96 protein-coding genes, 2 tRNA genes and 3 pseudogenes (1 of these 101 running past the window's edge) are annotated in these 108,329 nt (G+C 70.3%); 48 read left to right on the top strand and 53 right to left on the bottom strand.

Annotated elements, in window-relative coordinates; translation table 11 throughout:
* The first annotated feature begins 242 nt into the window (after nt 1-242).
* A complete protein-coding gene (locus tag ACIQWG_RS11880) occupies nt 243-1,487 on the top strand; it encodes a glycoside hydrolase family 26 protein (protein ID WP_404093460.1) in 1,245 nt (414 codons plus the stop codon).
* On the opposite strand, the gene ACIQWG_RS11875 is transcribed toward ACIQWG_RS11880, so the two are convergent.
* Genes ACIQWG_RS11875 through ACIQWG_RS11840 form a run of 8 tightly spaced genes read right to left on the bottom strand, consistent with a single transcriptional unit; the run spans nt 1,447 to nt 10,853 of the window.
* Complete coding sequence (locus ACIQWG_RS11875; protein ID WP_404093457.1) at nt 1,447-2,601, bottom strand: GNAT family N-acetyltransferase; 1,155 nt, start codon at nt 2,599-2,601, stop codon at nt 1,447-1,449. The two genes, ACIQWG_RS11880 and ACIQWG_RS11875, sit on opposite strands and share 41 nt — an antisense overlap.
* Nucleotides 2,598-3,263, bottom strand: a complete 666-nt coding sequence (locus ACIQWG_RS11870; protein ID WP_404093456.1) for a lipopolysaccharide biosynthesis protein — start codon at nt 3,261-3,263, stop codon at nt 2,598-2,600. Before ACIQWG_RS11870 ends, ACIQWG_RS11875 begins: the two co-directional genes overlap by 4 nt.
* Complete coding sequence (locus ACIQWG_RS11865; protein ID WP_404093454.1) at nt 3,260-4,402, bottom strand: glycosyltransferase; 1,143 nt, start codon at nt 4,400-4,402, stop codon at nt 3,260-3,262. Before ACIQWG_RS11865 ends, ACIQWG_RS11870 begins: the two co-directional genes overlap by 4 nt.
* Nucleotides 4,399-5,190 carry a polysaccharide deacetylase family protein gene (locus ACIQWG_RS11860; RefSeq protein WP_404093452.1) on the bottom strand — a complete coding sequence of 264 codons (792 nt, stop codon included), beginning with the start codon at nt 5,188-5,190 and terminating at the stop codon, nt 4,399-4,401. Before ACIQWG_RS11860 ends, ACIQWG_RS11865 begins: the two co-directional genes overlap by 4 nt.
* On the bottom strand, nt 5,180-6,877 hold the full coding sequence (murJ, locus tag ACIQWG_RS11855; protein ID WP_404093449.1) for a murein biosynthesis integral membrane protein MurJ: 1,698 nt from the start codon (nt 6,875-6,877) through the stop codon (nt 5,180-5,182). The genes ACIQWG_RS11860 and murJ overlap by 11 nt, the downstream gene beginning before the upstream one ends.
* Before the next feature lie 14 nt (nt 6,878-6,891).
* Nucleotides 6,892-8,247, bottom strand: coding sequence for an O-antigen ligase family protein (locus tag ACIQWG_RS11850; RefSeq protein WP_404093447.1), 1,356 nt, complete (start codon nt 8,245-8,247; stop codon nt 6,892-6,894).
* 6 nt (nt 8,248-8,253) lie between these two features.
* Nucleotides 8,254-9,717, bottom strand: a complete 1,464-nt coding sequence (locus ACIQWG_RS11845) for an exopolysaccharide biosynthesis polyprenyl glycosylphosphotransferase (RefSeq protein ID WP_404093445.1) — start codon at nt 9,715-9,717, stop codon at nt 8,254-8,256.
* Nucleotides 9,714-10,853 carry a glycosyltransferase gene (locus tag ACIQWG_RS11840; protein ID WP_404093442.1) on the bottom strand — a complete coding sequence of 380 codons (1,140 nt, stop codon included), beginning with the start codon at nt 10,851-10,853 and terminating at the stop codon, nt 9,714-9,716. Before ACIQWG_RS11840 ends, ACIQWG_RS11845 begins: the two co-directional genes overlap by 4 nt.
* Before the next feature lie 321 nt (nt 10,854-11,174).
* Here ACIQWG_RS11840 and ACIQWG_RS11835 point away from each other — a divergent pair, with 321 nt between their 5' ends.
* Together ACIQWG_RS11835 and ACIQWG_RS11830 are read left to right on the top strand one after the other, a co-directional pair.
* On the top strand, nt 11,175-11,816 hold the full coding sequence (locus ACIQWG_RS11835) for a hypothetical protein (RefSeq protein WP_404093439.1): 642 nt from the start codon (nt 11,175-11,177) through the stop codon (nt 11,814-11,816).
* A 153-nt stretch (nt 11,817-11,969) separates the two neighbouring features.
* Nucleotides 11,970-12,275, top strand: coding sequence for a hypothetical protein (locus ACIQWG_RS11830; RefSeq protein WP_404093437.1), 306 nt, complete (start codon nt 11,970-11,972; stop codon nt 12,273-12,275).
* A gap of 320 nt (nt 12,276-12,595) precedes the next feature.
* Here ACIQWG_RS11830 and ACIQWG_RS11825 read toward each other — a convergent pair whose 3' ends face one another.
* From ACIQWG_RS11825 to ACIQWG_RS11810, 4 genes are all read right to left on the bottom strand, one after another.
* On the bottom strand, nt 12,596-12,919 hold the full coding sequence (locus tag ACIQWG_RS11825) for a hypothetical protein (protein WP_404093436.1): 324 nt from the start codon (nt 12,917-12,919) through the stop codon (nt 12,596-12,598).
* Nucleotides 12,920-12,980: 61 nt separating this feature from the next.
* On the bottom strand, nt 12,981-13,304 hold the full coding sequence (locus ACIQWG_RS11820; protein WP_404093434.1) for a hypothetical protein: 324 nt from the start codon (nt 13,302-13,304) through the stop codon (nt 12,981-12,983).
* 60 nt (nt 13,305-13,364) lie between these two features.
* Nucleotides 13,365-13,718, bottom strand: coding sequence for a hypothetical protein (locus ACIQWG_RS11815; protein ID WP_404093432.1), 354 nt, complete (start codon nt 13,716-13,718; stop codon nt 13,365-13,367).
* A 443-nt stretch (nt 13,719-14,161) separates the two neighbouring features.
* Nucleotides 14,162-14,560: a hypothetical protein gene (locus tag ACIQWG_RS11810; RefSeq protein WP_404093430.1), complete on the bottom strand. Its 399-nt coding sequence runs from the start codon at nt 14,558-14,560 to the stop codon at nt 14,162-14,164.
* A 215-nt stretch (nt 14,561-14,775) separates the two neighbouring features.
* Here ACIQWG_RS11810 and ACIQWG_RS11805 point away from each other — a divergent pair, with 215 nt between their 5' ends.
* The 4 genes from ACIQWG_RS11805 (at nt 14,776) to ACIQWG_RS11790 (ending at nt 17,673) form a co-directional block, all read left to right on the top strand.
* A complete protein-coding gene (locus ACIQWG_RS11805) occupies nt 14,776-15,522 on the top strand; it encodes a beta-glucanase (protein WP_404093429.1) in 747 nt (248 codons plus the stop codon).
* A gap of 153 nt (nt 15,523-15,675) precedes the next feature.
* Nucleotides 15,676-16,218, top strand: coding sequence for a vitamin K epoxide reductase family protein (locus tag ACIQWG_RS11800; RefSeq protein ID WP_404093583.1), 543 nt, complete (start codon nt 15,676-15,678; stop codon nt 16,216-16,218).
* Nucleotides 16,219-16,325: 107 nt separating this feature from the next.
* The gene (locus ACIQWG_RS11795) at nt 16,326-16,829 is read left to right on the top strand and encodes a tyrosinase family oxidase copper chaperone (RefSeq protein ID WP_404093427.1); all 504 of its coding nucleotides are present in this window, start codon (nt 16,326-16,328) and stop codon (nt 16,827-16,829) included.
* The gene (locus ACIQWG_RS11790; protein ID WP_404093424.1) at nt 16,813-17,673 is read left to right on the top strand and encodes a tyrosinase family protein; all 861 of its coding nucleotides are present in this window, start codon (nt 16,813-16,815) and stop codon (nt 17,671-17,673) included. Before ACIQWG_RS11795 ends, ACIQWG_RS11790 begins: the two co-directional genes overlap by 17 nt.
* Before the next feature lie 46 nt (nt 17,674-17,719).
* Here ACIQWG_RS11790 and ACIQWG_RS11785 read toward each other — a convergent pair whose 3' ends face one another.
* Both ACIQWG_RS11785 and ACIQWG_RS11780 read right to left on the bottom strand, forming a co-directional pair.
* Nucleotides 17,720-18,679, bottom strand: a complete 960-nt coding sequence (locus ACIQWG_RS11785; protein WP_404093423.1) for a D-2-hydroxyacid dehydrogenase family protein — start codon at nt 18,677-18,679, stop codon at nt 17,720-17,722.
* A gap of 91 nt (nt 18,680-18,770) precedes the next feature.
* Nucleotides 18,771-19,442 carry a ScbR family autoregulator-binding transcription factor gene (locus ACIQWG_RS11780; RefSeq protein WP_404093421.1) on the bottom strand — a complete coding sequence of 224 codons (672 nt, stop codon included), beginning with the start codon at nt 19,440-19,442 and terminating at the stop codon, nt 18,771-18,773.
* Between the two features lie 216 nt (nt 19,443-19,658).
* Here ACIQWG_RS11780 and ACIQWG_RS11775 point away from each other — a divergent pair, with 216 nt between their 5' ends.
* From ACIQWG_RS11775 to ACIQWG_RS11755, 5 genes are all read left to right on the top strand, one after another.
* Nucleotides 19,659-20,591, top strand: a complete 933-nt coding sequence (locus ACIQWG_RS11775; RefSeq protein WP_404093419.1) for a ScbA/BarX family gamma-butyrolactone biosynthesis protein — start codon at nt 19,659-19,661, stop codon at nt 20,589-20,591.
* A gap of 39 nt (nt 20,592-20,630) precedes the next feature.
* Nucleotides 20,631-21,575, top strand: coding sequence for an NAD-dependent epimerase/dehydratase family protein (locus tag ACIQWG_RS11770; protein ID WP_404093416.1), 945 nt, complete (start codon nt 20,631-20,633; stop codon nt 21,573-21,575).
* A 46-nt stretch (nt 21,576-21,621) separates the two neighbouring features.
* Nucleotides 21,622-22,530: an SDR family oxidoreductase gene (locus tag ACIQWG_RS11765; RefSeq protein WP_404093413.1), complete on the top strand. Its 909-nt coding sequence runs from the start codon at nt 21,622-21,624 to the stop codon at nt 22,528-22,530.
* 273 nt (nt 22,531-22,803) lie between these two features.
* Complete coding sequence (locus tag ACIQWG_RS11760; protein WP_404093410.1) at nt 22,804-23,760, top strand: Ku protein; 957 nt, start codon at nt 22,804-22,806, stop codon at nt 23,758-23,760.
* Between the two features lie 15 nt (nt 23,761-23,775).
* Nucleotides 23,776-24,249, top strand: a complete 474-nt coding sequence (locus ACIQWG_RS11755) for a hypothetical protein (RefSeq protein WP_404093409.1) — start codon at nt 23,776-23,778, stop codon at nt 24,247-24,249.
* A gap of 179 nt (nt 24,250-24,428) precedes the next feature.
* On the opposite strand, the gene ACIQWG_RS11750 is transcribed toward ACIQWG_RS11755, so the two are convergent.
* From ACIQWG_RS11750 to ACIQWG_RS11740, 3 genes are all read right to left on the bottom strand, one after another.
* Nucleotides 24,429-24,500 (bottom strand) — tRNA-Arg (locus tag ACIQWG_RS11750).
* 82 nt (nt 24,501-24,582) lie between these two features.
* Nucleotides 24,583-24,780: a hypothetical protein gene (locus ACIQWG_RS11745; RefSeq protein WP_404093406.1), complete on the bottom strand. Its 198-nt coding sequence runs from the start codon at nt 24,778-24,780 to the stop codon at nt 24,583-24,585.
* A gap of 50 nt (nt 24,781-24,830) precedes the next feature.
* On the bottom strand, nt 24,831-25,586 hold the full coding sequence (locus ACIQWG_RS11740) for a GntR family transcriptional regulator (RefSeq protein ID WP_404093404.1): 756 nt from the start codon (nt 25,584-25,586) through the stop codon (nt 24,831-24,833).
* A 79-nt stretch (nt 25,587-25,665) separates the two neighbouring features.
* Here ACIQWG_RS11740 and ACIQWG_RS11735 point away from each other — a divergent pair, with 79 nt between their 5' ends.
* From ACIQWG_RS11735 to ACIQWG_RS11705, 7 genes and pseudogenes are all read left to right on the top strand, one after another.
* The gene (locus ACIQWG_RS11735) at nt 25,666-25,944 is read left to right on the top strand and encodes a hypothetical protein (protein WP_404093401.1); all 279 of its coding nucleotides are present in this window, start codon (nt 25,666-25,668) and stop codon (nt 25,942-25,944) included.
* A gap of 323 nt (nt 25,945-26,267) precedes the next feature.
* Nucleotides 26,268-26,471, top strand: a complete 204-nt coding sequence (locus tag ACIQWG_RS11730) for a hypothetical protein (RefSeq protein WP_404093398.1) — start codon at nt 26,268-26,270, stop codon at nt 26,469-26,471.
* Nucleotides 26,468-26,693 (top strand): annotated as a pseudogene (locus ACIQWG_RS11725) (hypothetical protein). Before ACIQWG_RS11730 ends, ACIQWG_RS11725 begins: the two are co-directional and overlap by 4 nt.
* A pseudogene (locus ACIQWG_RS11720) lies at nt 26,690-27,434 on the top strand (GntR family transcriptional regulator). The pseudogenes ACIQWG_RS11725 and ACIQWG_RS11720 overlap by 4 nt, the downstream one beginning before the upstream one ends.
* Nucleotides 27,431-27,733 carry a hypothetical protein gene (locus tag ACIQWG_RS11715; protein ID WP_404093397.1) on the top strand — a complete coding sequence of 101 codons (303 nt, stop codon included), beginning with the start codon at nt 27,431-27,433 and terminating at the stop codon, nt 27,731-27,733. Before ACIQWG_RS11720 ends, ACIQWG_RS11715 begins: the two are co-directional and overlap by 4 nt.
* 740 nt (nt 27,734-28,473) lie before the next feature.
* The gene (locus ACIQWG_RS11710; protein ID WP_404093394.1) at nt 28,474-30,834 is read left to right on the top strand and encodes a hypothetical protein; all 2,361 of its coding nucleotides are present in this window, start codon (nt 28,474-28,476) and stop codon (nt 30,832-30,834) included.
* 1,082 nt (nt 30,835-31,916) lie between these two features.
* Nucleotides 31,917-32,348 carry a hypothetical protein gene (locus tag ACIQWG_RS11705; protein ID WP_404093392.1) on the top strand — a complete coding sequence of 144 codons (432 nt, stop codon included), beginning with the start codon at nt 31,917-31,919 and terminating at the stop codon, nt 32,346-32,348.
* A 137-nt stretch (nt 32,349-32,485) separates the two neighbouring features.
* On the opposite strand, the gene ACIQWG_RS11700 is transcribed toward ACIQWG_RS11705, so the two are convergent.
* The 3 genes from ACIQWG_RS11700 to ACIQWG_RS11690 form a co-directional block, all read right to left on the bottom strand.
* Nucleotides 32,486-33,493, bottom strand: a complete 1,008-nt coding sequence (locus ACIQWG_RS11700) for a BsuBI/PstI family type II restriction endonuclease (protein ID WP_404093389.1) — start codon at nt 33,491-33,493, stop codon at nt 32,486-32,488.
* Between the two features lie 93 nt (nt 33,494-33,586).
* A complete protein-coding gene (locus ACIQWG_RS11695; protein ID WP_404093387.1) occupies nt 33,587-35,125 on the bottom strand; it encodes an Eco57I restriction-modification methylase domain-containing protein in 1,539 nt (512 codons plus the stop codon).
* Nucleotides 35,126-35,651: 526 nt separating this feature from the next.
* Nucleotides 35,652-36,872 carry an STAS-like domain-containing protein gene (locus ACIQWG_RS11690; RefSeq protein ID WP_404093384.1) on the bottom strand — a complete coding sequence of 407 codons (1,221 nt, stop codon included), beginning with the start codon at nt 36,870-36,872 and terminating at the stop codon, nt 35,652-35,654.
* 157 nt (nt 36,873-37,029) lie between these two features.
* On the opposite strand from ACIQWG_RS11690, the pseudogene ACIQWG_RS11685 reads away from it, so the two are divergent.
* The 3 genes and pseudogenes from ACIQWG_RS11685 to ACIQWG_RS11675 form a co-directional block, all read left to right on the top strand.
* Nucleotides 37,030-37,209 (top strand): annotated as a pseudogene (locus tag ACIQWG_RS11685) (replication initiation protein); the annotation flags it as partial.
* Nucleotides 37,206-37,403 carry a helix-turn-helix transcriptional regulator gene (locus ACIQWG_RS11680; RefSeq protein WP_404093381.1) on the top strand — a complete coding sequence of 66 codons (198 nt, stop codon included), beginning with the start codon at nt 37,206-37,208 and terminating at the stop codon, nt 37,401-37,403. The pseudogene ACIQWG_RS11685 and the gene ACIQWG_RS11680, both read left to right, overlap by 4 nt.
* Entirely contained in the window at nt 37,403-38,803 is a 1,401-nt protein-coding gene (locus ACIQWG_RS11675) for a site-specific integrase (protein WP_404093378.1), read from the top strand. Before ACIQWG_RS11680 ends, ACIQWG_RS11675 begins: the two co-directional genes overlap by 1 nt.
* A 178-nt stretch (nt 38,804-38,981) precedes the next feature.
* Here ACIQWG_RS11675 and ACIQWG_RS11670 read toward each other — a convergent pair.
* A tRNA-Arg gene (locus tag ACIQWG_RS11670) sits at nt 38,982-39,054 on the bottom strand.
* A 320-nt stretch (nt 39,055-39,374) separates the two neighbouring features.
* Between ACIQWG_RS11670 and ACIQWG_RS11665 the strand changes: the two genes are divergently transcribed.
* The 4 genes from ACIQWG_RS11665 (at nt 39,375) to ACIQWG_RS11650 (ending at nt 45,867) form a co-directional block, all read left to right on the top strand.
* Complete coding sequence (locus ACIQWG_RS11665; protein WP_404093376.1) at nt 39,375-40,982, top strand: dynamin family protein; 1,608 nt, start codon at nt 39,375-39,377, stop codon at nt 40,980-40,982.
* A 3-nt stretch (nt 40,983-40,985) separates the two neighbouring features.
* Complete coding sequence (locus ACIQWG_RS11660; protein ID WP_404093373.1) at nt 40,986-43,442, top strand: GTPase; 2,457 nt, start codon at nt 40,986-40,988, stop codon at nt 43,440-43,442.
* Between the two features lie 263 nt (nt 43,443-43,705).
* On the top strand, nt 43,706-44,170 hold the full coding sequence (locus ACIQWG_RS11655) for a single-stranded DNA-binding protein (protein ID WP_404093371.1): 465 nt from the start codon (nt 43,706-43,708) through the stop codon (nt 44,168-44,170).
* A 260-nt stretch (nt 44,171-44,430) separates the two neighbouring features.
* Nucleotides 44,431-45,867, top strand: coding sequence for a Cys-Gln thioester bond-forming surface protein (locus ACIQWG_RS11650; RefSeq protein ID WP_404093368.1), 1,437 nt, complete (start codon nt 44,431-44,433; stop codon nt 45,865-45,867).
* 290 nt (nt 45,868-46,157) lie between these two features.
* Here the strand turns inward: ACIQWG_RS11650 and ACIQWG_RS11645 are convergent, their stop codons facing one another.
* Both ACIQWG_RS11645 and ACIQWG_RS11640 read right to left on the bottom strand, forming a co-directional pair.
* Nucleotides 46,158-46,451, bottom strand: coding sequence for a hypothetical protein (locus ACIQWG_RS11645; RefSeq protein WP_404093365.1), 294 nt, complete (start codon nt 46,449-46,451; stop codon nt 46,158-46,160).
* A 406-nt stretch (nt 46,452-46,857) separates the two neighbouring features.
* The gene (locus ACIQWG_RS11640) at nt 46,858-47,331 is read right to left on the bottom strand and encodes a hypothetical protein (protein WP_404093361.1); all 474 of its coding nucleotides are present in this window, start codon (nt 47,329-47,331) and stop codon (nt 46,858-46,860) included.
* Between the two features lie 423 nt (nt 47,332-47,754).
* Here ACIQWG_RS11640 and ettA point away from each other — a divergent pair, with 423 nt between their 5' ends.
* Genes ettA through ACIQWG_RS11625 form a run of 3 tightly spaced genes read left to right on the top strand, consistent with a single transcriptional unit; the run spans nt 47,755 to nt 50,543 of the window.
* Nucleotides 47,755-49,419, top strand: a complete 1,665-nt coding sequence (gene ettA, locus ACIQWG_RS11635) for an energy-dependent translational throttle protein EttA (RefSeq protein WP_404093358.1) — start codon at nt 47,755-47,757, stop codon at nt 49,417-49,419.
* Between the two features lie 6 nt (nt 49,420-49,425).
* Nucleotides 49,426-49,854 (top strand): acyl-CoA thioesterase, encoded by a 429-nt coding sequence (locus tag ACIQWG_RS11630; protein ID WP_404093356.1) that lies wholly within the window; start codon nt 49,426-49,428, stop codon nt 49,852-49,854.
* On the top strand, nt 49,851-50,543 hold the full coding sequence (locus ACIQWG_RS11625; RefSeq protein WP_404093353.1) for a hypothetical protein: 693 nt from the start codon (nt 49,851-49,853) through the stop codon (nt 50,541-50,543). The genes ACIQWG_RS11630 and ACIQWG_RS11625 overlap by 4 nt, the downstream gene beginning before the upstream one ends.
* A 15-nt stretch (nt 50,544-50,558) precedes the next feature.
* On the opposite strand, the gene ACIQWG_RS11620 is transcribed toward ACIQWG_RS11625, so the two are convergent.
* Nucleotides 50,559-50,972: a globin gene (locus ACIQWG_RS11620; RefSeq protein ID WP_404093351.1), complete on the bottom strand. Its 414-nt coding sequence runs from the start codon at nt 50,970-50,972 to the stop codon at nt 50,559-50,561.
* A 132-nt stretch (nt 50,973-51,104) separates the two neighbouring features.
* Between ACIQWG_RS11620 and ACIQWG_RS11615 the strand changes: the two genes are divergently transcribed.
* On the top strand, nt 51,105-52,091 hold the full coding sequence (locus ACIQWG_RS11615) for a methyltransferase domain-containing protein (RefSeq protein ID WP_404093350.1): 987 nt from the start codon (nt 51,105-51,107) through the stop codon (nt 52,089-52,091).
* Nucleotides 52,092-52,178: 87 nt separating this feature from the next.
* On the opposite strand, the gene ACIQWG_RS11610 is transcribed toward ACIQWG_RS11615, so the two are convergent.
* The 15 genes from ACIQWG_RS11610 to ACIQWG_RS11540 all read right to left on the bottom strand — a co-directional run bounded on the left by ACIQWG_RS11610 (nt 52,179) and on the right by ACIQWG_RS11540 (nt 72,715).
* Nucleotides 52,179-53,630: an FHA domain-containing protein gene (locus ACIQWG_RS11610; RefSeq protein ID WP_404093349.1), complete on the bottom strand. Its 1,452-nt coding sequence runs from the start codon at nt 53,628-53,630 to the stop codon at nt 52,179-52,181.
* A gap of 103 nt (nt 53,631-53,733) precedes the next feature.
* Nucleotides 53,734-55,080 carry a VWA domain-containing protein gene (locus ACIQWG_RS11605; RefSeq protein WP_404093347.1) on the bottom strand — a complete coding sequence of 449 codons (1,347 nt, stop codon included), beginning with the start codon at nt 55,078-55,080 and terminating at the stop codon, nt 53,734-53,736.
* 104 nt (nt 55,081-55,184) lie between these two features.
* Complete coding sequence (locus tag ACIQWG_RS11600; RefSeq protein ID WP_404093346.1) at nt 55,185-56,564, bottom strand: PP2C family serine/threonine-protein phosphatase; 1,380 nt, start codon at nt 56,562-56,564, stop codon at nt 55,185-55,187.
* The gene (locus ACIQWG_RS11595) at nt 56,565-59,075 is read right to left on the bottom strand and encodes a tetratricopeptide repeat protein (protein WP_404093343.1); all 2,511 of its coding nucleotides are present in this window, start codon (nt 59,073-59,075) and stop codon (nt 56,565-56,567) included.
* A 22-nt stretch (nt 59,076-59,097) separates the two neighbouring features.
* Nucleotides 59,098-60,429, bottom strand: coding sequence for a hypothetical protein (locus tag ACIQWG_RS11590; protein WP_404093341.1), 1,332 nt, complete (start codon nt 60,427-60,429; stop codon nt 59,098-59,100).
* 75 nt (nt 60,430-60,504) lie between these two features.
* Nucleotides 60,505-61,578, bottom strand: a complete 1,074-nt coding sequence (locus tag ACIQWG_RS11585; RefSeq protein WP_404093339.1) for a glutamate ABC transporter substrate-binding protein — start codon at nt 61,576-61,578, stop codon at nt 60,505-60,507.
* Between the two features lie 14 nt (nt 61,579-61,592).
* A complete protein-coding gene (locus tag ACIQWG_RS11580; protein WP_404093337.1) occupies nt 61,593-63,047 on the bottom strand; it encodes a hypothetical protein in 1,455 nt (484 codons plus the stop codon).
* Between the two features lie 210 nt (nt 63,048-63,257).
* Entirely contained in the window at nt 63,258-64,229 is a 972-nt protein-coding gene (locus ACIQWG_RS11575; protein WP_404093335.1) for an N-acetylglucosamine kinase, read from the bottom strand.
* Nucleotides 64,220-65,485, bottom strand: a complete 1,266-nt coding sequence (locus ACIQWG_RS11570; protein WP_404093332.1) for a 6-phospho-beta-glucosidase — start codon at nt 65,483-65,485, stop codon at nt 64,220-64,222. Before ACIQWG_RS11570 ends, ACIQWG_RS11575 begins: the two co-directional genes overlap by 10 nt.
* 7 nt (nt 65,486-65,492) lie before the next feature.
* The gene (locus tag ACIQWG_RS11565; protein ID WP_404093329.1) at nt 65,493-66,383 is read right to left on the bottom strand and encodes a carbohydrate ABC transporter permease; all 891 of its coding nucleotides are present in this window, start codon (nt 66,381-66,383) and stop codon (nt 65,493-65,495) included.
* 2 nt (nt 66,384-66,385) lie between these two features.
* Nucleotides 66,386-67,327, bottom strand: a complete 942-nt coding sequence (locus tag ACIQWG_RS11560; RefSeq protein WP_404093327.1) for a carbohydrate ABC transporter permease — start codon at nt 67,325-67,327, stop codon at nt 66,386-66,388.
* 8 nt (nt 67,328-67,335) lie between these two features.
* On the bottom strand, nt 67,336-68,697 hold the full coding sequence (locus ACIQWG_RS11555; RefSeq protein ID WP_404093325.1) for an ABC transporter substrate-binding protein: 1,362 nt from the start codon (nt 68,695-68,697) through the stop codon (nt 67,336-67,338).
* A gap of 102 nt (nt 68,698-68,799) precedes the next feature.
* A complete protein-coding gene (locus ACIQWG_RS11550) occupies nt 68,800-70,011 on the bottom strand; it encodes an ROK family protein (RefSeq protein WP_404093323.1) in 1,212 nt (403 codons plus the stop codon).
* Nucleotides 70,012-70,170: 159 nt separating this feature from the next.
* The gene (locus tag ACIQWG_RS11545; RefSeq protein ID WP_404093321.1) at nt 70,171-71,424 is read right to left on the bottom strand and encodes an MFS transporter; all 1,254 of its coding nucleotides are present in this window, start codon (nt 71,422-71,424) and stop codon (nt 70,171-70,173) included.
* A gap of 196 nt (nt 71,425-71,620) precedes the next feature.
* Nucleotides 71,621-72,715, bottom strand: a complete 1,095-nt coding sequence (locus tag ACIQWG_RS11540) for a mechanosensitive ion channel family protein (protein WP_404093319.1) — start codon at nt 72,713-72,715, stop codon at nt 71,621-71,623.
* Nucleotides 72,716-73,042: 327 nt separating this feature from the next.
* Between ACIQWG_RS11540 and ACIQWG_RS11535 the strand changes: the two genes are divergently transcribed.
* The 4 genes from ACIQWG_RS11535 (at nt 73,043) to ACIQWG_RS11520 (ending at nt 76,771) form a co-directional block, all read left to right on the top strand.
* Nucleotides 73,043-73,579, top strand: a complete 537-nt coding sequence (locus ACIQWG_RS11535) for an HNH endonuclease (protein WP_121888680.1) — start codon at nt 73,043-73,045, stop codon at nt 73,577-73,579.
* Between the two features lie 523 nt (nt 73,580-74,102).
* The gene (locus ACIQWG_RS11530) at nt 74,103-74,303 is read left to right on the top strand and encodes a hypothetical protein (protein WP_404093580.1); all 201 of its coding nucleotides are present in this window, start codon (nt 74,103-74,105) and stop codon (nt 74,301-74,303) included.
* Nucleotides 74,304-76,430: a 4-alpha-glucanotransferase gene (malQ, locus tag ACIQWG_RS11525; RefSeq protein ID WP_404093317.1), complete on the top strand. Its 2,127-nt coding sequence runs from the start codon at nt 74,304-74,306 to the stop codon at nt 76,428-76,430.
* A gap of 83 nt (nt 76,431-76,513) precedes the next feature.
* On the top strand, nt 76,514-76,771 hold the full coding sequence (locus ACIQWG_RS11520; protein WP_404093314.1) for a hypothetical protein: 258 nt from the start codon (nt 76,514-76,516) through the stop codon (nt 76,769-76,771).
* Between the two features lie 249 nt (nt 76,772-77,020).
* On the opposite strand, the gene ACIQWG_RS11515 is transcribed toward ACIQWG_RS11520, so the two are convergent.
* Entirely contained in the window at nt 77,021-77,608 is a 588-nt protein-coding gene (locus ACIQWG_RS11515) for a TetR family transcriptional regulator (protein ID WP_404093313.1), read from the bottom strand.
* 200 nt (nt 77,609-77,808) lie between these two features.
* Here ACIQWG_RS11515 and ACIQWG_RS11510 point away from each other — a divergent pair, with 200 nt between their 5' ends.
* From ACIQWG_RS11510 to ACIQWG_RS11500, 3 genes are all read left to right on the top strand, one after another.
* Nucleotides 77,809-79,293: an FAD-dependent monooxygenase gene (locus ACIQWG_RS11510; RefSeq protein WP_404093312.1), complete on the top strand. Its 1,485-nt coding sequence runs from the start codon at nt 77,809-77,811 to the stop codon at nt 79,291-79,293.
* A gap of 90 nt (nt 79,294-79,383) precedes the next feature.
* Complete coding sequence (locus ACIQWG_RS11505; RefSeq protein WP_404093310.1) at nt 79,384-80,301, top strand: DMT family transporter; 918 nt, start codon at nt 79,384-79,386, stop codon at nt 80,299-80,301.
* 14 nt (nt 80,302-80,315) lie between these two features.
* Nucleotides 80,316-81,218, top strand: coding sequence for a LysR family transcriptional regulator (locus tag ACIQWG_RS11500; RefSeq protein WP_404093308.1), 903 nt, complete (start codon nt 80,316-80,318; stop codon nt 81,216-81,218).
* Nucleotides 81,219-81,284: 66 nt separating this feature from the next.
* Here the strand turns inward: ACIQWG_RS11500 and pepN (ACIQWG_RS11495) are convergent, their stop codons facing one another.
* Nucleotides 81,285-83,861 carry an aminopeptidase N gene (gene pepN, locus ACIQWG_RS11495; RefSeq protein WP_404093306.1) on the bottom strand — a complete coding sequence of 859 codons (2,577 nt, stop codon included), beginning with the start codon at nt 83,859-83,861 and terminating at the stop codon, nt 81,285-81,287.
* A gap of 112 nt (nt 83,862-83,973) precedes the next feature.
* Here pepN (ACIQWG_RS11495) and ACIQWG_RS11490 point away from each other — a divergent pair, with 112 nt between their 5' ends.
* From ACIQWG_RS11490 to ACIQWG_RS11480, 3 genes are read left to right on the top strand one after another with little or no spacing between them, the layout of a single operon-like run.
* Nucleotides 83,974-84,447, top strand: coding sequence for a DUF1203 domain-containing protein (locus ACIQWG_RS11490; protein WP_404093304.1), 474 nt, complete (start codon nt 83,974-83,976; stop codon nt 84,445-84,447).
* 58 nt (nt 84,448-84,505) lie between these two features.
* Nucleotides 84,506-84,736 carry a ribbon-helix-helix protein, CopG family gene (locus ACIQWG_RS11485; protein ID WP_404093301.1) on the top strand — a complete coding sequence of 77 codons (231 nt, stop codon included), beginning with the start codon at nt 84,506-84,508 and terminating at the stop codon, nt 84,734-84,736.
* On the top strand, nt 84,723-85,070 hold the full coding sequence (locus ACIQWG_RS11480; RefSeq protein WP_404093300.1) for a type II toxin-antitoxin system PemK/MazF family toxin: 348 nt from the start codon (nt 84,723-84,725) through the stop codon (nt 85,068-85,070). The genes ACIQWG_RS11485 and ACIQWG_RS11480 overlap by 14 nt, the downstream gene beginning before the upstream one ends.
* Nucleotides 85,071-85,130: 60 nt before the next feature.
* On the opposite strand, the gene ACIQWG_RS11475 is transcribed toward ACIQWG_RS11480, so the two are convergent.
* Nucleotides 85,131-86,147 (bottom strand): aspartate-semialdehyde dehydrogenase, encoded by a 1,017-nt coding sequence (locus ACIQWG_RS11475; protein ID WP_404093297.1) that lies wholly within the window; start codon nt 86,145-86,147, stop codon nt 85,131-85,133.
* A 309-nt stretch (nt 86,148-86,456) separates the two neighbouring features.
* Between ACIQWG_RS11475 and ACIQWG_RS11470 the strand changes: the two genes are divergently transcribed.
* Together ACIQWG_RS11470 and ACIQWG_RS11465 are read left to right on the top strand one after the other, a co-directional pair.
* Nucleotides 86,457-86,984, top strand: a complete 528-nt coding sequence (locus ACIQWG_RS11470) for an RNA polymerase sigma factor (protein WP_404093579.1) — start codon at nt 86,457-86,459, stop codon at nt 86,982-86,984.
* Between the two features lies 1 nt (nt 86,985).
* A complete protein-coding gene (locus ACIQWG_RS11465; RefSeq protein ID WP_404093295.1) occupies nt 86,986-87,696 on the top strand; it encodes a hypothetical protein in 711 nt (236 codons plus the stop codon).
* Nucleotides 87,697-87,750: 54 nt separating this feature from the next.
* Here ACIQWG_RS11465 and ACIQWG_RS11460 read toward each other — a convergent pair whose 3' ends face one another.
* Entirely contained in the window at nt 87,751-91,035 is a 3,285-nt protein-coding gene (locus ACIQWG_RS11460) for a S8 family serine peptidase (RefSeq protein ID WP_404093292.1), read from the bottom strand.
* Nucleotides 91,036-91,260: 225 nt separating this feature from the next.
* Here ACIQWG_RS11460 and ACIQWG_RS11455 point away from each other — a divergent pair, with 225 nt between their 5' ends.
* From ACIQWG_RS11455 to ACIQWG_RS11435, 5 genes are all read left to right on the top strand, one after another.
* Nucleotides 91,261-91,731 carry an NUDIX hydrolase gene (locus ACIQWG_RS11455; protein ID WP_404093291.1) on the top strand — a complete coding sequence of 157 codons (471 nt, stop codon included), beginning with the start codon at nt 91,261-91,263 and terminating at the stop codon, nt 91,729-91,731.
* A gap of 122 nt (nt 91,732-91,853) precedes the next feature.
* A complete protein-coding gene (locus tag ACIQWG_RS11450) occupies nt 91,854-92,246 on the top strand; it encodes a hypothetical protein (RefSeq protein ID WP_404093290.1) in 393 nt (130 codons plus the stop codon).
* A complete protein-coding gene (locus tag ACIQWG_RS11445; RefSeq protein ID WP_404093289.1) occupies nt 92,243-93,205 on the top strand; it encodes a hypothetical protein in 963 nt (320 codons plus the stop codon). Before ACIQWG_RS11450 ends, ACIQWG_RS11445 begins: the two co-directional genes overlap by 4 nt.
* Before the next feature lie 245 nt (nt 93,206-93,450).
* On the top strand, nt 93,451-95,244 hold the full coding sequence (locus ACIQWG_RS11440; protein WP_404093287.1) for a TIGR03767 family metallophosphoesterase: 1,794 nt from the start codon (nt 93,451-93,453) through the stop codon (nt 95,242-95,244).
* 100 nt (nt 95,245-95,344) lie between these two features.
* A complete protein-coding gene (locus ACIQWG_RS11435; RefSeq protein WP_404093285.1) occupies nt 95,345-96,541 on the top strand; it encodes a serine hydrolase domain-containing protein in 1,197 nt (398 codons plus the stop codon).
* Between the two features lie 75 nt (nt 96,542-96,616).
* Here the strand turns inward: ACIQWG_RS11435 and ACIQWG_RS11430 are convergent, their stop codons facing one another.
* Together ACIQWG_RS11430 and pepN (ACIQWG_RS11425) are read right to left on the bottom strand one after the other, a co-directional pair.
* A complete protein-coding gene (locus tag ACIQWG_RS11430) occupies nt 96,617-97,669 on the bottom strand; it encodes a hypothetical protein (RefSeq protein ID WP_404093283.1) in 1,053 nt (350 codons plus the stop codon).
* Nucleotides 97,670-97,878: 209 nt separating this feature from the next.
* A complete protein-coding gene (gene pepN / locus ACIQWG_RS11425) occupies nt 97,879-100,473 on the bottom strand; it encodes an aminopeptidase N (protein ID WP_404093280.1) in 2,595 nt (864 codons plus the stop codon).
* A gap of 146 nt (nt 100,474-100,619) precedes the next feature.
* On the opposite strand from pepN (ACIQWG_RS11425), the gene ACIQWG_RS11420 reads away from it, so the two are divergent.
* Complete coding sequence (locus ACIQWG_RS11420) at nt 100,620-101,258, top strand: DsbA family protein (protein WP_404093278.1); 639 nt, start codon at nt 100,620-100,622, stop codon at nt 101,256-101,258.
* A gap of 22 nt (nt 101,259-101,280) precedes the next feature.
* Here ACIQWG_RS11420 and ACIQWG_RS11415 read toward each other — a convergent pair whose 3' ends face one another.
* The 8 genes from ACIQWG_RS11415 to ACIQWG_RS11380 all read right to left on the bottom strand — a co-directional run.
* Complete coding sequence (locus ACIQWG_RS11415) at nt 101,281-101,469, bottom strand: hypothetical protein (RefSeq protein ID WP_404093276.1); 189 nt, start codon at nt 101,467-101,469, stop codon at nt 101,281-101,283.
* 38 nt (nt 101,470-101,507) lie between these two features.
* The gene (locus ACIQWG_RS11410) at nt 101,508-102,572 is read right to left on the bottom strand and encodes a glycerophosphodiester phosphodiesterase family protein (RefSeq protein WP_404093273.1); all 1,065 of its coding nucleotides are present in this window, start codon (nt 102,570-102,572) and stop codon (nt 101,508-101,510) included.
* A gap of 26 nt (nt 102,573-102,598) precedes the next feature.
* Nucleotides 102,599-104,026 carry an FGGY family carbohydrate kinase gene (locus tag ACIQWG_RS11405; RefSeq protein WP_404093271.1) on the bottom strand — a complete coding sequence of 476 codons (1,428 nt, stop codon included), beginning with the start codon at nt 104,024-104,026 and terminating at the stop codon, nt 102,599-102,601.
* A gap of 69 nt (nt 104,027-104,095) precedes the next feature.
* Entirely contained in the window at nt 104,096-105,124 is a 1,029-nt protein-coding gene (locus tag ACIQWG_RS11400; protein WP_404093268.1) for a 2-hydroxyacid dehydrogenase, read from the bottom strand.
* Entirely contained in the window at nt 105,121-106,206 is a 1,086-nt protein-coding gene (locus ACIQWG_RS11395; RefSeq protein WP_404093265.1) for an ABC transporter ATP-binding protein, read from the bottom strand. Before ACIQWG_RS11395 ends, ACIQWG_RS11400 begins: the two co-directional genes overlap by 4 nt.
* The gene (locus ACIQWG_RS11390) at nt 106,184-107,011 is read right to left on the bottom strand and encodes a DeoR/GlpR family DNA-binding transcription regulator (RefSeq protein ID WP_404093263.1); all 828 of its coding nucleotides are present in this window, start codon (nt 107,009-107,011) and stop codon (nt 106,184-106,186) included. The genes ACIQWG_RS11395 and ACIQWG_RS11390 overlap by 23 nt, the downstream gene beginning before the upstream one ends.
* Nucleotides 107,008-108,093, bottom strand: coding sequence for an ABC transporter ATP-binding protein (locus tag ACIQWG_RS11385; RefSeq protein ID WP_404093262.1), 1,086 nt, complete (start codon nt 108,091-108,093; stop codon nt 107,008-107,010). Before ACIQWG_RS11385 ends, ACIQWG_RS11390 begins: the two co-directional genes overlap by 4 nt.
* On the bottom strand, nt 108,090-108,329 hold the final stretch of the coding sequence (locus ACIQWG_RS11380; protein ID WP_404093260.1) for a carbohydrate ABC transporter permease. Its footprint extends 591 nt past the window's final position; 240 of the gene's 831 nt are visible here — the last part of the coding sequence; the start codon falls outside the window, past its right edge — the gene reads right to left on this strand; it ends in the stop codon at nt 108,090-108,092. The genes ACIQWG_RS11385 and ACIQWG_RS11380 overlap by 4 nt, the downstream gene beginning before the upstream one ends.

Here is a 108,329-nt window from a genome sequence, read left to right as displayed (position 1 = left end):
TCGATATCGCAATCCACACCGAACCCAGAGGCCCTCGCCCCGTTCAAGGACCGCTCAAGGCGTGTCGCCTGTCACCAACGTCCCGGGACAGCACACCTAGACGCTGAGGGCACGTCAGGGGCCCGTTCGGCCGCACTCGGATGGTGACGCCGACGCGGATGTGACTTCGTATCACCTAGAGGGAGAAGCACACCCCGTCGCGTATCAGGACGCGCGATCGACGCGCGCGCCGAGGAGGACGCATGGCCGCCCCTGACCGTCGCCGGTCCGCCCCCAAAGGGCTGGCGTTCCTCACCGCCGCGGTGGTCGCGTCGGCCGCCCTCGCCCCCGGCCCGGCCTTCGCGGCCGCCGCCTCGACCCACCCCGACCCGAGGCGCCCCGCGTCCACGGCGGCCCCCGCCCCGCCCCCGGCACCCCCCGGCGGCGCGCACTCCCCCCAGAGCGCACCCGCCCGCGGCTCCGCGTTCGGCGCCTACCTGCACTACGGGCCCGCCGGAGTGCGGCGGATGCGGCAGCTCACCCGCTGGCTGGGCGGTCAGGAGCCACGCGTGGGGCACACCTATCTGCCGGGGGACCTGTGGCACAACATCGAGGGCGCGCACAACTTCCTCGACGGCTGGGCCAGATGGCGGCGGGCCAGGGCCGACCGGATGCTCGTGCTCAACGTGCCGATGATGGAACGCAACGAGCAGAACCTCCCCGACGCGGCCGTTCGCAAGCTGCTGCGCCGCGCCGCGGCCGGCGCGTTCGACGAGCACTTCGAGGTGCTGGCCGAACGACTGGTCGACCTGGGCGTGCCGGACACGGTCATCGTGCTCGGCTGGGAGATGAACGGCACCACCTACACCCACCGCTGCGGCCCCGACCCGGACAGCTGGAAACGGTACTGGCGGCGCGTCGTCGAGGTGATGCGCTCGGTCCAGGGGCAGCGGTTCCGCTTCGACTTCGCCCCGAGCCGGGGCATGGACGCGATTCCGTGGCCGGAGTGCTATCCCGGTGACGAGTACGTCGACATCATCGGTATGGACGCCTACGACCAGCCGCGCGGCCTCAGCTTCGACGAGCAGGTGTCCGAGCCCTACGGCCTCCAGCACCACGTGGACTTCGCGCGCCGGCACGGCAAGCCGATCTCGTATCCCGAGTGGGGTCTGTTCCGCAACGGCGACAACATCACGTACATGCTGCGCATGCTGGCCTGGATGGACCAGCACAAGCCGCTGTACAACACCATCACCGACTACTGCCCGCACGGTGTGTGGCTGTGCTCCGACAACCCCCGGGCCTCGGCCCTGTACCGCATCCTGTTGTCCACCCCCGCGAATCCGGGGCAGGACGCGAAGCCGGCCGGCACCCCGTCGCGGGTGCCGGCCGCCAAGCCCTACAGGTTGCCCCCGTGCACGCCCGTCAGCCTGGATAAGTGGCTGGAGCACCAGGTCGGCGGCAGGCTCACCGCCTGTCTTCATGGGGCGGAGCGCCATCGGCCGTAGCGGCCCCGGCACGCCGGCGCAGGACCTCCTTGGCCCGGCGCCGGGCGGTGTCCTCGGCGACGGCGGCCGCCAGCAGCGGCAGGGTGCGGCGCCGGGCCAGCAGAAACCGCTGGTTGACGGCCGTCTCGGGACACCAGCGGTGCTTGTACGGCTCGTCGCCGCGCAGCATGCTCAGCGTCCGCACCTGGCCGGGGAGGCGCTGCTCGGCGGACTCCAGATACCCGGTGACCGCGTGCAGCAGCATCGTCGCCACATCCACCCTGCGCTCCCGCAGGTGGGGGTGGAAGCCGTACAGGTACATGCCGGCCAACTGCTCCGACCGCAGCATGATGTTGACCGCCACCACCGAGCCGTCCAGCACGAACTCCGTCGTCGTGGCCTGGCCGCCGCGGGCCAGCGGGACCGCCGCCCGGACCAGGTGTTCAAGGAAACGCGGCCGCATATGCTCCGCCGAGACCCGTCTGCCCTCCCACTGGAGCCGGTGCAGTTCGAGGAGCCGGCGCAGCGCGGCCTCGGTCTCGCCGTCGCCCACGACCCGCCACTCCAGCCCGAGCTTGCCGAGCTGTTTCACCTTGGTGCGGATCCGCCGGGCGCGGGCCACCGGCAGCCGCCCGACCAACTCGCCCATCGGGAGGGCCGGCAGATCCAGGCACACCGAGTCGAGGGTCCGGTGCCGTGGGCCGCGCCAGCAGCGGTAGACCCGCTCCATCGCACCACCCGGACGCACCTCGCCGAAGTCGACCAGGGCGGTGCGGGCCAGCTCGGCCAGCCCGTCCGCCAGCGCGGCGGCGCCCGGTTCGCCGACCGCCTCGTCGACGAGCACATCGCAGAAGTCGGTGATGGTGCCGCCGATCGGCACCAGCGCCGGCAGCGGCCCGCGCACCCGCATCAGCGGTGCCGCCGCCACCAGTTCACCGCCCCGGCGCACCAGGACGAGCCGCAGTGCGTCCGGTCTGCCGTACGACAGCCACCAGGAGTGCAGCCAGGCGTGGCTCTGGAACGGCGTCGCCGACGGGCACGCCCGGTACAGCCGTTCCCAGTCCCCGGCCAGCCCGGCGAAGGTGTGCCCGTCGGTGCACACCTCCACCGACAGCGCTTCGCGCGAGGCCGTCATCCAAGGGTCCCGTGGGCGTCGGCGGCGTTGGCCGGGCCGGGTACCGACGCCCGGCTCGTGTCGTCGTCGTCCTCGGTCCGCCGCGGGCGGGCCAGCGAAGCCAGTCCGCCCAGCAGACCGCCGGCGCTCGCGCCCACCAGAGCGGTCAGCGCCGGGGACGCGGACGACGGCTCGGTGGGCTTCAGGGCCCGGGAGAGACGCTCCAGCTTGATGCCGGTGTCGTCCTTGGTGTGGTCCGCGTGGGTGAGGAGCGCGCCGGACACGGCGTTGGCGATGTCGACCGCCTCGGCGGGGCTCGTCGAGGTCGCCGAGACCGCGACCATCGGCGCGTCCGGCGAGGTCGCGACGTCCACGCTCTCGCGCATCGTCGACACCGGCACACCCGCCCACACCTGCGCGTCCCCGAGCACCGCGAGCTGCTTGGCCACCCGGCCGTACGCCTGCGCGAAGCCGAGCGCGTCGGTGCAGTCGGCGTCGGTCCTGCCGTTGGGCACGGCGACGACGGAACTGGTCGCCGTGTACTGCGGGGGCCTCAACTGGCCGTAGGCACCACCGGCCACGGCACCGATCAGCGCGCCGGCCGGCAGCCACCACCACAGGGGCAGCCGCTTCAGGGACGTGCGGTCGGACAGCGGGGCACGCCCACCGGGGTTGTCTGTCATGAGGAACTCACTTCCAGGTTCGAGCCGGAGAGAGCGGCCGTGTACAGATCCATCAGCTGCCGTGCGGTGCGCGCGATGTCGTAGTGGTGTACGACGTCGGGGACGGCCCGCTCGGCCGGTCCCGCGGACCGCAGCCGCAGCAGCTCGCGCGCATAGGCCCCGGCGCCGCCCGTGACGCGCCGCGCACCGGGTGCGGCGTCCCGCGGCAGGTCCTCGACCGCCGGGCAGCTCGCGTACAGCACGGGCAGCCCGGCCGCCAGCGCCTCCACCACGGCCAGGCCGAAGGACTCCTCCGGCGACGGCGAGGCCAGCACGTCCATCGCGGACAGCAGGGCGACCAGGCCGGGCGCCCTGTCACGGGGCCCGGGCAGATAGGGCCGTTCGCCGGTCAGCACGACCCGGCCCGCGACCCCCAGATCCCGGGCGGTGCGCAGCAGCACCGACTCCTCCGGCCCACCGCCGACCAGCAGCAGCCATACGTCACCGGGCAGCAGGGCCAGCGCCCGTACCAGCACGTCGAAGCGCTTGCCCGGCGCGAGTCGCCCGACGCCGCCGACGACGAACGCGTCCTGAGGCAGCCCGTGTTCGGCGCGTGCCTCCTTGCGCAGTGCCTCGTCGTAGCGGAACCGGGGCGCGTCGATGCCGTTCGGGATGACGCGGATGCGCTGCCCGGGCACACCCCAGTGCCGGAGCCGTTCGGCCACCGTCGGCGAGACCGCCACCGTGGTGTGGCCGAGGCGCTCGCCGGCCAGGTACAGCCCGCGCACGCTCGCGGTGTGCGGGCGGCCCTCCAGCCGGGTCGCGCCGATGGAGTGCTCGGTGGCGACGACGGTCCGCACTCCCGCGAGCCGTGCCGCCAGCCGGCCGTACAGACAGGCCCGGTACAGATGGGTGTGCACGAGGTCGTAGCCGCCGTCGCGGATCAGCCGGGTGAGGCGGGGGAGGGCGGCCAGGTCGCGGTTGCCGGTCATCCCGAGGTGGGTGACGCGCACCCCGTCGGCGGCCAGGCCCGCGGCGACCGGGCCGGGGTTGGTCAGGGTCACCACGTCGCACTGCGCGGGCAGGTGCCGCAGCAGCAGACGCAGCTGCTGTTCCGCCCCGCCCACGCCGAGGCCGGTGATGACATGCAGCGCCTTCACACCGCCTCCAGGGCCCGGCCGCAGAGCGGGGCGAGGCGCCGCTTCAGTTCCAGCCGCACCGGGTTGTCCGCCTCCCCGATGTGCAGGCGGGGCAGCGCGAAGTCGCCGGAGCCGGCCGGGCCGGGCTTGATCGCGCAGGCGTAGCGGTATCCGGCCCGCTGTACGGCGTCGACGGCCCGCTCGTCGAGATGGCCGTACGGGTAGCAGAAGCCCTCCACGTCGTCGTCGACGATCCCGGCGAGCCGGTACCGGCTCTCGGTGACCTCGCTGTACAGCAGGTCGTCGTCGGCCCTGGTCAGATCGAGGTGGGTCAGCCCGTGCGAGGCGACCTCCATGCCCGCGTCCGCGGCGAGGCGGATGCCCTCGACGTCGAGCAGTTGCTTGCGCGGGCCCGTGGTCTCCCAGGAGTTCTCGCCGTCGAGCAGTCCGGACAGCACGAACACGGTGGCGGTGAAGCCCCAGCGGTGCAGCACGGGCAGGGCGGTGGTGACGAAGTCGGCGTACCCGTCGTCGAAGGTGAGTCCCACCAGGCCGTGTTCCCGGCCCTGGGCGCGTGCGGCGAGCAGCTCGCGCACGCTCACCCCGCGCAGGCCGCACCGGGCCAGCCAGGCGAACTGCCGTTGCAGCCGGCCGGGGGTGACGGTGATGTTGTACGGGTCGTCCGGACAGTTGGAGACGGAGTGGTACATGGCCACCCAGGCGGCGGGCCGCCGCTTCGGGCGTCCCCAGGCGACCGGCCGGGGTTCGGGTTCGACCGCGCGCGGCGCGGCGGTGATGTCAGCGACCATGGCGACGCTTTCGTGTGACGGAGCTACGGACGGAGTGCGTGACGGGAAGCAGAAGGGACCGGGCGCCCGCGGCGTCCAGGAGCCAGGCCAGCAGCAGGAAGACGACGCTCACGCAGGCACAGCAGACGGCGACGGACACCGCGGGTGAGTCGAACAGCCCCGCGCACAGCAGCCCGGCGCCGGTGGCGCAGACGGCCGCCCGCACCGGCCGGGTCAGTTCCACGACGACCCGGGGCACGCGCACGGGCACGGCGCGCGGCCCCAGCCCGAGCAGCAGGATCAGCGCGGTGAGGGTGATGCCGGCCGCGTTGGCCGCGGCGATGCCGCGCGCGCCCCAGGGGTCCACGGCCCAGGCGCTGACGACGACGGTGAGGAGCGTGCCCGCGCCCATCGCGCCGAGCGGGAACCAGGTGGTCCGTCCGGTCGAGAAGTACGACCGCACGAGCGCCCCCACCAGCGTCTGCCCGAGCAGCCCGAGCGCGTACACCCGCATCACGGTGGCGGTGGCGGCGGTGTCCTGAGCGGTGAACGCGCCGCGCTGGAACAGCAGTTGGACGAGCTGCGGGGCGCAGGCCACGACCACACCGGCGCCGAGCAGGACGATGCAGGCGATCAGCGCCAGGTCCCGCTCGACGCGCTCCCCGGCCCGTCGGGTGTCGCCCTCGGCGATGGCCCGGGCCACCACCGGGAACGTGACGACGCACACCATCATCGACAGCGACATCGGCAACTGGGCGACCTTCTGGGCATAGTTGAGGTGCGAGATGGCCCCGGCGGGCAGCTCGGAGGCGAAGTACCGCTCGACGAGCACCTGCGACTGCCGGCACAGCGCGAACAGCAGCACCGCGAGGACCAGCCCGACCGCGACCGTCCGGCCGCCGTCACCGTCTCCCTCGTCCGGCGGTGCCGACTCCGGCCGCCGGGGCCGCCCGGCGATCCGCCGCCACAGCGACGGAACCTGTACGGCGGCCATGAGGCACCCGCCGATCGCGACACCGAGGGCCGCGGCCCGTACGCCCCACCGCGCGGCGAGCACGAACATCGTCGTGATGATCGCGACGTTGTACGCGATGTAGATGGCGCCCGGCGCGAGATAGCTGCGGTGCGCCCGCAGCGCCGCGCTGCAATACCCCGCCAGCCCGAAACTCAGCACACAGGTCGCGGTCAGCCGGGTGCAGGACACCGCCAGGGACGGGTCGCTGAGGCCGGGCGCGAGAACGGCGACCAGCAGTGGCGCCCCGGCCGCGAGCACGGCGGCCGTAGCGGCGAGCGCCAGACACAGCCGCGGCAGCGAGGCGGCGACCAGGGCACGCACCGGGTCGGGCGAGCAGGCCCCGCGCGCCCGCCGCGCCAGCGCCACACTGAACGCGGGCACCAGGACGAACGCCATCCCGTCCTCGATCAGCAGCGTCGACGCCATCTCGGGGACCGTCCAGGCCACCAGGAAGGCGTCGCTCTCGGCCCCGGCGCCGAAGAGATGCGCCAGCGCCTGGTCCCGGCCGAGCCCGAGCAGCGCGCCGGCCATCGACAGCGCGGCGGACAGCAGGGTCGCGCGGGCGAGAAACCGGCCCGAGGGGGCGCCGGTTCGCCGTGCGGGCCGTGGAGTCGTGCGGCCGACGGTGGGCCGGCCGCCCTTCTGGAGGACGCCGTCCAGACCGGTCGCCCGGTCGGAGGCGGCCTCGGTCATGGCCGGCGGGGGCCTCATCGCACTCCCGATCGCGTCGCCGGTGCCGCCGCCGCGCCGTCCGTCAGGGCCCACCAGGCGGCGAGGCCGAAGCAGACGGCCGTGAGGATCGTGGAGGGGCCGCCGATGTCGGCGTACAGGAAGTTGACGAGCTGCCACACCAGCAGTCCGCAGACCGGGAGCGCGACGGTCCGCGCGGGCCCTGCGCTGCGCCGCACCCGGCGCAGCGCGCACAGCAGCAGGACCAGCCAACTGCCCGCCACCGTGATCAGGCCCAGCAGGCCCTGCTCGCTCAGGAGCAGCAGGTACATGTTGTGCGGGGACAGCAGCGGCTGGCGCCGGAACGCCTGCCCCGCGCCCCCGGTGTCGCTGCCTGAGGACAGCGCGAGCGAGGCATGGCCGTCGCGATGCGCCGGAAAGGCCTTCAGACCGACCCCGGCCACCGGGTGCCCGTGCCACATGTCGGTCGCCGCCGCCCACATCGTGTAGCGGTCGACGACCGACTGGTCCGGCGCTTCGGTGATCTGGGTGATGCTGGTCAGCCGCTCCTCGACAGCCTTGGCGCCCACTCCGAAACCGCCCACCAGCACCACCGTCACCGCGGCCACCGCGGCGAAGACCTTCGCCGCCCGCCGCACGCCGACCAGCAGCAGCTGCGCCCCGCACGCCACCGCCGTGGCGATCCAGGCACCCCGGCTGAAGGACAGCGCGAGCGGCACGAGCAGCGCCAGCGCGCACAGGGCCGCCGCGACCCGCTGCCGCCGCTCCCGTGCCCCGAGCGCGAGACCGGTCGCGGCCACGATCCCGAGCGCGACGACGTTCGCCATCCCCATCACGTCGGACGGTCCGAAGGTGCCCACCGCCCGGATGTTCGCTCCCTGGTACGAGGCCCCGGTCGCGGTCAGGTACTGCTTCACGCCGATCGCGCCCTGCCACAGCGCGAGGCCGACCAGCGACCACAGCACCAGCCGGGCGCCCCGCCGGTCGCGTACCAGCAGCAGCACGGCGACCGGGACCAGCACGAACACCTGGACGTAGCGGGCCAGTCCGGTGATCGCGTCACCGGTGGTCACGGCCCCGGCGGCGGCGACCGCGATGCCCAGCACGGGCAGCCCGAACACCGCCACCGCGGTCCGCGTCAGCGGTCGCCGCGCCCGCAGCACGGCGTGGCCGACGGCACACAGCACGAGCAGCCCCGACGCGGCGTCGGCGGGCGAGCGGCCGCTGTCCGCAGTGACCGGCAGCCCCAGCAGCGCGACGACCGCGACGACCGGCAGCACGGTCAGGAAGGGCAGTACGGCACGGTATCCGCGCGGCGCGGGCGCCGGCCGGGCGAGCGGGGGAGCGGGCGGAGCCGCCGTGGGAGTGCTCACCGGCCCTCAGCTCCCCGTCGGCCGGACGAACTGGGCCGCCGTGCGCAGCAGGATGCAGATGTCCTGCCACAGCGACCAGTTGTCGATGTAGGCGTTGTCGTAGCGGCAGCGGTCCTCGATCGAGGTGTCACCGCGCAGCCCGTGGATCTGCGCCAGCCCGGTGATCCCGGTGCGCATCCGGTGACGTTCCGGATAACCGGGGTGGGCCTGGCTGAACTTCGCGACGAAGTAGGGCCGTTCGGGTCTCGGCCCGACCAGGCTCATGTCACCGCGGAACACGTTCCACAGCTGGAGCAGCTCGTCCAGCGAGGTGCGGCGCAGGAAGTGGCAGAAGCGGCTCATGTCCTGGTCGTTCGCCACGCTCCAGCGGGTCGCCGCCTCGTGCGCGCTGGCGGGCCGGTGGGTCCGCAGCTTCAGCATCGTGAACGGCCGCCCGTCCTTGCCGATCCGCTCCTGCCGGAACACCACCCCGGGACCGTCCAGGACCCGCAGCACGAGCGCGCACACCAGCAGCACCGGCCCGGCCAGCACCAGCAGCGCACCGGAGAGCGCCACGTCCAGCGTCCGCTTGCCCGGACCGCCGAACCGCCGCCCGCCCTCCGGCCGCAGCAACCTCCGGGAGAACCCGGCCAGATGACCCGCCCCACGGCGGTTCCCGCCGATGCCGTACGACGGCGGGTCCGCGTCCAGCTCCCACAGCACGCAGCCGTGCCCGGCCAGCGCCCGCAGCATCGCGGCGTTCTCCACCCGGGTCGCGGCACCCACGACGAGCACCGTCCGCACCCCGTTCTGGACGACCGCCCGGCGCGCCTCCAACACCGTGGTGAGCACCGGAAGTTCGGGCCCTTCGTGGGCGCCCCCGACGACCTCGGGGTGGTCGGCGACAAGGCCCACCGGCCGTACTCCGCAGTCCGGTTGGCGCAGCAGTGCGGCCGACACGAGCCGGGTCGTCGCGAGCGGGCCGACCACCAGAGCGGGACGGGGCCGCAACCGCAGCGCCCGGCGCCGCAGTCCGTGCACCGCGGCCCGGCCCGCCCAGGCCACCGCACAGTGCGCGGCCACGGCGACGACCAGCGCGGTCACCGGCAGCGACCGCAGCGGGGAGAGCGCCACGACGACGGCCCAGGCGACGGCGATCCGCCCGCAGACGGCGGGGAGTTCGTCCAGCGCGCCGGGCACCGCGGAGGTGTCGTACAGCGCGGCCCGCCGGTTCAGCGCCATGACGCCGAGCGTCAGCAGGGCGACGACCAGCGGATGTCTGTGCTGCGTGGGCAGCGCCAAGGCCCCCAGCAGCGCGGCACCGCCGTCGACGAGCCACAGCGGCGCCGGGGAGGTCCGGCGCGGACGGCGGACTCCCCGGCCGGGGGTGCCCCGGCGTCCGGCGGCGGGCCCGCGCGGGGCGAGGACGGGGACGGCGCCCTCGGGCGCCCACTGGTGCCCCGGCGAGGCAACGGTACTTTCCGCGGTCATGTGGGGATGCACTTTCTGCCCTCGTTGGGACCGGCGACCTGCGCGGTGACGAGGCCGAGCAGCTCGCGGTACAGGTCGGTCACTGCGTCCGTGGCCCGTCGCAGATCGTGGACGTGGAGCACATGCGTACGGCCCCGTGCGCCCAGCGCCGCGCGCAGCGGCTCGTCCAGCAGCAGCGCGGTGAGTGCCTGCGCCAGCGCGCCGGGGTCCTCCGGCGGCACCACGCAGGACGGCCGGTGGGCGGGCGGAAGGCTCTCGCTCGCCCCGTCCACATCCGTGACGACGACCGGCCGGCCGCACGCCATGGCCTCCAGCGGGGCCAGCGCCATGCCCTCCCAGCGGGACGGCAGGACGACGACATCGGCCGCCCGGTACCAGTCGGCGACGTCGGGCGTCCCCCCGGCGAACTCCACCGCCCCCGGCGCGTCGCGGCGCAACCGCTGCGCGTCCGGGCCGTCCCCGACCAGCACCAGCCGGGCCCCGGGCACCTCCCGCACCACGGCGGGCCAGGCCGCGAGAAGCACGTCCTGCCCCTTCTGACGGCACAGGCGCCCCACGCACACCACGAGCGGACCCGCGGCGGAGCGTGCGCTGTCGCCCTCCGGCCGGAAGAGGTCGGTGTCGACACCGTTGGGCACCACCTGCCAGCGAGCCGTGATGCCGGACCGGTGCCCGGTACGCCGCTCGGCCTCGCTGACGCACAGCACTCGCGTCGCCCACCGGGCGCCGAACCGCTCCCAGCCCAGGGCCAGCCGCGCGACGACGCCCTCCGCGGCCTCGAACGACCAGGCGTGCGGCTGGTACACGGTCGGCAGTGCGCCGCGTACCGCGAGCCGGGCCGCGAGCCCCGCCTTGGCGCTGTGCGCGTGCACCAGGTCCGGCCGCACATCACGCACCACACGCGCCAACCGCCGTACCTCGCCGGGAAGTCGGCGTCCCGGCGAGCGGGTCGCGTCCCAGCGCAGCACCCGGCCGCCGAGTGCCCTGACGTCGTACCCCAGCGTGCCGCCCCGCGGACAGGCCACGGTCACCCGCAGCCCCGCGGCGAGTTGCGCCGCGACCAGGTCGGTCACGACCCGTGCGACACCACCCTCGACGGGCTGGGCGACGTGCAGGATGTGCGGCGCAATGCGCATGACCGTTGCTGCCCTTCCGAAGAGATGAGTCCGAACCAGTAACACGACGTGTGGCTCGCGTTCCCGATATAAGATCCCGGGCCTGTTCGAGAGGGTCTGAGGAGCAACCGGCTTCCTGGATTCAGTGGATTAGCACTACCAGCCACTTATCCATATTTATCTTCTATCCGGTCAACAGTGTTGGAACGGCGGCGTCCTCCGACTTGTTTCCCACGCCGGACCACCCATTCGGAGTCGCCGCGCGACCCGGTTCCGGTTGCGGGAGCGTCGCTTCGGTTTAACGGTGATCACACCATCGGAAAATCATGCGAGGGGAAATCCATGCCCGCACCGACCACCCGGCACCTCGTCACCTCGACCCTCTGCGCGGCCCTCTTTCTGGGAACGGTGGCGCCCGCGCTCGCGGCCGCCCCCGGGACCGGCCGTGACACCCGCACCGCGTCCCGCGCCCCCGTCCCCGCGCGGGCCGTCCTGAAGGACCAGACCGAAGTGCTGGCCGGCCTCGGCACCGTGCTGACCCCGGTCACCCACCTGCTGGACAGGGCCCTCGAAGCGGACGACGACCCGCTCACCGCCGCCGAGGCGAAGGAACTCGCCGACGCCGCGAAGGAGGCCGTCGCCGAAGCCAGGAAGGACGTCGAGGAGGCCCGCAAGGAGGCCGAAGAGGCCAGGAAGGAAGCTCTACAGGCCAGGAAGGACGCGCTGGCAGAGGCCAAGAAGGAGGTCGAGGAGGCCCGCAAGGAGGCCCTCACGGACGCCGCGGAGGCCGATCAGGTGCCCGCCGCGACCACCGACCTCACGGGCGACGCCCTCGGTGACCTCGGCAAGACCCTCGACGCGCTGCTGAGCGTGCTCACCTCCGGCGGGTCCGAGGAGGTCGACGCCACGGCCGACAACGTGGTCGAGGCCCTGGTGAACGTCACCGTCGCCACGCTCGCCGACCGCGGCCTGCCGCGCGCCTGAATCGCCGGTTCTCTTACCCGTTGTGCCGAACGCGTTCGGCACAACGGGTCTTTTCGTATGAGTTCCCGGAAGTTGCGACGGCGGAGTTTCCCGAGCACTTCCCCTGTCGTTAGCCCAGGAGAACTGAGACCTGATTTACCTGGAAGGATCACGATGAAGAACCTGAAGGCTGCTGCCGTCGTCGCCGGCTCCCTCGCCATTGCCGGTGCCGCTGTTCCCGCCTCGGCGGTGGGCATGCCGGGGCACGGCCTCGTCGAGAACGGCAAGACGGTCGCCGGCAGCCTGCCCACCGCCGCGAAGCTGCCGACGGGTTACGTCGGAAACAATGTGAAGCGCACCGCGGACAAGGTGAAGACGGGCGTGAAGGACTCGGGCATGGTGAAGACCCCCGTCTTCGGCGGCACCCTGCCGAACCCCGTCGACGGCCGGCTGCTCGGTGGTCTTCCGCTCAACAGGTGACTTCGTCGCCTGGCGGCTCGATGGCTGGGGTCGGCTCCGAATTCTCGGGGTCGGCCCTTCGGCATGTGTGACCATGCGGGGCGGAGTGTGATTTTCACGCGTCGCGTTGGGCCGAACGGACGATTCAGGGTGACCGTGGGCGTGGGGGCCCGTTCATCCCTATGTATGGGCGCTCTTTCCTCCTTGCCGGCGCTTCATCAAGATCGTGGGCCCTGTCCGCTTCGCCGATGCGGACAGGGCCCACGGGTTTGCCGGGCAACACACAAAGACAATGGCGGTCCGCCGGGATTCCGGCGGACCGCCATCGGATGAGGGACTGCTCAGAAGAACAGGCCGCCGAAATGCGCGGAGTTCCGTCCCTGCTCGACCTTGCCGGAGTTGCAGCCGACGTACTTCGAGTTCGGCGCGATGGTGGCGGCGATGGCGGCTGCTCCGTTGGACCACGGCACGGCGCAGCGAGCGTCGATGAGGGTGCCGTTGGCGTTGATCAGACCCGACTGATGGCCGCTGACGACGACGGGGCCCGACGAGAAGGCCTTACCGCCCGAGGCCGTGGTGGTGTCGCTGTCGGCCGAGGCGGCGCCGCCGGTCGCGAGGACGATGCCTGCGGCGAGGGCGGAAATAGCCGTAACCTTGTTACGCATGAGTTGAGCCTTTCCGGGCTGCGTGTGGGGTTTACCTGCTGAGAATTGCTCACAGCAGGAGTCAGAAGAACAGGCCGCTCTTGTGGATGGCACCCCGTCCCTGCTCGACCTCGCCGGAGTTGCAGCCGACGTACTTCGAGTTCGGCGCGATCGTGGCGGCGATGACGGCTGCTCCGTTGGACCACGGCACGGCGCAGCGAGCGTCGATGAGGGTGCCGTTGGCGTTGATCAGACCCGACTGATGGCCGCTGACGACGACGGGGCCCGACGAGAAGGCCTCACCGCCCTTGGCCGTGGTGGTGTCGCTGTCGGCCGACGCGGTGCCGCCGGTCGCGAGGACGATGCCTGCGGCGAGGGCGGAAATGGCCGTAACCTTGTTACGCATGGATGCGCCTTTCCGGGCTGCGTGTGGGGTTTACCTGCTGAGAATCGCTCACAGCAGGAGTCAGAAGAACAGGCCGCTCGCGTGAACGGAGTTCCGCCCCTGCTCGATCTCGCCGGAGTTGCAGCCGACGTACTTCGAGTTCGGTGCGAGGGTGACGCCGAGGACGGCTCCGTTGGACCAGGGAACGGCACAGCGAGCGTCGACGAGGGTGCCGTTGACGTTGACCAGACCCGACTGATGGCCGCTCACGACGACCGGACCCGTCGAGAAGGGGCCACCGCCCTTGACGGTCGTGGTGTCGCTGCTGCTGCCGCTGCTGCCACTGTTGCCGTAACCACCGGCGGAGGCCATGCCGGCGGTGCTGACGACGGTGCTGAGGGCGAGGGCCGTGATGACCGCGAACTTCTTGGGCAACTCGGTTCCTTCCTAAATTCACGGTTGCGCACGCTTACGAAAAGGAAACCCGTATATGCGTGCCTAAGTCACGGTGGGAAGAATCAAACGTGGGCAGATTCCATCGGATGGCGCAACGTGGCAAGCCGTTCGGCGGAGCCGGCTTTTCGTTCATTCCTGAGGTATGCCCTTGAAAAGCTTCGGCCGGTCGATCCGAGTGGATTCCGGGTGGGCCGGACGCCGACATACGTCCGGCCCACCGGCGAGGGGAGAGCCGGTGGGCCGGACGATGGTTCACGGGTGCCGATGGGCTCGTGGGCCCGCCGCGTGCGGAGCTGGAACTGCGGGTCCGGACCAGAGTCCGGTCCTGCCGACGGTCCTCGGCGGTAGAGAACCGGATCAGAGTCTTGGAATTCCGGGCCCGGCTTTCGCCGGTACGGACGGCTCGTATGGCTGACGGGTCGTCACTTATTGGGGAGCAGAGTGCCGAGGCCGCCGGTCGTCGGCGCATTCAGCGGGCGGACCTGGACAGATCCGCTGCCCGCGGGGTTCCTCACGGGAATCGTGGGCTTCTTGGCGGCGTTGGGGTCCATGCCGTCCAGGTAGATGCCGGACATGCCCCCCGCCTTGTTCCTTTCGAATGCGCTGCCCTGGGCGATCCCGCCATCACGGGCCAGCCGCGTCACGGTGTCGGCCGCGGGCACCACGGCCGGAGTCACCTTGGTCGGGGAAATGAGACGGGACCCGAGCGGGCTGGTGGAGATCCCCGAATCACCCGTGGCCGCCGATGCCGCGACAGCGGAACCGCCCACAAGACCCGCACCGATCGCCAACGCCGCAGTGGTGAAAACTGCCTTCTTCATGATTCACCTCGCTTGAAAGTACCTCTGATCCAACGGTTGGAGAACATAGCAGTACAGCAGCCCTGTAAAAGCGACGCGTTACTCCATACGCATGAAAGTCGCAGGGGTGAAGAATGCAATGCACAGATGCATTCGGAGGGATTGACAGGTGGTCCGCGAATCAATTCATCGTATGGTGCTTCCGGTTCGGGTGGGCTGCCTGCATGATCGGAAATATGAAATTCAGCGCCATCCTTGAGATGATCACCGGCAGTGAGAAATTCACGCCGCCCCGGCCGCCCGACGGATCGCTGGTCTGGGCGGAGGAGTTCGACGCCCCGATCGCCTGGGGGGCCCGCTGGACCGGCGACCGGACCAGTGCCTTCCGCTACTGCGACCACAACCCGGACGACAACAAGCTCGACTGGCTGGACCCCGCCTGCGTGACCGTCTCGGACGGCGTGGCCACCTTCATCGCCGTTCCGGACGACCGCACCCTGGAGAACGGCCGGCAAGCCTGGCGCACCGGGCTGCTCACCACCGAGTACTCCGCCGAGGGCTTCCAGGTGCGGACCGGCGACCTGGTCGAGACCCGGGTCAGACTGCCCTTCGGGACCGGCGCGTGGCCGGCGCTGTGGACCTGGAAGGACGGCCGGAACGAGGTCGACACCTTCGAGTACCACCCGGACAACCCGAACCTGCTGGAGCTGTCCAACCACGTCAACTCCGCGGCCGACTACCACACCGACGTCCACGCGGTCGCCCCCGGCCGGTGGGTGACCATCGGCACCCGCTACGGCGCGCGGTGCGTGGAGTGGTACGTCAACGGCGATTGCGTCTTCTCCGACGGCGCCGGCGTCGGCCCCGACTGGTCGGCGTATCTGATCCTGAACCTGTCATTGAGCGCCGGCGGGCACCACCCCGCTCCGTGCGGTCCGGAACCGATCACCTTCGACGTCGAGTACCTCCGCGTCTACCGCTGACCGTCCCCGCGGGCTCGTCCGTTCGGGCGGACGGCCCGCCGTGGAGTCGGCCGGTCGGGTGAGCATCCGGCGGAGAGTCCTTCGCGCCGTCGATAGGGTCCCTCGGTGGCCTCTGACTCGACGACGGGCAGCAGCCGGGCGTTCGCCCTGCTGATGGTGATCTGCGGGGCGGCCGGGCTGGTCGCCTCCTGGGTCATCACCCTCGACAAGTTCAAGCTCCTGGAGGACCCGGACTTCACCCCGGGGTGCAGCCTCAACCCCGTGGTGTCCTGCGGCAGCGTCATGGAGAGCGACCAGGCCGAGGCCTTCGGGTTCCCCAATCCGATGCTCGGCCTGGTGGCCTACGGCATCGTGGTCTGCGTCGGCGTGAGCCTGCTGTCCGGCGCCGCGTTCCCGCGCTGGTACTGGCTGACCTTCGAGGCCGGGTGCCTGTTCGGGATCGGGTTCGTCTCCTGGCTCCAGTTCGAGTCGCTGTACCGGATCAACGCCCTGTGTCTGTGGTGCTGTCTGGCCTGGCTCGGCACGATCCCGCTGTTCTGGTACGTGACGTCCTTCTGCGTACGGGCCGGTTTCCTGCCCGCCCCGCGGCCGGTACGGGCCTTCTTCGCGGAGTTCACCTGGGTGCTCCCGGTGCTGCACATCGGGGTCGTCGGCATGCTGATCCTGACCCGTTGGTGGGACTTCTGGACAAGCTGAGCATTGCTGCACCCGGGGCGACACGGCCCCGGGGACGCTCCGGTGGTGACCATGCGAGGCCGTGAACTGTTACTCGTACGAACACCGAACCGTACGAGGAGTGAGCCATGGCCGTCAGCGCACGTGGGGTGTCGGTGGACGCCGGACAGGGAACGCACGCCCCGACGAGCGACGAGCCGCGAGGGCGGACCCGGCGGGAGGCGGTGCGGCTGCTGCTCGCCTCGGCCGCGGTGGCCGTCGCCCCGGTCATCACCGCCTCCCGGCCGTCACAGTCCGCGGACGGACGGCACGGCGCCGACACCGACCTGTCCTTCGACGAGACCTACCAGGGCCGCCGTATCCAGGGCGCTCCGGCGTCGCAGGCCGGTCTCACCGCCCTCGACGTCGCCTGGCACGTCACCGTCGACGGCCGGCCGCTGCACCTGATGCGCCGAGCCGACGGCACCTGGCTGAGCATGGTCGACCACTACGGCTGGTACCGGACGCCACTGGAGGCGACCCGGGCCGCCGTCGACGAACTCGGGCCCGGCGGGCGACTGCGCGACCTGGCTCCCGGGCCGTTCGGCGGCGGGCATCCGCACAGGGAGGCACAGCATGGTGTACGTGCGTAAGAACGTGAGCAAGCTGACGCGCACCGAGCGGCGTCGGTTCGTCCAGGCGCTGCTGGCGATCAAGCGCCGCGGTGAGTACGACGAGTTCGTACGCCTGCACATCGCGCATTTCGTCGGCGACGGCGACCGGGGCCTGCGTGCCGCGCACATGACGCCCTCCTTCCTGCCCTGGCACCGCAGGCTGCTGCTGGACCTGGAGGAGGCCCTGCGCCGCGTCGACGACTCGGTGACGGTGCCGTACTGGGACTGGACGCGGGACCGCAGCCCCACCGCGGTGCCATGGACCGACGAACTGCTCGGCGGCAACGGCCGACCCGGTGACCGGCGGGTGATGACCGGGCCGTTCGCCCGTGCGACCGGCAACTGGACCATCAGGGCGGGTGCCTTCGCGGGTGACTTCCTCACCCGGGACCTGGGCCGCTCCCGTAATCCGATCGCCCTGCCCACCAAGGCCGAGCTGAAGCAGGCGCTGGACGACCCGGTCTACGACATCGCCCCGTGGAACTCGACGGTCGGCAGGGGCTTCCGCAACAAGCTGGAGGGGTGGGGGCGCGGCAGGGACTCCTGGCGCAACCACAACCGGGTGCACCGCTGGGTCGGGGGCGCCATGCTCGGCGGAGCGTCCGTCAACGACCCCGTCTTCTGGCTGCACCACGCCTTCGTCGACATGCAGTGGCAGCGCTGGCAGCAGCGCCACCGCAACCACCGCTACCTGCCGGCGAACCCGCCCGGGCAGCGCAGCGACCAGTACCGGCGGATCGTCGCCCGGCACGAGCGGCTCCCACCGTGGGACGTGACACCGGACGAGCTGGAGGACGTGTCCAAGATCTACCGGTACGCGTAGGAACCGGTCGCACCGGGGCGGCCGACAACGCCTGACCGGCCCGGCGTCAGGGCAGTCGTCGTACCGGTGAACCCGCCAGGTAGGCCTGGATGTCCTCCACCGCCTGGCCGTAGTACGTCGCGTAGTTGGCCTGCGAGACATAGCCGAGGTGGGGTGTGGCCAGCAGCCGGGGAGCCGTGCGCATCGGGTGGTCGGCGGGGAGGGGCTCGGTGTCGAACACGTCGACGCCGGCGCCGGCGATGCGGCCCTCGTGCAGGGCGGTGAGCAGGGCGTCCTGGTCGACGATGGCCGCGCGGGAGGTGTTGATCAGATACGCCGTCGGCTTGAGCAGGGCGAGTTCGGGCGCGCCGAGCAGGCCCCGGGTGCGGTCGCTCAGCGCGAGATGGACCGAGACGAAGTCGCTGTCTTTCAGCAACTCCTCCTTTGACGCGGCCAGATGGACGCCCACCTCGTCGGCGTACTCCTTGGTGAGGTTCTGGCTCCAGGCGGTGACGCGCATACCGAAGGCGAGGCCGACGTGAGCCACCCGGCTGCCGATCTTGCCGAGGCCCAGCAGGCCCAGCCGGCGGCCGTGCAGATCGGCGCCGACCGTGCTCTGCCAGGGGCCGCCGGAGCGCAGGGCGTCGTTCTCCTGGACGAGGCCGCGGGCCAGGCCCAGCAGCAGGGCCCAGGTGAGTTCGACGGGCGGGGTGGAGGTGCTGGCCGTGCCGCAGACGGTGACGCCGTGCGCCTCGGCGGCGGCGTAGTCGATCACCGAGTTGCGCATGCCGGAGGCGATCAGCAGCCGCAGCCGGGGGAGACGGGCGATCAGCGAGGCCGGGAACGGCACCCTTTCGCGCAGGGTGACCACGATCTCGAAGTCTGCGAGGGCCGTGGCGAGGGAGTCCTCGTCGGGGAAGTGGGTGGTGAACGGGACGACCTCCACGTCGTCCGCGAGTGGCGACCAGTCGGCGACCTGGGTCGCCGCGTTCTGGAAGTCGTCGAGCACGGCACAGCGCAGCCGCACGGTGGCTCCTTTCCTTGTGGGTCGCGTGGCGCGAAGGGGGGCCGGAACAGACCGGCCGGTCCGATTGTCGGCGCGTGGCGCCGCGTTGCCGCTAACTCCGCGTGGCGGCCGTGACCGGCTCCTGGGTGTTCGCCCGGTACTCCTCGAAGACTCTCTCACCCCGGTCCGGCGACAGGTCGAGCGCGGCCAGCATCGCGGGCGTGGAGATGCTCGGCAGGACGTGGCGGAGCAGGACGGAGACGCGGCGGCCGAGGTCCGCCCGGTTGCAGTTGGCCTGGCTCATCGCCTGGACGCCGGCGAAGGCGCCGTTGAGGAACTCGGCGGTCTCGGCCACATCGACATGGGGCAGGAGTTCGCCCTGGGCCCGGGCCTCCGTGAGGATCTGCTCCATGTGCTCGGTCCAGGCGCGGAAGGCGCCGTCACGGTCCAGCTCGCGCGCGCCCTGGTCGAGGGCGAGGGAGACACCCGCCTGCACCAGCGGATCGTGCTGCAACCGGTGGGCCATCAGCATGCCGTGGTCGACGAGCTTCTGGAGCTTGCTGGCTCTCTCGGGGAGCCTGTCGACGGGCAGTTGGGCCTCCAGCACGCCCAGCGCGACCTCCTCCTTGGAGGAGAAGTGGAAGTACAGCGCGCCCCTGGTGACCCCGGCGCGATTGAGGATCTCCTCCACGGTGGCCGAGGCGTAACCACGCTCGCCGAACACCCTCGCGGCCGCTTCGAGGATCGTCCGACGGGTTCTGATCGCGCGGTCCTGCTGAGCCATCTCTGCCTCCAACGTGCGTACACGGCACGTCACTTCACGCATTGAAAAGAAAACCGGATCACACGTAGGTTACTCGGCGGGCGGGGGCGGCCCGCCCTGGTGAATGACTCGAGGGGAGCCATGGACCCGGCGCGATCTCTCGACCCACCAGCACGGGACGAGCAAACCACAGGAGTTGCCGGGCCCGTCCGCGCAACCGCCGTATGGAACACGGAGGTGAGCGGCGAGCACGTGCACCGGCTGGATCCCCACGACGCGCTCCCCACCGCGTGGCGCCGGCTGGACGACACACACTTCCAGGTCAGGGCCCGCTGGCCGCGGCGGCACCGGTTCTTCACCGAGGTGGCCGGGCGCTTCCAGGACCCCCTGCTGATACCCGAGACACTGCGGCAGGCCGCTCTGCTGCTGGCGCACACCGCGTTCTCGGTGCCCGTCGGCGACCGGTTCGTGATGCAGCGCATCCGGTACTCGGCGTCGCCGGCCGGGCTGGTGCTCGACCGCTCCCCGGAGGGCGTCGTCGCCGACCTCAGCTGTGGTGGCGTACGGCGGCGGGGGCGCCGGCTGGCGGGCATGCGGTGCGCGATGGTGCTGCGGCGCCGGGGCCGGGTCGTCGCCACCGCCGACGGGCTGCTCGACTGTGTCTCGGACCGGGCCTATCGCCGACTGCGCGGGGAGCGGCTGGCCTGGACCGGCCGGCCCGTACCGCTGCCACCCGGACTGCCGCCCGGCGCGGTCGGCAGGACGGACGCCGGGGCCGTCGTACTCGCGCCGTCGTCGCGGCCGGGCGCCTGGCGCCTCAGGGTCGACACCGCCCATCCCACTCTGTTCCGCAGAGCGAACGACCATGTGCCGGGCTTCGTGCTGCTGGAGGCGGCCCGGCAGGCCGCCACGGCCCTGTCGCTCTTCCCCGGCCTCATGGTGGTCACCGACATGGACATGGCCTTCCTGCGGTACGCCGAACTGGACACCCCTTGCTGGATCGAGGCCGAGACGGCCAGCGAGGGCGGCCCCGACCCGGGCAAGGTGCGGGTGCGAGGGCTCCAGGACGACACCGAGGTCTTCCGCTGTACGGTGACGGTCGCCGCGTCGGCGCCGGCCGTACCCGACCCCTACGGCGGCCTGCTCGGCGGGTCCGCCACCGACCGCTGACACGGTCCGCGGACCGCGGGCCGAGAGGGAGGACCCACCTTGTCACCACGCATCCTCGTCACCGGGGGCAGCGGCTTCGTCGGCGGCCATGTCGTGGCCGCCCTGCGGGAGTCGGGCGGCGCCACGCCGCCCCCCGTCCGGCTGCTGCTGCGCGATCCGGCCGCCCTGACACCGGACCGGGCTCCGGCCGCGGACGTCGTGCGGGGAGACCTGGCCGACCCGGCCTCGCTGCGCGGGGTCTGCGAGGGCGTGGACGTCGTGCTGCACTGCGCCTCCCACATCGGCGACGACCCGCGGCTCACCGAGACCGTCAACGACCACGGCACCCGCGCCCTGGTCGAGGAGGCGACCCGCGCCGGTGCGACCCGGATCGTCTATGTGAGTACGGCCGCCGTGTACGGCCGGGGCCCCTTCACCGCCGCCCTCCCGGGCGAACCGCCCCTCGCCCCGACCTCGCCGACCAGCCGGGCCCGTGCCGCCGCCGAGCGGCATGTGCTGGACGCGGGCGGAGCCGTACTGCGTCCGCACCTCGTACTCGGCACCGGCGACCGCTGGGTGGTGCCCGGCCTGGCCACCCTGATGGGCGCGCTGAAGGCCCGCCTCAAGGGGTGCGAGGCCCGCCACTCCGTGGTCGACGTACGGGCGTTGGGGCGCGCGGTGGCCGCCGCCGGCCTGTCGGAGCATGGTCTGTCGGGCGTGCATCACGTCAACCGCCCCCAGCCGGTGAACGGTTCGGAACTGCTCGACACGGTGGCCGACCGACTCGGCCTACGGCTCCCGGGCGCACCCGTCGACGTCGACGAGGCGCGCACCCGGCTCGCCGGACAGCCCCGGGCACTGCACCACCTCGGCATGCTGGCCGTGGACCACTGGTTCGCGGACGACGGCTTCTGGGACGCGGTCGGTGCCGATCACGGGGTCGGGTTCGCGGGGAGTATGGCCGAACACGGGCCGTGGTACGGGGAGTTCGTCCAGCGCGGCTGACATCTCCCCGACCCTGGATGTCAAAGGAAGCGGAGGGAGGGAGCTCGTGGAACTCGTGGAACTCGTGGAAACCGAACGCGCGCTGACGGGCAAGATCGCACTGGTCACCGGGGCCGGCCGGGGTATCGGCAGAGGCATCGCCGAGCGGCTCGCCCGGGACGGGGCGCTGGTCGGCGTCCACTACGGCGAGAGCGAGGCCGCCGCGCTGGAAGTGGTCGCGGGGATCCGCGAGAGCGGCGGGCGGGCCTTTCCCGTCGGGGCCGAACTGGGGGTGCCGGGCGACGCCGACGCCGTCTTCGCGGCGTTCGATGCCGGGGTGTGGGAGGAGACGGGGGCGGGCGCCGGTGCCGGGGTGGGGGAGCGGACGGGGGCGGGCGCCGGTGCGGGGGTGTGGGAGCAGACGGGGGATGGCTGCGATGCGGCGGGCTCCGATGCGTCGGGCGCCGATGCCGTGGGCTCGCTCGACATCCTCGTGAACAACGCGGGGACGAGTGGTTCGGGGCGGATCGGACAGGCGGACCCCGAGGTGTTCGACCGCATGATCGCCGTCAACGCCAAGGCACCCTTCTTCCTGGTGCAGCGCGCGCTGCCGCGGCTGCGCGACGGAGGGCGGGTCATCAACATCTCCTCGCTGGCCTCACGGCACGCCTTCCCGGAGTCCGTCGCGTACGCCATGTCCAAGGGGGCGCTGAACACGATGACCCTCTGCCTGGCCAAGGAACTCGCCGGACGCGGGATCACCGTCAACACGGTCGGACCCGGCTTCATCGAGACGGACATGAACGCCCACCGCAGGGCCACACCGGAGGCACGGGCCGCCCTGGCCGCGAGTTCGGTCTTCGACCGGATCGGCAGACCGTCGGACGTGGCGGACGTCGTGGCGTTCCTGGCGTCGGACGACTCCCGGTGGCTGACCGGGCAGTATCTGGATGCCAGCGGGGGGAGCGAGCTTTGAGGTGGCTACGGCTGTGAAGGCGTCGTAGTGGAGGGGGACGGTCGCTGGGGTGCCTGGGGTGCCTGGGGTGCTTGGGGGTGTGCCTGGGGGGTCGGTGACGCGTCGCCCTCCGGCCGGAGTGCTGGACGACGGGTTGTGATGTGACTCAGCCTGCCGCGTGGGTGGCTTGACCACAGCCGCGACGCGGGGGAGTGCGCGAGTCGTGTGCGCGCATGCGGGGTGAGCGTCGCGCACCTAGGCTGATGCTGCTCGGGGTAGCTGCGGAGGTCTGCCATGCCCCGATCCATCTGGTCCGGTGCCATCTCGTTCGGCCTGGTCACGGTGCCGATCAACGTGGTCAGTGCCACCGAGGACCACAGCATTCGCTTCCACCAGTACCACCTGGAGGACATGGGCCGTGTCCGGGTGCGCAAGTTCTGCGAGGTCGAGGACCGCGAAGTCGACGGCGCCGAGATCGGCAAGGGCTACCAGCTGACCAAGGAACAGGTCATCCCGATCAGCGACGAAGAACTGCGCGAGATCCCCCTGCCGACCGCCAAGGCGATCGAGATCGAGGCCTTCGTGCCGCTGGGGTCCATCGACCCCCTCCGCATCGGCGAGGGCTACTACCTCCAGCCGGCCGGGCAGGTGGCGGCGAAGCCGTACAAACTCCTCGTGCAGGCCCTGGGCCGGTCGTCGAAGATCGCGGTGGCCAAGTACGCCTGGTCGGGACGCGAGCGGCTGGGCCTGCTGCGGGTGAAGGACGACGTGATCGTGCTGCATGCCATGCGCTGGCCGGACGAGATCCGCGACCCTGCCGAGCTGCTGCCCGAGCCCGTGGAACTGACCGAGGACGAGATCGACGGCGCGCTGTCGCTCATGGACAGCATGAGCCGCGACGACCTGGAGGACCCGGAGTTCCGCGACACCTACACCGAGGCCCTGGCGGAGATCATCGAGGCGAAGCGTGAGGACAAGCCCTTGCCCGCGGCACCCGAGCCTGCCGACTCGGGCGGCCAGGTGCTCGATCTGATGGCCGCCCTCAACCAGTCCGTGGCCCAGGCACAAGCCGCCCGCGGCGAGCGCACGGCCGACGTGCACGAGATGCCGAAGAAGAAGACCGCGGCCAAGAAGACCACGGCGAAGAAGCAGCCGGCCAAGAAGCAGCCGGCCAAGAAGACTGCCGCGAGCAAGACGACGAAGAAGACCGCAGCGCAGAAGACCTCGGGCCGTCGGCCACGCAGCGCCTAGCAGGCGGGGCCCGGCATGGACATCGAGCTGACGTACCGCAAGGGGCTGCTGCGCAGCATCGGCGACGTGGAGATCTCCTACGGCCGACGGGAGTGGCTGAACGGCACGCCACGCGCCCTGGGTGCCTGGCCGCTGGAGTACCAGCGGCTCAGCACGAACGTGCGCGCCGTGGGCAGCGTAGAGATCACCTACAGCAAGTGGTCCACCCAGCCGCGCACGGTCGGTCAGTGGAGCTGTGAATCCAGCCGGTTCGGTGCCCGCCTGCTGCGCGTTGGACCGTATGAGCTGAGGCATGACTTGGCCGGCAGCCGCGTTCGTGGCATCGGCCCGCTCGAAGTCTTCTACGACAAACTCGGCTCCCGTCCCATCCGCGTGCGGCTGCACGACGACAGCCAACGACTGTCCGACGACCTCGTCCTGGTGCTCTACCTCGTGCTGTTCTGGCAGAAGCAGGCCTGGGAGGCAGCCGAGCAAGCCAGGAGGAGCTGACGGCCGGACCGGTGCTGGGTGCACGTACACCGGGGGCACGGTCCGGCTGAGACTCAGCTCGATCAGCCGGACAGCCCGAAGCCTGACCTTAATCACCAAAGCGGGCGCCCGGGGCTTCGCCGTTTCCGCTGGCGCAGGCCCTGAACAGCAAAAACGTGCTCCCGAAGGAGGGCGGAGACTGGGCGCCCCCGGCAGGACTCGAACCTGCGGCCAAGCGCTTAGAAGGCGCTTGGCGTGTTCGCCGAGGGTCGGCCACTGACCTCAACAGCTACCCCTTCCGCTGGCAGCTCGTCCCCAGCCGTCGACACGCATTCGACATGGCCTGGAGCCGGTTCACGGTCGCCGGTAGGCCGATGGGTCGATACCCGCTTCTGGCGTCCTGCTGAAGGACACGTAGGCGGGGTGCTCTGGGTCTCCAACCTGTATGAGGGCGTAGAGATCAAGGTCATGGTTTGCGAATCTGTGGAGGTATTGGAGGAACAGCTCCAACTCCTCGTCCGACAGCCGCTCATCGTGCCGCTCGTTGCGCATGGGGTCACGATACGAGCGGAGGAGCTACGACCTGACGCGGACCTGTCCTGCTAGCGGTTGATGGGGATCTCGTAGACGATCTCGCAGTGAGCTGCCGGCACCACGATGTCCGCCGTCTCCACGGGCCGCCCGTCGTCGCTGTAGTACGTCCGCCGGATGTGCGTCACGAGCGCGGCCTTCTGGATGCCGAGGAGTGACGCCTCCTCGGCGGTCGCCTGCCTGGGTTCCGGCTGCTCCACGGCGTGGCTGACGGTGACTCCGATCGCGGCCATGCGGTTCACGACACCGGCCCCGGCGTGCGGCCCTCCCTCGGGGAGGACGACGAGCGTGCCGGCGGTGAGGTCGTACGGCTCCCAACTCGTCGACAGCTGCACGGGCCTGCCGTCGGCCAGGAACTCGTACGCCGTGCGGACGCATAGGTCGCCCTCGGTGATGCCGAGCCGCGCCGCGATGTCGGCCGGAGCTGGCACCTTGGCCTCGGTCCGGCTCTCCCAATCTCCTTGCCTGCCCAAGGCTTTCATGTCCGCCCGGAACGGTGACGCCTCGGGCCGCTCTCGTGCCGAGGACCGGACGACCCTGACCCGCTGCCGGGGTTCGGCGACGTAGGTGCCCGATCCGGCGCGGCCCTCCAGCACGCCCTGGGAGATCAGCAGCTCCTGTGCCCGACGGACGACGTTCTCGCCCACTCCGCACTCTTGGCCGATCTGGGCGCGGGAAGGCAGGCGGTCGCCGGGTTCCCACACGTGCTCCGCGATCCGCCGCCGGAGTTCGTCAGCGATGCGGAGATAGGGCGGCTGCTCAGGCATATGGAAAATCTAGTCCACTAGCTCTAATCTAGTTAACTAGCTTCACTCAAAGTGATCGCCGGTTAACGGAGGCTGCCCTGTGCCCGCTTCGGGAGTTAGCGCGGCGGCCATCGCTGCCCGGCTGTCCGGCGTCGGGCTTCCGGCACGGATGGAGGAGCACGACCAGTACACGACGGTCGAAGCGGAAGTGCCGGAGTCGCTCTCCGCCGACTTATGGCAGGAGGTCCTGGAAGTGGTGGCGGAGGCCGATCGGTTCGGGCTTCTCGCCACCAGCCTGAACGGCCGCACCCTCTGGGCGGCCGTACACAAAGCGGTCCCCACGACGGGCGATGTCGGGGGACCGAGCCATCAGCGATAGGAGCTGATCAGCGTGCTCAACCGTATCCGCCGTGCCGCCTCGCTCACCAGAGCGCGGTACTTCCCCAAGGGCAGGCACCGCCGTCCCTTACGGCCCTCCCGGCCGACGGCCGCCCTCGTTGATCCTGTGTCCGCTGACGCGTCGACGGTCGTCCTGGGCCGGGCTCCCGATACCGCGAACCACCGTCACCCGCTCGCGGGGGAGGAAAACGCGCTCGTCCGCCCGTACCTGCTGGCTTGGGAGCGTCGAGTACGGCTGCTCGCGGTGGTAGTCGCTCCTCACCTGCCCGCTGAGGCCTGGTCGTCGCTCGCGGGGGTGCGCTGATGCCAGCTCGCCAACAGCCCTACACCGTCGAGGTCTCGGCCGTTCCCTACTGGTCGACCGCCTGCCGTATCGGCACGCATCCTGCTTGCGTGGAGTCCTCCCCGGTCCCCGCACCGGTCGACCTGCCGATCGTCTACGAGACATGTGCCTGCCCGTGTCACTCGGCGTCCCGCCACGGCATGCCCGCGGAGGCGGAGCGGTGAGCGGCTGGGCCCCCGGCGGCACGCTGGCATCCAACGTCGAGGTCACCGCGGCAACCGTGCAGCGCGGCGACATCATCCAACTAGGCGGCCAGGCGTGCCGGGTGAGCGACCTCTTCCAACTCCCCCAAGGCGGCAAGCAACTCCTATTTTGAGTCGGGAGAGCTGCTGACCATGCATGCGCGCACCCGGCTCGCTGCCGTTCGCATACAGAGAAGGCGGTGATCCGGTCCGTGCCTTCACGCCATCACGAGATCGCCGACGATCTGCGGCACCAGATCACGACCGGTCGCATCAAGCCCGGCGAACGCCTGGCGTCCGAGGCCGGCCTCGCCGACCGATACAAGGTCAGCACGGTGACACTGCGGAGTGCCCTCGCGGTCCTCCAGGGCGAAGGCCTCGTCGAGAAGATCCACGGCAAGGGCAACTTCGTCCGCTGCCGACCGCGGAAGATCGTGTACGTCGGGGGATGGGGAACGCTGGACCCGTGGACCGCTGCTGAAACGGCTCTGCGTGTCACGGTTCGTACCAACACGGTGCTGGCAGAGGGGCATCTGGCGACCTTGCTGAAGGTGCCGACGGGCAGCCCTCTCGCAGAGTTCTTCTGCATCAGCTACGAGGGAGCGTCACCGCACGGCCTGGCCCGCATCTACATCCCGCGCGACCTGGCACCGGCCGGAGTACTGGACGACGAGTCCTCATGGCGGGAGACAGCTACGCGATTTGCCCTCCTGAGCTCGCCGTCGGCAACTGCCCTGGAGACGACAAGTGCCCGTCCACCGACACCGGACGAAGCCTCGGCCCTCCGGCTCCGCTCCGCCGTGGCGGTCCTCGCCATCACACGGGTCGCGACCGACGCCATTGGGCGAGTCGTCGAGGCAGGGCTTCTGGTGTTCCCCGGGGATCGCGTCGACGCGGTCTTCACCACCAACCACATGAACCGATGAGAGGCAGGCGCAAGGATGACCGCACCGAACCAACTGCGACTCCTCCCATGGACAGGGCCGGAGGGGAAGCCTTGCTACCTGAGCACTGACGACGGGGAGGGTTACATGTCCCGCCTGGCGGACAATATCGAGGCCGCACAGTTGGGAACGGCCGCCGAACTGCTGGAGCGAGCGTCAGACAAGCTCGACGACCAGGGCACGGGCTCGGAGGACATGCGCCGACTGGCCAGGGACCTGACCCGGGCCTTGCGCGATGTGCATCGCGTTGCGACCAGCCGCGGTGACCTTCTAGCGGTGAGCGATCCTCAATGCCCCTGAAAGGAGACGGCTGCGTTTAGTGGCCGGCAACGACCTTCCGTTCCTTGCCAACGGGGAGAGAAGCCCGGTTACGCACTGGGCTTCTCTCCCCGTTTCCCTGTGTTTACGCCGAGAGGTGCATTCAGAACGTTCGACCGACGTAAGGCGGCTCGCCCCAGCACAACATCGATGGCTCTGAACGCGGTCCGTTGTGCATAGCAACGACTCTGGAGGGCCCTTGGTGTCCGGGCAACCGCAGCAGGTCATGGCTCTGCACGAGGCAGATCAGACGGGACGAGTCCACGGATAGTCCACAGCTACTGAGCAACACTCACCAGCCGGGGTGTCCGCGCTTCTGCAGCAACCGCAGCTGAAGCGGTGACCGACCGGTTACAGTGACGTCCCCTTGGGGGAAGGGCGGTGCGAAGGTGGCTGGGGGCGTTCGGCGATACGGGCGAGTGGTAGCCGGTGTGCTTTTTCTCCTGGGTGTGTTACTGGCACTAGTCGTGGCGCATGTGGAGTGGGTACGGACCGCCGAGCGGGTCTACGCAACCTCGGTGGCCGATGCCGAGTCGGACAGCAAGATTGCGCCGGATGATGAGCCGGACACGCGGGCCAAGCTGGCCCGGTGGTATCGCGCGAACAAACCGAGCAGCCGGACTGGAAGTACGACGCTTCGGATCAGGCCAGTGCCCGGACTTGAGACGGCCCGTTGGGAGGCCACCGCGAAGCACAAGCTGGCATTGGGATACGAAGATCCGATGGTCGTGGACTTCCGCCGCGACCAAGAGGACCTGGACCAGTGGCTACCCCTGGAACTCCTTGTGGGTGGTGATGGCTGTCCGGCGGACGATTTTGACACCGATGCGGACGACGACCGCCTTGAGCAGGCGGGACCGTCGGCGAACGTGTATGCCCTCGAAGTCTCGAAGGAGACATGGGTGGGAAGCGGAGCCGACTGCACCGGCGAAGCGACGCATCTGTACGCCAACGTGAAGAAGGGATGGCTGGGGAAGAGCAGTCTCTATGACCGGTGGACGCTCACAGTCGACACGCCCCAGCGCCCTATCCTCGCTGTCGAGGGCGCAACTGTGCTTAGCCAGTCGGCCCACCGCGCCGAACTGCTTATTCCCGCCCGAGGTCTGGTTCGAGTGACTCTGGGAACCACCGCAAAGACATCTAAGCTCGGCGATTTGGAGGTAATTGCCGAGGCTGCGCAGAGTTACAGGTCTGTCTGGCGTGAGGCTGGCACGCTTCTGGCTGCTGTGACGGCCGTGACCTGCTGCTGGGTTCTGCCCTTCCTGCGACGCTGGGCGCCGAATGCGACTCGGGCACGCTGGACTGCGGCGGCGGTCGCCAGCGGTGTGCTGACGACCGCGACGCTCGCATTTGCGCTCGCGAGTACCGGAGAAGTCGAGGCGCCCTGGTGGGAGTACGCAGGTAGCGGTACGCCGCTGGTGGCGTGGTGGTGGGTGCTTCTGCCTTTCCTGCTTGGGGCGTTCGTGATTCGGGCCGCGACAGTACGCCCACCCCAGCTGCGGCAGTTGCTCCCTCTATCGCTTATACCGGGTGTTGTTCCTCTCATACCGGCACTCGTTCTCGCGGTGACTGGCCGGACGGCCGCGCCCTTGCTGCCCATCAGCGTTGGAGCCGTCGTCACGGCACTGGTAGCGCTGGTTTTGAATCTCGGGGTTCTGGGGCCGATCGGACGACGCTGGGCAGCTACGGTCGCGATGGGAGTATGGGTGGTGTTCATGTCCGTTGTTCCGGGAATGGGTCTGCCCAACTACGCTGACGGCGCCTGGGCGAACAGTCTCGTGGCGGGCGCTCTCTCCTGGGGCTGGGCCGCACTGTTGTGGCCTGTACTGATGGCGTTCGGCTGGCGTTGGTGGACCGCGTCCGTGCTCGTCGGAACGGTGTGGTACCTGCTCGCCGTCGGCGCGGAGTTCGGCAACGGGGCTCACAGCTGGATTCGACTGGAGGACGGCTCGTGGCTGTCCTTCGGGGTGGGCGCCAACGTTGCGGCTAACCGACCCCTCTTGACGATGCAGACCGTGCTTGTCTCCTGCGCACTGCTGTATCTATCGCGCCACGCGTGTACGGGCGGGAAGTGGCCTCCGCACCTCCGCGCCGTCGCTTCGGGGCTCGGCACTTTGGCAGTGGCTACGGCCGTGGCCCAGTACGACTTCACATACTTCGGCGAGGACGACGTGCAGCGATCTGGTCGCTACCTTTCGGTGGCTATCGCTGCCGTCGGATTCGCCGTTCTGCTGCCACAGTCAGCCGAATTGCGTGCTGCACGACTGCACGCCGTTCCATCGCGCGCCCACAACCACCGCATGCACGCCCTGCTGAAGGACCAGACTCTCGAAGCCAGCCGGCGGGAATTTCTTGCTGCCTCACGTACGGCTCTTGCCGAAGGGGAGCTTACTGCTCGCGAGTGGAGCATGCGGTGGAGGAAGCTCGGTGCGCTCGGCGCCCGAGGCACGGCGCCTCAGCACTCCGTGGCACTGCGGCTTGCCGCCCTTGGCAGCTCCGGGGGACGCGACGCCTGGCGAAACGGGGTGTCGGGTGCCGTTCTCCTCACCGTCTGTAGCCTGCCGTGGCTCTGCTACACGCTGCCTCCTCTGCTTAGCGTGACCTCCCAGGTGGACAACACGGTCCAGGCGTGGGCCTATTCGCTGCGCTGGCCGCTGTACGGCTTCGTCTACGGGTACGCCTACTCCTGGCTGCGCGGCGGCACGCCCCTGGGCAAGGCTATGTGCCTGCTCGCCGTCGTCCTCACAACCGAACTGACTCAACTGCTCTACCAGGGCTTGAAACCGGGCGCCTTCGGTGTCGCTCTCCTGCTGACCACAGGTAACTGTCTCGCTGTGTTCCTCGTTCTGGGCCTGTACTGGGAGGCCCGTTTGGTACGCGCTGCAGGCCTGCGATGGGGACAGATCCGGAACTTTAAGACGCTCTCGGCCATGGCGGTGCCAGCGACCACCGTCCTCGTGGCTGCGGCTACAGCTATGGCAACCGCTATGGTCGGCGTCTGGGTTGCGCCGGGTAGCGCCCCACCGGCAGAGAACCCGACAGACCAGCCCGCGGCCACAGCCCCCCGAGATCCTGGCCCGTGACAACAAGGGTTAGCCAAATGCTCTCGTGTCAGACAAGGTGCCAGCGATTTGCCCCCAGTCTGGCGGCAAATGGCCGCTCCGCTGGCTGCCTCTTCTAAGGAGATCGAGGAAGCGCTGGAGGTCCTGCGTGCGACCTCTTCGATTCTGTTCTCTCTTCCAGGTGGAGATGGGCGCCATCCGGTGTGCCGCCCGGGCCCAGTGTGAGGAGGCGCCCGAAGTCACCCCAGCAAGGTAGCCATTGGAGAATGACTACGTTTCGCTGTCGCGCACGCGGCCGCTGCACGGGGGGAGCCAAGATATGTCCTCTTGCCCTGGGACTTGTCGGGGATCTTGGCGATCTGCGTTTTCGCTACTCAGAGCGGTGTTCATGAGCGGCCGAGTGGTCGTCGCTGGTCATCGTTGGCACTGTCGAGCGGCCTCGGACGGCCTAGAGACGGCCCGGACGAACTCGATCTCGCGAACGTCTGCCAGAAGCCAGTCACTACTCCCCGGTACTTCTCTACTCTGTGCCCACCACGCGGGGTTGGGGAGCCGCCGCAGATGCAGGGGGGAAAGTGCTGATCGTTCTCATTGGGTTGGCTGTGGGGGCCGCATCTGTGTGTCACGGAACACCGCTGTTCGTCCCAGCCGTAATCGTCGCGATCTGCTCCTGTTGGTCTAACGGCGTCATGTCCAACTTCCGTCGCACACAGGAGGTTCCGCGCCTTGCAACGGCAGTGAGCCTGATCTGCTTCGTCCTCACGCTCGTCTTCGGCATCACGGGCCTGGTCATCAACTGAACGGGGCGCCGGCATCGAGGCCAGCGCCCTCAGCTTGGGAAGCTTGGGTTCTCTGGCCTGGACTGCCGTGCTGACCTGGGAACAAGGGTCCCGGCAGCCTGGTGGGTGGTCGGCTGGTTCCCCGGTGTTCCACGTGGTTCCCCGCACGCTCTGGCACGGGCCTGGCACGGACGTCTCCGGCTGGTAGCACCGCACGCAGGATCTCCTCCAAACCTCCGGCTCAGCGATCAGCTGATCGATACGCTAGGGCGATCTCGGGCGCCCAAGCCTCCGGCCATCGTCTGTGACCGCTCGAAGGGGGAAATGGTGATTGATCACAAGGACTTCATGCATGGTGCGGCCTTGGTCGCGATCGCCGACTCGGAGATGTTCACGGCACTCAATCGCGCGAGTGTGAAGTACGGACACTATGTGGTGAACCATGATCGCCACTTGTTCATCAAGTACAACGACGGCAAGGGGCCTGGAGACTACTTCTTCACGTTCTCTCGTGAAGACAAGGAGAGAATTACTTCCGAGGCGGCATCCTTCGTCTTCGCTGTTCTTGTGTGCGGCAACGAGGTGGTCACGGGCATCACCAGGGAAGAACTGTCGCAACTCATCACACTGACTGTTAGCGCCGCTTCTACCATCAAGGTCTCAGCTCAGCAGGGCAGGCAGCTCAGGATCTCGGGGCCCAACGGGCAGCTGCCTTTGATCTCTCGTCGCTCGTTCCCAACACGGATCCTCGGATAGTGCACGCGGCTCCGGAGGGCGCATAGGTTCCGATGGTACTTGCTGGTCAGCCTACGCAACGGAGCTCCGACTGGCCTACCCTGTCCACGAATAGGTCACGAACCAGGATGCCGCGTGGCGGGCCGCGCTACGCCCAGTCAGCCCAATGCATCCGGATACGGACCAAGGAAGCGTTCACCGTTAAAGTGGATCATGTGCGTGTCGTCTTCCTCGACCCATACCTCGGTCTCCCAAGCGATGTCGGCTGCGAAAGATCGAAATTTAGTCTTCGTCTGGAAAGCTGTAACAAAAACCAGCCCTGGTTCAGCTCCCTGGAACAGTTCCTTCAGGTCCCCGAGTCGCTGTCCGTCCACTGGGCCCGTAGAAGTTACCGCCTCAACGAGAACAAGCCAATTCTTCTCCGTGTAGTGGATCACCACGTCTGGCATCTTGCCGTGAGGGTTTACGGTGACGCCGAGTTTTTTCAAGTACTCGGACTTGTTAATGATCCATTTGTCTCCGGTGTCGCCCAAGTACACGACGGTACCGCCCGGGGTGAACTGTGGTCCAAATCTGTACGCCACAGCTTGAATAAGCTCGCTATGGTCGCCTGGGCTCATCGAGAGGCGTAGTGTCTCCGCGGAGTCAATACCTGGCATTACCAAGGGGACTTCGCGGCGTTCACGTTCGGCCGCCCACTTCTCGCTCAAGCTTCCGCAGACGTCATGAAACTCCGTAAGTGCAGCGTCCCAGTCGCTGGTTCCGAACGTTGCGAGCGTCTTTAGTGCCAGGTCGCTTGGGTGATAACGGTTGTTTTGATCGTTTGTGGACCTACCGGGATCGTCTGAATTTTGGATCAGAACGCCGGCTGAGACCAATTGACGCACCGAGTACTTGCGGATCGACTCGCGGCTATTTGGCTTGTACCTGGTCGGATCCTCCTTCCCCTTCCTGATATCGGGGTAGTGGTCTGCCATCCAGTCCATGCACTTGCTGATTCCAAGCGTATTGGCACTAACTTCCGACCACTCCTGGTCTGGGGCAAGATTGCACATTGCAAGTAGCACGAGCGCGGTGCGACGATTCTGTTGCTTGGAAGGCATTCCAATAGCTGCAAGGATCACCCTCGCTTCATTGACTTTCTGCTCTTGCAGCAACTTTGTCACTCGCCGGCCCTCCCCAGATGCCCTGCTTAAGAGTGCAATTACAGTACTAGAAAGTCTCACGAAACGCGCGTCTGGGTGATGCCAGCGCCCTAATCAGGCCGACGCTTGGAGATACTGCTCAATAAGGTCGTCGATCTTCTGTTGTGCGAGCCATACGCCCTGAGGCCAAGCTTGTCCCAAGGCCTCAAGCTGCTCTAGGCTTGGGTAACGGAGATTTCTCAAATCGGTGGCATTGACCTGTGTGTGACCGTTAAAGCGCCGGATGAATTGGTCCAGAAGTGTGGAGTTCAGCCAAAGGCAAAGGCCTCGCGCAATTTGCTTGGGAAGGCCGGATCCACTGCAATGGAATACGTTGACGTGATTCTCGAACCCAATGTTAGTGCAAGGAATTTCTTCCGGGTCGAACACCGCTGCAATGACTCGGCGCTTTTCTTCTTTGGAAGAGAGTCGCTTGACGACCACGTAGTGCCCCGAGGGAAATGTCAACTTCCGAGTCGCGTCCGTGAGCATGATGGCGTTGTTCTTCTTTGCCCCTGGGACAGGCCAATGAATGGCGCCTTCCCGCATATGCAACGGGTAAATCAGTGGTACAGCCCCTTCGACCTCATCAGGCCTCAGATGCTCTTTGCTTCGAAAGTCAACGACACGTCCTGTGGATACTTGCAATCCCAAACTCGGCATCGACGCTGGGAGACTCGCAAGTCGGGCTGCTAGCTCAGTATCTTCTTCGTCAGCACTGATGTGAATGAAAAATTCATGATCATCCGGGTGGACCATCTCAACATAGGGGACCGTTCGCTGACGCAGGTCGTCGCTGTAGCTGATACTCGTCGACACCGTGACTGGCCGCCGGTCAGTCGCATCACTACGTGTGGCCGAGAAGATGACATTCTCTTGTAGTACAGATGTGTCGGCGAAGACCTTATTTCGAGCTTCAAAAATGTGCACACGATCGAGGTGCATGCGATTCAGAAAGTATTGGCGAAAAGGTTTGAAGTATGGCCCATTCGCAAAGCTTCGAGGCGTAATTGCCAGCAACTGACCGCCTGGCGCGAGCAAATGCACGCCCAAGGCCATGAAGGCTGTATACAGATTAGAAGTCTCTGTGCATACAGATCCTACAATCTTACGTTCCCGGGAACTGGCGGCGAGCTTCTTGTAGGGCGGATTCATGATCACGATATCGAATAGCTCGCGCTGCTGTTCGAGCATTTCTCCTGGCTCGCCTGCCCACGCAATGAAGTCGCCCTGGATCAGGTCTACTTCCACGTGCGCCCCGTGGGATTGGGCGGTCTTGACACAGTCTTCGAGCGTGGCTGCCAAGGTGGCATGCAGGTTCGGGTCGATCTCGCACGCTGTTACGTGGATGCGGGTCCCAGGGCGCTCACGCACGATGCGGGCAACGAGGGAGGCAGTAAGGGAGCCCGCGCCTGCTCCGGGGTCGAGGACGCGTAGCTCATGTGCGTCGGGAAGGGTTGCCAGCGCGGAGATGAAGTCGGCGGCCGGGGCAGGGGTGAAGAACTGTCCGAGCTTCCCACGCTCCTTCGTGTCGAGCGCGTCAGACGATGCCAGTCGACGCTCCTCCGTGCGACTCACGAGTGCCGAAGTTGCTGCCGCTACCGCTGTTGCCATGCCAGCAGCTTACTCACGCGGCTTGCCGCGGCCGACGTGTTAGGGAGACAGAGGCGCACCCCCTCTTCTCCCGCCGTGAGCTCCGGTCCGGAGGGCCCCGACTGAGGCATGTCTTGATCGACGGACTCCGTGTCCAGCTTTCTACTCATGGGCTGTCACCCCTGCGGGCTCCGGGAGCTGGCCCCGGTGCTGAGGACGCAGGGAGATCGTGCGCCAGGGGCCAGCCCGCGCGCGCCGACGCGCGATCCTGCCCTCCCGCTCGGAGTTCACCTCTTCTTCTCTCCGAACGGTTGTCGCCCTTGAGGGTGCCTCGACAACGAGTTCGAGCTTGGTCACGGGCGGAGGAATCGCTTACGTTCTGCCTGACCACTAGTGAGACGAAAGGACTCGTCCCCCACGGCCAAGGTATGCGTCGTGGAAGGTTCGGTCGTCTCTCATCTGCGCCGCTGGTACTCAGATTGGATGGCAGTGTTGTCGCCCCCACGGGGGTACGTGAAGCACAAGTCACTGACGACCAGGTCTTCCTTCAGAACCGACCACCTTGTCCGGGGGTTCGGTCATCTCCCTCCGCGATCCGCTGCGAGATCGCACGGTTAACGATGGCGGACACGGTAGGTGTCATACCCCGCAGCTCGAACCGACTCATGAACGTTACGATCCCCAATTCTAGGGCGAGTTTCCCGAGTACTTCATCGGCAAAGCTGGATGAGACTACGTTGACTCCGGCGAAATCGAGCGTCAACCGTTGAGCTCCCAGGCTCAGCAAGTTCGCGAGCCTGTTGCGGATTTGCTCCGCTGAACGGCGAGTGCCCAAACCGTCTTCAAAGTCCGCAACGTGAAGGCAGTGTTCTCCAGTTTCGTCCTCTACGCGCTCGAGGAGTAGGTTAGGTTCAGGAAAGTTGAGCGCCTCGGCAAGATTAACTCTCTTGCTGAGGTCGAGTTGCCAGTCGACTGTAGTTCCGTGATGGTCATTCAAGTCGACAAGTGGAATTGACATGGAGTAGTTTCCCTTAATCTCTCCGTCCCTGTATTCAAGCCACCCCCTACCTGATCTGATCTGAAGCTCCCCTTTGTTGAGTCCTACGACGCGCATCAGTCCGTATAGCCCGTTCCCCATATTTTTGGTCTTGCTAGTCACCTTCTCTTGCACAGCGAGCATGATGGCTTCATATGCGTTCTTTGCCGCGTATACGTTATTCTCTAGGAAGGATCGATGGATACCGATGCCGCAATCTGCGACCGCTACGGTGCACCAGCGGCGTTTCGCGTGAATCTGCATCATTGCGTACCCGAACGGTGACTTACTGTGCTGAAAGACATTGTCCAGCACTTCAAAGAGACACCAATTAAGAGACTCGATGACGCCCGTTTCGCAACGAGCATTTTCTTCGAGCATTTCGATAAAAGCGTTGCACAGGCCGGTAGACTGCTCCTCGTTGTATTTCCATACAATATTGCCCACCGGGTGATTTTCGATATTTTCTCGTGTGGCTGGCAGTGGGTGCAAAAACTTGGTGCCTGCGACGGCGGAGTTGATTCGGCTGGTGGTCACTCGAAGGCCATCCGCGCGGAAGTACTCCAGCGCTGCCGCCATTGGTACTGCCCCGTTGGGATAGATGCGTTGAGTCGCCCCCAGGTCAAGATTGAGTCCTCCCATCCTTATTGCTCGTCGGCTCGCGGAAATGAAAGCATTGGAATCCGACGGTCCGGACATGGAGCGGATGGTGTAGGAAAGGCTCGGCGACATGGACGTATGATATTCGAAGATCTTCCTGAGGTGCAGATTCCTGCGCGTTGATCTTGCTAGGTCGGCGGAGCGACTTTGGCCGGGAGCTGCTTTGGCGCGAGTGATCATGGCCCCGTAAGCTTCCGGCGCGTCGGGCAGTCTGTGGACCTGCCCGGCATCCGTCCTCGGCCTCGACGACCGCGAGCCGGACACCGTCCTTGTGCTGACGGACTGGCAGTACGCCGGCCACGGCCACACACCGGGCGAAGCCGCCCTCGCCGCGACCATCGCTCGCGATCTCCAGACCAACCGCGAGACCGCCCGCGACGCCCTCCTGACCGAAGGGAGCACGGAATGACCACGGTCATCCGGTCACGCGCCATGCTCACCCTCGCGGAGGTCTGTGAGGAACTGGCCGTCTCCCGCTCGACCTTCTACGACTGGCGTGCCAAGCGTCGTGCACCGCGCTGCATCAAGCTTCCGAACGGCGACCTCAGGATCCGGCGGACGGACCTCGATCACTGGCTCGACGATCGTGAGGACGCCGCCTGATGGAGACGACCTACGACGTGAAGGTCTACAAGATCCTCACTTACAAGGGCGCCCGGAAGACCACGTACACCGTGCGTTGGGTTGTCGCGGGGAAGCGCTGGCGCGAGCCCTTCGACACCGTCACGCTTGCCGAAGGCTTCCGCTTCGAACTCATCCGGGCCACCGGCAAGGGCGAGGCGTTCGTCATCGCCACCGGCCTGCCGGTGTCCCACCGCTCCAAGTCAGCGGCCATGAGTTGGTACAAGTTCGCCGTCGAGTGCGTGGACGCCCGTTGGTCTCAACTCGGCGGCAACAGCCGTAAGATCATCGCCAAGACCCTGACCGCGACCACCGTCGCCTTGCTGCGAGCCAAGCCCACCCAGTTCGCGCCTGCGGCCGTGCGCACCGCTCTCCGTGAGTGGGCGTTCAACACGAATCGTCGCCCCAACGCACCCCGAGACGTGGCAGCCATCCTCCGATGGGTGGAGCGGAACTCTCTTCCCGTCTCAGCCTGGGAGGACCCGGAGAAGGTCGACCAAATCCTGCACGCCATCGACACCCGCCTCGACGGCAAGCCAGCGGCGGCCTGGTCCCGTAAGCGCAACCGCCGGATCCTCAACGTCGCCATGAAGTACGCGAGCCGGCGGCGCATCCTGCGGACCAACCCGCTTCCCAAGGGCAAGGAATCGACGGCCGCCGTAAAGACCACGAACGCCGTGGACAAACGGTCCTTGCTGAACCCGGAGCAGGCGGCGGCGATCCTCGACTGGATAGGGCCGCCGGCCGCGTGGTGGCCCGCGGCTCCACGCCATCTTCGCTGCGCTGTACTACTGCGGCTGCGGCCCCGGCCCGAGGAGGCCGTAGCCGTTCGCGTGGAGGACGTGGTCCTGCCCGAGCCCGTTGCCGAGGACCAGTGGTGTGAGCTGCTGATCCACACGGCGACTTCGGAGGTCGGAAAGCAGTGGACAGACACGGGGGAGATTCATGAGCAACGGGACCTGAAAGGCCGCGCGGAGGGCGAGACGCGCACCGTGCCTGGGCATCCCGCCCTGACCCGCATCCTGCGGCAGCACATCGAGGACGAGCAGCTCAAGCCAGGTGACCTGCTGTATCAAGGCGAGTCGGGCGGCATCCTCGCCGGCTCCGTCATCCGCAGGGCGTGGTGCAGCGCGCGCAAGGCCGTCCTGCCCCCGCACGTCTTCGACTCACCCACTGGACGACGCGTCTACGACAACCGGAACACGCGCCTGACGAAGTGGCTGAACGATGGGATCCCGCCTGCCCAGGTGGTCGACTGGGCTGGGAACAGCGTTGCCGTGCTCCTGGCGACCTACGCCCGATGCATCGAGGGCCAGCTGCCCGACCTGAAGAGGCGGCTCGAAGCTGCCGGAGATCTCCCCGAGCGGCCGTCCCCCGGCTGACACCGAGGCCCGGAACTTCGACACGTATTCGACACAGCCACCCGCGAAAACCCGGTGACATCCGGACAGCCCCGGAGTCTGCCCTTGATCATAAAGGGGGCGCCCGGGGCTTCGCCGTAACAGCCGGCATGTGCTCTGAACAGCAAAAACGCCCTCCCGAAGGAGGGCGGAGACTGGGCGCCCCCGGCAGGACTCGAACCTGCGGCCAAGCGCTTAGAAGGCGCCTGCTCTATCCACTGAGCTACGGGGGCCGGTTGTGTGGCCTCGTTCGTGGTGCCCGGGTGTGGGCCGATCCGTGACGTTGCCGGGGACAAGGATAGGGCTCCCGCGTCCGTGTCCCTGCTGCTTCGCCTCCGTGGCTCGATGTGGAGGTTCGGTGAAGCGGTCCTGATAATCGCAGGCAGGTACGAATCGTGCACCGCTTTTGGGCTCTCCCGCCCCGGGTGTTGTGCACTCGTTATGCCTGGACTGTGCCCGTGTCCCAGTCGCCCCTTCCGTCCCTTGTGTCCTATCGGCGCGCAGACATGCTCATATGCTTCAGAATTCCCCTAAAATTGGGCATTCTTCGCATGTGGTGACCTTGGACGTACGGCCTCAGCTGCTCGACGCACTAACCGCCCTGCGCGACCGTGTCGCGGCCGCACGCTTCCCGCTGCCCCTGGCGGGGGCGCCACGCGCGCGTGCCAACCGCGACGAACTGCTCGCGCAGCTCGACGACTATTTGGTGCCCCGCCTGAAAGAGCCCGAAGCGCCCTTGCTGGCCGTGGTGGGAGGATCCACCGGCGCCGGCAAGTCGACGCTCGTCAACTCTCTCGTGGGTCGGCGCGTGACGGAGGCGGGCGTACTGCGACCGACGACGCGGAACCCGGTGCTGGTCTGCCATCCGGAGGACCATCATTGGTTCAGCGGGATGCGTGTACTGCCCGACCTCACGCGCGTGTGGGTACCGGAACAGGACCCGGGCGAGGAGCTGATGCTCCCCGGCGAGGACGCCGCGCGCGTGCTGCGGATCGAGACCGCCGACACCCTGCCGGCCGGACTCGCCCTCCTCGACGCGCCCGACATCGACTCCCTCGTCGCGGACAACCGCGCCCTCGCCGCCCAGTTGATCTGCGCGGCCGACATCTGGATCATGGTCACGACGGCCGCCCGGTACGCCGACGCCGTCCCCTGGCACCTGCTGCGCACCGCCAAGGAGTACGACGCCACCCTGGTGACCGTCCTGGACCGGGTGCCGCACCAGGTCGTCTCCGAGGTCTCGCGGCAGTACGGCGCCCTCCTGACCAAGGCCGGCCTCGGCGACGTACCCCGCTTCACCGTGCCCGAGCTGCCCGAGTCGGCCTGGGGCGGCGGGCTGCTGCCGGCCACCGCGGTGGCTCCGCTGCGCACCTGGCTCGTTCATCAGGCGCAGGAACCCACGGCCCGCGAACAGGCCATGGCCCGTACGGCCTACGGCCTCCTCGACTCCCTCAAGGCCCGCATGCCGGAGCTCGCCGCCGCGGCGGCCGCCCAGTACGCGGCGGCCCTACGGCTCACCGCCGCCGTCGACAGCGCCTACGACAGCGAGTACGCACGCGTGCGTGCCCGGCTCCAGGCCGGTGCCGTACTCGCCGGTGACGCCCTGAAGCGCTGGCGTGCCTTCCCGCTCGACTGCTCCGCCGGCGAGCTCCTCGACTCGCTGGTGGAGAGCCTGAGCACCCTCCTGCTGTGCGCCGTCACCGCCGCCGACGAGCGCGTCGACGACGCCTGGCGGCGCGAACCGGCCGCCGCCGCCCCGGAACTGACGGATCCCGACCCGAAGCCGGCCAGCCTCGAACACCGCATCGGCATGGCGGTACGGCGCTGGCGGCGCGAGCTGGAGGAGTACGCCGAGGACGAGGTGAGCTACCTCGACCGCAGCGTCGCCCCGGACTCCGAGGTCGTCACCGCCCTCGTCGCCACCGCCCTGCTGGGCAGCCGCCGGGCGCGGTCGGCGGGGGAGGGGCTCGCCGAGCGGATCGGCGCCCACGGGGCGCTGCGGCTGCGCGACCGGGCCGGCCGGCTGCTCAACGAGCACCTGGACCGGGTCATGCACAACGAACGCGAGCGGCGGCTGGCCCCGCTCGACGCCCTGGAGGTCCACCCCGACCCCCAGGCCGAACTCATCGCCGCGCTGTCCGTACTGCAGAAGGAGAGGTGACCGGTGACCGCCGTCACTGACCAGGACCACACGGAACACGCCGATCAGCAGCAGGAGGACGGCCGCGTCAGCAAGGACGACGATCGCGTGAAAGACATCCCTGTGCCGGGCCCCGCCGAGAACGGCCCTTCTTCGGCCGACGACCGCGCGCCCGGTGAGCAGCCCGGCGAGAGTGAGAACTCCGTGACCGCCGACGAGCCGGACAAGCGCACGCTCTGGAAGAAGCTGGCCAAGCGGGAGAGCCGGGTGATCGACGGCCAGGCGCAGGGGGAGACGCCCACCGGTGTCGGCGACCCGCCCGCGCGCGCAGACGCCCCCGACCCGGCCGCCAACCGTCCGGGTGACGGTGACTCACCCGCGCGCGCGAGCGTGCCCGACCCTGGCGGTCGTAAGGACGACAAGAGGTCCCAGGAGGGCGGGGCCGGCAAGGCGGCCAAGGGGGACGAGGGAGACGGCGCCACGCCCGCGCGCGGGAGCGTCCCCGACCCCGGCGGCGACAAGGAGAGCGACGGCCCCTCTCGACGTCCGGCGCCTTCCGGTCGTACGGCTCCTTCCAGTCGTACCGCGCCTTCCGGCCGTGCGACGCCTTCCGGCCGTACGGCACCCTCCTCCCGTACCGAGTCGACCTCCCGTACGGAGTCCAACTCCGGTCAAGAGTCCACGCCACGGCCCGAGTCGTCCTCCCGCCCGGAGTCGTCCTCGCGCGCGGGCGCAAACCCCCGGAAGGACTCCCCCTCCTCCGGCACCGAGTCCACGACCCCCTGGGACGACGGTCTGATCGCTCGGCGGGTGAACGACAGTGCCGCCGCCGAGCCGCCCCCCGTCGTGGAGCCGAGGGCGTCCTCGGCGCCCCAGGTGGCGGCGCCGCTCGCGTACGACGGGGCGTTGCGGTCGCGGCTGGACGCGTTGCGGGAGCTGGTCGGGCTCTCGCGCACCCGGCTCGACGGCAAGACGCTCGGCGAGGCCGGGCGGGTGCTCGACGAGGCGGCGGCGCGGCGCAGGCTCTCCGGGCAGCACACGGTCGTCGCCATCGCGGGTGCCACGGGCAGCGGCAAGTCACAGCTGTTCAACGCCCTCGCCGGGGTCACCATCTCGGAGACGGGCGTACGGCGGCCGACGACCGCCTCGCCGCTCGCGTGCAGCTGGAGTGACGGTGCGGCGGGTCTCATCGACCGGCTCGGCATCCCGCCCCGGCTGCGACGGCGTCCCGCGCAGAACGCCGCCTCGGACGGGCAGTTGCGCGGGCTCGTCCTGGTCGATCTGCCCGACCACGACTCGGCGGCCGTGCAGCACCGGGAGCAGGTCGACCGGGTGCTGGCGCTCGTGGACGCGGTCATCTGGGTCGTCGACCCGGAGAAGTACGCCGACGCGATGCTGCACGAGCGCTATCTGAGGCCCATGGCGGGGCACGCCGAGATCATGTTCGTCGTCCTCAACCAGACCGACCGGCTGCCCGGGGAGGCCACCGACCAGGTCCTCGACGACCTGCGGCGGCTGCTCGACGAGGACGGCATCGCGCTCGGCGAGCACGGCGAGCCGGGCGCGGTCGTGCTCGCGCTGTCCGCGCTCACCGGGGACGGCGTCGGCGAACTGCGCGAGGCGCTGGGCGAGTTCGTGGCGGAACGCGGCGCGGCGGCGCGCCGGATCTCGGCCGACGTGGATGCCGCGGGGATGGGGCTCAGGCCGGTGTACGCCGCGCGGCGGCGGACCGGGCTGAGCGAGGAGGCGCGGGACGAGTTCTCCGCCCGGCTCGCGGACGCCATCGGCGCTACCGCGGCGGGCGAGGCCGCCGAGCGGGCCTGGTTGCGCAACGCCAACCGCGCGTGCGGGACGCCCTGGCTGCGGCTGTACCGCTGGTACCAGGACCGGAGCGAACCGCCGACGGGACGGCTGTCGCTGCGCACCCAGACGGACGAGGAGGCCACCGCGCGCCAGCGCGTGGAGCAGGCGGTACGGACGGTGGCCGACCAGGCGTCGGCCGGGCTGCCCTCGCCGTGGGCGCAGGCGGTGCGCGAGGCGGCCGTACGAGGGGCGCAGGGGTTGCCGGAGGCGCTGGACGAGCTGGCCGCGCGGGCCGGACTGCCGCCGGGGCGGCCGCCCCGGCCGGGCTGGTGGCCGGCGGCCGTCCTGGTGCAGGCCTCCATGACGATCCTTCAGATCGTCGGCGGGCTCTGGCTGGTGGCCCAGATCATCGGGGTCATGGAGCCCAACCTGGGCGTGCCGGTGCTGCTGATGGCGGCGGGCATCGTCGGGGGGCCGCTGGTCGAATGGGGCTGCCGGATGGCGGCACGGGGGCCGGCCCGACGGTACGGCACGGATGCGGAACGACGACTTCGGGAGGCGGCGGCCGGGTGTGGGCGGGCTCGGGTGCTGGATCCCTTGGCGGCCGAGTTGCTGCGGTACCGGGAGGTTCGGGAGCAGTACGGGCGAGTGATGGGGGTGGGGGCCTCGGGGAGGTGAGCTGAGGCACCGTCGGGGCCTGGGGTCACTCGTGTGAGTGGCGGAGATATCCACAGGCGGGCGGTGGTCCACAGGGCTCTGCGGGCTCGGCCCGACGGAGGCAGTCTGGCTTCGCGGCGATCGCGACGGACGCGGTCGACGCGGTGACGGCGGCACACCGGAGATGTCCGGGTGTGTGGCCGTCATGTCGGACGCAGCCGTACGGGACGGGCCCGTACGCGTATCCGCCCGGCGGGAGCGGCCGGGCCAGGGAGGGGTTCGAGATGAACGAGACGATCATCTGTGCGGTGGGAAACGTGGCGACCCAACCGGTGTTCCGGGAGTTGGCGACGGGACCGTCCGCCCGCTTCCGGCTGGCGGTGACCTCGCGCTATCTGGACCGGGGGAAGAACGAGTGGACCGACGGACACACCAACTTCTTCACGGTGTGGGCCAATCGCCAGCTCGCCACGAACGCTGCCGCGTCGCTGAACGTGGGCGATCCGGTCGTCGTGCAGGGCAGGCTCAAGGTGCGCTCGGACGTGCGGGAGGGGCAGAGCTGGACGTCGGCGGACATCGACGCGCTGGCGATCGGTCATGACCTCGCGCGCGGCACATCGGCCTTCCGCCGGGCGGCGAGGCCGGAGGCGGTGCCGACCGCGGCACCCGCGCAGCCCGAGCCCGACTGGGAGACGCCACCCGCTGACACGGACAGTCAACCGGCCCTGGAAGCAGTGGCAGTGACGTGACGTCAGTCACTGGTGAGGGCTGACCGAACTGCGGCTTATCGACGAATGCGTACCGAACGACCCTGGTGGATTTGTCGATAAGCCCTGCTCGTAAGGGATCTTGGCGATAACGATTCCGAGTCGGATCGGCCCTCCGACCGGATCACGGGGAAGCGCGCCGTGCCGCCTCCCTAGGATGCCGGGCATAGCTCTCGGGGCTTCAAGAAGCTGCTGGTGGGACCGTCCCCCACGTCAACGGGTCCTGCTCGAAGGGGAATTCTGTGTTTGCTGCGTTCTCAGCGTCGGCGCTGTCGGCGCGTGGGCGAGGGGCGGCACGCCTCGCCGCCGCCACCCTGGCGTCCGGGCTGGTCGCCGCCACTGTGCTGGCGGGTGCCGGTACGGCCGCGGCCGCGCCCGAGGCCGCCGAGACAGCGCCGAGCCAGGGCGGGGCGACCGCCACCATAGGTGGCCTGAAGACGTACGGCGCCGCGGTCGTCCACGCCGACACCGGCGACCTGGAGATCTCGGCCGGCCTGTTCGAGATGTCCGTCGACGGCGGCGGCATGCTCCAGACCTACTGCGTCGACATCCACAACCCCACCCAGCGCGACGCCAAGTACCACGAGACGCCCTGGAGCGGCACCTCGCTCGGCGCCAACAAGGACGCGGGCCGGATCCGCTGGATCCTGGAGAACTCCTACCCGCAGGTGAACGACCTCGCCGCGCTGGCCGAGAAGGCCGGTTTCAAGGGCGGCCTCACGGAGCAGGACGCGGCAGCCGGCACCCAGGTGGCCATCTGGCGCTACTCGGACGGCGTGCGGGTCGATGCCGTCGACCCACAGGCGGAGAAGCTCGCGGACTACCTGGAGAAGAGCGCGCGGGACGTCGCCGAGCCGCAGGCGTCGCTGACGTTGGACCCGCCCGCGCTCTCCGGCCACGCCGGTGAGCGGCTCGGTCCGGTGACCGTGCACACCAACGCGGACAGCGTGACGCTGACCCCGCCCGCGGACGCCGCCACCAGCGGGGTGCGGATCGTGGACCGGGAGGGCAAGCCCGTCACGACCGCCGCGGACGGCGGCCAGGTGTTCTTCGACGTGCCCGAGGACGCCCCGGACGGCCAGGCCGAGCTGACCGTGCAGGCCTCGACGACCGTGCCGGTCGGGCGCGCCTTCGCCGCCGAGAGCCGCAGTCAGACGCAGATCCTGGCCGGCTCCAGTGAGTCGACGGTCTCGGCGACGGCGAGTGCGAGCTGGGCGGAGACCGGCGCGATACCCGCGCTGTCCGCGAGGGAGAACTGCGACAAGGGCGGCGTCGACATCACCGCCGCCAACGAGGGCGACGAGCCGTTCACCTTCGAACTGCTCGGCATCGAGTACAGCATTCCGGCGGGCGCCTCGCGCACGGTGACGGTCCCGCTCCAGGAGGACCAGGCCTACGACTTCACCATCGAGGGGCCGGGCGGCTTCCAGAAGCGGTTCACCGGTGTGCTGGACTGCATGACGCAGGCCGGCGAGGCCGAACAGGCCGGCACCGTCACCCAGACCCTGAGCGAGCCGAGCCCCGCGACCGTCGGCGCCGTGTCCGACGACACCAACCTGGCGGCGACCGGCGGCTCCACGATGACCCCGCTGATCGCGGGCATCGCCATCGGCCTGGTCGTGCTCGGCGGCGCAGCCCTGGTCGTCGTGCGGAAGAGGGAAGCGGCGGCGCAGAAGTAGGGAGCGGTGCTCCGCGCTCCGCTTACCGCGGAAAGCCGATAGACACCGCAAAACGCAGATCAGGGCCCGATCCACGAAAACGGATCGGGCCCTGATCTGCCAGGGTCCCCGGTGCGGCACGGCAGGCCTCGGTGCGCTGTGTCGGCGGAACAACCCATGGGCCGCCCGTCGCGGCCCGTACTCCACCGGTAGGTCTCGCCTGGGCACACCACCCGCGCACCGCCCCACGTCTCATGCCGTGATCGTCACGGCATGAGACGTGGCCGGAATCCCCGTTTCTGAGCCGCGGCTCAGAAGGCGCTGTTGTCGCAGCCCATGGTCGAACCGAGGTGCGTGTTCTGCGCAGCGGGGTGGCCCTCGCCGTTGAGCGCGTTTGCGAGCGCGCCGTTGAGGATGCCGACGTTGCCCAGGACATCGACGTTCAGGTCGTGCGACTTGCAGTTGGAGCTCTGCAAGACGCTGACCTTGTCCCCGCCCTTGCCGCCGTGCCCGTCGAGGCCCTGGGCCGTGGCGGTGCCGGTGCTCAGCAGGCCGACGCTGCCAAGGGCGACGACCACGACGGCAGCCCTCTGAAGCTTGTGCATGTCATCTCCGATGGAGTGAGGTGGGTGCGATCTGTGGGAGATCGACTTCGTACAGTTACGAGAGGTTAATGTGAAAAATCCAGACATGTCCTTGCGGCGCGCCGGGCATTTGCGTCGTTCGTGTCCGACGTTGGCCCGCCCAAGTCGGCCGGGGGTGGCTGGGGGTGGCGGGGGGAGCGTGGCCCGCGTGGTGGCTCACCAGCGGTTTTCCTGCCGATGAGGGGCCGCGCCAAGCGGCTTGGGCCGGGATCGGCCGGCACCGGGGTGGGAGCCGGAGAGGAGTCCTGGGGCAGGAGGGTGAGGCAGGTGCGGCTACTCGGAGAAGCGCCTCGGACGCTCGGTCGCATGAGTGCTGCTCGGACTCGCGACAGGCGGAAGCGCGACCCTCCCCGTGCCGTGGCTACTCTCAGCGCAGCTGGTCGCGTACGACGTCGAGGAACTCCCGTCGACTTGGACGTATGTGCGCCCAGATCTTCTCGTCTTGGGGCTCTCCCGGATCACTGGGACCCTCTCTGATCACGTTCTGAACGGCGAACGCGAGCCGACGTGCAGCCTCGTTTATCTCGGACGCGCAGAGCATGTGGATCGTCTTCTGCGCCACCCACATCCTGTCCACGGTCTGTCTGGCCCGTGCTTGCCATTGCTCGTCGGCCAGGTGGTGCTGATAGTGGTCGACGGCGACCCGTTCGGCTTCCTGTACTGCCGACAGGAAATCGATGAGGTGGGTGAGGCGTTCACTACGACGCGCTTCGGCGCACTCACGAACATTTCGCCGCACCTCGGCACGCTCCGACGCGCGCCCCAAGGCGTACTGAGCCAGCCACGACACGATCCCGCCGAGCAAGACACCGATGAGTGGCGCGAGGGCCGTCCATGTCATGCCGGAACCGTGCCACTGGTGAAGCTGATGTCATGGTTCCTCTGGAAGATTCAGGACAGTGACCTACCAATCGTGTAGGTGAGCGGTGTGGGCGGCAGTGACGGCAGTGAGGATTGATGGCTGGCGGGGGACGGCGGAGCGCGGTGCAGGGCCATCCCCCCGAGGCGTGCCGCCTGGCTCCACAGCGAGCAACTACGGCTAGCAGCCCAGCCTCTCGAGTGAGCGCCCCCGGACACGGCACGGGCCGTCCCTGGGCCGTGCGAGGGCGACCGGCGGCGAGCGGACTGGTCGAGGCGGAGTCGCCGACCGGGAAACCCCAGGTCAGGGCCGCTCAGTGATACGCGTTTCCCCCGAGGGGTGGCGATCCGGCAAGATGGGGTGTATCTGCCCACTGCCTGATTTCAAGCTGCCGGACGGTTTCTCTTGGCTGAGTTCATTTACACCATGCGCAAGGCGCGCAAAGCGCACGGCGACAAGGTGATCCTCGACGACGTCACCCTGAACTTCCTCCCCGGAGCGAAGATCGGCGTCGTCGGCCCGAACGGTGCCGGTAAGTCGACCGTTCTGAAGATCATGGCGGGGCTTGAGCAGCCGTCGAACGGTGACGCGTTCCTGTCGCCCGGGTACAGCGTGGGGATCCTGATGCAGGAGCCCAAGCTGAACGACGACAAGACCGTCCTGGAGAACGTCCAGGAGGGTGTCGCCGAGGTCAAGGGCAAGCTCGACCGGTTCAACGAGATCGCCGAGCTGATGGCCACCGACTACTCCGACGCGCTGCTCGAGGAGATGGGCAAGCTCCAGGAGGACCTCGACCACTCCAACGCCTGGGACCTCGACGCCCAGCTCGAGCAGGCCATGGACGCCCTCGGGTGCCCTCCCGGCGACTGGCCGGTCGTCAACCTCTCCGGTGGTGAGAAGCGCCGCGTCGCGCTGTGCAAGCTGCTGCTGGAAGCCCCTGACCTGCTGCTCCTCGACGAGCCCACCAACCACCTCGACGCCGAGTCCGTGAACTGGCTGGAGCAGCACCTCGCCAAGTACGCGGGCACCGTGGTCGCGATCACTCACGACCGGTACTTCCTCGACAACGTCGCCGAGTGGATCCTCGAGCTCGACCGCGGTCGCGCCTACCCGTACGAGGGCAACTACTCCACGTACCTGGAGACCAAGCAGACCCGTCTGAAGGTCGAGGGGCAGAAGGACGCCAAGCGGGCTAAGCGGCTGAAGGAGGAGCTCGAATGGGTTCGCTCCAACGCCAAGGGGCGGCAGGCCAAGTCCAAGGCGCGTCTGGCCCGCTACGAGGAGATGGCCGCCGAGGCCGAGAAGATGCGGAAGCTGGACTTCGAGGAGATCCAGATCCCGCCGGGCCCGCGGCTCGGCAGCATCGTCGTCGAGGTCAACAACCTCAACAAGGCCTTCGGGGAGAAGGTGCTGATCGACGACCTGTCCTTCACGCTGCCGCGTAACGGGATCGTCGGCGTCATCGGCCCGAACGGTGCCGGCAAGACCACGCTCTTCAAGATGATCCAGGGGCTCGAGACGCCCGACTCCGGGTCCATCAAGGTCGGCGACACGGTCAAGATCTCGTACGTCGACCAGAGCCGCGAGAACATCGACCCGAAGAAGACCCTCTGGGCCGTAGTGAGCGACGAGCTCGACTACATCAACGTCGGCCAGGTCGAGATGCCGTCGCGCGCGTACGTCTCCGCCTTCGGGTTCAAGGGTCCCGACCAGCAGAAGCCGGCCGGCGTGCTCTCCGGTGGTGAGCGCAACCGGCTGAACCTCGCGCTCACCCTCAAGCAGGGCGGCAACCTGCTGCTCCTCGACGAGCCGACCAACGACCTCGACGTGGAGACCCTCAGCAGCCTGGAGAACGCGCTGCTCGACTTCCCGGGCTGCGCCGTGGTCGTCTCCCACGACCGGTGGTTCCTGGACCGGGTCGCCACCCACATCCTCGCCTACGAGGGTGACTCCAAGTGGTTCTGGTTCGAGGGCAACTTCGAGTCGTACGAGAAGAACAAGATCGAGCGGCTCGGAGCGGACGCCGCCCGTCCGCACCGTGCCACCTACAAGAAGCTGACCCGGGGCTGATCGAACTTGCGCCACATCTATCGCTGCCCCCTGCGCTGGTCGGACATGGACGCGTACGGACACGTCAACAACGCCGTCTTCGTCCGCTACCTGGAGGAAGCCCGTATCGACTTCCTGTTCCGTCCGGAGAAGGACTTCAAGCAGGGGTCGGTGGTGGCGCGCCACGAGATCGACTACAAGAGGCAGCTCGTCCACCGGCACCACCCGGTGGACATCGAGCTGTGGGTCAGTGAGATCCGGGCCGCGTCCTTCACCATCAGCTACGAGGTGAAGGACGACGACCTGGTCTACGTCCGTGCCTCGACGGTGGTCGTGCCGTTCGACTTCGAGGCGGAGCGGCCGCGCCGGATCACCGCGGAGGAGAAGGAGTTCCTCCGGGAGTACATGGACGACCAACCCGACGGGACCGAACAGGAGGAGGCCGTCGCCGCATGACGGTGCTCCACCTCGCCGACGAGGGGGAGGCGGCGGACCTCGCGGCCTTCCTCTCCCGGCTGCTGCACTACGACCGTGGGGCCGCGGTGCGTCTCCAGGCGGCGGGCACCGCGCTCGCCGTCTTCGGGCGACCGCCGTCCTTCGAGGTGCTGGCGATCCGCGCGGTTCGACTGGCGAAGCCGTACGAGAACGGCCTGGACGTCACTCTGGACGCGACCGTCTCCGCCGGTGAACTGCTGGAGTCCGTCGACGAGTCGGCGGCGACCGCCGTCGTCCCGGCCCCGGTCACCGGTCCGCCGTGGGCAGGTGTGCTTCCGCCGCGCGGCGGCTGGCGGCGCGAGACGGGGCTGCCGGCGCCGCGCGAACTGCGTGCCATGGTCGGCACGGCGGTCGCGGAATTCCGGTCCCGTACCGGGGAGTTGGCGCCCGAGCGGCGTACCCGGAGCGAACTCGACCGGATCGGACGGGAGATCTGGTCGCGCACGGTCGCGGACACCCGGCTCCCGGTGCGGGCCGTGCACGCCGCCCAGTCGCTGGGCTTCCTGCGCGGCCGGGGCGACGCGCACCCGTCGGACGACGCGCCGCTCGGCCTCTTCTCGTCGGGAGCGTGGCTCCGGCTGCGTACGCCCTACGGATCGATCGCCGTGCGCAGGGCGGGCCTCGGAGCGCTGGACGTCAGCGTCCGCTGACCGCGGTCGGCCGGCTCAGCCCGCCGTGTTCACCATCGACGCCGCCGCGTACGTCAGGTAGTTCCACAGCGTCCGCTCGTGCTCCTCGGAGAGAGCGAGCTCGTCGACGGCGACCCGCATGTGCTTCAGCCAGGCGTCGTGCGCCGCGCGGTCGACGGTGAAGGGGGCGTGGCGCATGCGCAGACGGGGGTGGCCGCGGTTCTCGCTGTACGTGGTGGGGCCGCCCCAGTACTGGATCAGGAACAGCGTCAGGCGCTCCTCGGCCGGGCCCAGGTCCTCCTCCGGGTACATGGGCTTCAGCAGCGGGTCCTCCGCGACACCCTGGTAGAAGCGGTGGACCAGGCGGCGGAAGGTCTCCTCCCCGCCGACCTGCTCATAGAAGGTCTGCTCCTGCAACGTGCCGCGCCGAATCTCATTCACGCCCTCCATGCTCTCAGACGCGGCGACCGAGGTCTCCAGGCTTAGGACCGCCGACGGACCGGGGCCCCGGCCGGGGTGACTCGTTCCGGATCGTCCGGCGGGGCGCTCGCCTCGTACCGTCTCCCGCAGGACAGTGGACGTATGAGCGCACACGCTCTCGACAGTGACCTTGACGACGTCGCCGCCTCAGCGCGGGCCGCGCTGGTGCGGGAGATCGAGATGAGCGGGGCATGGGCCGGCGACCCCGTGTGGCGGGAGGCGTTCGCCGCCGTGCCCCGGCATCTGTTCGTGCCCTACTACTACGTCGGCGTCGCGGGCGGCTACGAGCGCCGCTGGGGGGAGAGCCCCGACCCGGTCGCACGCGAGCGATGGATGCGCGGCGCCTACGCCGACATCCCGCTGGCCACCCGGCTGCGGGACGGGGAACTGCTCTCCTCCAGCAGCCAGCCGTCCCTGATGGCGATGATGCTGGTCGCGCTGGAGGTGGCGGACGGCGACCGGGTGCTGGAGATCGGCGCGGGGACGGGCTACAACGCCGCCCTGCTCGCCCACCGGCTCGGCGACGACGATCTCGTCACCACCGTCGACCTGGAGCCGGAGATCACCGAGTCGGCGCGACGGCATCTGGCGGCCGCCGGCCACCATCCCGCCGTCGTCACCGGCGACGGCGCCCGCGGCGTACCCCAGCGCGCCCCGTTCGACCGCGTCATCGCGACCTGCACCCTGCCGTCGATCCCTCGTGCCTGGCTCGCTCAGTGCCGGCCCGGCGCCCGCGTCCTGACACCGCTCGGCACCGGTCTGGTCGCTCTCTCGGTACGGGACGCCGAGCACGCCGAGGGGCGCTTTCTGCACACGCCCGCCTACTTCGTGCCGCTGCGCGGCGGCAGCCGGTACGAGCCGGAGCCACCGCGGGTGGGCGGACTGCCGCGCAGCGCGAGGGAGCACGAACTGTTCCGCTTCCTGCTCGCCCTCACCCGGGGCAGCCTCGACCCGCAGGAGGCGTACGCGCTGTGGGAGCGCGAGGGGCAGCCGCGCCGGGAGCGGTACGGGATCACGGTGCGCGGCGCACACGAGTGGGCGTGGCTGGACGACCCCGAGGGCCCCTACGCGTGGCCGCTGCCCGGCTGAGACGCGCGAGGGGCGTGGAACGCCGGGAGAGGGCGGTCGTACGGCTTCCTCGCGCCGTACGACCGCCCCCTCCCGGGGGTGGAATACCTAGCCGCGCCGGATCGTGATCGTCGTCCACGCCCCGACGTGCACTCGGTCGCCGTCCTGGAGCGGAACCGGGACGAAGGGCTGGATCGGGTCCTCGGAGCCGTTCACCGTGGTGCCGTTCGTCGAGTTCTGGTCGACGACCGCCCAGGTGCCGTCCGGCTGCTGGACCAGGACCGCGTGCTGGTGCGAGACGCCCGGGTCCTCCGGCGGCACCGACAGGTCGATGTCGGGGGTGTCGCCGGTGGAGTGCCGGCGGCGGCCGATGGTGACCTGGTTGCCGGTGAGCGCGCGCTGCTGCTCGGGCGAGTACGCGGGCAGGTTCAGACCCGCGGCCTCGGGGCCGGAGCGCTGCATCATCGCCATGAAGTACTCACGGTCCGGGCCGATGGTCGCCATCCAGCTCAACGGCTGCTGCGGGAAGCCGGGGCCGGGCTGCTGCGGGGCCTGCGTCTGGCCGGGCGGCGGGAAGCCGTAGCCGCCCTGAGCCGGGGCGCCGGGGCCACCGGGGCCCGACGACGGCGGGGAGATCACCCAGTCGTCGTCACCGCCGCCGAAGGACGGGCCGCCCTGCTGCGGACGGTGCGGTTCCTGACCGAACCCGGGCGGGGCCGGCGGGGCGGCGGGGCCGGGGCCGCCGGGCTGGAACGCCTGCGGAGCGCCGCCGGTCGCGCCGGGGCCGCCGTGCGGGGTCGGGCCGGGAGGCGGCGGAACCGGACGCGACGGGTCGCCGCCGAAAGCGGAAGGGGCGTTGAGACCGGGGCCGCCAGGACCGTTCGGCCCACCCGGGCCACCGGGGTTGGTGCCGCCCGGACCGCCGGGACCCGGACCGAAGCCGCCGGGGCCACCCGGGCCCTGACCGGGGCCAGGACCGCCCATGCCACCGGGACCGCCGGGACCCTGACCGGGGCCGGGACCCTGGTTGGGGCCGGGGCCTCCCATGCCGGGCGGTTCCGAGCCGAACGGCGGGATCGGTTCCGCGGGGCGGTTCACCTGGGACGGGCGCGAGCCCTGGTATTCGTACGAGTCACCGCCGCCGAACGACGGTGGAGGGCCCGACTGCTGCTGGAAGTGCGAGGGCAGGCCGGGGCCGCCCGGCGCCGGCGGGCGCGGCGCGGCGGGTGTGTACGACGTCGCCGTGTTGGTCAGGAAGTTCCACCGGCACTCCTCGCAGAACGGCGCACCGCCCTCACGGGGCGTGCGGCACTGCGGGCAGAGCTCCGGCTCGGGTGCGCCGGGCATGGGCCGGTGGCCGCCCGGCTGACCGATGTTCGGGCCACCGGACGGACCGCCGGGACCGGGGCCACCGGGGCCGCCGGGCGGCGGGAAGCCGTAGCCACCACCGGGCGGGGGCGGCGGCGGAGGGGGCGGAGGTACGGCACCGGCCATGCGGTGACCGCAGACCTCGCACCAGTCGTCGGAACCCGACTGGTGTCCGTTCGGGCAGGTCGGCATGTCGGCGCTTCCCCCTCTCCTTTCCGGTCGCTCTCGACCGGATTTCTCCAACCCCAAGGGGTCAGGCTCGCTCTTTTCAGGGTCCTGCAAGGGTCCTGCTAGGTCACTTCTTTACACGAACAGTCTTTGTCGACCGTGTTTCGAGAGTCATCTCGTCGGCCTCCGCGACCTTCGCCTTCAGTCGCACAGTACCCGCCGCGGCATCGACCACGTCCACCACCTTCGCAAGGAGTTTCGCCGTATCGGCATTTCCGGAGGCGCTGGCGAGCTGAACGGCGCGGCCCAGTTTGGCCGTTGCTCCATCCATATCGCCCGCTTTGCGAAGATCGAGCCCTTGTTGAATGGCTTGCGCCAGTTCGGCCTGGCCGGTGTAGTGGGCGACCTGAGGGTTGATCGACGTGGAGGCGACCATGTCGTCGGTCCATACGGCCCGTACGAGGCCCTGCGCGCCCAGGTTCCGCGCGGTGCCGTCGGGTTGCGGAACGACCAGGGACACCCGGGCGGCGAGCATCTCCCGGCCGATCTCCGCGGCCGGGACCTCGACGCAGACGTGGTAGTCACGGGACTCGTCGCCCCAGGAACCCGTGGGATAGTCCCCGGCGCGCGGACCCGCCTCGGTGCGCCGGTCGGTCAACTCCTCGACCGTCGGCGCGACTTGCTTGACGAACTTGATGGTCGTGCCGACCGGCGTCCACAGCCGCAGCGCGACGTCCGCGACCTCCTTGCCCATCGCCGTCTCCATCATCCGCGTGAAGTCGGCGGCCAGACCGGCCGGATCGGCGACGATGTCGGCGCTGCCGAGCAGGGCGGAGGCGATGGCTGTGACTTCTTTCACTTCCCAGTCGGTGCCCACGCCACGCGCGTCACAGGTGAATCGCCCGGCACAGGAGTCCAGCGCGGCCCTGAGGTCCTGCGGCGACTCGTGTTCGTTGCGGCCGTCGGTGAGCAGGATGCCGTGCCGGATGGCGACGTCCGCCGAGGACAGCAGTCGGTCGGCGAGGCGCAGCCAGGTGCCGATGGCCGTACCGCCGCCCGCGCTGAGCCTGCGCAGCGCCTGTTTGGCCTGGTCGCGGGTGGTGGCGTCGGCCACCGCGAGCCGGCCGCCGCCCGGATACACCTCCTTGGCCACGTGCGTCCCGCCGATCACGGCGAAGTGCACGCCGTCGCGCAGGGTGTCGATCGCGGCCGCCGTGGCGTCGCGTGCGTTGCGCATCTTGGTCGGCGGGTAGTCCATCGAGCCCGAGCAGTCGACCATGATCGCCACGGCCGCGGACGGGCCCTGTCCCGGCGCGTAGAGGTGGGGCGCGGCGACCGCGCTGCCGACCGTGCCGCCGCCGGTCGAGGTGACCGTGACGATCGAGTTGACCTCGCGACCGCCCTCCGGCAGGTACTCGTTCTGGTACACGTCCACCGAGAACTGCGGCACGCTTGATTTCGAGAAGTTGGCCATACGTTCTCAAATCCCCCTAAAGAACCCCCAAGCGGGGTCATGGCTGTCGACGGACCGGTCCCCTCCGGTCCGTTGAGGCCGTTCCGCCGTCCCCGCGGGAAGCCTCAGGCCGATCCTGCCCCCATCGGCGGCGCGGGGAACGGCACGACGGCCACTGTTACGTTGTCGTGGCCCCCGCCGTCGAGCGCGTGTCCGACGAGCACCTGGGCGCTGTGCAGGGGGCGCGCGGCGGCATCGAGGGGCACGACGTCGGCCATGTCCTCCGCCGCCTCCGCGTAGTTCCACAGCCCGTCCGTGCACACCACCACCACACCGGGACGGTCCGGCTTGAAGGAAGCGGTGTGCGGCTCCAGTTCGTAGGCGTCCGCGCCGAGCCAGCCCGTGATCGCGTGGGCGCGCTCGTCGGCGTACGCCTCGGCCTCGTTCATCAGGCCCGCGGCGACCATCTGCGCGGCCCAGGAGTCGTCCTCGGTGAGCCGGGCCGGAGGGGTGCCACGGTCCACCGGGACCCAGTAGGCGCGGCTGTCGCCGACCCAGCCGACGACCAGCAGACCGGCCGTGACCACGGCGCCGACGAAGGTGCACGCCGGAGCGTTCTGGTGCGGGGCCTGCTCGCGGGCCGTGGCCGGCTCGGCGGCGAGCGCGTTGACCGCGTTCGAGGCGGCGATGATCGCGTCGTGCATGGCCTGCTGCGGATGCGTGCCGCGCGGCAGGGCGGTCAGCAGTGACTCGTTCGCGGCCCGGGACGCGGCCATCGAGGCGTCGTCCGGGCGGGTCGCCGAGGACACGCCGTCGCAGACGACCGCGAGCACCGCGGGCCGGCCGTCGGGCAGCGCGGTGCAGCCGACGGCGAACGCGTCCTCGTTGCGGTGGTGGCGCAGACCGCGGTCGCTGACGGCGGCCACCGGACCGGCGTCCTGCTCCATGTGGTCGCGTTCGCGTGGCTGGGCGTGCCCGCAGTTCTCGCAGTACCCGTCGTGATCCACCCGGCCGGACCGGCACGCCACGCACACCTTGGTGCCCTCGGGCGGGGTCGGCGCGTCGGTGGCGATGCGCGGGTCGGGTGCCTGCAACGGGTACTCCTCGGGCTCCGGCGGACGGTCGAACCGTACGCCGGAGGCAGGGGAGACGGGCGAACCGGTCGGTGCGGGAGGGGTCGCGGGGGGACCCGCCGGGGCCGGGATGCCCTGGTTGCCCGGGGCCGGAGGAGCCTGCGGCACGTCGGAGCCGGCCGTCGGCGCCGGGATCGACGGTGCCTGCGGCGGGGGCGTGCCGTCCGGTGCGGCGGCGACGGGCCAGTCCCTGCCGGGCGCGCCCGGGGCGGGGGGCGGCGTCGAGCCGTTCATGGCGATGGTCGGGTGGTCGTCCGGCCGTTCGGGCACGGCGGACAGGTCGTATCCGCACGCACCGCAGAAACGGTCACCCGACTCGAGCGGCCATTCGCAGCTCGGGCAGGCGGACAACTGGGGCATCTGCGACATCAACTACACCCACGTCCGGGGGCGGTAACGGTTGGCACGTTCCACCAGGTCGATCCTCTCCTCGCCGCCCCGAGCCAGTCGGGCCAGCATGCGGTACGAACGTTCCAGACCGAAACGCAGGCCCCGCTCGTCCAGGCCGCTGCCGAGCAGCGTCCGTCCTCCGGCGGCGGGAGGGACGGAACCCTGGCCCCCGGAGAGTATCCAGTCCAGCGCGCAGCCGAGCACTTCCGCCGACAACTGCTCCCGGCGCGCCGGGTCCAGGCCGTACGCCTCCAACGCCTCCACCTGCCCCGCGGCGGCGGTCAGGTCGTCCAGAAACGGTACGTCGCCGGCGACCGCCGTGCGTTGACGCAGCCGGGCCCGGACGGCCGCCACGCGCGCGGCCGTGTAGTGGATGGAGCTCTCCGGCACCGACTCCAGGGTCCGGACGGCGCCGCGCCGGTCACCGGATGCCAGCTGGACGCGGGCCAGACCGAAGGCGGCGCTGACATGGCTCGGGTCGGTCGACCACACCAGGCGGTAGTACTCGGCGGCGTTGTCCAGCTGGCCCAGCACCTCCGCGCACAGGCCGAGGGCCAGCTTGGGGGCGAGCTCGCCGGGGAAGGCGTCGTAGATCGCGTCGAAGGCGAGCGCGGCGCCCTCCTGGTCGCCGGTGACGAGAGCGGCCACCCCGCGGTACCAGACGACCCGCCAGTCGTCGGGCCGCTCGTCCTCCAGCTTCAGCAACCTCTCGTGCGCGGCGGTGGTGTCGCCGTTCTCCAGCCAGGCCCGCACCTGGCGGAGCCGGGTCTCGGTCGACGGCGCGGGTGCCGCCGCCAGCGCGCCCAGCAGCTCCGCCGTCGCGGTGGTCAGCAGCCCCGCGAGGAAACCCGCGTTCGGGTCGGACGGATCCACGCGCGGGACCGGCAGGGCCAGAGCGGCGCCGGGGGCGCCCACGGGCTTGACGATGCCCGCGCCGGACGCCGGCGCGGGGGAGCCGCCGGCGGTGAGCTGCTGCCGGGCCGGCGCCACCCGCGCCCCGAGCCGCGAGACCTCACCGTCCAGCTTCGGGAACAACTCCGTGTCCGGCACCCGCACTTCGGGCCCGAACAGCGTCGACAGCGACGGCCTCGCCCGCCCCGTCTGGAGGGACACCACCTCGCGCAGCACGCCGGTCAGCTGCTCCGTCATCTCCTGCGCGGAGGCGAAACGGCGGGCCGGATCGGGGTCGGTGGCGCGGACCAGGAGACGGTAGAAGGACTCGTACTGGCGGAAGACCTCGATGTTGTCGGGGTCGGGCAGCGAATCGACGTAGACGTTCGTATAGCCCTGGAAGTCGAAGGTCAGCACCGCCAGGGTGCGGGCGACCGTGTAGAGGTCGGAGGCCACCGACGGGCCGGTGTCCGCGACCTCCGGCGCCTGGTAGCCGACCGTGCCGTAGATGGCCGACTCGTCGTCGTCCATCCGGCGCACCGCGCCCATGTCGATCAGCTTGAGCTGGTCCTCGGTCTGGATGGCGTTGTCGACCTTGAAGTCGCAGTAGAGCAGGTTGCGGCTGTGCAGATGGCCGAGCGCCTCCAGGGCCTCGATGCCGTACGCGCACGCCTGCTCGACCGGCAGCGGGTCGCGCCGGCCGGTCTCCGTGCGGCGGGCGTTCGCGATCTCCTTCAGCGACTTGCCGCCGACGTACTCCATGACGATGTAGCCGTCGAGCGAGCCGGTGCGCTGGTCGAGGTGCTCGACGAAGTTGTAGATCCGCACGATGTTGGCGTGCTCGATCTCCGCCAGGAAGCGCCGCTCGGAGATCGCCGCCGCCATCGCGTCCTGGTCGCCGGTGTCCAGCAGGCCCTTGAGCACCACCCAGCGGTCGGAGACCGCGCGGTCCACGGCGAGGTAGATCCAGCCGAGTCCGCCGTGCGCCAGACAGCCCACGACCTCGTACTGACCGTGCACGATGTCGCCGGACTTCAGCTTCGGCACGAACGAATACGGGTGGCCGCACTTCGTGCAGAAACCCTCGGTACGGCCCGGACGCTCGCCGCGGGCCCGGCCGACCGGCGCGCCGCAGTCCGAACGCGAGCAGAACCGCTTGCGCTCGGGCACCTCCGGGTTCTCCAGCACCATCGCGCGCGGGTCGGGCCGCGGCACGTCCGGGACCTCGACCAGGCCGACGCCGAGCCGGCCGCGCCCGCTGGAGCCGGCGCTCGAACCGGAGCTGCGCACCGACACCGAACGGCCGGTGGAGCGGCCCGACAGCGAGCGCGACAGCCGTCCCGACACCGAGCGCCGGGACTTCGACGACTGGGACGACGTACGGGAACTGCCCCGGCTGGTGGAGCGGGAGCTGCCGCTGCCCGCCGAGCCGCGCGATCCCTTGCCGCCGCCCGTCATCCCGGTGGGCGGCGAGCCGACCATGCCGGACGCCGAGACGACCGGGGCGAGACCGCAGGTGTCGCAGTACAGCTCGCCGCCGCCCATGTCCTCGTACGTCCCGCCGCAGTCCGGCCGTTGACAGCTCTGCTGTGCCTGACTCATGACGACGACTCCCCCCTGTCCCTCATGCTCGCGGCCCCCCGCGATCCTCGGGCCCACGCGGCCCCGGCACCCGGCCGCCGCCGAGCAGTTCGGCCGCCGCCTGCTGGTAGCGCAGCACCGCCTGTTCGGCCACGCGCAGGTCGCAGGGCGCGCTCCACAGCATGCGGCGGGCCGCGTCGTAGCGCTCGATGAGGAACGGGTCCTCCGCGAGGCCGTGCCGGGCGACCTTCGCCTTGTACGCGTCGAGACGGCCGCGCAACTCCGCGCGGACCGCCAGCGGTGCGGTGACCGCGGTCAACGACTCGCGGGCGCGCAGCAGTTCGTCCTCCGCCTTCTGCTCCAGCGACTCCAGGAGCGGGGACAGGCGGTGCCACTGGGCGTGTCTGCGGTACTCGGCGGCCGTCGCCAACTGCTCCTGGAGCACGGTCGGCGGGCCGCTGACCACCGGTACCTCGGTGGCGGCGATCTTCGCCAGCACCTCGCCGCGCGCGGTGCGGGCCTCGGCGAGCGTACGGTCCGCGCGCGAGAGCACGTCCCGCAGCTTGACCAGGCGCTGCTCGGCGTCCTGCCGGACCGTCAGTACCGCGTCGATCTCACGCCGTACGTCCTCCAGGGCGCGCGCCTCGCGGTCGTACACCGTGGTGTCGGGCCGGCCGCCGCCCGGCGCCGAACTGCCCTGCGTCGGCAGCCAGTACGCCAGCGGATCGGACACCACCTCGGCGCGCAGGTGGGTGAGCGTGCGCGTGATGCGCTCCAGGTCGTCGCCCGCCGGGTGCTCGCCGGGGCGTACGCCGACGGAGTGGGCGAGCTGACGGGTGCGCTGGAGCTCCGCGGCGAGTAAATCGATCCGGGCGGGCAGCGCCGACCAGACCGCGTCCGAGGCGACCACCATGTCCAGGCTCGTCGCGTACAGCTCGTTCATCCGGTCCACCAGGGTGACCAGCGAGAACTGCTCGCTCAGCTTGCCCGAGCCGCCGTGCAGCGTCGGGGCGTTGGCGGCCGACGCGGCACTTCCGGCCACCGTCACGGACTCGCCGCGCAACAGCTCCGTCAGCTCCACCAGGTCGTCACGGCTGGACCAGCGGCGGCGGGAGCGGATCTCACGCGCGGAGCGCAACGCGTCCGTGTACGCGTCGAAGTACGCCCACAGCAGCGTGATCGACGCTTCCGCCGCCGTCCAGCGCTCCTTGGTGACACCCGTGAGCTCGGCGCCTTCGAGAAGTCTGCGGCCCGCGTGGTCCTGGAGGGCGAGCAGCGAGGTCTCGATCGCCTCGTGCTCCGCGCCGAGCCGCGCCAGCGCACGGTCCACCTCGTCCCGGTCCATCACCGGCCCGGCGGGGTCCGTGACGCCCATCGATCACCTCTCGCTGCGTAGTGGTCCGTTGTGGTCTGTCCTGCGCTGTCGTAACGCCCGTCAGTCGATGGTCCGTCACTTGTACTTGGCTTCGGGAGGGGTCGCCGACGCCGACTTCTTGTCGCCCTGGTCCATGGTCGGGTGCAGCCACTTCTCGTACGACGCCTTCCAGCCGCCGTCCTTGACGTAGTTCTCCAGAGTCCGGTTGACCTGGCGTACCAGATCGTCGGAGCCCGACTTCATCGCCACGCCGTAGTACTCGTCCGTGAACAGGCCGCCCTTCAGTTCGACCGTGGGGTCCTGGGCTGCCTGGCTGGCGGCGAGCGCGCCGTCGGTGACGACCGCGTCGACGTCGCCGAGCTGCAACTTCACCAGACAGTCGAGCTGGTTGGGGACGGTGGTGCCGATGTCGGCGGAGGTGGGGAGGTCGCCGGACTTCCTGCCCTCCTCCAGACGGTCGTGGGCGGTGGAGCCCTCCGCCGAGCACACCTTCTTCTCGGCCAGGGACTTGTCGAACCCGGTGATCGTCGAGGTCTTGGCGGCCAGGACCTGCTGGCCGGTGACGAAGTACGGGGCGGAAAAGGCGACTTGCTCGATACGGTCGCAGTTGATCGTCATGGTGCGGACCACCATGTCGACCTCGCCCTTCTGGATCGCCTCGATACGGCGGCTGGTCGGGATCGCCTTGAACTGCACGGCGTCGCGGTCGCCGAGGAGGTCCTCGGCGATCCGGTGCACCAGGTCGATGTCGAAGCCCTCCAGCTCACCGGAGGGGTTGTTCGGGTCGAGATAGCCCCAGCGGTAGCTGTTGGTGTCGACGCCGACGATCAGGCGGCGGTCCTTGCGGTCCTTGATGGCGTCCAAGGTGGCGGAGTCGTCGTTGCCGCCGGACGGGGACAGGCTCTGGTCCTGCGGGTTCTCGCACTCCTCGGCCTTGGCCTGGATGCCGTGGGTGACCTCGTGGGCCGTGGGGGTCGTGGCGTCGCCGCCGCGTTGTTGGGACAGGGGGAGCAGCAGGGCGAAGGCCAGGGTCAGGGCGCAGACCGCGGCCATCGCGCCGACGCCGCCCCAGCCGCGCAGACCGGCCCGCAGGCGCCGCCAAGGGGTGGCCGTGCCGCTGGTGTTCGGCGTCGTGCCGTGTGCGTTCATCGTCGTGCCCCCTCTCACCTGTACTCCGACAGCCTGCGGCCGATGCCGAGGACCGCGCCGACCGCGCCCAGGACCGCGAGCACCGCGGCGCCGGTCGGGAGGCCGGTCAGCGAGTCACGGCCGTCGTCCGCGGCCTGCCTGAACTCGTTCTGCTCGTGTGTGAGTGCCGTGGCCAGGGCCTTGTCGACATTGTCGAAGCACACGCTCGTCGGCTCCTTCGCGGCGCCGATGACGCGGTCGCGGGCGGCTTGGTAGTTGCCCGACTCGTTGTCGTCACGGGCTGCGCCGTGGCGGTCCTTCCAGACCTTCATGAAGCCGTTCGCGTCCTGCACCGGCTTCTTCCCCGCCGTGTCGTCGGCGAGACCCTCGGCCCGCAGGAGCGCCTCGCCGAGTTCGTCGATCTCCTTGTCGTAGCCCCACTCGTACGCGTCCACGACCGTGCCGTCGGGCAGCGACCTGGTGTCCGCGCCCCTGCGGACCAGGGTGAGGTTCTCGTCGCTGCGGGCGGTCAGGGAGGCGATGCGGGCCTCGTGCAGGACGTTCAGGGAGCGGACGCCGTGCTCGTAGGAGTCGTTCAGACCGGAGCGGGCGATGGTGTGGCCCACGGTCAGCCAGAGCAGGACCACCGTGGAGGCGGCCGTCGCGGTGACCAGGCCGTGGTTCAGGACCCTGTTCGTCCGCCGGTAGTTGCGGCGCTGGGCCCAGACCAGTCCGGCCAGGGCGAGGACGCCGAGGCCCGCGGCGGCCCACGGGAACGACTTCGCGTCCGCGTAGTCGTCGCGCAGGCGCTGGTTCTCCGTCTGGTGCAGCTTCTGGGCGGCCGGCAGCATCTTCTGCTGCATCATCTCGTTCGCCGCGCGCAGGTAGGCGCCGCCCACGGGGTAGCCCTGGCGGTTGTTGGCCCTCGCCGTTTCCACCAGGCCCTTGTACTCCGGGAGGAGTCTGCTGAGTTCGGTGATCGTGTTCGCCGAGGTGGAGCCCGGTTCGGAATTCGCCGCGGCGGTGACGAGTTTGGCGGCGGCCGTGCGGATGTCCGTCTCGTAGCCCTCGCGCATGGCGGGCTTCTCCTGCAAACCGGCCAGATAGCCGCTGGCCGCGGCGGTGTTGGCGTCCGCCAGGGAGCGGTAGATGTCGGCCGCGTCGGAGGTGAGGGGCTGGCTGCGGTGCAGGACGTCGTCGGCTGCGGTCGCTCGCTCCGTCATCTGCCAGGCGGCGATGGCGCCGAAGGCGACGACAAGGAGGGCGAGCAGGGCCCCGATGATCCGCAGCCGGCCGGGTTCGGTGGTGGCGGCTGCACGGAGTTCGTCGAGGCCCTCGGCGAACGCGGTGCGGCGGGGTGGGGCAAGGGTGCGAGCGGGCGGAGTCGCGGGAGTTCGACCGGGGTGGGGAGGCTGGGGCGGTACGGACGGCATCGTGGGCGAGCCGGCGTCCGGTGGTGGTGCCGTGCTGCTCTTCGGTGTCTGCGTCACTGTTGACCTCCCCCGTGGTCATCCGTCGCGGCAAGTATCGCTGCCGGGACTGACATCCGCACCGGCCTTGGCTGGATCTTGATCGGATCGCAGCGCGGAAGCCGGTCTGAGGCGCATCGGAATGCGCCTCGCACCACCCCCTGCCCATGAATACGCCGGGGGAATCGGTTCGGTTCCCTGTGCGGGGTGGCGGGGGTGCGCCACCTCCCTTCAGGGAGCGAAGTGCCGACGGAGGCGGGTGTGGGCATCCGGGGGCGCCCCCACCGCGTCCAGGCCCAGCAGCGCCGCCCCGAGCACCGGACTCGCCGTCACCACGCTCGCCACCGCCTTGGGGGCGCGCGACGTGAGCAGGTCGTCGATGGCGTCGATCAGTTGAGGGTGGCGCGCCGCCAGTACGCCGCCGCCCAGCAGGACCGGTGTCTCCTCCTCCAGCAGTTCCAGGCGGGTCAGGGCGACCGTCGCCATCGTGACCACCTCGTCCGCCAGGCGGTCCACGACCGAACGCGCGATCGTGTCGCCGGCGGCCGCGACGGCGAACAGGACCGGCGTCAGCTCATGGCGGCGGATCTCCGCGATGTGCCCCAGGTGGAGGGCCTCGATCAGCGCGTACATGGTGGGGAGGCCGAAGTGGGCGGGGAGGGCCCGGGACAGGGCAGTGGGTGCGCCGCGGCCGTCCTCCGCCCGGGCCGCGTGCCACATCGCCTCCTCCGCCACGCCCCAACCACCGCCCCAGTCGCCGGAGATACGCCCCAGCGCCGGAAAGCGGGCGGTACGGCCGTCGGGGCGCATGCCCACGCAGTTGATGCCGGCGCCGCACACGACCGCCACCCCGCGGGGCTCGGTCACGCCCGCCCGCAGGATCGCGAAGGTGTCGTTGCGGACCTCGACGGCCGAGCCCCACGCGCGTGCGCGCAACGCGGCCGCCAGGGTCTCCTCCTCCACCGGGAAGTCGGCGTTCGCCAGACATGCCGAGACGTGGTCGGCCGATGTCACCCCCGCCGCCGTGAAGGCCTGCTCCACGGCCTCGGCGAGTGTGTCCATCGCCTGATCCACGCCCACCGCCGGCGGCCGGAACCCTCCGCCGCGGGCCGTGGCGAGGACGGTTCCGTCGGCCGCCACCACCGCCACGTCCGTCTTGCTGTTGCCCGCGTCTACGGCGAGGACACGTGCGGTCAGGCCCACGCGAGATGCTCCCGGTTGTGTGCGATCAGTCGGTTGGTCAGCTGCTCGGCGTACTCGTACTGGCCGATGAGGGGGTGGGAGAGCAGAGTTCTGAAGACTCGGTCACGGCCGCCGCGCAGGGCCGCGTCCAGGGCCAGGTCCTCGTAGGCCGTCACCTGGGCCATCAGGCCGGCGTACAGCGGGTCCGTGGTGGGGACCGGCAGCGGGACCGGGCCGTGCCGGCCCACCGCCGCCTGCACCTCGATCACCGCGTCGTCGGGGAGGAAGGAGAGCGTGCCCTTGTTGTAGGTGTTCACCACCTGGTACGGGCTGCCCGCGCCGTTCAGCAGGGCCGCCGCCAGGTCCACCGCCGCCTCGGAGTAGTAGGCGCCGCCCCGCTTGGAGAGCAGCTCCGGCTTCTCGTCGAGGGACGGGTCCGCGTAGAGGGCGAGCAACTTTCTTTCCATTTCCGCCACTTCCGCGGCGCGGGACAGTTTGGTGCGCAGCTCGCGTACCACTTCGTCGTGCGCGTAGTAGTAACGCAGGTAGTACGACGGGACCACCGAGAGGCGGTCCAGGAGGGCGCGGGGCAGGTGCAGGTCCGCCGCGATGGAGTCGCCGTGGCCGGCGAGGAGTTTCGGCAGGACGTTCTCGCCCTCGGGGCCGCCCAGGCGTACGCCGGTCTCCCAGGTGAGGTGGTTGAGGCCCACGTGGTCGAGGTGCACGTCGGAAGGGGAGACGCCGAGCATCTTCGCGAACTTGCGCTGGAAGCCGATCGCCACGTTGCACAGGCCGACCGCCTTGTGGCCCTCCTGGAGCAGGGCGCGGGTCACGATGCCGACCGGGTTGGTGAAGTCGATGATCCAGGCGGTGGGGTTGGTGCGGCGGACGCGGTCCGCGATGTCGAGCACGATCGGCACGGTGCGCAGGGCCTTGGCCAGGCCGCCCGCGCCTGTCGTCTCCTGCCCGACGCAGCCGCATTCCAGCGGCCAGGTCTCGTCCTGTTCGCGGGCGGCCTGGCCGCCCACGCGGAGTTGGAGGAGGACGGCGTCGGCGCCGTCCACGGCCGCGTCCAGGTCCGTGGTGGTGGTGATCGTGCCGTTGTGGGCCTGGCGGGCAAAGATACGGCGGGCCAGGGCGCCGATCAGCTCCAGACGGTCCGTCGCCGGGTCCATCAGGACCAGTTCCTCTATGGGGAGGGTGTCCCGGAGGCGGGCGAAACCGTCGATGAGTTCGGGGGTGTAGGTCGAGCCTCCGCCGACCACGGTGAGTTTCATATCCGGTTCAACCCTTTACTCCGGTGAGTGTGACGCCCTCTACGAACGCTTTCTGGGCGAAGAAGAACACGACGATCACGGGCGCCATGACCAGTACGGTCGCGGCCATCGTCAGGTTCCAGTCGGTGTGGTGCGCGCCCTTGAACGACTCCAGGCCGTAGGAGAGCGTCCAGGCGCCGGGGTTCTCGGACGCGTAGATCTGGGGGCCGAAGTAGTCGTTCCAGGCGTAGAAGAACTGGAAGAGGGCCACTGCGGCTATGCCTGGCTTCGCCATGGGGAGAACCACGCGCAGGAGGGTCCGCAGCTCGCCGCAGCCGTCCACCTTCGCCGCGTCCAGATACTCGTTCGGGATGGTCGTGAGGAACTGGCGCAGAAGGAAGATGGAGAAGGCGTCCCCGAAGGCCATGGGGATGATCAGGGGCCACAGGGTCCCCGAGAGGTCCAGCTGCTTCGCCCAGAACAGGTACATCGGGATGATGACGACCTGCGGCGGCAGCATCATCATCGAGATGACCAGCATCAGGGACAGGTTCCGGCCGCGGAAGCGGAACTTCGCGAGCGCGTACGCCACGGGGATGGACGACACGACCGTGAGGACGGTGCCCAGGCCCGCGTAGATCAGGGTGTTCTTCCACCAGGTCAGAAAGCCGGGGGTGTCGAAGACCTTGGTGTAGTTGCCCCATTCCCAGGTGTCCGGGAGCAGGTCCCGGGTGAGCGCCTGCTGGTCGCTCATCAGCGAGGTCAGGACGACGAACACGAACGGCAGGGTGAAGAAGAGCGCCGCCGCGATACCGAGCGAGTGGATCGCGATCCATTCCAGGAGCGCCTTGCGGCGGGCGGTGCGCTCGGCGACTGTTGGGGTTCCCAACTGAACCGGCTTGTCCAGCACTTGGGTCATGGTCAGTCACCTGCCTGGATCAGTCCGCCCCGGCGGCGCATCAGCAGCGCGGTGAACGCCATGGCGAGGGCGAACAGGACGAGCGCGACCACACAGGCCGAGCCGTAGTCGAAGCGCTGGAAGCCGAGGTTGTACACGAGCTGGGGAAGGGTCAGCGTGGACTTGTCCGGGTAGCCGGGCTCGAACTGCTGGCCGGAGCCGCCGATGATGCCGGAGGCGACCTTCCCGGCCACCAGGGGCTGTGTGTAGTACTGCATCGTCTGGATCACGCCCGTGACGACGGCGAACATCACGATCGGCGAGATGTTCGGCAGGGTGACGTACCGGAACCGCTGCCAGGCCGACGTACCGTCCAGCTCCGCCGCCTCGTACTGCTCCTTCGGAACGTCGAGCAGCGCCGCCATGAAGATGACCATGAGGTCACCCACGCCCCACAGCGCGAGCGCGGTGAGGGCCGGTTTGGACCAGGCGGGGTCCGTGAACCAGCCGGGGGTCGGCAGGCCCAGGCTGTCCAGGACCGAATTGACGGGGCCCGTACCGGGGTTGAGCAGGAAGACGAAGGCCAGCGTGGCGGCCACCGGCGGGGCCAGGTACGGCAGGTAGAACAGGGTGCGGAAGACGCCGGTACCGGTCTTGATCTTCGTGATGAGCAGGCCGATGCCGAGGCCGAACACCACCCGGCAGGTCACCATCACCAGGACCAGCCAGAGGGTGTTGCGCAGCGCCGGCCAGAACAGCGGGTAGTCGTTGAAGACATAGGCCCAGTTGCCCAGGCCGCGGAAGACCGGTGTGCCGAAGCCGTCGTACTTCATGAAGGAGAAGTACACGGTGGACACCAGGGGGTAGGCGAAGAAGACGCCGAAACCGATGAGCCACGGTGACAGGAAGGCCACCGTTCGAAGCGCCGACCTGCGGCGCTTCGCGCGGAGAGTGTGCGTGGACATCGACGGAGCTACTTCGCCTGCTCGATGTCGGTGTCGATCTGCTTCGCGGTCTTCTCCAGGCCGGCCTTGAGGTCCTTCACCTTGCCGGACTCGTACTGGAAGCCGAAGTCCTGGAGCGTCGTCTGGTACGTCGAGCCGTTGACCGAGGCCGGCGGGGTGTTGGAGTGCTCGTTCTGGGCGATGTCCAGGAACGTCTTGAAGCCGGGTTCCACCTTCAGGTCGGGCGACTTCAGGGCGGCGAAGGTGGAAGGAACATTGTGGATGGCGTTGGCGAAGGAGACGACAGCCTGCGTGTCGGTGGTCAGGTACTTCACCAGTTCCCACGCGGCGTTCTGCTTCTCGCTCTGCGGGGCGATACCGATGATCGTGCCGGAGAGGAAGCCCTTGCCGTACTCGTCGACCTCGTCGTCGGCGACGGGCATCGGAGCGGTGCCGATCTCGAAGTCGACGCCGGCGTCCTTCGCCATGCCCAGCCGCCACTCGCCGTCGAGCTGCATGGCCACCTGGCCGGTCTGGAAGGGGTGCTTGGCGCCCCACTCGTCGCCGAAGGTGTTGCGGTACTTCTCCAGCTTCTGGAAGCCGCCCAGGTCGTCGATGAGCTTCTTCTGGTACCTGAACATCTCGGCGAAGGCGGGATCCTTGGCGATGCTGGACTTGCCGTCCTTGTCGAAGTAGGCGTGGTCCCACTGGGACATGTAGTGGTCCACGACCGTCTCGTAGCCGTGGTACGTGGGCATGAAGCCGAGCTGCTGGTAACTGTCACCCTTGCTGACGGTCAGCTTCTTGGCGACCTGCGCGAACTCCGACCAGGTCTTCGGCGGGGACTTGATGCCCGCCTTCTCGAAGGCGTCCTTGTCGTAGTAGAGGCCGTAGGCGTCGCCCAGCAGCGGCAGGGCGCAGCGGGTGCCCTCGAACTGGGTGTAGTCCAGCATCGGCTTCGGGATGAGTTTGTCGAGGTCCAGCTTCGACTTCTCGATGAAGGGCTTCAGGTCGAGGAAGGCGCCGGAGGAGCAGAACTTGCCGACGTTGGAGGTCGTGAACGACGACACCACGTCGGGGCCGTTCGAACCACCCGCGCGCAGCGCCTGGTTGAGCTTGTCGTCATTGATGTTGCCGACGACCTTCACCGTGATGTTCGGGTGGGCCTTCTCGAACGCGTCGACGTTCTCCTGGATCGCCTTGACCTCGGCCGGAGCGCTCCAGCCGTGCCAGAAGGTGATCGTCGTCTTCGCGTTGGGGTCGTCGTCGGCGCCGGACTCGGCCTGGCCCGTACAGGCCGTGGCGAGAAGGGCCAGGGAGGCGGAGGCGGCGAGTGCGGCGGCGGTCTTGCGGGACGCTGAGGGTATGACTTTCCAGGACTTTCCGGGCATGGCGAGGACTCCCAGGGCGGGACGGGGTGGGTGAAGGGAAGGCGGGGGGTTCGAGGTGAGAGGTGAGAGGTGGTCTTGGAGGTCGGGATGCGGGGCGGGCGGTCAGCGTGAGGTGTTGAAGACCTCGTCGCGTGTCGTCGCGAGCGCACTCTCCAACGCGCCCCTCAACACGGGATGTTCGCGGACGTCGCCGACGACGAGCCGGGGGCGGGACGCGGCGAGTTCCTCCAGTTCGGACTGGACGAGGGCGCGCAGCACCTCCCCGCCGTTGGTGAGGGAGGCGCCGCTGAGGACGACCAGTTCGGGGTCGAGGACGGACACCAGGGAGGCCAGACCGGTGGCCAGCCGGGTCGCGTAGGTCTGTAGGAGCAGCCGGTGCAGCACGGTGTCCTCACCGGCGGCCCGTTCGACCAGGGTGGCGGCGGCCTCGGCGTACGGCGTCGACGGGACGTTGGTCATACCGATCTCGCGCGCGAGCCGGGGGATGGCCTGGGAGCCGGCCAGCTCCTGATAGCCACCACTGTTGGCTTTGGTCACTTGCCGGACCAGGGGCGTGCCGGGAACCGGCAGGAAACCTACCTCGCCCGCGCCGCCGGTCCAGCCGCGGTGCAGCCGGCCGCCGAGGACCAGGGCGGCACCCAGGCCGCCCTCGTTCCACAGCAGCACGAAGTCCTCGTGGCCGCGGGCCGCGCCGAGCCGCTGCTCGGCCACCGCCACGAGGTTGACGTCGTTCTCGTACTCGACCGGCATCGGCAGGGCCGCGGCGAGTTCTTCCAGGAGCGCGGGGGTGTGCCAGCCGGGGAGGTGGGAGGCGTAGCGCAGCCGGCCCGTGTTGGGGTCGAAGGCGCCCGGGGTGCCGATGACGAGCCGGTGGACGTCGTCGCGGGCCAGGCCCGCCGCCTTCACCGCCCCGTCGAGGGCGTCGGTGACCTGTCGGACGACGGGCTGGGCCGGGCGCCTGCCGGGGGTGGGCAGTTCGTACGACCCGACCGTGCGGCCGGTGATGTCGGAGACGGCGGCGAGGATGCGTTCGGGGGTGACGTCGAGCCCGGCGGCGTACGCGGCCGTCGGATCGACCTCGTACAGCTGGGCGTTGGGGCCGGGGCGGCCCTCCGTCGTGCCGGTCGCCAGGACGAGGCCGGCGGCCTCCAGACGGGCCAGCAACTGGGAGGCGGTCGGCTTGGACAGGCCGGTGAGCTTGCCGATCCGGGTTCGGGACAGCGGCCCGTGCTCCAGCAGGAGGTCCAGGGCGGCACGGTCGTTCATGGCGCGCAGGACGCGCGGGGTACCCGGCGTACCGGCGGTTCCTGCCATGGGGTCGACACCTGCCTCTCGGCTGACCAGCTTCTCAGTGATCAACGACGGAAGTCCATCCATGGTCACTGTTAGGAAAGTTTCCTATTCGCTGCGGAGGAACGTAAGCCCGGCGGGAAGTCGGCGTCAAGAGAGGTGGTCCGGCAGGCAACGCAGTCGTTACCTGGAGGCGCTGTGCGGCGCCGTGTCCTCGTGTCGCGGGAGCAGCAGCGGGGTCGCCAGGAGCAGGATCCCGGCGAGGGCGATCGCGGCGCGCGGGCCGGTCAGCGCCGACAGCAGGCCCCACAGCGCGGTCGTCGCCGCGGTCGCCGTCTTGGTGGTGATCGACCACGCGGTGAGAGTGCGTGTCACCCGGTCCGGCGGGGTCTGCTCGAGGCGCGTGGTGGCGAGCGCGGGGTTGAAGGTGGCCGCACAGGTGATCAGGCCGAACTCGACGGCCATGACGAGGACGAGGCCGGAAGTGCCCGGACCGATGAAGGCCAGGCCGACGGGCCAGCAGGCGCGCAGGGTGCCCGCGACCAGCAGGATCCGGTGCCGGCCGTGGCGGGCGGTCAGACGCCGGGAGAGACGGGAGCCCAGCAGGCCGCCCAGACAGGGCACGGCGAAGGCGAGGCCGTACTGCCAAGGGGAGAAGCCGAGCCGACCGAGCATGAGGACGGCGAGCAGGGGCGCCTGCGCCATGATCAGGGAGTTGACCAGGGCCGTGTTGAGGAAGAGTGGGCGCAGGGTCGGGTGGGTGAGGATGTGCCGCCAGCCGGCACGGAGGTCGCCGGACCTGAGGCCGCCCGCCCGGAGGTCGCCCGCCCCGGCGGGGAGGCTCTGTTGGGTTTCCTTACCGTCGATCGCGCGGATGCCGAGTGCGGAGAGAAGGAAGCTGACCGCGTTCACCAGCACCGTCGCCATCGGGCCGAACACCGCGACCGCCGCCCCGCCGAGGGGTGGTCCGATCGCTGTGGCCGTCCACATCGTGGCCTCGAAGCGGCCATTAGCCACCAGCAGGTCCTCCGGCGGCAGCAGGGACTTCAGGTAGGCCCCGGTCGCCGCGTTGAACGTGATGTCCGCGGCGGCCACCACCACCGACACCAGCATCAGCTGACCGAGGCCGAGCCCGTCCAGTGCGAAAGCGACGGGGACGGTCAGCAGCGCCGCGCACCGGACCAGGTCCGCCGCGACCAGCACCGGCCGCTTCGGCCGGAACTCCACCCACGCCCCGAGCGGCAGCGCCAGTGCGGCCCCCACCGCGAGCCCCGAGGCCGACAGCAGTGCCACCTCGGTCGCCCCGGCGTGCAGTACGACGACCGCGATCAACGAGAATGCGTCGAAGGCGAGCCAGGTGCCGAAGGCGCTGACCGCGTACGCCGCCCACAGCAACCCGAACCGCCGCCCCAACGGCCGCTCGCCCGCCCCCGTCACGACTCCGCTCGCCCCGCCTCTGCTCCGTACCGCCCGGCCCCGCTCCGCCCACGCGCGACCGCCTCACGCCGACCTGAGCATCCAAGCCAGCCGGAACCCGCCGATCAAACAACCGACGAGGCGTACTGCCACAACCCCTGGTTGTGCGCCACGGGACGCCGAGGGACGACGGACCGACGGAGAGCCGGAGAGCCGGCTACTTCGTGACGCTCGGCGGCGCGAGCGGCGTGGCCGCCTGGGACTGGGGCGAGGTGGCGCTGGCGTAGGCCGAGGGAGCGGCCATGCCCGCGGTCGGGTCGGCCGTGGGCGCCTCGTCGATCAGCAGCGGGGCGCGGCCCACGATCGGGATGTCCGCGGCGTCGAAGGCGCGCTTGATGCGCCAGCGCAGTTCGCGTTCCACCGTGAGGGCCTTGCCCGGCATGGTCTTCGCCGAGACGCGCACGACCATCGAGTCCAGCAGGACGCTGTCCAGGCCGAGCACCTCGATCGGGCCCCACAGGAGCTCGTTCCAGGGCTCTTCCTTGCTCATCTTCTCGCCGACCTCGCCGATGGCCGCCCGGACCTTGTCCAGGTCCTCCGAGGAACGGACGGTGACGTCCACGCCGGCCGTCGACCAGCCCTGGGAGAGGTTGCCGATGCGCTTGACCTCGCCGTTGCGGACGTACCAGATCTCGCCGTTGTCACCGCGCAGCTTGGTCACGCGCAGGCCGACCTCGATGACCTCGCCGGAGGCCACACCCGCGTCGATCGAGTCGCCGACGCCGTACTGGTCCTCCAGGATCATGAAGACGCCGGAGAGGAAGTCGGTGACCAGGTTGCGGGCGCCGAAACCGATCGCCACTCCCGCGACACCGGCGGACGCCAGCAGCGGGGCCAGATTGATCTCGAAGGTGGACAGGACCATCAGGGCGGCGGTGCCCATGATCACGAAGCTGGCCACCGAGCGCAGCACCGAGCCGATCGCCTGCGAGCGCTGGCGGCGGCGCTCGACATTGACCAGCAGGCCGCCCAGAGCCGTGCCGTCCACCGCCTGGGCGGTGCGGTTCATCCGGTCTATGAGCTTGGTGATGGCGCGGCGCACGGCCACTCTCAGCACCGCCGCTATCACCAGGATCAGCAGCACCCTGAGGCCGATCGCGAGCCAGGTCGACCAGTTCTGCTCGACCCAGCTGGCGGCCTGTGTCGCGCTCTCGTGGGCGTCCCGGATCGAGGGGACCGCCGGAGTCGTCGTCTCCGAGGGCGTCGGGGTCGGCGAGGAGCCGGCGGCCAGTAGGACGGCGGACAGGGTCACGGCAGGTACCTCCAGTGCAGCGGCCCGCCCCACCGGTCGGCGGTCAAGGTCGATCAAGGTCACGAAAAGGTCACCGGCGGGGCAGGCCCACCACACTATCGGGGCATCGTGTGTGGATCGTCGCCATGTTCGAGGGAGGAAACGTGCCCACCTGGGGATGAACTGGTGGGATGAACCGTTCATCGCTCAGGGGATGAATCAGATGTGGTCGAAAACACTCTCAGCCCGTTACCGGGACATGGTGGCGCTTTCACCAGGCATGAGGGGAGACTGACTACAGATCGTCCCGGCGCGAGCCACGCGCCGCCGACGCCCAAGGAGGCATCCGTGCCGCATGTCCTGGTCCTCAACGCGTCGTACGAGCCGCTCGGCGTCGTACCGCTCCGCCGCGCGCTCGTCCTCGTCCTCGAGAACAAGGCCGTATGCCTCGAGGAGTCCGGCGCCTTCATGCACAGCGCAACCGTCACAGTCCCCGCACCCAGCGTGGTCCGGCTCAAGCGATTCGTCCGGGTTCCCTATCGGGGGCCCGTTCCTCTTACCCGTCGTGCGCTCTTCGCACGGGACGGGGGCCGGTGCATGTACTGCGGTGGCGTCGCAACCAGCGTCGACCATGTCATTCCGCGCAGCCGCGGGGGCAAGCACGTCTGGGACAACGTGGTGGCGTCCTGTCGCCGCTGCAACCACGTGAAAGCCGACCGTCACCTCGTAGAGATCGGCTGGCGGCTGCGCCACAAACCCGCTCCACCCACCGGCCTCGCCTGGCGCATCATCGGCACCGGGCATAGGGACCCGCGCTGGCTGCCGTACTTGCAGCCATACGGCGCGGACGACGCCTTGGCCCGGATCGACGGCATTTCCGCCTGAGGTCCGGGCTTTCGCATACCCGGCGCACGGCGCGTGTGCCACCCGGCCCCGAGGGTCCCCCGTGCCCTTGGGGCCGGACGGCTGCCCGGGCGGCCGGGCAGGGTGGAGATACTGATGCCGGGTCGCGCGATCGGCATGCTCATGCCGGGTCGACCTCCGCGGTCAGGTCGGGGAGCCGGACCGCCGTGGTCGGGCGCGGGCGGCGTGATCTCCCCCGGTCCACCGGGTCAGTTCGCGACGCGCGTCGTCCGTCGCGCGGCACAGGGTCCGCCCCGGCCCGCCGTGGTCGTGCAGACCTGCCCGTAGGAGCGAACAGTCGCCGGTGATTCGGTCCCGGTGAGCGCCCGGCGACGGAAAAGTTACGGAACGGAATGTGATGACCCGCACGTTCTTCGACTCCGTACGTCTGCCGACGCATTCGCTGGGTAGGGCTGCGTTAAGCCGTGATGCCGTACTCGAAGAGGAGGCCCCCGTGCCCACAGCATCGGCCCTTTCCAAACCTGAGGCGCCCATCGAGCCGGAGATGCACGCCTGTGTCTTCAGCGCCGAGGGCGCCTGTGTCGAGATCCCCCTCACCAGCGAACCTCCCCTCCCCGACGCCGAACCGCTCACCAGTGAGCCGCCGCTCGCCGACGCCGCGCCGCTGACGAGTGAGGCGGCGACCTGGGACCTGGGTATGGACACCGGTATGGACATGGACCTGGACCACCACCTGAGGCCGTAGATGACAGGACAGCGGTCGGCCGAAGCCCCTGCCGAGGATCCGGAGGACGAGGGCCCCGAAGGCCTCCCTCCCGACGATCTGTCCCGGCTCGCCGAGTTGCACGGCGTAGCCACCTCCTACCAGCCGTCCGCCGACCGCACGGTCCCGTCCTCCGCGACCGCGCTCACCCTCGCCCTGGCCGCCCTCGGCGTCGACACGAGCACACCCGCTGCCGTCGCCGCCGCGCTGGCCGCGCGGGAGCGGGAGTTGCGGGAGCGGCTGCTGCCGCCGACCGTGGTGTGCTGGAGCGGGGCCGAGCCGGAAGCGCTGGCCGCACTGCCGACCGGCACCCGGCTGCGCATCGAGACCGAGCAGGGCGAGACCCGCACCGACGTCGGCCAACTGCCGCCGGGCGTCCACCGGTTGACGGTGACCACCCCCGGCGGCCGTACGGCGACCAGCCACCTCGTCGTCGCCCCGCCCCGGCTGCCCACCCCCTCCGGCCGCTCCTACGGCCTGCTCGTCCAGCTCTACTCGCTGCTGTCCCGCCGCTCCTGGGGCATGGGCGACCTCGGTGACCTCGCCGAACTCGCCGCCTGGGCCGGCCGGGCGCTCGGCGCCGGATTCGTCCAGGTCAACCCGCTGCACGCGGCCGTACCGGGAGCCCCGACCGATCCGTCCCCCTACCGTCCGTCCTCCCGCCGCTTCCCCGACCCGGTGCACCTGCGGATCGAGGACGTGCCCGAATTCGCGTACGTCGAGGACCGCGAGCGGGTGCGGCGACTGCTGGAGCGGGCCGGGCGGCTGCGGGAAGCGGTGCTGGAGAAGAGCGAGTTGATCGACCGGGACGCCGTGTGGGAGGCCAAGCGCGAGGCGCTCGAACTGGTCCGGGAGGTACCGCTCGGGCCGGGGCGGCGGGCCGCGTACGTGGACTTCCTCGCGCGGGAGGGTCAGGCGCTGGAGGACCACGCCACCTGGTGCGCGCTCGCCGAGGCGCACGGCTCGGACTGGCAGCGCTGGCCGGCCGGGCTACGGGACCCCCGGTCGCCCGAAACCGACCGCGCACGACGCGAGTTGATGGACCGGGTCGACTTCCACTGCCGTCTCGCCTGGCTCACCGACACCCAGCTCACCGCCGCCCAGCGGGCCGCCCGGGAGGCGGGCATGCCGGTCGGGATCGTGCACGACCTCGCGGTCGGCGTGCACCCCGGGGGCGCCGACGCCTGGGCGCAGCAGGAGTACTTCGCCGCCGGGATGTCGGTGGGCGCACCGCCGGACGCCTTCAACGCGCGCGGCCAGGACTGGGGGCTGCCGCCGTGGCGCCCGGATCGGCTGGCCGAGTCCGGGTACGAGCCGTACCGCAGGTTGCTGCGCGCGCTCTTCCGGTACGCCGGCGCCCTGCGCATCGACCACGTCATGGGGCTGTTCCGGCTGTGGTGGGTGCCGCAGGGACAGCCGCCGACCGAGGGGACGTACGTCCGTTACGACGCCGAGGCCATGCTCGCCGTCCTGGTGCTGGAGGCGGCCCGGGCCGGGGCGGTGGTGATCGGGGAGGATCTCGGCACGGTGGAGCCGGGCGTGCGGGAGCGACTGCGCGCGCGGGGCGTGCTCGGCACCTCCGTGCTGTGGTTCGAGCGGGACTGGGACGGCGACGGCCGTCCGCTGCCACCGGAGTCCTGGCGCGCCGACTGCCTCGCCACCGCCACCACCCACGACCTGCCGTCCACGGCGGCCCGCCTCACCGGCGAGCACGTCGAACTCCGCGACAGCCTCGGCCTGTTGACCCGTCCACTGGAACAGGAGCGGGCGGAGGCGTCGGCGGACACGGGCGAGTGGCTGGCGCTGCTGTCCCGGCTGGGGCTGCTGCGGGGCACCCACGGCGGGCGTTGCGACTCGGAGGAGGAGGCCGAGATCCAGGCCGTCCACCGCTTCCTGCTGCGCACCCCGGCCCGGATGGTCGGCGTCTGGCTCCCGGACGGCGTGGGTGACCGGCGACCGCAGAACCTGCCGGGGACGTGGGACCAGTACCCGAACTGGCGGCTGCCGATCGCCGACGCGGAGGGGAGGCCGGTGACGCTGGAGGAGCTGGCGGGGTCGGCCCGGGTGTGGGCGTTGGCGGAGGTGCTGCGGGGAGAACGGCACGAGTAGCCGGGCCGGTGTGGCCGGGCCGGGCGGCTCCTTACGACACCCCGGACGCGCGGCCCCTGGCGGCGTTCGGTACTTTTGGCCCCGTGGACAAGAAGAACGCCCTGCGCGCCGGCGCCCTGGCCTCCGGTACGACGCTGATGATGCTGCTGATGTCGTCCCCCGCGCTCGCGCTCACGCGTGACGACGGCGACGACCCCGGTCAGGGCCTGAGCGTCATCGAGACGCTGGCCCAGTTCGTCTTTGCCCCGATCGCGATCTTCGCGGTCATCTGCGGCCTCGTGATGGTCCTCGACCGCTCCACGGACCGTCAGCCGAAGGCCAAGGCCAAGGCGAAGGCCTGACCGGTCGAAGTCCAACCTGTCGACAGTCCAACCTGTCGACCGTCCGACCGATTGACAGTCCGGCCGGTCGGCAGCCTGACCGTTCGACGGCCCGACAAGGTCGAAGGACAGGTCTGATCAGGGCGTTCGCGCCCGATCCCGACTCCGGTCCCCGCTTGTACCGAGGGCGCCGGCCTCGGCGTACCCACGCGCGTGACGCGTACGTACGCCGAGGCCGGCGCCCTCGGTGTGTTCCCGGGGCCGGGCCGCTCACGCCGGGTGCGGCGCCGTGAGGTAGCGCTGCAACGTGGGCGCCATCCACGCCACGATCTCCTCCCGCGCCAGCGCCACCGTGGGCGGGAACCGCAGGACGTAGCGCGTGAGCGCCAGCCCGAGCAACTGGGAGGACGCCAGCGCGGCCCGTGCCGGGGCCTGCTCGGGGTCGGGGCACACCCGGAGGGCGAGCGGCATCAGCTGGTCCGCGAAGATGCCCCGCATGCGTTCGGCCCCGGCCTGGTTGGTCGCGCCGACCCGGAGCAGGGCCGTGAGCACCTCGTTCTCCTCCCACATGTCCAGGAAGTGCGTCACGAGCGCCCGGCCGGCCTCCTCCCGGGGCAGCGACGCCGGGGCGGGCAGCTTCAGATCGATGGCGACGGCCGCCGCGAACAGGCCCTCCTTGTTGCCGTAGTAGCGCATCACCATCGACGGATCGATGTTCGCGTGCTTGGCGATGGCGCGGATGGTGGCCCGCTCGTACCCGTCGGCGGCGAAGCGCTCGCGCGCCGCGTCGAGGATCGCCGTGCGCGTGGCGTCGGAGCGGCGGGAGGGGGTGGGGCGCTCGGGGCGGCTCTGGTCCATGCCGACCACTTTAGGTCAACAAACGTGGGCCAACAATCGTAGGCCAACGAATGTAGGCCAACAGGTGTTGACACTCCCACGGCGTGCTCCTAACGTTGCCAACAAGCGTTGACCAACACCTGTTGACCAACAACCGTTGGCGAACGATCGTGGGCAAACGATCGTGGGCAAACGATCGTGGGCATCCCAGGAGGGCCATCATGAACGGCACCGACAACGGCACCGACACCAGCGCCGCCCCCACCACCCACCCCGTGACCGTCGTGGGTTCCGGCCCCACCGGCCTCCTCCTGGCCGGGGACCTCGCCTCCGCCGGCGTCCCGGTCACCGTCGTCGAGAGGCGCCCCCGCAAGATCAGCAACCTCTCCCGGGCCTTCGGTGTGCACGCCCGCACCCTGGAGCAGCTCGACGCCCGGGGTCTCGCCGACGAGCTGATCGCCACCGGCAGCACCATCACCCAGCTCCGCCTGTTCCGCCGCCTCTCCCTCGACCTCGGCACCCTGCCGTCCCGCTTCCCGTTCCTGCTCATCACCCCGCAGTACGAGGTCGAGCGGCTGCTGGAGCGGCGGGCGTGGGAGCTCGGCGTGGAGTTCCGTCACGAGAGCGAGGTCGTGGGGCTGCGGCAGGACGACGCCGGCGTCGACCTGGAGGTGCGCGGCCCGGACGGGACGGTCGGCACCCTCCGCTCGGCCTACGTCGTCGGCACGGACGGCCACCGCAGCGCGGTACGCGCGGCGCTCGGCCTGCCGTTCCCCGGTTCCTCCGTCATCAAGTCCCTCTTCCTGGCCGACGTCCGGCTCGCCGAACGGCCCGAGGGGGTGCTCACCGTCAACGGCGCGGGCGACGCCTTCGCGATGATCGCCTCCTTCGGCGACGGCTGGTACCGCGTCATGGGCTGGAACCGCCGCCACGAGGTCCCCGACGACACCCCGATCGACCTCGACGAGGTCAAGGAGGTCACCCGGCGAGCGCTGGGCACCGACTACGGCATGCACGACGCCCGCTGGCTCTCCCGCTTCCACAGCGACGAGCGTCAGGTGCCGCAGTACCGGGTCGGGCGGGTCCTGCTGGCGGGCGACGCCGCCCACATCCACTCGCCGGCCGGCGGCCAGGGCATGAACACCGGCCTCCAGGACGCGGCCAACCTCGGCTGGAAGCTCGCGGCGGTCCTGCGGGGCCGGGCGACCGAGGCTCTCCTCGACAGCTACCAGGCCGAGCGCCACCCGGTCGGCCGGACGGTGCTGCGCAGCAGCGGCGGGCTGGTCCGGCTGGCCCGCGCGCAGAACCCGGCACTGCGCGCCGTGCGCGGCCTGCTCTCCGCCTTCGTCAACGCCGCCCGCCCCGCCCGGACCAAGGCCCTGGCCCAGATCTCGGGCATCGGCTACCGGTACCCCGCCCCGCGCGGCGCCCACCGCCTGGTCGGCACCCGCGTCCCGGACGTGACCCTCCGGAGCGGGCAGCGGCTGTACGAGGCGCTGCGGGGCGGACGGTTCGTGCTGGTCACGCCGAAGACGGTGCAGGTGGCCGAGCGTGCGGGTGCCCGCGAGGACGGGCCGGCCGTGGAGCACTGGGCGGGCGACCGCCGTACGGCCGTGCTCGTACGGCCCGACGGATATGTGGCCTGGGCGGCGGACGACGCGGACGCGGCGGCCGTCGAGGCGGGCCTCACCTTTCAGTTCTGCTGAAAGGAATGCTCGAAAAGTTTCGATGGACGCGACAGGTGCGGCGCTGCGACGGTGGATCGACCGAGATCATCGACCACCGAAGGGACCTGAGTGACCGTCTCCCTCGAAAGGACGCCCCGCACCACCACCCCGATCCCGAGGGCAGCCGCCCTCGGGATCGCGCTCGCCGCCCTCGCGACCGTCGTCTGGTCCGGCAGCTTCGTCACCTCCCGCGCGCTGCACGACAGCGTGCCGCCGGTGCAGCACGCGTTCTGGAGATGGCTGGTGGCGTTGACGGCGGTGGCACCGTTCGGGGCGCGGCGGGCCTGGCGGCAGCGGAAAGTGATCCGCCGTCACCTCGGGTTCGTGCTCCTCGCCGCGCTCCTCGGCGTCAGCGTCTACAACACCCTCGTCAACCAGGCCGGGTTGACCACACCGGCCGCCAACATGGGCATGATCATGGCCGCCTCGCCGGTGCTGATGGCCGTGTTCGAGCGGGGGGCGGGGGTACGGCTGGGCACACGCCGGGTCGTGGGGCTGCTGGTGGCGTGCGCGGGGGTGGTCCTGCTGATCGGGGGCGGCACGGGCGGGGCCCGGTTCGCGGTCGGGGACCTGTGGATGGTGGCGGCGGCGTGCTGCTTCGGGGCGTACAGCGGACTGCTCCGGCGCAAGCCCGCCGAACTGGGCGGTACGGCCTTCCTGTTCACCACGTTCCTGTTCGGTACGGCGCTGCTGCTGCCCGCGCAGGGAGTGAGCCTGGCGGTACAGGGCGGCTTCGAGCCGACGCCCGGCACGGTCCTGCCGATCCTCTATGTCGGCGTCGCCTCGTCCGCCGTAGCGTTCTTCGCCTGGAACAGGGCGATCGCGCTGGTCGGCCCGAGCCGGGCCGGAGTCGTCTACTACCTCCAGCCGGTGTGTGTGGCCCTGCTGTCCTGGGCGTTGCTCGGCGAGGCGACCGGCTGGGCGCAGATGCTGTGCATGGCGCTGATCCTCGGCGGAGTCGTGCTGGGGGCGGCGACCCGGCGGTGACGTAGGTTGCCGCCATGGCCGAGTGGGACATCCGGAAGTTGCTGATCCTGCGGACGTTGCGGGAGCGAGGGACGGTGACCGCGACGGCCGAGGCGCTGCGGATGACGCCCTCGGCGGTGTCGCAGCAGCTGACGAACCTCGCCCGGCAACTCGGGGTGCCGTTGCTGGAGGCCCAGGGGCGGCGGGTGCGGCTGACCGACGCGGCGCGGCTGGTGCTGGGGCACGCCGAGGCCGTGTTCGAGCAACTGGAGCGAGCGGACGCGGAGTTGGCGGCCTACCTGCACGGGGAGGTCGGGGAGGTGCGGGTCGGGGCCTTCTCCACCGCGGTGCCGGCGCTGGTCGTACCGGCCGTGCGGGCGCTGCGGGCCACGGCGCCCGGCGTGGCCGTACGGGTGCGGGAGGCCGAGGCCGGGGAGGCGTACGAGCTGCTGGCCGGCGGGGAGGTGGACCTCGCGCTGTCGCTGGCGGCGCAGGCGCCGGTGGTCGGGGACGCGCGGTTCACGCGGGTGCCGTTGCTGGCGGATCCACTGGACGTCGCTCTGCCCGTGGGGCACGCGCTGGCGGAGGTGGCGGGGCTGCGGCTGGGCGATCTCGCGGGGGAGGAGTGGATCTTCGGCGGGAGCGGGCCGTGGTCGGACATCACCCGGGGGGCCTGTGCGGCGGCCGGGTTCAGTCCCCGGCAGGGGCATTCCGCCGCGGGGTGGACGGCGATCCTGGCGATGGTGGAGGCAGGGATGGGGGTGGCGCTGGTGCCGCGGACGGTCGCGGTGGGCAGGGACGGCGTCGTGATGCGGGAGTTGGGGGAGCAGCGGCCGGTGCGGCATGTGGTGGCGGCGGTGCGGCGGGGGAGCGAGGCTTCGGTCGCCGTGGGGAAGGTGCTGTCGGCTCTGGAGGACGTCGCTGCCGGGCTCGCTTGACGAAGACGGCAAGGGGCGCCCGGCATCACGCCGGGCGCCCCGTTGCTCACCTGCTACGACGGACCGCTACTGCCCCGCCGCCGCATCCGCCTCCTGTGCCCGCAGCGCGCGCTCGACGCCCGCGCGGGACTCCGAGACCAGGCGTCGCAGGGCCGCGTTCGGCTGGGCCGAGGTCAGCCAGGCGTCGGTCTTGCGGAGCGTGTCCTCGGAGATCTGGAGCGTCGGGTACAGACCGATGGCGATCTGCTGGGCGATCTCGTGCGAGCGGGAGTCCCACACGCCCTTGACCACCTCGAAGAACTTGTCGGTGTACGGGGCGAGCAACTCCCGCTGGTCGGTCTGGACGAAGCCGCCGATCACGGCCTCCTGCACCGCGTTGGGCAGCTTGTCGGAGTCGATGACCGACGCCCAGGCCTCGGCCTTGGCCTCCGGTGTCGGGCGGGCGGCGCGGGCCGTGGCCGCGTGCCGCTCACCGGCCGCGGTCCGGTCCCGCTCGTACTCGCCCGCGATCTCCGTCTCGTCGTAGCGGCCCACCGCGGCGAGGCGCTGCACGAACGCCCAGCGCAGCTCGGTGTCGACGGCCAGGCCCTCGATCACCTGGGAGCCGTCCAGCAGTGCCTCCAGCAGATCCAGCTGCTCCGGTGTGCGGGCCGCCGCGGCGAACGCCCGCGCCCACGCCAGCTGGTGGTCGCCGCCCGGTTCCGCCGCACGCAGATGGGCCAGCGTGGCGTCCGTCCAGCGGGTCAGCAGAGCCTCGCGGGTGGCCGGGGCGGCGTACAGCTCGATCGCCAGCTTCACCTGGCGCTGGAGCGACTGCACGACACCGATGTCGGACTCCTTGCCGATGCCCGACAGGACCAGCGAGAGGTAGTCGCGGGTGGCGAGTTCGGCGTCGCGGGTCATGTCCCAGGACGAGGCCCAGCACAGGGCCCGGGGGAGGGACGCCTCGAAGTCGCCGAGGTGGTCCGTGACGAACGCCAGCGACTCCTCGTCCAGGCGGACCTTCGCGTACGACAGGTCGTCGTCGTTCAGCAGGATCACGTCGGGGCGGCGCTGACCGGCGAGCTGCGCCACGGCGGTCAGTTCGCCGTCCACGTCGAGCTCGATGCGCTCGTCGCGCAGCAGCTTCCCGGAGGCGTCGTCCAGGTTGTACAGGCCGACGGCGATCCGGTGCGGACGCAGCGTCGGCTCGCCCTTGGCGCCGGCGGGCAGCGCCGGGGCCTCCTGGCGGATCGCGAAGGACGTGATCACACCGGACGGGTCCGTCTCGATCTCGGGGCGCAGGATGTTGATGCCGGCCGTCTCCAGCCACGCCTTCGACCAGGTCTTCAGGTCGCGGCCGGAGGTCTCCTCCAGCGCGCCCAGCAGGTCGCTCAGGCGGGTGTTGCCGAACGCGTGCCGCTTGAAGTACGCCTGGACGCCCTGGAAGAACTCGTCCTGGCCGACGTACGACACGAGCTGCTTGAGGACGGAGGCGCCCTTGGCGTAGGTGATGCCGTCGAAGTTGACGAGGACGTCGTCCAGGTCGCGGATCTCCGCCATGATCGGGTGCGTGGACGGCAGCTGGTCCTGGCGGTACGCCCACGTCTTCATCTGGTTGGCGAACGTCGTCCAGGCGTGCGGCCAGCGCGTGCCGGGGGCGTGCGCCTGGCAGGCGATGGAGGTGTAGGTGGCGAACGACTCGTTCAGCCACAGGTCGTTCCACCACTCCATGGTGACCAGGTCGCCGAACCACATGTGGGCCAGCTCGTGCAGGATGGTCTCGGCCCGGCCCAGGTAGGCGGCGTCCGTCACCTTGGAGCGGAACACGTACTGGTCGCGGATGGTCACCGCGCCCGCGTTCTCCATCGCGCCCGCGTTGAACTCCGGCACGAACAGCTGGTCGTACTTCTTGAACGGGTACGCGTAGTCGAACTTCTCCTGGAACCAGTCGAAGCCCTGCCGGGTCACCTCGAAGATGGCGTCCGAGTCGAGGAACTCGGCGAGCGAGGGCCGGCAGTAGATGCCGAGCGGGACCGACTGGCCGTCCTTCTCGTACACGCTGTGCACGGAGTGGTACGGGCCGACGATGAGCGCCGTGATGTACGTCGAGATGCGCGGCGTCGGCTCGAACGCCCAGACGTTGTCCTGGGGTTCCGGGGTGGGCGAGTTGGAGATGACCGTCCAGCCCTCCGGCGCCTTCACGGTGAACTGGAAGGTGGCCTTCAGGTCGGGCTGCTCGAAGGACGCGAAGACCCGGCGGGCGTCGGGCACCTCGAACTGGGTGTACAGGTAGGCCTGCTGGTCGACCGGGTCGACGAAGCGGTGCAGGCCCTCGCCGGTGTTGGTGTACGCGCAGTCGGCGACGACCCGCAGGACGTTGCGCCCCTCCAGCAGGCCCGGCAGGGCGATCCGGGAGTCCTTGAAGACCTCGCTCGCGTCGAGCGGATCGCCGTTGAGCGTCACCTCGTGGACGGCCGGGGCCACGAGGTCGATGAAGGAGGCGGCGCCCTTGTCGGCGACGTCGAAGCGCACCGTGGTCACGGACCGGTAGGTGCCGCCCTCCTGCGCGCCGGAGAGGTCGAGATCGATCTCGTACGAGTCAACGGTGAGCAGCTTCGCCCGCTGCTGCGCCTCTTCGCGAGTCAGGTTTGTGCCAGGCACGCGGTCATCTCCTCGATATGTGTGGGTTCGGTCATCCTTCCATGGGAGCTGTGCGCAGCGCGATGTCCGTTTACCGCCGGTCGGCGGGGCGCGGGCGCGTGAGGCTGGGGGCATGACGAAGTACCTGGCGAACGCCATCGATCCGACAGTCCTGAAGGAACTGCGCTCCGCCGACGACGCCGGACGCCGCACGGTTCCCCTGACCGACGAGGAGGGCGGGGCGCCCCTGCGCTGCTGCCTGCGCCGCAGCGCGCCCGGCGAGCGGATCGCCCTCGTCTCGTACGCGCCGCTGCGGCGGTGGGCGGCGGAGAGCGGCGCCGATCCGGGGGCGTACGACGAGCAGGGGCCGGTGTTCATCCACGCCGAGGAGTGCGGCGGGCCGGACGGGGGCGCGCTGCCCTTCGCCCACGCGCACCGGACCGTCCGCCGGTACTCGGCCGACGGGCGGATCCTCGGGGGGCGGCTGGTGGAGCCGGGGGACTTCGAAGGAGCCTTCGCGGAGGCCTTCGGTGACCCGGCGGTGGCGTTCGTCCACGTGCGCGCGGTGGAGTACGGGTGTTTCCTCTATGAGGTGCGCAAGGGTTAGCTCTCGGTCAGTAGTACGAGCGGTAGCCAGCTGGGTCATACCCTGCTACTCTGAGAGTATGAAGATCAGTGTGAGCCTGCCGCAGGAGGATGTCGCCTTCGTCGACGAGTACGCCGCCAAGAAGGCGGCTGATTCCAGATCCGCGGTGATACACGACGCCATCCAGATGCTGCGCGAGTCGGCACTGGAGGAGGAGTACCTCGCGGCCTGGGACGAGTGGTACGCGAGCGAGGACGCGGAACTGTGGGACCGCACGGTGGGGGACGGCATTTCTGATGAACCGCGGTGACATCTATCTGGTGGATCTGGAGCCGGTCGTCGGCAGCGAGGCGAACAAGAGACGTCCGGCGGTCCTCGTGACCAACAACGCCGCGAACCGAATGGCCGACCGGGCGGGGCGGGGCATCCTGGCCGTCGTGCCTGTGACCTCCAACGTCACACACGTCCGGCCGTTCCAGGTCTTCCTGCATGCGGCGGAGTGTGGCCTGAGGGTCGACTCCAAGGCGCAGTGCGAGCAGATCCGGGCGCTCGACCTGTCGCGGTTCGGCCATCGTATCGGTGGCGTGCCGCCGCAGGCGCTGAAGGAGATCGACCAGGCGCTGCGCCAGCAACTGGCACTCTGAGCACGACCAAGGGGCGCCCACCGTCCACCGGTGGGCGCCCCTTCGACGTAGGTGCGGGTGTCAGCCCTTCAGCTCGGCCGCCACCAGCTCCGCGATCTGCACCGCGTTCAGCGCGGCGCCCTTGCGGAGGTTGTCGTTGGAGATGAACAGGGCCAGGCCGTGCTCGACCGTCTCGTCCTGGCGGATGCGGCCGACGTACGACGGGTCCTGGCCGGCCGCCTGGAGCGGGGTCGGGACCTCGGTGAGGGCCACGCCGGGGGCGCCGGCGAGCAGCTCCTTGGCGCGCTCCACGCTGATCGGGCGGGCGAAGCGGGCGTTGACCTGGAGGGAGTGGCCGGAGAAGACCGGGACGCGCACACAGGTGCCGGAGACCTTCAGGCCGGGCACCTCGAGGATCTTGCGCGACTCGTGGCGGAGCTTCTGCTCCTCGTCGGTCTCGTGCAGACCGTCGTCGACGATGGAGCCGGCCAGCGGAAGGACGTTGTACGCGATCGGGGCCACGTACTTGTTCGGCTCCGGGAAGTCCGCCGCCGAGCCGTCGTGGGTCAGCTTCGGCGCGTCGTCGCCGACCTTCTTGACCTGCTCGAACAGCTCGTCCACGCCCGCCAGACCGGAGCCCGACACCGCCTGGTAGGTGGCGACGACCAGCGCCTGGAGGCCCGCCTCGGCGTGCAGCGGCTTCAGCACCGGCATCGCGGCCATCGTCGTGCAGTTCGGGTTGGCGATGATGCCCTTGGGGCGGTCGGCGATCGCGTGCGGGTTCACCTCGGAGACGACCAGCGGCACCTCCGGGTCGCGGCGCCAGGCCGAGGAGTTGTCGATCACCACGGGGCCCTGCGCGGCGACCTTCGGCGCCAGCGCCTTCGAGGTGGCGCCGCCGGCCGAGAACAGCACGATGTCCAGACCGGAGTAGTCGGCCGTCGCCGCGTCCTCCACCGTCACGCCGTCCAGGACCGAGCCCGCCGAGCGGGCCGAGGCGAACAGGCGCAGCTCGGTGACCGGGAAGTCGCGCTCCTTGAGGATCCTGAGCATGACCGTGCCGACCTGACCGGTGGCTCCGACGATTCCGACCCTCACGGCGACTCCTTCTTGGCGTTCTTGCATGTCTGCGGCCTGTCCCATCATGCGGCCGACCCAGGTCCGCCTGTCCAATTCTTTGCGCTTCATACCCCCTCACAGGGACGCCCCGATCGGCCGCACGGTTCCGGAACTGTCGTCCGTACCCCCGCTGAGCTGCATAAATTCGTCCCGCGGGGCCCTCGTGCCGCAAGCTGTGCTGCGCCCGCGCGGGGGTGTGACGTACACCTCTCGGAAACTCCCGGCGCCCGGAGCGAACGTTTCCGTGCGCCGCGGCGTCGTAGAGGAAACGCGGTGAGGGGGTGGCTTGTGCTGCGCAGAAAGGCCCGCCGGGCCCAGGAGGACGATCACGCCGATCCCCTGGACGCGGCCCAGGAGCGTCGGGTACGGGCGGTGCTCGCGCTCGGCGGTGTGCCGCAGGCGGACCTGCCGGACGGGGTGCAGCAGGTCCGGCTGCGGCTGCTGGAGCGGGCCGCGAGCGGACGTGAGGCACCGCGGGACGTGTCGGCGTGGGCGGCGGTCGTCGCCTCCAACCTCGCCATGGACTGGCACCGCGCCAAGAAGCGCCAGGAGCGGCTCGGCGAACGGCTCGCCTCCCTGCGTGAGCCGGCCCACCCCTCCGGCGAGGAGGCCAGCCTGCTCGCCCTCGCCGTCGCCCGGGGCCTGGACGAACTGCCCGACGCCCAGCGTCAGGTCGTGGTCCTGCGCTTCTACGGCGATCTCCCCGTGCGCGACATCGCCGAGGAGCTCGGCATCCCGGAGGGCACGGTCAAGAGCCGGCTGCACACGGCGGTACGGGCCCTGCGCGCCCGCCTGCACGAGGACGAGGTGGTGTGACATGACCGCCGAGGACGAAGGCCGTACCGGCGTGGACGCGCTGATGGCCGCGATCACCGAGGAACCGCTCACGGACGCCACCCGCGCGGACGCCGCCTTCATGGCCGAGCACAGCCGCGCGGTCGCCGACCTGGCGCTGCTGCGCGAGCAGCTCGGCATCATCGGGCAGGCGCTCGCCGAGCCGCCCGCCCCGGCCGCCGAACCCGCACCCGTTCCCGTACGACGGCCCGCCGGCACCCGGCGGCGCGCCTTCAGGCTCGCCCTCGGCACCCTCGCGGTCGCCGCCGCCGCGTCCGTCGTGGCCGGCCTGGGCTGGCTGGCGGGACAGGCCGGGGGCGGCGGCTCGGCCGCCGGAAGCGCGGCCGACTCGGCGGCTTCCAAGCAGTCGGAAACAGGCTCCGGAAGCTCCCGCTACCTCGCCTGCGCCCGTCTGGTCGCCGAGGGGGACGTCATCGCCGTGGAGTCCGTGCCCGGGACGGCACAACAGCGCGTCACCCTGCGCGTGAGCCGTTCCTACCAGCCGGAGAAGAGCGAGGCCGAGGTGACCTTCCGGATGGAGCAGGGTTCGGTCGCCAGGGGCGAGCACATCCTGGTCGGCATCCCCCGGGGCGCCGCGGCACCCGACCTGGTCGCCGTCGGCGAGCGGGAGATCGCCCCCGAACGGGCCTGGATCACCGCCTCGCTGGCTCAGTCGCGGAAGCTCACCTGCTGACGACGAAGGGCGGGCGCCCGAACCGGACGCCCGCCCTCACCGTCGTGTCACCGACTACGGCGTGACCTTCTCGATCTTCACGTTGCCCACGCCTGCGACCGTGCCGCGCGCGTTGAGCAGCTGGACCTGGCCGAAGAACTCACGTCCCTCCGGCGCCGCCGCCTGTGCGGTGACCTTGCCGGAGACGGTGGCCGACTGGCCCGTGCCGAGCTTCACCGGAGCGTCGTCGACCGTGACCGTGCCGAGCGAGGCGGAGAAGAACACGTCCAGGTAGTCGTACGCCGTCGAACCGCTCGGCACCGAGTAACCGATCACCTCGACGCTGTACTTGCCGGCGGCCGGGTTCGCGACCGAGACCGCCTCCTCCGAGTCACCGTCGGCGGAGCTGCCGACCTCGGTGCCGGCCGCGTCGTACACGACCAGGTCGAGGTCCGCGGCCGCGTCGGAGACGTTGCCGATGGAGACATCGAGCGAGGTCGCGCCCTCGGGCACGTCGACCGTGGTGGTCTGCGTGGCGCCCTCGGCGATGGTCGGACGGGCCGTCTTCGACGAGCCGAGCGGGCCGCCGGCCAGCTTGCCGTCGATCGCCGCGTAGTTGTTGGTCACCTTCCAGGAGGCGTCGGTCGGCGTGCCGACCTTGGCCTCGGGGATGGTCACGGTCTCCGGGTCGAAGGCCGCGCCGAGGACGGTGACGTCCAGCTTGTACGGGTTGTCGAGCAGCGGCGACGTACGGCGCGACTCGACCTCGATCTCCCAGACGCCGGCCTGCGGGTCGGCGTAGGAACGCGCGTCCGGCTTGCAGCCGTTGCCGTCGAGGTAGTTGTTGTAGCAGTACGGGGTGCCGGTGTTGTCCGACGGGACGCCGTACGGGTGGATGGCGATGAACCGGGTCTGGCTCTTGTCCTTGAGCCCGCCGATCGCGACCTCCAGGGACTTCGCGCCCTCGGGGACGGTCACGAAGTACGACTTGGTGCTGTTGCGCTGCACCGAACCGGACGCCGAGTAGCTGTACTTCAGCGGCGCGGAGACCACGACCGTATTGAGGACCAGCTTGTCGGTGCCCTCGGTGCGCGGGTCGTCGACCTCCAGGATCGCGCTCTTGATGCCGGCCGAGGACGGCTTCGCGGCGACCTTGACGGTGACCGGCTTGTTCAGGCCGAGGCTGATCTCGTCCGAGCCGACGATCCTGAAGGTGCCACCGGCGTTGTTCTCGAAGTGCAGCTCGTGCCGGATCGCCTTGTCCGCGCCGGACGTACGGGTGATCGTGACGTCGTACGTCTTCTTCTGACCGGCCTTGAGGCCGCCCTCGCGGTCGTAGACGCCGGTGCCGAAGCCCGGGGTCTTCAGGAACTGGTCGATCGCGGTGTCGACCGGTGCCTTCACCGTGTACTCGTGGGCGGTGGCGCCGTCACGGATGGAGTCCCAGGCGTCCGGGATGTTGATGAGGCCGGCCCCCTCCTCGTACGCCTGCACGCCCTTGATGTGGTCGGCGGTCGAGGTCAGCGCGGTGCGCAGCTTCGCCGGGGTGAGGGCGATGCCCTTGGCCTTGGCGGCGCTCAGCAGCAGCGCGGACGCGCCCGCCGCCTGCGGGGACGCCATCGAGGTGCCCTGGAGCATGCCGTAGCCGGCCGGCAGCGTGTAGCCCGCCTCGGCGACCGGGGCGCCCGGCAGCCAGGTCTGGATGGTGTTGATCGAGGCGCCCGGCGCGGAGAGCGTCGGGGTGAAGCCGCCGTCCTCACGCGGGCCGCGCGAGGAGAACGGCATCATCGCGTACTTCTTCTCCACGACCGAGCCGTAGTTGGCGGCCCAGGTCTCCTTGGAGACGGTCGCGCCGACCGAGATCACCTTGTTCGCCAGACCCGGGTCGCCGATGGTGTTGGCGCCGGGGCCGGAGTTGCCGGCGGATATGACCAGCTGGACGCCGTAGGTGTCGATCAGGCGCGTGTACAGCTCGGCGCGCGCGTTGTTGCCGTCGTTCAGCGCCGGCAGGCCGCCTATGGACATGTTGACGATGTCGACGCCGCGGTTGACGACGAGGTCGATCATGCCCTCGGTGAGCGCGACGTTGGTGCAGCCGCCGGTCCAGGTGCAGGCACGGGAGGCGACGAGCTTCGCGCCCGGGGCCGCACCGTTCATCTTGCCGCCGAACAGGCCGTTCGCGGCGGTGATGCCGGCGACGTGGGTGCCGTGCTCGGACTCGATGACACCGATGTTGACGAAGTCGCGCTTCTGGCCGACCCAGTCCCCGCCCAGCGGGTCCATCGGCACGTCCTTGCGGATCTGCACGACGAACGGCTGGCGCTCGGCGACGTCGGTGGCCGGGTTGTCGGTGCCGAAGTACCCGATCTGGTAGCCGTCCTTGTACGGCTTCATCGGGGTGTCGTCACCGAAGTCGAAGTTGTTGTTGAGGTCGACCCGGACGGTGCCGTTCGCGGCGTCGTAGAGGACGCCCCAGGAGTCGGTCTTGTCGCCGTCGCGGTTGGCGTCGCCCGCCGCGTCGCCGCCGGTGGTGTACGACTCCAGGAAGGTGCTGACCTGGTAGGAGCCGGCCGGCGCGGTCCAGGTCTTGCCGCCGTAGGTGAAGCTGGGGCCGGAGACGGAGGTCACCATCGGCCGCCAGGTGCGGTCGCTGTCGACCAGCGGGTCGGTGGCGGTGACCCAGTCGACGATCTTGCGCTCGCCGGTGGTGGTCTTCTGGAGCGCCGGGTGCGCGAGGTCGATGCCGGAGTCGAGGATGCCGATGGTGATGCCGCGGCCGTCCGCCTTCGGGTTCTGCTTCACGAAGTCGACGGCGCCCGTCTCGAAGGACGGGTTGTACGGGTTCTCGGCCGGGGTCTTCTTGGAGGGGCCGGAGTACGAGGTCTTCGCGGCCGTCGACTTCTTCGTGTCGACGGCGGGGTCGTCCAGGGGTATCTCCTCGCGCAGGTCGATGCCGTGCACCGAGGAGAGCTTCGTGGCGGCGGCGATGGCCTTGTCGGCCTTGCCGGTGGGGACGGTCGCCCGGACGTAGCCCAGCTTGTCGTAGGTACGGCCCACAGAGCCGACCGCGTCCAGCTCCTCGGCGACCTGCTCGGTCGCTCCGGGGGCGGTCGCGATCATCATCGTGATGTTTTTGTCGCCGCCGGCCTTGGCCTCGGCGAGCAGATCGGCGTCGTCCGAACCGAGCTTGTCGTGGGCGGACTTGACGCTCGGGTCCGTCGCGGCGGGCGCGGGGTCCGCGGCTATGGCCATGGGTATCGGCCCGGCTGCGGACAGCGCCGCGACGAGACCGGCCGCCACGGCTATGCGGGCCGCGCGTCTGGCACCCGGCTTGGGATCGCGCTGGGGGGTGAGGGTCATCGGCATCCCTTGTAGGTAAAGGAGCATCGGTCGTCCGGTATGCGACCCCGGACGACCGCACAGCCTTACGCAAGGGAAGGATGTTTGGGAAGAGTTGACGGAATCGAAATGGACGGATGGGGAAATCCCGCTATGCATTTGGGGCGAGAGGTGCCTAACGGGCAAGCCGCCCACAAGCCGGATAATCGCCTGCCGAACCGGCCCTCGGCCGACTAACGTCCCTCTGTGCGCAAGAAGTTGAGGGTGGCGGCCTACGCCATATGCGTTCGTGACGGACAACTCCTCCTCGCGCGTTCCCCGGTGCTGAACGGCGACGGCTTCGAATGGGTGCTGCCGGGTGGCGGCATGGAACACGGCGAGGACCCCTACGACACGGTCGTGCGGGAGGTGGAGGAGGAGACCGGCTACCTCGTCGAACCCACCGGCCTGCTCGGCATCGACTCCTCCCATCACCTCTTTCCGGGACGATTCGGGCGAGGCGTCGACCACCACGGCGTACGGCTGGTCTACGAGGCCAGGATCACCGGCGGCGAACTGCGCTACGAGGCCCACGGCTCCACCGACATGGCGGCCTGGCACCCGCCGGACGACGTGCCGGCCCTGACCCGCGTGTCCCTGGTCGACAAGGGACTGGCGCTGTGGCGCGAGCGGCCGGCGGCGGGGCGGGTCGTCGGACCGGTGGATGTCCAGGAGTAACTGGTCTGCCCGGCAATGCCAACTCCCTCCCGGAAGGTGCACCTTTCTGGGATGCTGAGCCCGCGCCGCGGGTTCGGCCGCGTGCGTCGCCATCGCCGAGGGGGACGGCCATGGGCTGGTCGATGTCCATCGCATACGGCGCCTTGGGCGGTCTCGTCGTGGAGATCATGGTCCTCTACGGGCGCATCGCGGCTTGGCAGGAGGCCCGGCACCGGGCCCTGTCCCGGAGCAGGCGGCGGGACAGGCTGCCGAGGCTCGCCAAGTACGTCGACCCGCCGTCCGACGCGCTGGCGGCCCTCACCCGCGTCTCGCTCGGCGCCGGAGCCGGGTGGATCTTCTCCCCGCAGCTCACGGGCGGTCTCGCCGCCGTCGCCGTGGGTGCCACCGCGCCGGCCCTGCTGGGGCAGCTCGGCAACCTGCGGCCCTTGCAGGCGGCGATCGCGGGAGGCGGGGCCGAGGCGACGGGGCAGAGCTCCCCGGACGTGCCGGGCGGTGCGGAGGTGCTCGAATCGTGAGCGGGCGCCTCGCGCAGCGCTACTGGACCTCGCTGATCCAGGCCCGGCCCGAAGCGCGGGAGCGGCTGATCGAGCACGGGCGGCGCAGGGACCTGCCGTTGTGGCGGAGGTATCTGGCGGCGCTGCTCGACTTCGAGCCCGCGGGGCCGGACGATCGGCGCGCCCCAGCGAAAGCCCGCGGGACGGAGCCGGTTGCGAATGAGCGGCCCCCGGCGCAGGGGGAGGAGGCTGCCACCTCCGGGCAGCACTACACGCTCGACCTGCCGATCGCCCTGACAGCCGCCGCGCAGCGCGTCGCCTACGCCCCGGCTCAGGCCGCGCGCCGCGGGCCGGTCGGCGCGCTCGTCCTTGCCGCGGTCCTGGCTGTCGCCACGGTTCTCGGCGTCTCGGTATGGGCCTCGGGCGGCGGTGCGACGCAGCCTCTGCCCATCGTCGTCGGGGCTTCGCCGTCGCCGACGCTGCCGGAGAGGGCGCGCAAGGAGTCCGGCGGGTTCGCCTGGGTCGTGCCCGACGGCTGGCGGAGGGATGTGAAAACGGGGACCGAGGTGCACTACACGTCTCCGGACGGCACCCAGGAACTCGCGGCCAAGTCGACGCTCGACCGTGGGGACCTGCTCGCCATCTGGCGGACCTCGGAGCGCAACGCCGCCCAGGGGGAGCGCTACCGGAAGATCCAGCTGAAGGCGACGACGTTCCGTGATTACCCTGCCGTCGTCTGGGAGTACACCTTCCAGCTCGACGGAGTCCCGTGGCACGCCCGCCTGCTGGGCTTCAATGCGGGCGGCAAGTCGTATCAGGTCAACACCTGGTACCGGCCGGCCGTCGAGACCGAGGCCCTCGCCGTCTACCGCGAGGCCACGGACACCTTCGTGGCGATCGTGCCGGAGACGAGTCCCCCCGACACCGCTCAGCCCTCCGGGCGGCCCTCCGTGGAGCCCTCAGTTCAGCCCGAGGAATAGCCCGAGGAGTAGCTTCACCTACCCCAAAAGATGAACACGGAGTGACCGCGTCCCGGCTGTTCGAGGAGCGGTCGTGGACGCGGAAGGTAGCCCAAGATCCACGTACGGTGATCGGCGCTGCCCGTTGCCGTCATGTTCATGCGCAGGTCATTCCCGGTGCCAACGATCCACAGTGAGCGGGATGTTCGCATCCGCGATCGCCCCGCGACCACTGCCGACGCGTTCGCACTCGGGGAGATCGCGCCATGTCGCGCATACGCTCTGTCGCCAGCTCCGCGCTGGGGGTCCACCGCCGTACCCTGCTCGCCGCCACCGGAGCCGTGTCGCTGTCCGCGGGTCTCGGCTACGCCCTGCGGCCCACGGACAGCGAGGCCGCCACCGCCGCCCCTGGCGCGAGCGCGCCGAGCGCCGGCACGGCCGACGCCGCTGCCGCCGAGGCGCCCGTCGGTGCCTCGCGCAGGGTTCCGGTCGCGCTCGCCCCGTACACCCGGGGCACCACCGTCGCGAGCGTCGCCACCCCGCAGGGCAGCTCCGGTTACCGCCGCCTCGGCGACGGCCCGGGCTGGAAGCGGGTCGTGCGCGAGAACCTGGCCGCCGCCAAGTCGGGCCGCGAGACCAGGCGGACGGCGCTCGCCTCCTTCGTGCAGCTCACCGACCTGCACCTGATCGACGCCCAGCACCCGCTGCGCCTGGAGTACCTGCGCTCGACGGACGTGCACGCCTGGCGCCCCCAGGAGGCGCTGACCGTGCCGGGCGCCATCGCCATGGTCGAGCGGATCAACGCGCTGCGGGGCGCCCCCGTCACCGGCGCCCCGCTCCACTTCGCCATGACCACCGGCGACAACACGGACAACAACTGCAAGTCCGAGCTGGAGTGGTTCCTGACGGTGATGAGCGGTGGCCGGGTCACCCCCAACACCGGTGACCCGCGGCACTACGAGGGCGTCCAGAACAGCGGTCTGAAGCAGTACTGGCAGGCCGACGACAGCGTCCGCGACGCCGACAAGCAGCTCGGCTTCCCGCACATCGACGGCTATCTGGCCGCCGCGATCCGCGAGATGCGCAGCCCCGGCCTGAACATCCCCTGGTACTCCACGGTCGGCAACCACGACGCGATGCCGCTGGGCACCTACGCCTCGCACAGCGACTCCTACCTCACCGACCTGGCCGTCGGCGGCAAGAAGCTCATGAACGTGTCCGCGTCGGACGCCAAGAAGCTCCAGGACTCCCTCAAGCAGGACAAGGACCCGAGGGGCACCGTCTTCAAGGACTTCCTCAAGGCCCACGCCCGCTCCATGCGCTCGGTCACGCCGGACGAGAGCCGCGCCCCGTTCACGCCGAAGCAGTACATCCACGCCCACCTGGACCCGGCCCACCGCGGCCACGGCCCGGTCGGCCACGGCTACTCCACGGCCAACCTGGACGCGGGCACCCAGTACTACAGCTTCCGGATCGCCGACGACGTCATCGGGATCAGCCTGGACACCACCGACCTGGGCGGCCACTACGAAGGGTCCATCGGGGCGGCCCAGTTCAAGTGGCTGGACAAGACGCTGCGCGACAACAAGGACTCGTACGCGATCGTGTTCAGCCATCACACCAGCGGGACGATGGACAACCTGCGCCGCGACCCGGCCCGCCCGAACGAGCGGCGCGTGGGCGGGGCCGAGCTGGTCCAGCTGCTCGGCAGCCACCGCAACGTCCTGGCCTGGGTGAACGGCCACATCCACAAGAACGTCATCACCCCGCACTCCGGCACCGGCGGGCGCGCCTTCTGGGAGATCTCCACCGCCTCCCACGTCGACTTCCCGCAGCTCGCCCGGATCATCGAGGTGGTGGACAACAAGGACGGCACGATCTCGCTGTTCACCACGCTGATCGAGTCCTCGGCCCCGCACCGCACCAGCTTCACCGACCTCTCCCAGCCGGGCCTGGCCGCCCTCTACCGCGAGCTGTCCCTGAACGCCCCCGGCGCGAGCACCAAGCTGGGCGGCGACCGCAAGGACCGCAACACGGAGTTGGTGCTGAAGAAGGGCTGAAAGCCGCTCAACCGCCCGGTCGGGATCAACCCTTCGCAGGCGGCGCCCGGTCTCTCCCCGCGACCACGCTCGACGAGAGCGCGCAGACAGGGGGAGAGACATGAGCGTACGTACGACCCGCACGGCCCTCGTGGCCACGACGGCGGTGGCGCTGTCGGTGGCCCTCGCGGCCCCCGCGCTGGCGGCGGCGCCCGCCGCGGCCGGCCACGAGGAGACCCGCGAGGCCATCGAGGCCGCCGTCGCGTCGGGCGTTCCCGGGGTGACGGCGACGGTGAAGGACGGCCACCGCACCTGGTCGGCCACCGCCGGTGTCGGCAACCTCAGGACGGGCAAGCCGCGTTCGGCGGACGACCGCTACCGGGTGGGCAGCATCACCAAGACCTTCGTCGCCACCGTGCTGCTCCAGCTGGAGGCGGAGGGCAGGCTGTCGCTGGACGACACCGTGGAGAAGTGGCTGCCCGGCCTGGTGCGGGGCAACGGCCACGACGGCGGCCGGATCACCCTGCGCCGGCTCCTGAACCACACCAGCGGCATCTACAACTACACGGCCGACGAGGACTTCGGGCGGACGTACTTCCTGAAGGACGGCTTCTTCGAGCACCGCTACGACACCAAGAGGCCGGCGGACCTTGTCGCCCTCGCCATGACCCACAAGCCGGACTTCGAGCCGGGCACGTCGTGGAACTACTCCAACACCAACTACGTCGTGGCCGGCATGGTGATCGAGAAGGTCACCGGCCGTCCGTACGGCGCCGAGGTCCGCGACCGGATCATCAAGCCCCTGCACCTGACCGCCACGTCCGTCCCGGGCACCCGCGCCACGGTGCCCGGCCCCAGCAGCCGTGCCTACTCCAAGCTGGCCGAGACGGCGACGGGCCCGACGTACGACGTCACCGAGCTCAACCCGTCGCTCGCCTACGCGGCCGGCGAGATGATCTCCGACTCGGCCGACCTCAACCGCTTCTACACGGCCCTGCTGCGCGGCAGGCTCCTCCCGCGCGAGCAGCTGAACGAGATGACCGACGTCGTCCCGCTCGGCGAGGACCAGGGCTACGGCCTCGGCCTGACCTCGGCCAAGCTGAGCTGTGACGTCACCCTCTGGGGCCACGACGGCGGTATCCACGGCTCCGAGTCCGTGGCGCTCACGACCAGGGACGGCCGCCGTTCCCTCGCCTTCAACTTCAACGGCGACTGGGCCGGTGACGCGAGGGCGGTGATCGAGGCCGAGTTCTGCGGCAAGGCCGACGAGAAGCCGACCGGGCGCTCGGCGACCCACCGCCCGGACCAAGGCTGGTGACACGAGGAGGGGCCGCCGGGTGCCAGGCCCCGGCGGCCCCTCCTCTCCCCTCCTGATGCCGCCCCCGGTCCGTCACTACCGGGGCAGCACCACGACATACGCGGCCGGATCGCGGTCCGCCGCCGCCATCAGGGCGGTACGGACCACCGCGGCCTGCTGCTCCAGTGCGTCCCGGAGCTTCTTCGGCGTGACGTACACGACCGTGATGCCCAGCCGCTCCAGGTGCTCGCGCTTGCGGGCGTACTCGGACCACAGGGCGTCGTCGTCCTGCCGGTCGCCCTGGCGGGGGGCACGGGTGTCGAGCTCCACCGCCACCGCCTGCTCCGGCCAGTACGCGTCCAGGCCGCCGAGGTGCGGTCCGCCCGGCAGACGCAGGTCCACGTTCCACACCGGGTCGGGCAGACCGTACTCGTGGACCATCGCGTACAGCCGGTCCTCGGCGATCGCGCGGCCCTCGGCGAGCAGGGAGTCCACCGCGTCCACCACATGCGGCCGGCTGAGCAGCTTCGCCTGGTTCAACTCCCGTACCACCGAGGCCGGTTCGCAGTGGCCGCCGCGCACGGCCTCGGTCAGCAGCCGGCGTACGGCGCCCGCGTCCGTGAGCTCGGCGACCGCGTCGGCCAGGGCCCGCGGGACGGGGGCCACCGGCAGGCCGGTGACCTGCTGGGGCGTGGGCAGCGCGGCGGTGCGCAGGATGCGGGCGCAGCCGATGGAGCGCAGCCGGCGCATCCGCGGGACCAGGACGTCGATGGCGTCCAGGGCGGTGAGCGGCGGCGTGGCGGAGAAGCCGTGCAGGGTCAGTGCCGCGAGGCCGGTGATCATCGCCTCGGCGTAGACCGGGGCGGCGTGCTGCTCGCCCGTGTTCGGCTGGGCCGGCACCCCGGAGGTGCGCTCGCGTGCCGCGTACATGAGCACCGCGTGCAGGCGCTCCTCGCTGGTCGGCGGGCCGGGGTGGAGCAGGAAGACGCCGGGGAGGATCTGCTGCCAGGGGCCGCCGGGGCGGCACTGCTCGCCCATCTCGGCGGGTGCGACGCCGTGCGACTTCAGCTGGGCGATCGTCATGACGCGGCGGCGGACTTCGGAGAGGTGACGCAGGGGGCGGGGGGACAGCGGGGTGTTGTGGTTCATGACCCGGAGGCTTCCGTGCCCGGTCCGGCTCCTAACCGCTGTTACACGCCCGTCGACAAATGCGGACAACATGGCACTAAAGGACGGGTGTTCGGTTGCCGAGTAGGCACCGAAAACCCCTGGTCCGATCGGGTGGGACCAGGGGTTACGGCTGCTATTGCCTGAATTCCGTAACGGTCACGCAGGGCCTAGACCGTTGGCCAAAGGTATTAGTCGGTTGACGCCATCGCGTCACACTTCTGGCCCCGCAGCCCGCGCGCCAGATCGTCCCGCGCCTCCAGCACCAGCCGCCGCAGCGCCGGAGCCGCGTCCTCGTGCGCCGCGAGCCACGCGTCCGTCGCGTCCAGCGTGGCCTGCGACTGCTGAAGCCCCGGGAACAGCCCGCGCACCACGTCCATGCCGATCTGGATGGACCGCTCGGCCCACACCCGCTCGATGGCCGCGAAGTACCGGTCGGCGTACGGCGCGAGCAGCTCCCGCTGCGAGGGCTGGCCCCAGCCCGCGATCGTCGCCTCGACCAGCGCGTTCGACAACGCGTCCGACTCCACCACCTGCGCCCACGCCTGCGCCTTCACCGCCTCCGACGGCCGTGCGGCCAGACAGCGGACCTGGTGGCGCCTGCCGGACGCGGTGTCGTCACGGGCCAGTTCGGCCGCCAGCACCGACTCGTCGGCCGCCCCGTGCGCGGCCAGCGGCTCCAGGAACGCCCAGCGCAGCTCCTGGTCCACGTCGAGACCGGCGATCTTCTCCGTGCCGTCCAGCAGACCGCGCAGCAGCTCGAAGTCCCGCTCCTCGGACGCCGACGACGCGAAGAACCGCGCCCACGCCAGCTGCTGCTCGCTGCCCGGCTCGGCGGCCCGCAGCTCCCGCAGCGCACCCTCGGCCACCAGCAGCCGGCCCTGCGACCGCCACTCGGGCGCCGCGTAGTGCACCAGGGACGAGTTCGCCCACGCGTGCAGCATCTGGAGCACACCGATGTCGGACTCGCGCCCCGCGAACCGCAGCACCAGGTCCACGAAGTCCCGCGCCGGCAGCAGCGCGTCCCGCGTCATGTTCCACAGCGCCGACCAGCACAGGGCGCGCGCCAGCGGGTCGGTCATGTCGCCGAGCGCGGCCCGCAGCGTCGCCAGCGACGTCTCGTCGAAACGGGTCTTGCAGAACGTCAGGTCGTCGTCGTTGACCAGCACCAGCTCCGGCGCCTCGGCACCCGCGAGCTCCGTGACGACCGTGCGCGGCCCGTCGACGTCCACCTCGGCCCGCGCATACCGCTCCAGGGCACCGTCCTCGCCCCGCCGGTACAGACCCACGCCGATCCGGTGCGGCCGCAGCTCCGGGTGCGACTCGGCGGCCTCCTGGAGCACCGCCAGCTCGCTCACCCTGCCCTCCGCGTCCAGCAGCACCTGCGGGGTCAGCGAGTTCACGCCCGCCGTCTGGAGCCAGGACCGCGACCAGGCGGCCATGTCCCGGCCGCTGGTCTCCTCCAGCACCGACAGCAGATCGCCCAGGCGTGTGTTGCCGTACGCGTGCCGCTTGAAGTAGCGCCGTGCGCCCTCCAGGAACGCGTCCTCACCGACGTACGCCACCAGCTGCTTCAGCACGGAGGCGCCCTTGGCGTAGGTGATGCCGTCGAAGTTGAGCTTGGCGTCCTGGAGGTCGCGGATGTCCGCCGTGATCGGGTGGGTGGAGGGCAGCTGGTCGGCCCGGTACGCCCACGCCTTGCGGCGGTTGGCGAAGGTGATCCAGGCGTCCTTGAAGCGGGTCGCGCCGACGTTCGCGAACGTGCCCATGAAGTCCGCGAAGGACTCCTTCAGCCACAGGTCGTCCCACCACACCATGGTGACCAGGTCACCGAACCACATGTGCGCCATCTCGTGCAGGACGACGTTCGCCCGGCCCTCGTACGACGCCCGCGTCACCTTGCCCCGGAAGACGAACTCCTCCCGGAAGGTCACCATCCCCGGGTTCTCCATCGCGCCCAGGTTGTACTCCGGCACGAACGCCTGGTCGTACTTCCCGAAGGGGTACGGGTAGTCGAAGTGGTCGTGGAAGAAGTCCAGGCCCTGCTTGGTCACGAGGAAGATGTCGTCGGCGTCGAAGTAGGGCGCGAGACCCTTGCGGCACATGGCGCCGAGCGGGATCCGCAGCGTCGTGCCGTCGGCGAACGTGCGCTCGTAGGAGTCCGTGACGTAGTGGTACGGGCCCGCCACGACACAGGTGATGTACGTCGAGATCGGCTTCGTCTCCGCGAACCGCCAGGTGCCGTCCGCGAGTTCACCGGCCCCGTTGCTCCACACCGTCCACCCCTCGGGCGCCCGCACCTCGAAGCGGAACGGCGCCTTGAGGTCCGGCTGCTCGAAGTTCGCGAAGACCCGGCGGGAGTCGGCCGGCTCGTACTGCGTGTAGAGGTAGACCTCGCCGTCCTCGGGGTCGACGAAGCGGTGCAGGCCCTCGCCCGTGCGGGAGTACGCGCACTGGGCGTCCACCACGAGCTCGTTGTCCGCGGCCAGGTCCTCCAGGGTGATCCGCGAGCCGTCGAAGACCTCGCTCGGATCCAGGTCCCTGCCGTTGAGGGAGACGGCCGTCACGCTCGGCGCGATCAGGTCGGCGAAGCTGCTCGCGCCGGGCTCGGCGCACCGGAAGCGGATCGTGGTGACCGAGCGGAAGGTGCGCGGCGCCCCCTCCACCCGCTCCCCGTCCCCGTCCCCGAGGGCGGAACGTACGTCGAGGGACACGTCGTACCCGTCGACGGACAGCAGGGCGGCCCGCTCCCGGGCCTCGTCGCGGGACAGATTCTCACCGGGCACGGGTGGTACTCCCTGGGTGGTGTTCAGTATGCGGACGGCCCGATCCTGCCATGCGCCCCTGCCGCGCGGCACCGGGGAATGGCCGGGCGAGCAGCGGTGTTCCCCCAGAGGTTCAGCTGAGACCTGCTTGCCTCATGAGGAGAGACATGTCGGACAAGACCCCCGTCGACTTCTGGTTCGACCCGCTGTGCCCGTGGGCCTGGATGACCTCGCGCTGGGTGCTGGAGGTGGAGAAGGTCCGTGACATCGAGGTGCGCTGGCACCTGATGAGCCTCGCCGTCCTCAACGAGGACAAGCTCGACGAGCTGCCCGAGCAGTACCGCGAATTCCTGGAGTCCAAGGCGTGGGGCCCGGTCCGGGTCGTCATCGCGGCGCAGGAGGAGCACGGCACCGAGGTCCTCGCCGACCTCTACACCGCGCTCGGCACGCGCATCCACAACCAGGAGGAGGGCCCCGGCAAGGAGACCGTCGCCGCCGCCCTGAAGGACGTCGGTCTGCCCGAGTCCCTCCTGGAGCACTGGGACGACACCCCCTACGAGCCCCAGCTGCGCGCCTCCCACAAGGAGGGCATCGACAAGGTCGGCCAGGAGGTCGGCACCCCGGTCATCGCCGTCCCCGGCGCCGACGGCGGTCAGATCGCCTTCTTCGGCCCGGTCGTCACCCCGGCCCCCAAGGGCGAGGACGCCGCGAAGCTGTGGGACGGCACCCTCGCCGTGGCCTCCGTGCCGGGCTTCTACGAGATCAAGCGGACGCGCACCAAGGGCCCGGACTTCAGCAACCTGTAAGCCTCACCGCACCCCGCAGGGGTCACGTCGGCTCGGTGACGGCGGCCTGGATCTTCATCTCCTCCGGGAGCAGGCCGCCGTCGCTCTGCCGGTGCCAGGGCTGGTACCAACGGCAGCCCTCGGCCGTGCAGCGCCACAGATCGGCGGTGTAGGGGTGCTTCGCCTTGACCGCCGCGGTCTCCTTGGCGTCCAGCTTCCGGAACACCTGCATGCTGCGACACGTTCGGCAGTGCTTGTCCTGGAAAAACATCAGCCCCTCCTAGCCATCACCGCCAGATCCGGGAAGTCGGTCACGACAGCGTCGACCCCCGTCTCGTAGTACAGCGCGTACTCCGCGAACGCGTCCCCGAAATCGTTCGCTCCGCTACCGCGCCGCAGTTCCGCCGGCAGGAACTGGTTCTCCGCCCGGAAGGTGTACGGCCCCACCCGCAGCCCCGCCGCGTGCGCGTCCGCGACGAGGGAGGTGCCGAGCACCGACGACTTGTCCGGCCCGATCCACTCCGCGTAACCGGCGATCCGCGCCAGCCCCGCCGGGGTCATCATGTCCCGGTACGTCGTCGGATCACCGGCCGAGACCAGGTCGTACGGCCCGCCCGTGGTTCCCAGCGCCTGCCACAGCGGCACCCCCAGCCGCTCGGCCGCGATCCGCTTCAGACTCGTCGGCTCGAAGGACTGCACCACGCACTCGCGCCGGCCCAGCCGGTTCCGCCGGATCACCCGTGCCAGCTCCGGCTCCAGGGGCAGGCCGACGGAGCGGAAGTACGTCGGGTGCTTGGTCTCCGGGAACACCGCGATCGTCCGGCCGTGCGCCTTCGACAGCCGGCGCGCCAGGTCGACGACCTCCTGGAAGGTCAGGACCCGCTCGCGGCCGTCGAACACCGTGTTGCGGTTGCGGACCAGCGGCAGCCGCTCCACCGCCCGCAGCGTCCTCAGCTCCGCCAGCGTGAAGTCCTCCGTGAACCAGCCGGTCACCGCCCGTCCGTCCACCGTCTTCGTCGTACGCCGGTCCGCGAACTCGGGGTGCGCCGCCACATCCGTCGTCTGCGAGATCTCGTTCTCGTGCCGGACCACCAGGACGTGGTCCTTCGTCGGTACGAGATCCGGTTCGATCCAGTCGGCGCCGGTCTGCACGGCGTGGGTGTAGGAGGCCGCCGTGTGCTCGGGACGCCAGCCGGCCGCGCCACGATGCCCGATCACGAGCGGCCGCGGCCAAGGCCCGGCCCCGGCGGCGGCCGACACGGGTACGCCCGCGGCCACCGTGGTGCCGGCGGCGGCGAGCAGCAGGGATCTACGTCTCGGGTGCGTCGGATGCATACGACTCCCTTTCCTGGTGGGGCGCTTCAGCTGTGCCGTGCCCGGCGGCGTGCCTCGGTCAGGTGGGCGAGGTGGTCCTCGTAGCCGCGTGTGTAGTACGCCGCCCGCGCCGCATCCGGCTCGACCATCGCCGTCGGCCGTGTCCACGCCTCGGCGTCCAGCGCCGCCCCGTACCGCTCGGCCGCCGCCAGCACCGCGCCCCGCGCGCCCACCTCGCCCTCGACGACCCGGAGCGGCCGGCCCAGGACGTCCGCGAGCAGGCGCATCCAGGCCGGACTGCGGGTGCCGCCGCCGCACACGGCCAGCGTGCCGGTGAGCCCGGCCGCTTCCAGACAGTGCCGGGCGGCGTAGCCGATGCCCTCGCAGGTCGCCCGGACCAGGTCGGCGGGGGTCGACTCCAGGCAGACACCGGTCAGTTCGGCGCGCAGACGGGGCTCGACGAAGGGCGCGCGCTCGCCCGAGGGCGCGAAGTACGGCAGCACCCGCACTCCGTGCGCCCCCGGCGGGGTCTCGGCGAGCAGCCCGTCGACCTCGTCGTGCCGGATGCCTGTCGTCGACAGCACCCAGTCCAGCGCGGCCGTACCGACCATCGCCGGCATCGCGCGCAGCCAGTGGCCCGGACGGTCGGTGCTGATGTACAGGCCGGCCGGTTCGCCGGTCAGGTCCAGGTCGGTGGTCGCGACCAGGGCGGCCAGGCAGGTGCCGACGATGAGCAGACCGTCTCCCGGGGAGGTCACCCCAGCGCCCAGGGCACAGGCCGGCAGGTCGTACGGTCCGTTCGCGATCCGCGTCCCGGCCGGGAGGCCTTCCCCGCGGGCCCGTGCGGTCGCGACCGGGTCGCTGACCGGAGCGAGGAGTCCGCGCCGATGCGTGAGGCCGAGCAGTTCCACGACCCGGTTGTCGTACGTTCGCGTACGCGGGTCGAGGAAGGGCATCGAGGCGTCCGACACATCCGTCGTCGGTGCCGCCCCCGTCAGCCGCTGGAACACCATGTCCTTGCAGTACAGGGCGGCCCTGGCGGCATCCAGCGCCTTCGGCTCATGGCTGTCCAGCCACGCCAGCAACGGCCCTGGACTCCCCGGGAACATCGCGCCCCCCGTCCGCCGGAACACCGTCTCGAACGTGCCGTCGGCCAGCCACCGGTCGACCAGCTGATCGGCCCGCCCGTCCATCCAGGAGGCCGCGGGCCGCACGGGTCGCCCCTCCGCGTCGACCAGCCACACCCCGTCGCCCTGCCCCGTGAGGCCGGCCAGCTCGACCGGCTCGGGGGCACGTTCGGTGACCTCGCGCAGTACGGCCACGACCGCCCCGTACACCTCCTCCATGTCCTGCTCGACCTGGCCTCCGTGCAGGGCGAGGGGCACGGGGCGGGAGGCGACGGCCAGTTCACGGCCCTCGGCGTCGAACGCGGCGGCTTTCACCGCGGAGGTGCCTACATCGATACCGACGTACATTCCCACTCACCTTTTCGGCTCGGTCGGCTTGTGCGGTGCCTTCTGGGCTCTCGCCCGGCACGGGCGGTCTCAGGTCAGGGCGTGGGCCAGGGGCTCACCCCGTGCCCAGCGGCCCACCTCCTCGGCGGCGATCCGAGCCGCCTTCTCCGCCACCGCGCGGGACGCCCCGCCCAGATGCGGGGTGAGGACGACTCGGTCGGCCTGCCCCAGCAGCCGGGACTTTGCCGGCAGCGGTTCCTGTACGAAGGTGTCGAGGGCCGCCGCCGAGACGTGGCCGGTCTCCAGCGCGTCGCACAGCGCCTCCTCGTTCAGCAGCGGGCCCCGCGCCACGTTGACCACCACCGACCCCCGTGGCAGCAGGGCGAGTTCGCGGGCGCCGATCAGACCCCGGGTCTCGGGAGTGAGGCGGGCGTGCAGGGTGATCACCCGGGACCGGCGGAGCAGGTCGTCGAGGGAGCTGACCCGCAGGCCGTGGATCTCGCCCTGGACGTACGGATCGTGGACCATGACCCGCGCCCCGAAGGCGCACAGCACCCGGGCGACCCTGCTGCCCACCGCCCCATAGCCGACCAGGCCCACCGGCAGGTCCTCCAGCTCCATGCCGCTGTGCTCGTAGGTGTAGTAGGTGGCCCCCTCCCAACTGCCCTGCCGGGCCAGGAGGTCATGGGCCTGGGGGATCCGGCGCAGTGCGGCCAGCAGGAGGCCCACGGTGAACTCGGCCGTGGCGGCGGCGTTGCGGCCGGGCGCGAAGCACACCCGGACGTCGTGCCGCTCGGCCGCGTCCAGGTTGACGTTCACCGGGCCGCCCCGGCAGACGACGACCAGCCGCAGATCCGGGCAGGCGGCGAGGACGCGTTCGGTCACCGGGCCCATCTGGGTGACCAGCACCGGCGCGCCCGCGAGCGCTTCGATCAGCTCGTCCTCGGCGTCGCTCGCCTCCGTCACCTCGGCCACCGGGCCGAAGGGCTCCAGCGGCCAGCCGAGCCGCAATTCGTGCACCTCGCAGGTGAGTTCACGGTCGAGTGCCTCGCGGATGAGCGACGGCAGGATGAAGTGGTCGCCGGCGGCCACCACGCGCACACGGTTCCCGTTGGTCATCGCAGCGAGTCTCCTGTCTCGGCGTCGAAGACATGGGTGAGGTCGGGGTCGGCGGTGACGTGGACGCGGTCGTCGTGGGCGAGGCGGATCTCGGGGGCGGTGAGGACGACCAGGGGGCGTTCCACGCCGTCCAGGGCGAGGGTCGCGATGCCCGACTCCAGGAGCGGCTCGTGGGCGACGACGCGGGCGGGCAGGCCGCCGTCGTCCGCGCCGGTCAGGGTCAGGTCCTCCGGGCGGATGCCGACGACCACCTCGCGGCCCGCCGGCACCGGCACCGGCAGCGCGATCCGCACGGTGTCGGAGAGACGTGCGTGGGCGTCGTCTGTCGCCACGCCGGGGAACAGGTTGACGGCCGGTTCGCCGACGAAGTCCGCCACGAAGACATTGGCGGGGCTGTCGTAGATCTCGTACGGGGTGCCGAGCTGCTGGATGACGCCGTCCTTCATCACGGCGATCCGGTCGGCCAGCGACAGGGCCTCCTCCTGGTCATGGGTGACCAGGATGGTCGTGTGGCCCAGGTCGCGCTGGATGCGCTTGAGTTCGCGGCGGGTCGTGTCGCGCTGGGCGGCGTCGAGGTGGGAGAGGGGCTCGTCGAGGAGGAGGACGTCCGGTTCACGGATCAGGGCCCGGGCCAGGGAGACGCGTTGCTTCTGGCCGCTGGACAGGCCGGCGGGGTGGGCTTCGAGGATGGCGGTGAGGTCGACGCGTTCGGCGATCTCCCTGACCTTGCGGTCGACGTCGGCGCGGTCGGCCCGTCTGCGTGCCCTCAGGCCGAACGCCAGGTTCTGCGCCACCGTCAGCGGTGGGTAGAGGGCGTAGTTCTCGAACGCGACCCCGATGTTGCGCTGCTGGGCCGGTCGCGCGGTCACGGACGCCCCGCCGACCAGGATGTCCCCGCCGGTCACCGTCTCCAGCCCGGCGATCATGCGCAGGGTGGTGGACTTGCCGCAGCCGGAGGGGCCCAGAAGACCGAGCAGTTCCCCGGAACGCAGGGCGAGGTCGATGCCCCGTACGGCGTCCACCGGAGGGCGGCCGCGCGCACGGTAGGTCTTGCGCAGATCACGTAGCTCCAGCTCGGTCATCGCTGCCCTTCGTCGCGCATACCTCGTAACGGACCTTGTGCTCGTCCAGGTCCCGCAGCGCCTCCGCCGACGCTCCGTCGTCCACGAGGAGCAGGTCGAAGCGGGAGAGGGGGACCACCCGGTGCAGGGCGACGCGGGCGAGCTTGGTGTGGTCGATCAGCAGGATGTTGCGGGCGGCCGCGTCCAGCATGGCCCGCTTCACCGACACGATGTGCTGCTCCTGGTGGTAGGCGTAACCGCCGCGCACGGCCGACGTGGACGCGAAGCAGACGTCCACGCGCAGCTGCTCGATCGCCTCGACGCAGGAGACGCCGAGGAAGGACGAGTGCAGCGGGTCGTAGTCGCCCCCGAGGGCCATGAGGTGGATGCCGCGCTGGTCGGCCAGGAGGTTGATGGCCTCCAGGAAGTTGGTGACGACCGTGAGCGGGGTGACCTCGCCGAGCCGCAGTCCGCGGGCTATCTCCAGGGTGGTGGTGGAGTCGTCCAGCATGATCGCCATGCCGGGCTCGATCAGCTTCAGCGCGCGGTCGGCCACGGCGGCCTTCTGGGCCCGCATGGTCTTCAGGCGGTACTGGACGTTGGACTCGAAGACCCCGGACGGCTGCGCGGTCACCCCGCCCCTCGACTTCCGTACGATTCCCTGCCGTTCGAGTTCGTCCAGGTCCCGGTGGATCGTCATCAGGCTCACGCCGAACCGCTCGGCCAGCTCGGCCGCCGTGGCCGAACCGTCGGCGAGGACCTGCTCGGCCATGGCGGCCTGGCGGGCCGCGGGGCCCTGCTGACCGCTGCTGTGGTTGCTGCTCATCGGGTCTCGATCCGTCGTCCTGGACGCTCCGGCCGGTCGGCCTCGAACAGGAGCAGGTTCTCAGGCCGGACCGCCAGGCGGACCGGATCGTCGGGTCGAATACCGGCCGCGTCGCCGCGCGGGGCGACCAGGGACACGTGCTGCTCGCCGAGCAGGACGGTGACCTCCACGGACCGGCCGAGCACCTCGGTGACGTAGACGGTGCCGGTGAGCTCGTGTCCCCGGCCGTTCAGCTCGATGTCCCGTGGACGGACGCCGACCAGCACCTCGGTGCCGGGGGCGGCGTCGGCCCGCATCGGCAGCGCGACCTTGCCGTCCGCCGAGCGGAAGCTCCCGTCGGGCGCGAGGGCTCCCGGCAGCAGGTTGATGCGGGGGCGCCCGAAGGCCCGCGCGACCTCGGTGTCGTAGGGCCGGTACCAGATCTCCTCCCGCGTCCCCGTCTGCACGATCCGCCCGTCCCGGATCACCCCGATCCGGTCGCCCAGCGCCAGCGCCTCGACGGAGTCATGGGTGACATAGAGGGTCGTGGTGCGCCGGACGGCCCCGATCGCCTTCAGTTCGGCCCGCATCTGCTGGCGCAGCTTGGCGTCCAGATGCGACAGGGGCTCGTCGAGGAGGAAGGCGCGGGCCGGGCGGACCAGGACACGGCCGAGGGCGACCCGCTGGCGCTGGCCGTTGGAGAGCCGGCCGACCGGGCGGTCCAACAGGGCCGAGATGCCCAGCAGTTCGGCCACTTCGCCGATCCGTTCCCGGGCCTGCGCGGCGGAGACGCGGTGGCGGGGGGAGCGCAGCGGCGAGGCCAGGTTGTCGTAGGCCGACTTGTGCGGGTAGAGGGCGTAGCTCTCGAAGCACATCGCCACGCCCCGGTCGTACGGCTCGACCCCCGCCATGTCCCTGCCGTCGAGCTCGACCGTGCCGGCGTCGGGGAGCTCCAGCCCGGCGACGGTCTTCAGGGTCGTGGTCTTGCCGGCGCCGGACGGGCCGAGCAGACAGAAGAACTCGCCCTCCCGTACGTCGAGTTCGAGCCCGTCGAGTGCGGTGACCCTGCCGTACGCCTTGCGGATGTCCCGGAGGCGGATCATGACTTCACCGCCCCGAACGACAGCCCCCGCACCAGATACCGCTGGATGGTGAGGGCCAGCAGCAGCGGCGGTACGACGGAGACGAGCGCGGCGGCGGCCGTGAGGTTGTACTTGGGGCGGTCCCCGCCGAGGAAGGACAGGGCGCCGACGGTCACGGTCTGGGCCTCGTTGGAGGTCAGGATGAGCGGGAAGACGAAGTTGTTCCAGGCGAAGATGAACGCGAGCAGGGACACGGC

It is taken from the genome of Streptomyces sp. NPDC098781 (genome assembly GCF_044759995.1).
Lineage (GTDB): Bacteria > Actinomycetota > Actinomycetes > Streptomycetales > Streptomycetaceae > Streptomyces.
This window is presented reverse-complemented; position numbering and strand designations above follow the sequence as displayed.

Excerpts from the sequence above, each read along its gene's own strand:
- ACIQWG_RS11610 (WP_404093349.1), bottom strand. The coding sequence starts at position 53,630 with ATGCCGACCTGCCCGAACGGACACCAGTCGGGTTCCGACGACTGGTGC.
- ACIQWG_RS11690 (WP_404093384.1), bottom strand. The coding sequence starts at position 36,872 with ATGTCGCCGAGCCTTTCCTACACCATCCGCTCCATGTCCGGACCGTCG.
- ACIQWG_RS11565 (WP_404093329.1), bottom strand. The coding sequence starts at position 66,383 with ATGACCCAAGTGCTGGACAAGCCGGTTCAGTTGGGAACCCCAACAGTC.
- ACIQWG_RS11550 (WP_404093323.1), bottom strand. The coding sequence starts at position 70,011 with ATGGCAGGAACCGCCGGTACGCCGGGTACCCCGCGCGTCCTGCGCGCC.
- ACIQWG_RS11615 (WP_404093350.1), top strand. The coding sequence starts at position 51,105 with ATGAGCGCACACGCTCTCGACAGTGACCTTGACGACGTCGCCGCCTCA.
- ACIQWG_RS11435 (WP_404093285.1), top strand. The coding sequence starts at position 95,345 with ATGAGCGTACGTACGACCCGCACGGCCCTCGTGGCCACGACGGCGGTG.
- ACIQWG_RS11390 (WP_404093263.1), bottom strand. The coding sequence starts at position 107,011 with ATGAGCAGCAACCACAGCAGCGGTCAGCAGGGCCCCGCGGCCCGCCAG.
- ACIQWG_RS11430 (WP_404093283.1), bottom strand. The coding sequence starts at position 97,669 with ATGAACCACAACACCCCGCTGTCCCCCCGCCCCCTGCGTCACCTCTCC.
- ACIQWG_RS11795 (WP_404093427.1), top strand. The coding sequence starts at position 16,326 with ATGGCCGTCAGCGCACGTGGGGTGTCGGTGGACGCCGGACAGGGAACG.
- ACIQWG_RS11595 (WP_404093343.1), bottom strand. The coding sequence starts at position 59,075 with ATGAGTCAGGCACAGCAGAGCTGTCAACGGCCGGACTGCGGCGGGACG.
- ACIQWG_RS11570 (WP_404093332.1), bottom strand. The coding sequence starts at position 65,485 with ATGAAACTCACCGTGGTCGGCGGAGGCTCGACCTACACCCCCGAACTC.
- ACIQWG_RS11675 (WP_404093378.1), top strand. The coding sequence starts at position 37,403 with ATGGAGACGACCTACGACGTGAAGGTCTACAAGATCCTCACTTACAAG.
- ACIQWG_RS11510 (WP_404093312.1), top strand. The coding sequence starts at position 77,809 with ATGAACGGCACCGACAACGGCACCGACACCAGCGCCGCCCCCACCACC.
- ACIQWG_RS11805 (WP_404093429.1), top strand. The coding sequence starts at position 14,776 with ATGAAATTCAGCGCCATCCTTGAGATGATCACCGGCAGTGAGAAATTC.
- ACIQWG_RS11395 (WP_404093265.1), bottom strand. The coding sequence starts at position 106,206 with ATGACCGAGCTGGAGCTACGTGATCTGCGCAAGACCTACCGTGCGCGC.
- ACIQWG_RS11590 (WP_404093341.1), bottom strand. The coding sequence starts at position 60,429 with ATGGGCGTCACGGACCCCGCCGGGCCGGTGATGGACCGGGACGAGGTG.
- ACIQWG_RS11705 (WP_404093392.1), top strand. The coding sequence starts at position 31,917 with ATGGTGATTGATCACAAGGACTTCATGCATGGTGCGGCCTTGGTCGCG.
- murJ (WP_404093449.1), bottom strand. The coding sequence starts at position 6,877 with ATGACCGAGGCCGCCTCCGACCGGGCGACCGGTCTGGACGGCGTCCTC.
- ACIQWG_RS11645 (WP_404093365.1), bottom strand. The coding sequence starts at position 46,451 with ATGCACAAGCTTCAGAGGGCTGCCGTCGTGGTCGTCGCCCTTGGCAGC.
- ACIQWG_RS11605 (WP_404093347.1), bottom strand. The coding sequence starts at position 55,080 with ATGGCCAACTTCTCGAAATCAAGCGTGCCGCAGTTCTCGGTGGACGTG.
- ACIQWG_RS11880 (WP_404093460.1), top strand. The coding sequence starts at position 243 with ATGGCCGCCCCTGACCGTCGCCGGTCCGCCCCCAAAGGGCTGGCGTTC.
- ACIQWG_RS11385 (WP_404093262.1), bottom strand. The coding sequence starts at position 108,093 with ATGATCCGCCTCCGGGACATCCGCAAGGCGTACGGCAGGGTCACCGCA.
- ACIQWG_RS11640 (WP_404093361.1), bottom strand. The coding sequence starts at position 47,331 with ATGACATGGACGGCCCTCGCGCCACTCATCGGTGTCTTGCTCGGCGGG.
- ACIQWG_RS11440 (WP_404093287.1), top strand. The coding sequence starts at position 93,451 with ATGTCGCGCATACGCTCTGTCGCCAGCTCCGCGCTGGGGGTCCACCGC.
- ACIQWG_RS11800 (WP_404093583.1), top strand. The coding sequence starts at position 15,676 with ATGGTGATCTGCGGGGCGGCCGGGCTGGTCGCCTCCTGGGTCATCACC.
- ACIQWG_RS11790 (WP_404093424.1), top strand. The coding sequence starts at position 16,813 with ATGGTGTACGTGCGTAAGAACGTGAGCAAGCTGACGCGCACCGAGCGG.
- ACIQWG_RS11740 (WP_404093404.1), bottom strand. The coding sequence starts at position 25,586 with ATGCCTGAGCAGCCGCCCTATCTCCGCATCGCTGACGAACTCCGGCGG.
- ACIQWG_RS11655 (WP_404093371.1), top strand. The coding sequence starts at position 43,706 with ATGAACGAGACGATCATCTGTGCGGTGGGAAACGTGGCGACCCAACCG.
- ACIQWG_RS11835 (WP_404093439.1), top strand. The coding sequence starts at position 11,175 with ATGCCCGCACCGACCACCCGGCACCTCGTCACCTCGACCCTCTGCGCG.
- ACIQWG_RS11710 (WP_404093394.1), top strand. The coding sequence starts at position 28,474 with ATGGTCGTGGACTTCCGCCGCGACCAAGAGGACCTGGACCAGTGGCTA.
- ACIQWG_RS11860 (WP_404093452.1), bottom strand. The coding sequence starts at position 5,190 with ATGGTCGCTGACATCACCGCCGCGCCGCGCGCGGTCGAACCCGAACCC.
- ACIQWG_RS11730 (WP_404093398.1), top strand. The coding sequence starts at position 26,268 with ATGCCAGCTCGCCAACAGCCCTACACCGTCGAGGTCTCGGCCGTTCCC.
- ACIQWG_RS11820 (WP_404093434.1), bottom strand. The coding sequence starts at position 13,304 with ATGCGTAACAAGGTTACGGCCATTTCCGCCCTCGCCGCAGGCATCGTC.
- ACIQWG_RS11755 (WP_404093409.1), top strand. The coding sequence starts at position 23,776 with ATGGACATCGAGCTGACGTACCGCAAGGGGCTGCTGCGCAGCATCGGC.
- ACIQWG_RS11870 (WP_404093456.1), bottom strand. The coding sequence starts at position 3,263 with ATGACAGACAACCCCGGTGGGCGTGCCCCGCTGTCCGACCGCACGTCC.
- ACIQWG_RS11625 (WP_404093353.1), top strand. The coding sequence starts at position 49,851 with ATGACGGTGCTCCACCTCGCCGACGAGGGGGAGGCGGCGGACCTCGCG.
- ACIQWG_RS11460 (WP_404093292.1), bottom strand. The coding sequence starts at position 91,035 with ATGACCCTCACCCCCCAGCGCGATCCCAAGCCGGGTGCCAGACGCGCG.
- ACIQWG_RS11620 (WP_404093351.1), bottom strand. The coding sequence starts at position 50,972 with ATGGAGGGCGTGAATGAGATTCGGCGCGGCACGTTGCAGGAGCAGACC.
- ACIQWG_RS11515 (WP_404093313.1), bottom strand. The coding sequence starts at position 77,608 with ATGGACCAGAGCCGCCCCGAGCGCCCCACCCCCTCCCGCCGCTCCGAC.
- ACIQWG_RS11845 (WP_404093445.1), bottom strand. The coding sequence starts at position 9,717 with ATGACCGCGGAAAGTACCGTTGCCTCGCCGGGGCACCAGTGGGCGCCC.
- ACIQWG_RS11555 (WP_404093325.1), bottom strand. The coding sequence starts at position 68,697 with ATGCCCGGAAAGTCCTGGAAAGTCATACCCTCAGCGTCCCGCAAGACC.
- ACIQWG_RS11420 (WP_404093278.1), top strand. The coding sequence starts at position 100,620 with ATGTCGGACAAGACCCCCGTCGACTTCTGGTTCGACCCGCTGTGCCCG.
- ACIQWG_RS11825 (WP_404093436.1), bottom strand. The coding sequence starts at position 12,919 with ATGCGTAACAAGGTTACGGCTATTTCCGCCCTCGCCGCAGGCATCGTC.
- ACIQWG_RS11485 (WP_404093301.1), top strand. The coding sequence starts at position 84,506 with ATGAAGATCAGTGTGAGCCTGCCGCAGGAGGATGTCGCCTTCGTCGAC.
- ACIQWG_RS11810 (WP_404093430.1), bottom strand. The coding sequence starts at position 14,560 with ATGAAGAAGGCAGTTTTCACCACTGCGGCGTTGGCGATCGGTGCGGGT.
- ACIQWG_RS11830 (WP_404093437.1), top strand. The coding sequence starts at position 11,970 with ATGAAGAACCTGAAGGCTGCTGCCGTCGTCGCCGGCTCCCTCGCCATT.
- ACIQWG_RS11780 (WP_404093421.1), bottom strand. The coding sequence starts at position 19,442 with ATGGCTCAGCAGGACCGCGCGATCAGAACCCGTCGGACGATCCTCGAA.
- ACIQWG_RS11465 (WP_404093295.1), top strand. The coding sequence starts at position 86,986 with ATGACCGCCGAGGACGAAGGCCGTACCGGCGTGGACGCGCTGATGGCC.
- ACIQWG_RS11560 (WP_404093327.1), bottom strand. The coding sequence starts at position 67,327 with ATGTCCACGCACACTCTCCGCGCGAAGCGCCGCAGGTCGGCGCTTCGA.
- ACIQWG_RS11480 (WP_404093300.1), top strand. The coding sequence starts at position 84,723 with ATGAACCGCGGTGACATCTATCTGGTGGATCTGGAGCCGGTCGTCGGC.
- ACIQWG_RS11400 (WP_404093268.1), bottom strand. The coding sequence starts at position 105,124 with ATGACCAACGGGAACCGTGTGCGCGTGGTGGCCGCCGGCGACCACTTC.
- ACIQWG_RS11410 (WP_404093273.1), bottom strand. The coding sequence starts at position 102,572 with ATGCATCCGACGCACCCGAGACGTAGATCCCTGCTGCTCGCCGCCGCC.
- ACIQWG_RS11840 (WP_404093442.1), bottom strand. The coding sequence starts at position 10,853 with ATGCGCATTGCGCCGCACATCCTGCACGTCGCCCAGCCCGTCGAGGGT.
- ACIQWG_RS11415 (WP_404093276.1), bottom strand. The coding sequence starts at position 101,469 with ATGCAGGTGTTCCGGAAGCTGGACGCCAAGGAGACCGCGGCGGTCAAG.
- ACIQWG_RS11450 (WP_404093290.1), top strand. The coding sequence starts at position 91,854 with ATGTCCATCGCATACGGCGCCTTGGGCGGTCTCGTCGTGGAGATCATG.
- ACIQWG_RS11875 (WP_404093457.1), bottom strand. The coding sequence starts at position 2,601 with ATGACGGCCTCGCGCGAAGCGCTGTCGGTGGAGGTGTGCACCGACGGG.
- ACIQWG_RS11585 (WP_404093339.1), bottom strand. The coding sequence starts at position 61,578 with ATGAACGCACACGGCACGACGCCGAACACCAGCGGCACGGCCACCCCT.
- ACIQWG_RS11530 (WP_404093580.1), top strand. The coding sequence starts at position 74,103 with ATGCACGCCTGTGTCTTCAGCGCCGAGGGCGCCTGTGTCGAGATCCCC.
- ACIQWG_RS11500 (WP_404093308.1), top strand. The coding sequence starts at position 80,316 with ATGGCCGAGTGGGACATCCGGAAGTTGCTGATCCTGCGGACGTTGCGG.
- ACIQWG_RS11695 (WP_404093387.1), bottom strand. The coding sequence starts at position 35,125 with ATGGCAACAGCGGTAGCGGCAGCAACTTCGGCACTCGTGAGTCGCACG.
- malQ (WP_404093317.1), top strand. The coding sequence starts at position 74,304 with ATGACAGGACAGCGGTCGGCCGAAGCCCCTGCCGAGGATCCGGAGGAC.
- ACIQWG_RS11680 (WP_404093381.1), top strand. The coding sequence starts at position 37,206 with ATGACCACGGTCATCCGGTCACGCGCCATGCTCACCCTCGCGGAGGTC.
- ACIQWG_RS11715 (WP_404093397.1), top strand. The coding sequence starts at position 27,431 with ATGACCGCACCGAACCAACTGCGACTCCTCCCATGGACAGGGCCGGAG.
- ACIQWG_RS11745 (WP_404093406.1), bottom strand. The coding sequence starts at position 24,780 with ATGCGCAACGAGCGGCACGATGAGCGGCTGTCGGACGAGGAGTTGGAG.
- ACIQWG_RS11405 (WP_404093271.1), bottom strand. The coding sequence starts at position 104,026 with ATGTACGTCGGTATCGATGTAGGCACCTCCGCGGTGAAAGCCGCCGCG.
- ACIQWG_RS11490 (WP_404093304.1), top strand. The coding sequence starts at position 83,974 with ATGACGAAGTACCTGGCGAACGCCATCGATCCGACAGTCCTGAAGGAA.
- ACIQWG_RS11760 (WP_404093410.1), top strand. The coding sequence starts at position 22,804 with ATGCCCCGATCCATCTGGTCCGGTGCCATCTCGTTCGGCCTGGTCACG.